This window comes from Streptomyces sp. NPDC058000 (assembly GCF_042886435.1).
Lineage (GTDB): Bacteria > Actinomycetota > Actinomycetes > Streptomycetales > Streptomycetaceae > Streptomyces.
In genome coordinates, this window is the sequence record NZ_JBHVQS010000016.1 from 33,242 (window position 1) to 145,302 (window position 112,061).

Sequence of the window (112,061 nt, forward strand, 5' to 3'; positions counted from 1 at the left end):
ATGGGGGTTTCGGGGGGGGGGGGGGGGGGGGGGTTTGTGGGTGCGCCGCGGTGGCGGCGGGCGCCGCAGGGCGTGCGTCCGGCGAACGGCCGCGACCACGGCAGTGCTGTTGCGCAGTGCCGCCCGGGCCGATGGCCGCGGCCACGGGCCCGGGCGGCACTGATCGGCTGACCGTCAGGGGTACGCCACCACGGTCGACGGGACGGTCGTGCTGCCCGAGGTCGGTGCGCCGGTGTCGTTGATGACGCGTTCGAACTGGCCCTTGCCGCCGAGCGAGACGACCAGCAGGTCGTGGAACTTCACCCCCGGGGCGTTGGGGGCGGCGAAGCCGTGGTGTTGGACGATGCCGGGATCGACGTTGTAGTAGCAGTAACTGCCGAGGCCCCATGCCTCGTGGGTGGTGACCGAGTCGGCGACCTTGTAGGCGGCGTAGCCCTTCACGTCGCCGTCCTGGACGGCGGCCTGGTTGGGGGCGTCGTACGCCTTCTCGTTCTGGAGGAAGACGGTGCGGCCCCGCTGCCCGTACCACTGCACGTCGTACTTGTTGAAGTGCTCCACGAACAGACCGGTGGCCAGCACGTCGTCGCCGTTGACGCGGATGCCGTAGTCGGCGCGGTTGGTCTCCCAGCCGACGCCGTCGCCGTGGTCGGCGCGCCAGACCCAGGTGTGGTCGATGAGGGTGTGCCGGCTGTTGACCACGATGCTGGTGGTGGCCTTGCCGGGGCCGGCGCCGCCGATGCGGAGGAACACGTCCTGGACGGTGATCGGGTTGGCGGAGTGGTCCGCCGAGGCGCCGGCCGGGCCGATTTCGAGGAGGGTGTCGGAGTTGGCCGGTCCGGCGTCGATGAGGAAGCCGGCCAGCCGGATGCCGTCGACGTCGGCGGTCTTCAGGGCGGTGACACCGTTGTCAGGGATCAGTGTGGCGTAGCCGAGGCCCAGTACGACGGTGTTGGCCGCGGTCACCTGGATCGACTGGTCCAGGTGGTAGATGCCGGGGGTGAGCAGCAGGTGGAGTCCCTGGGCGAGGGCCTGGTTGAGGGTGGCCGCGGAGTCCCCGGGCTTGGCGACGTAGAACTGCGACAGGGGCAGTGAGGTGCCGCGCGGGGTGCCGTTGCCCCAGGTGACGCCGCGGGCGTTGGTGCGCAGCTCGGGCAGGAAGACCCGGTAGGCGCCGCCGTCCACGTGGAGGAAGGGCTTTTCGCGGGAGGCGGGGGTGGTGCTCAGCACGGTGTAGGGCGGGTTCGGAAAGGTCTGGGCGGGGGCGCCCTCGACACCCGAGAAGACCATGTTCCACACCCCGTTGGACCAGCTGCCGACCACGCTGTCGCGGGTGTACCACTGCTGTTGGGAGCGCGGTTCCACCGTCCCGTCGATGCGGCTGTCGGCGAGGTAGCCGCCGCTGGCCCAACCGTCGCCGGCGGGCGCCAGGTTGAGGCCGCCGCGGACGTGCATCCGGCGGAACGGGGCGGCCTGGGCGACGGCCCAGCGGTTGGTGCCGCTGACGGGGACGAGGGCGAGGTTCTCGGCGGAGCGCCAGAAGTTCTGGGTGGCGTTGCCGTTGAACCAGCCGGCGTCCACGGTGACGTCGCCGTTGATGGTGGTGTCGTCGGGCGACAGTCCCAGGCCGGCTATGGAGGTGTAGAAACCGAGTTGGGCGTTGAGCCCGTGGTACGTGCCCGGCTTGAACAGCAGGGCGTACCGTCCGCTGTCGAACTGGGCCTTCTCCTGCTTCGCGAACACCTCGTCCAACGTTGCCTGGATGCCGGGGGTGGACGGGTCGAAGACCAGGACGTTGGGGCCCAGGTCGCCGCCGCCGGGCAGGGCGCTCGGCGTCCTGCGTGGTGCGGCGGCGGCCGTCCCGCCGAGGCCGAGCAGGGTGGGGGCCGCGGCGGCAGCGGCGGCGGCTCCGAGGACGGACCGGCGGCGGACGGCGGGCCCTTCGGGGGTGGGGGATTCCTTGGAGGCAGGGGTCATGGGCGACTCTCCTGATTCAGGAAGTGAAGATGTGGGGGGTGGGGAGCGCGCTCCCGCCGTCGCATGCTTCAGCTTCGTGAAAGGTGCGTCAAGAGCCACGACCGGAGTTCCGCGTGGCGGCACCAATGCACCGTCAAGGTACGTGCCTATAAGGGCAGTTGGTGCCGATACGCGGCGCCTGGCTCGATCACCGGCGCACTCCTGTCGTGTTCAAGAAGTGTCCGATGCGTCCGATGCACTCGATGCATCCGATGCCATGGTCACTCCACCGTCTGGTCCCCGTCCGGGAGGTCCTGGACGGTGACCTTGCCGCGCGGCTGGCCGAGCCCGTCGGCCACCACCCGGGCCAGGCCGTCGGGGTCGGGCCGGGAGGGCACCGGGACCTGCGCGCCGTCCGGGTAGCTCTCGATCGCCTTGGTGAAGTAGCTGGGGTGCCAGGCACCGACCGCGCCCCGCACCTCCACGGCGCGTACCGCCCGCGTACCGACCCGCTGCTTGACCGCGGCGAGGATCCGGTCCGACCGGTACTCCCCCGGCACCTGGAACAGGCTGGCGTGCGCGCCGACCAGCCCGCCGTCCGCCAGGCGGACGGTGACCGTCAGACAGCTGGTCACCGCGGGGTAGCTGAGCGTGCCGCCGGGCCCGACCTCGCGGACCTGGCCCTCGGTGATCCTGATCGCGGCGGCCGGGGACGCGGCGGGGGCGCTCGCCGCCGCCGGGCCCGCCTGGGCCAGCACCGCTCCGATCGCCCCTGCCTGAAGGGCCAGCGTTACGGCGAGCGCCGCTATCGCACGGTTCCGTGCACGCGTCATCGTTGCGCCGCCGGTCACTCGAACCGCGACGGGTCACCGGCGCCGCGCCGCACGATCTCGACGTCGCCCCCCGAGAAGTCGATGACCGTGGTGGGCTCGGTGCCGCAGTCGCCGGAGTCGACCACCGCGTCGACCACGTGGTCGAGGCGTTCCTTGATCTCCCAGCCCTGGGTCAGCGGCTCGTCCTCGTCGGGCAGCAGCAGGGTGCTGGAGAGCAGCGGTTCGCCCAGCTCGGCGAGGAGCGCCTGAGTGACGGTGTGGTCCGGGATCCGGACGCCGACGGTCTTCTTCTTCGGGTGGAGCAGCTGGCGCGGGACCTCCTTCGTCGCGGGGAGGATGAAGGTGTAGCGGCCGGGGGTGGCCGCCTTGATCGCGCGGAACACGTCGTTGTCGATCTGCACGAACTGGCCCAGCTGCGCGAAGTTCTGGCACATCAGGGTGAAGTGGTGCCGGTCGTCGAGGTTGCGGATCGACCGGATGCGGTCGATCCCGTCACGGCTGCCCAGCTGGCATCCCAGGGCGAAGCAGGAGTCGGTGGGGTAAGCGATGAGCGCACCGGACCGGACGGCGTCGGCGACCGTGGTGACGGTGCGGCGCTGGGGGTTTTCCGGGTGGACGTCGAAGTACTTGGCCATTTTCGCGAGTCTAGGTGATCGTCGCGCCGGTGGACGTTCCCGGCGCGGGCGGCGCCGACCGGGTTTGCGGGTGCTTCAGCAGGCGCGGCGGACGTAGCCGTGCTCGCCGGGCCGGCCGACGTTGCGGTCGCGCAAGGTGAGGGAGAGCCGGTCGCCCCAGGCATGGCAGGCGATGTCGAAGTCCGAGCGCCGGTACTCGATGTCGAAGACCCGGTCGTCGTAGGTCTCGGCGTAGTCGGAGCACTCCTGGTAGCGGGCGCACTCCTCGGTGACGGCGAAGTCGAAGCCGGTGCGGCGGCGTTCGGGCAGGAGGTCGCTGGTGTTCTTCTGCGCGGCGGCCAGTCCCCGGTCGTGGGCGCGCCGGGTCAGGAGGGCGGCGAAGGCCCGGGCGTCGTCCTTGGTGAGCAGGTCGTGGGAGCGTTCGTAGGAGTCGAGGTTGTCCGGTTCGACGGCGTCGAAGCCGGCCTTCGCGCAGCCGTCGATCCAGGCTCCCACCACGCCCATCACGGCGGTGCGCTTGGCGGACGTGGAGATGTCGAGCAGCGGCTCGTCCCAGTCCTCGTCGATGACCGGCTCGCCGTCCCGGTCGCGCAGGAGGAGAGCGGGGTGGTGCCACTGCCACCACTGCCGGGCGTCGGCGCCGGGCTGTGCCTGGAAGGCGTTGACGTAGCAGACGTTGTAGCGGCCGGGGGCGGGCGGTGCGGTGCGGTCGCGGGAGACCACCGTGACGTTGTCCGCCGGGGGGTACGGGCCGCCGATCTGGTAGTCGAAGACGGCGTTGGCGGCCGGCAGTCGGAGGCCGTGGCGGGTGGTCCCCGTCGCGGTCGGGTGGTCGGGGCCGGGCGCCGGCCCGGCCGTGGAGCAGCCGGCGAGCGGCAGCACGACGAGCGCGAGGGCACCGGCGGCACGGCGGAGCGGCACGGGCATGCGGGACATAGAGGACACAGTAGCCACGGCGCGCCACCCTAACGGCCCGACCGGCCGCCGCCCGCAGAACCCCGGCCAGGCAGGCCAACTCCACACCACCACACCAATATTGACGGTCCATCAGCAACAGTGTGACCGTGACGCACCTCACATAGTCCAAAATGGATGATTGGCCATCCGGCCGGCTCCCCCGGCGGTTAGCTGAGCGCGTCAGTCTTTCGACCACTTGAGCACCACACGGGGAGTGATCGCATGTTCCGCGTTCTGCGCGCGCTCGGCGCCGCCGCCCTCTTGGCGAGCCTGTCCCTCTCCGCGGCCCCGGCCGCGAGCGCGAGCACCGCCACGCGCACGGCCGTCGGCGGGGGCAGCGGCATCATCTTCCGGATGCAGCCGACGCCGGAGGAGCACAAGAGCTACTACGTCTGCACGCTCACCGCGGTCGGGCGCGACCAGGCCGGCAACCTGGTGGGCCTGACCAATGCCCACTGCTTCATCGACGAGCAGGGCAACAAACTGGTGGGCGAGCAGGTCTACCTGGACTCCTCGCCCGTCGGGACGGCTGCCGCGCCCGCCCCGCTGGAGAACAGCACCCCGGACCTCAAGACCGGGTCAATCGGCACGGTGACGTACGTCAGCACGCCCAACAACCTGCTCAGCACCGGGCCCAAGGGCCTGGACTACACGGTGATCCGCCTGGACGAGAGCCGGGTGGCGCCCACCACCACCGTCGGCGGGGTGACCATCACCTCGATCGGGGAGCCGCCGGCCAACGGGACCCGGATGTGCAAGCAGGGCCACCGGACCGGCCTGACCTGCGGCATCAAGCTCGGCACCCACAACATCTGGTTCACCCACCTGATATGGACCAACGGCGGCGACTCCGGCTCGCCGGTCGTCAACGGCCAGACGCTGGTCGGCAACGCCTGGGGCGCCCAGCACAGTTCGCCGATCCTGAGCATCATCGACGAGATGAACGCGCACGGCGGGGTGGGGGCCGGTTTCCACCTGGCGACCTGAGCCGTACCGCGCGTCCGTGTGCCGCCCGGGGCCCGTCCCCGGGCGGCACTTCGCGCAGTGGTCCAGTCCAAAGTGTTGACGTGCCCACGATGAGGGTTCACGCTGTGGGGCGATTGGTCTGGACCACCCCCTTGTCGGCTCGTGGAGGTCAAGTGCCACCTCGTCACGTCAGAACTCTCGCCGCCGCCCTCGCGGCGGCCGCACTCGCGCTCGGCGCCGCCGGCACGGCGCTCGCCACCGGCCACCGCACCGCCCCGCAGCCCCCCGTCGCAGCGACCGCCCCGGCCCCCACCTCCCTGGGCAGCAACTGGTACGCGGCGGCGCCCTACCTCATGCCGCTCGACAACGACCCGCCGGACGCCGGCACGGTGATGGACGCCACCGGCCTCAAGGCGTTCCAACTCGCCTTCATCCTCGCGCCGAACGGCGGCGGCTGCTCGCCGAACTGGGACGGCCTCCACCCGGTGGCCTCGGACACCGCGGTGACCGGGGTGATCTCCGCGATCCGCGCCAAGGGCGGCGACGTCTCCGCGTCCATCGGCGGCTACAACGGCACCAAGCTCGGCCAGGCATGCGGCACGCCCGAGGCGACCGCCGCCGCCTACCAACAAGTCATCGACAAGTACGGCCTCAAGGCACTCGACTTCGACCTGGAGGAGCCGGAGTACGAGAACTCCGCGGCCATCCACAACGAGATCGGCGCCGCCAAGATCCTCCAGCAGAAGAACCCCGGCCTCTACCTCTCCGTCACCACCGCCGGGACCGCCGACGGCACCGGCTGGTTCGGCAAGCAGATGCTGAACGAAGCCAAGTCCCAGTCCTTCGTCCCGGACAACTTCTCCATCATGCCGTTCGACGGCGGCTTCAACGGCGCCGCCGCCCAGACCTCCGCACTGACCAACCTCAACGCCGTACTGCGGTCCACCTTCGGCTGGGACGAGGCCACCGCCTACGCCCACGAGGGCATCTCGCAGATGAACGGGCGCAGCGACACCGGCGAGTTCTTCACCCAGGCGGACTTCCAGACCGTGCTGGACTTCGCCACCTCCCACCACATGGCGCGCTTCACCAACTGGTCCGTGAACCGGGACCGGCAGTGCACCCCGCCGGACAACAACGGCCGGACCTCCGGCACCTGTAGCAGCGTCCCGCAGGGTGCCTGGGACTTCACCAAGTTCTCGGTGAAGTTCGCCGGGGCCACACCGCCCACCACACCCCCGACCACCCCGCCGCCCACCTCGCCCCCGGGCGGCAGCTGCGCCGCCAGCCCCTACAGCGCGGGGACGGTCTACGTGGGCGGCGACACCGTCTCCGCCAACGGCCACACCTGGAAGGCCCGGTGGTGGACCCAGGGCGAGACCCCGTCCACCGGCGGCTCGGGCGTCTGGCAGGACCTGGGCGCCTGCTGACCCCACGCGGGGAGGAGCGGTCCACCGGGCCGCTCCTCCCCTCCGCCCTTCCTGCCGCGACCCCACACGACCGGTGCGCCGAAGATCACACATCCCGGCAGCCGGCCGGGGCAGACTCGGCGGTATGAGCGCCACTCCCCCGGTCCCCCACCCGCCCCGGACCATCGACGAGACCGCCCTGCTGCGCGCCCTGTCGATGGCCGCGGCCGTCGACGCACTCCGCGCCGCACTGCGCGACGGGCCGGACCCCGAAGCCGATCCGCCGCGGACCATCGTGCCCGTCGAGCACGGCCAGCTGCTGCTGATGCCCGCGCACCGCAGCCGGTACGCGGGCGTCAAGGTCGCCACCGTCGCCCCCGACAACCCGGCCGCCGGACTCCCCCGCGTCCAGGGCCAGTACCTGCTCTTCGACGCCCCGACCCTCGCCCCGCTCGCACTGCTCGACGGCATCGCGCTCACCACCGTGCGCACCGCCGCGGTGTCCGCCCTCGCCGCCGACCTGCTCGCCGTTCCCGAGGCCGGCCGCCTGGTGGTGTTCGGCACCGGCCCGCAGGCCCGCGGCCACCTGGACGCGCTGCGCGCGGTGCGTCCGCTCACCCACGTCACCGTGGTGGGACGCACCCCCGCGAACGTCGAGCGGTTCGTCGCGGCGGCCCGCCGGGACACCGGGCTCACCGTGGAGGCCGGCGAGCCGTCCGCCGTCGCCGGCGCCGACCTGGTCGCCTGCTGCACCACCGCCCGTACCCCGCTGTTCGACGGCGCTCTGCTCCCGCCGCACGCCACGGTGACCGCGGTCGGCTCCCACGAGCGCGGCAGCCGCGAGGTGGACGGCACCACCGTCCTGCGCAGCACGGTGGTGGTCGAGTCCCGGTCCGCCGCGGCCCGGGAAGCCGGCGACCTCATCCCGGAGCTGGAGAGCGGCCGGCTCGACCGGGAGGCACTGGTGACCCTCGCCGGCCTGGCCACCGGAGCCGCCACCGTGGACCCGGACCGTCCCCGCCTCTTCAAGAGCGTCGGCATGGCGTGGGAGGACCTCGCGGTCGCGGGCGCCGCGTACGAAGCGACCTGACGGCACACTCCCCGGCCGTTCCGACGGTCCTCGTGCAATGCTGGGGGCGCCCGGCCGAGGGTCGTGACCTCGGTCGATGCCAAAGATGGGGAGCGTACGGCAGCGTGAAGGCAGCAATACGACGGACCGTTACCGGCACCTGGAACCGCTTCGCGGCGTCCGACCCGGGACTGCTCCGGCTGATGGCCGGGCTCCGCACGGTGGGGGCGATCGTGCTGGCCCTCGTCGTCCTGGCCCTGCTCGGCACCGGCGTCACGCTCCTGGTCGCGGGGGCCATGGCCGCGATGGTCGCCACCTTCGCCATCCGGGAGAAAGAGGTGCGCGGCCAGGCCGTCACGCTCGCCCTGGGCCTGCCGGTGGCCCTGGCCGCGGTGGCGCTGGGGGCACTGCTGCACAGCCGGATCATCGCCGGTGACCTGTTCTTCATCGCCCTGATCTTCGGCGCCGCCTACGCCCGCCGGTTCGGCGACCGCGGGACGGCGCTGGGGCTGATCGGCTTTCAGGTCTACTTCGTCTCGCTGTTCGTGCACGCCACCGTGCCGACGCTGCCGGAGCTGTTCCTGACGTTGACCGTCGCGTTCGTGTGCAGCGCGGTGGTCCGGTTCGCGGTCTTCCCGGACAGCCCCGAACGCACCCTGAGCCGACTGCGGGAGGCGTTCCGGGCCCGCCTGGCCCAACTGGTGGCCACCCACCGGGAGCTGGTGGACACCGGGCCCGAGGAGTTGGACAGCGTCCTCGACGACCTGCGGCGGCACACCGCCCGGTTGCACGAGGCGGCGCTGATGATCCAGGGCCGCCTGGAGGAGGGCACCCGCGACTCCGCCACCGCCGCACTGCTCCAGCGCCGGATCGCGGACGCCGAGATCGCCGCCGAACGCCTGGGGATGACGCTGCTCAACGCGCGCAGCGCGGAGCGCACCGACACCCTCACCCTGCACCTGCCGCACGCCCCGGTACCGGCCACCGCGAACCGCATGCAGTCCGAGGGCGACGCCGTGGCCACGCTCCGCCGGGACCTCGACGCGCTGGGCCTGCTGGTGGCCCGCCGGGCGCCCGGGGACCGCGGCACCGCCCTGGCCCACGTACGGAACCGGCTGCTCGGCTACCGCGACGAGGAGGACCTGCCGCGCGGCTCGATGGCCGTCCAGGACGCCTTCCGCGCGCTCGGTGAGGCCGCCCGCGCGGTGCTGGGTCTGCGACTGGCGCTGGACGGGCCGCAGGACGAGTCCGACGACACCTCCGCCACCACCCGCTCGCGGGAGGAGTTCGACGCCGAGGACCTGGCGATAGTCGGTGTGGAGGAGGACGGGGAGGACGAGCGCACCGGCCTCCAGCGGCCCACCACCCGGGCCGCGTTCCAGGTCGCCGCGGGCTCCGCGCTGGCCATCGTCGGCGGGGAGTTCCTGTCCACCCAGCGCTGGTACTGGGCGGTGCTGACCTGCTGGGTGGTGTTCCTCAACACCGCGTCCACGGGCGAGGTCCTGGTCAAGGGCTACCGCCGGCTGTTGGGCACGGTGCTCGGCGTGGTCGCCGGTGTGGGGCTGGCCGGGTTGGTGGGCAACCACACCTGGACCGCGTTCGCCCTGGTGCTGCTCTGCGTCTTCGGGATGTTCTTCACCGCGCCGCTGTCGTACGCGCTGATGTCCTTCTTCGTCACCGCGATGCTCGGCCTGCTCTACACGCTCCTCAACACCTACAGCGTCGCGACGCTGGTGCTGCGCATCGAGGAGACCGCGCTGGGCGCGGCGTGCGGGATCATCGCCGCGGTGCTCGTCCTGCCGGTGCACACCGACCGGCGGACCGACGAGCACCTGGGTGCCGTCCTGGACCGGTTGCGGGAGGCGGTGTCGGCGGCGGTGGCACAGCTCTCCGGCGGGCCGGCGACGGACCTGCTGACCCTGGCGCGCGATCTGGACACCGCGCTGAACGACCTGCGCGGCTCCACCCAGCCGTTGATGCACCCGATCACCCCGCTGCGGGTGCGCCGGCAGACCGCGCGGTATCTGGTGGCGCTCCTGGAGACCTGCGCCTACCACGCCCGGTCGCTGGCGGCGACGGCCGAAGTCCTGCCGTCCAGCCGCTCGGTGGCGGCCGACCCCCGGCTCGAACGCGTCGGCCGGCGCATCGCGCGCAACATCGATCTGATCGCCGCCCGGGTGAAGGAGGAGCCGGCCGACGGCGAGGTGGAGGCGGGCGCCAGCATCGCCTCGCTGCTGGACGCGGACGGCTCCCCGGTGCCGCCGTCGCACACCGTCACCTTCCGTGTGCTGCGGCACCTCCAGCGTCTCGACGAGGGTGTGGTGGGCATCGCCCGTGCCCTGGACGTGCCGGTGACCGGGCGGGCCAAGCGGAAGAGCATCTGACGCGGGCCGCGGGTGCCGGGCGGGCGCGGCCCGGCCGGCCCGCCCCGGTCACCTCCCGGTAAAACCTTTCCCTCGTTCCCGTAGGGCGCCCCGCCCTCCCTCCGTGCCGCCCGATCTGCTCGCCCCTTACGAACCCACAGGTCAGACCCGCTGCACGGGAGATCGTCGGCACCTCCCGCGCGCCGCGGCGCGTCCCTGCGCGCCCCGTCTCCTGTTACGCCCCGGTTGACGCGACGGACTCCCGAGGAACACTCTCGTTACATAGGTGCTCGATACAACTGACTCTGGTGGAGCGGGTCGGGCCACCGATCTTCGGCGTTGCCCGCCCTCCCGGATCCCCGGCCTGCCGCGGCGCCTCCCGCGACCCGCGGCACCGGCGGCCCCAGGGTTCGGAGCAGGAGGACATGGCATGTGTGGCATCACCGGCTGGATTTCCTTCGACCGCGATCTGCGCTCCGAGCAGGAGACCGTGGACGCGATGACCGAGACGATGTCCTGCCGCGGTCCCGATGACCGCGGCACCTGGGTACGGGGGCCCGCCGCACTCGGCCACCGCCGCCTCGCGATCATCGACCTGCCCGGCGGACGGCAGCCGATGACCGCCGAGCGCGCCGACGGCAGCCAGGTCGTCATCGTCTACTCCGGCGAGACCTACAACTTCGGCGAACTGCGCGGCGAACTGGCCGGCAAGGGCCACCGCTTCACCACCGACTCCGACACCGAGGTGGTGCTGCGCGGCTATCTGGAGTGGGGCGAAGCCGTCGCCGAACGCCTCAACGGGATGTTCGCGTTCGCCGTCTGGGACGAGCAGCGCCGACGGCTGGTGATGATCCGCGACCGGATGGGCATCAAGCCGTTCTACTACTACCCCACCGCCGACGGCGTGCTGTTCGGCTCCGAGCCCAAGGCGATCCTCGCCAACCCGCTCGCCGAGCGGCGGGTCGGCCTGGACGGTCTGCGCGAACTGTTCGCCTTCGTCAAGACACCCGGGCACGCCGTATGGGACGGCATGCACGAGGTCGAGCCGGGCACCGTGGTCACCCTCGACGCCGACGGACTGCGCCGGCACGTCTACTGGTCGCTGCGGACCCGGGCGCACCAGGACGACCGCGAGACCTCGATCGGGCACGTCCGGACCCTGCTCGACGACATCGTCCGCCGCCAGCTGGTCTCCGACGTACCGCGCTGCACCCTGCTGTCCGGCGGGCTGGACTCCTCCGCGATGACCGCACTGGCGGCCCGTCAGCTGGCCGACGTGGGCGAGACGGTTCGGAGCTTCGCCGTCGACTTCGTCGGTCAGACCGAGAACTTCATCGCCGACGACCTGCGCGCCACCCCCGACACGCCGTTCGTGCACGACGTGGCCCGGCTCGCCGGCACCGAGCACCAGGACATCGTGCTGGACTCCACCGCCCTGGCCGACCTCGACGTCCGCGCCAAGATGCTGCGGGCCCGCGACCTCCCGATGGGCTTCGGTGACATGGACGCCTCCCTCTACCTGCTGTTCAAGGCCATCCGGGAGCACTCGACGGTGGCGCTGTCAGGCGAGTCGGCCGATGAGGTCTTCGGTGGGTACAAGCAGTTCTTCGACGAGGACGCCCGCACCGCCAACACCTTCCCCTGGCTCGTCCGCTTCACCCAGCACTTCGGCGACGACGGGAACATCCTCACCTCCGACGTCACCGGCGCCCTCGACCTCGGGACCTACATCCAGGACGGCTACGACCGCGCCGTGAAGGACGTCGAACGGCTCGACGGGGAGAGCGACTTCGAGTTCCGGATGCGGAAGATCTGCTACCTGCACCTGACGCGCTTCGTCCGGATCCTCCTGGACCGCAAGGACCGGGCGAGCATGGCCGTCGGACTGGAGGTGCGGGTCCCGTTCTGCGACCACCGCCTCGTCGAGTACGTCTACAACGCCCCGTGGTCCCTGAAGTCCTTCGACGGACGGGAGAAGAGCCTGCTGCGCGAGGCCACCGCCGACGCGCTGCCCCGGTCGGTGTACGACCGGGTGAAGAGTCCGTACCCCTCCACCCAGGACCCGCAGTACGCGGTCGCGCTCCAACAGCACGCCAAGGACCTGCTGGCGCGCCCCTCCCACCAGGTCTTCGACCTCGTCGACCGCGACTGGCTCAAGCGCGCAGCGGACCACGGGACGCCGCAGATCACCCAGGCGTCACGGCGCGGCCTCGAACGGACCCTGGACCTGGCCCTGTGGTTGGAGATGTACTCCCCCGCCATTACGCTCTCCTGATCCACGGCGGGCCCTGAGCAGGGGATCCACCGCGGATCAGGTCCGGCACGGCACGGCAGGCGATGGGTGGGCGATGGCGATCGGTGACGACGCGGCACTCCAGCTGGTGATCTCGCTGCACCGGCTCACCCGGAGCCTGCGCAGATCCGCCACGGCGGGCAGCATCCAGCTGACCCACATCTCCGTACTCGCGCTGCTGACCCAGCGCGGGCCGTCCCGGATCGGGGAGATCGCCCAGTGGGTGCCCTGCTCCCAACCGACCGCCACCGCCGCGGTCCTCGGCCTGGAGTCGGCGGGCCTGGTGCGCCGGGAGGCCGACCCGAAGGACCGGCGTGCCAGCCGGGTCCTGCTCACCGAGCAGGGCACCGCGGCGCTGACGGACGTCGCCCGCGGTGAGGCGCAGGTGCTCGCCCGGCGCCTCACCGCGCTCCGGCCGGACGAGGTCCGCCGGCTGGTCGAGGTGGAACCGCTGCTGCGCCGGCTCGCGGAGGCCGGGGACCGACCGGTCAGCGGGTCCTGAACGACCTGCGGAGCGCGGCCCGGTCCTCCCAGGAGTCGGCCGCCGGCCCCTTGGCCATATCGGCGAAGAAACCGTCGTGGCGGCGGAAGAAATCCGCCCGTTCCTGGTCGGACATTCCGGCGACCTGGCCGAGCCCCTCGAAATAGCCCTCGCGGGCGCCACCGGGGGCGAACAGCATCAGGAATTCGGCCGGTTCACCCGAGATGCTGCAGAGATTGCACTCACCGGTGCAATGTCCGATCGCCGCCCACCGGAGGGGGTCCGGGTCGACCGTCATCGACCGCCCGCCGATCGGGGGATCCGACGGGTCGTCACCGGCCGTCCTGCGCCCGCCCGCTCACCCGTCACGATGACCGTTTTAGCCCAACTGGCCCCCAATGATGAGATGACGGAGCCTCAGATCGGCAATGCTTCCAACTCCTCATGGAGGTCGTCGTGGAGGTGCTCACGTAATGGCTGGAGACCGACAGCAGATCACCGACTCGCTCGCGGGAACCCCGCGGCGGCGCATGCTGGCCGCAGCGGCCCTCGCCCCGCTGCTGGCCGCGGCGCCCACCCCGGCTCGCGCCCGTCCCGCCGCCCTACCGACCGAACCGGTCGCGCCGGCCGCACAGAAGCTGATCAAGCCGGTACACACCACCAGCTCCGACTGGAAGGCCGTGGCCAAAATCCTGGGCGGGCCCGGCGACATGAAGCACAAGGTCATGTACCACACCGGGTTCCCCCGCCGGGACCTCCGGGTGTTCTCCCATCACGTCCACGTCAAACCGTCCCTCGCCCTGGGCTCGCACGTCTCCTTCGTCCGCTACGCCGACCACAGCAACCTGCTGATGGGCGACGTGGTGGTGACCGAACACGAACTACAGGACTTCATCGACATCCTCCAGGAACACCGCATCGGCATTACCGCGCTGCACAAGCACCTGCTGTCGCAGAAGCCCGACATCTGGTGGCTCCACGTGCACGGGCACGGCCACGACCCGGTGGCCCTGGCGCGCGGCATCCACGCCGCGTTCAAGCACACCGGCACCCCGCACCCCAAGAAGTCCGACCAGGCCAAGCCCCACGATCTGGACACCGACGGGATCGACCACGCCATGGGCACCAAGGGTTCCGGCGACGACGGGATCTACAAGTGCATCTTCGTCCGCCGGGAGAAGATCACCGACGGGGATCGGGTGCTGCCCCCCGGCCTGGGATCGACCAGTGCCTTCAACTTCCAGCCGCTGGGCGACGGGCGGGCCGCGCTCAGCGCGGACTGCTGCATGGTCGCCGACGAGGTCCAACACGTTCTGCGGCTGCTCCGGAAGGCCGGCGCCAAGCTCGTCGAACTCCACAACCACGGCCTGCGGGACAGGCCCCGCCTGTTCTTCGTGCACTTCTGGGCGGTCGGCGACGCCGTCCGGCTCGCCCGTGCCCTGCGGCCCGTGGTGGACGCGACCAACATCACCCCGACGGGCTGATCCGGCAGCCCGCCGCCGGCGGGAGGAGGCGGACGTAGGCGGAGGGACGTAGGCAGAGGGTCCCGGGCGGAGGACCACAGGCGGATGCCAGCACGGCACCGGGCCGGCACAGTGGTCCTCCCGTCCAACGAAGGGACCACTCCGGTGACCGTGCTGCTGCTCGACGACGACGATGTCCGCGCCCACCTGGACGCCCCGACGGCGGTCCGGGCCGTGCGTGCGGCGCTGCTGGCCGCGCACCACGGCGACCTGGAGGCGCCGCCCCGGGTCCGGGCCGGGCTCGGGGACGGCGACCTGGTGGTGATCGTCGCCACCGGCAGTGCGACGCCGGTCCTGGACGCCGACTGGTTGGCCCCCGGTACCCACGTCACGACCCTCGGCCCCAAGTCCGCCGCCCGGCACGAGGTGCCCGCCCCGCTGGCCGACCGGGCCCGGACCGTGCTCACCGACTCCCTCTCCCAGTCGGCCGGTTTCCCCGAACCGCCCCTCTTCCCCACCGACCGGCTGGTCTCCCTGGGCGCCGTGCTCGCCGGAGCCGCCCCGGCCCGCACCGGCCCCGACGACCTCACGGTCTTCAGCTCCGTCGGCCTGGCGGGCACCGAGGTCGCGGTCGCCGCGGCGCTGTGCGAGGCCGTGCCGCGCTGAGGCGGTCGCCGCGGCCACCACGGCGCGGCCCAACGCGGTCGTCGCCGGTGTGCTCGATCCCGTCGGGCGGAAAATGGCGGGCGGAGCGGGTGCCGACCGCAGTACGGTCCCGCCATGGACGACGAGGACGGTTACTTCGGGGAGAGCGTCGCGGCGACCTATGACGAGTCGTCGGCGGAGATGTTCGCGGTGGATGTCGTGGATCCGGCCGTCGAGCTCCTGGCCCGGCTCGCCGGCCCCGGGCGGGCCCTGGAACTGGGCATCGGGACCGGGCGGATCGCACTGCCGCTGGCGGGCCGCGGCGTCCCGGTCCACGGCATCGACATGTCGCGGGCGATGGTCGCCCGGATGCGGGCCAGGCCGGGGGGCGACGGCATCGGCGTGACGATCGGCGATTTCGCGACCACGAAGGTGGAGGGGACGTTCTCCGTCGCCTATCTGGTCTTCAACACGATCATGAATCTGACGTCCCAACAGGCACAGGTCGCCTGTTTCCGCAATGTCGCGGCGCATCTGGAACCGGGGGGTTGTTTCGTCATCGAGGTGATGGTCCCCGAGTTGCGGAAGCTCCCGCCGGGGCAGAACGCCGTGCCGTTCCACGTCAGCCCGACGCGGTGGGCGTTCGATGTCTACGACGTCGCCACCCAGGGGATGAGTTCGAACTACGTCAACGTGGTTGACAGGCACGGCACTTACGAATCGATCCCGTTCCGGTACGTCTGGCCGGCGGAACTCGATCTGATGGCGCAGCTCGCCGGGCTGCGGTTGCGGGAGCGGTGGGAGGGGTGGACGGGCGAACCGTTCACGAGCGAGAGCCACCGGCATGTGTCCGTCTGGGAGAAGCCCGCGGGCGACGGCGAGTAAGGGCGGACGAGGAGCGCCGGCCGCCTTCCCGGTCCGCCGGTGAGGCGGCCGGTAATGCGGTGCCGCAGGGAAATCCGCTTGGCCGGTGGGTGCCGTACAGGGAAGAGTGCGGCGGGAGTTCACCGCGCGGAGGCGCCTTTCACCCTTCCGATACAGTGAAAAAGCGGGCTGCGTTCACGCCTGTGGGAATGCCGGTGATCGCGCGGCGTTCGGTGCAATGTTCTCTGTTTTCTCGATTTCTCAGTTTGGGCCGGTTCATGGGGCATGTCGAAGTCGCGCACGTGGAGTACTACCTGCCGGACGGGCGGGTGCTGCTCGACGACACTTCCTTCCGGGTGGGCGAGGGGGCGGTCACCGCCCTCGTAGGGGCGAACGGCGCGGGCAAGACCACGCTGTTGCGGCTGATCTCGGGCGAGTTGAAGCCCCACGGCGGGTCGGTGACGGTCAGCGGGGGTCTGGGGGTGATGCCCCAGTTCGTCGGGTCGGTGCGGGACGAACGGACCGTGCGCGATCTGCTCGTCGCGGTGGCGCCGGAGCGCATCCGGCAGGCGGCACACGCCGTCGACGAGGCCGAGACGGCCATCATGGAGCGGGACGACGAGGCCGCACAGATGCAGTACGCCCAGGCACTGAGCGACTGGGCGGAGGCCCGCGGGTACGAGGCCGAGACGGTCTGGGACATGTGCACGATGTCGGCGTTGGGAATCCCGTACGAGAAGGCGCAGTGGCGGGCGGTGCGGACGCTCTCCGGCGGGGAGCAGAAGCGGTTGGTGCTGGAGGCGTTGCTCCGGGGGCCGGAGGAGGTGCTGCTGCTCGACGAGCCGGACAACTACCTCGATGTGCCCGGGAAGCAGTGGCTTGAGGAGCAGTTGCGGGAGACCCGCAAGACGGTGTTGTTCGTCTCGCACGACCGGGAATTGCTGGTGCGTGCGGCGCAGCGGATCGTGAGCGTGGAGCCCGGGCCGGCGGGCAGCGACGTGTGGGTGCACGGCAGCGGCTTCGCGACGTACCACGAGGCGCGGGCGGAGCGGTTCGAGCGGTTCGAGGAACTGCGGCGGCGGTGGGACGAGAAGCACGCCCAGTTGAAGCGGCTCGTGGTCGACATGCGGCAGTACGCCTCGCGCAGCGATGAGATGGCGTCGCGGTACCACGCGGCGCAGACGCGGTTGCAGAAGTTCGAGGAGATCGGCCCGCCGCCCGAGCCGCCCCGGCCGCAGAAGATCACCATGCGGCTGAAGGGCGGCCGCACCGGCGTCCGGGCGGTGACCTGTCAGCGACTGGAGCTGACCGGACTGATGCAACCCTTCGACCTGGAGATCTTCTACGGGGAGCGGGTCGCCGTCCTGGGCTCCAACGGGTCGGGGAAATCGCACTTCCTGCGGCTGTTGGCGGGCGAGGAGGTCGCGCACACCGGCCAGTGGAAGCTGGGCGCCCGGGTGGTGCCGGGGCACTTCGCGCAGACGCACGCGCGACCGGAGCTGTTGGGGCGCACGCTCGTCGACATCCTCTGGACTGAGCACGCGAAGAGCCGGGGGCCGGCGATGAGCGCACTGCGCCGGTACGAGCTCGACCAGCACGGCGACAAGCCGTTCGAGAAGCTGTCCGGTGGGCAGCAGGCCCGCTTCCAGATCCTGCTGCTGGAGATCGGCGGGGCGACCGCGCTGCTGCTGGACGAGCCGACGGACAACCTGGACCTGGAGTCGGCCGAGGCCCTCCAGAAGGGCCTGGAGGCGTACGAGGGGACGGCGGTGGTGGTCACGCACGACCGCTGGTTCGCCCGGTCGTTCGACCGGTACCTGGTCTTCGGGCAGGACGGGAGGGTCCGGGAGACTTCGGAGCCGGTGTGGGACGAGCGGCGGGTGGCGCGCCGCCGATAGCCAGAGGGGGCAGGGCAGTTGAGGTCCGCCTCATGCGTGGGGCGGACTTCTCGGCCGTGTTCGGGCCGGTTTCCGCTGGGCCGTTCGGGCGGTTGCGGGGCGGAACGCGGCGGGGCCCGACCTCGGCGGGCGTTCTCGTGGAGCGACGGTCGCCGCATGCTCGCGCCACAGGGCAGTACCTACGTCTCACTGTCCTCAGGCGTGCGGGCGATGCGCTGTGCGAGCGCCCTACCGCACGGAATTCGCCCGCGTCAAGGCAGGGCCAACCTCCACCCGGAAGAGTGCCGTTGACCCCTTTCTTGACCCAGTGGTTCACTTCCCGCGTCACCCGCATCACGCCGCGCACCCCGGCAGACATCAGCGCGTCCCCGGAACCGTCGAAGCCGTGGGCACCGCCATGACTCCGGGTGAGCATCGGTCACGGATTTCCTTCACCAGGCTGCCGCCCGTCGAGGAATGAGGCCCACCGGAGCATGAGGATCAGTGTCGTCATCCCCGCCTACTTCGTCCGGGACGCGCTGGAGCTGTGTCTGCTGTCGCTGGCCCGTCAGTCGCTCGACGCGGGGCACTCGGCCGAGGTGATCGTGGTGGACGACGGCTCGACCGACGGCACGGACCGGATGGTCGCCGCACTCCCGGCCGGCCTCGACCTCTGCTACGTGTACGAGCCGCGCTCCCCCGCGTCCGGCCGCGCCCGGGCCCGCAACCTCGGACTGGCGCAGGCGGCCGGCGACCTCGTCGTCCTGCTCGACGCGGATCAGGTGGTGGCGCCGACGTTCCTCGCCGAGCACGCCCGGGCCCATGCCCAGGGCGACGATCTGGTGGTGGTCGGTCGGCGGTTCCAGTTGGGGGACGGGCCGGTCGACCGGGAGCGGCTGCGCTACGAGTTCAGCTTCGAGGCCCTGCCGCCGGTGATACGGGGCGACGAACGCGAGCCGGTGCTGGAGGCGTTCGACTGCGAACTGGCCGGACTGGAGACCGCCTGGCACTACCTGTGGGCGTGCAACGCCTCGGTCCGGCGGAGCCATCTGATGGCCGCCGGCGGCTTCGACGAGGCGTTCGTCGGCTGGGGGCTGGAGGACGCCGAGCTGGGCTTCCGACTCACCCGGCGCGGCCTGCACCTGCGTTACGCCACCGAGCCGGCGGTCTACCAACTGCACCGGGCACCGGCCTCCCCGGCGCGGCACCGCCAATGGCGCCGCAACCTCGCCTACTTCGCCGCCAAACACGACGAGCTGGTGGTCGTCCTCCAGCGGGCGTTCGAGCCGGCCATCGATCCGGCCGGCCCGGGTCAGGGCCGGCACGAGTGCGCACTGCGCTTCGAACTCGCCGCCCGGGCGCTCGCCGGCCGCCACCGGGCCGCTCCGGTGGCCTGAGCCGGTTCCCGTCCTTACGCCTGCTGCGGCTCGGGCTCGGGGAGCGTCTCGCCGGTCTCCAGCAGGGTCTTGAGGCTGGACAGCAGGGCGGGCCAACCGTGCCGGACCATGCCGCGGGCGGTGGAGTCGGGGGCGAAGCCGTCGTGGACGACGGTGAGCTTCACCAGGTCGCCGAGCGGCTCGATCTCGAACGACACCTTCGAGCGCGGCTCGGCCGCGAGCTGGGCCAGCACGTCGTCGGCGACGCCGGCGCTCGCGGCCCACTCGGGGGTGAAGGTGTGCCAGGTGTACGACAGCCGCCGGTGCGGGGTCGACTCCAGGACGACCTGTTCGGGGTGGGCGGTGCTCGCCCCGTGCTCGGTCCAGGTCATGGCCGATCCGGCCTGCCAGTCCGTCGCGAACTCCACTCCCCAGTAGCGGCGGGTGAAGGCGGGGTCGGTGAGGGCCTGCCAGAGCCGTTCCGGTGTGGTCCGGATGTAGGTGGTGTAGACGAACGCGTTGCTGTCCATGGGTGGTGTCTCCAGTGCGTGCTTGAGGTCGGCGAGGGCGCGTGCGCGGCCGCGGTCGTAGTGGCTGATCCAGCGGTCGGCGAGGGCGTTGATCGGCTCGGCGTTGAGGTAGTGCAGCTTCTCCCGCCCGCGGCGGAGCGTGGTGATCAGGTTGGCCGCCTCCAGGACGGCCAGGTGTTTGCTGACCGACTGCCGTGTCATGTCCAGCTCCGCGCACAGCTCCCGCAGGGTCTGTCCGTTGCGGGCGTTGAGGCTGTCCAGCAGCCGGCGGCGCCCCGCATCGGCCAGTGCCTTGAAGACCTCGTCCATGCCCGCTCTCCTGTCCCACCCCTCATATGCAACCAAATGGCTGCGTAAAACAGTAGGCAGCTATGCGGCTGCATGTCAATCGAGCGGGCCCAGGCACCTCAGCCCACTGGCCCGGGCGGTGCACGCGGCCCCGGCCAGCAGGTCGGCGCTCACCGACCCCGCGCCCGGACAGTCGACGGCGCGGAGATCGTCGAACCGTGCGGAGGCGTCAAGTGGCGCCCTTTGAAGGTGAGTTGGGCGGACGGTCTGCCGACTGTCGGCCGTCCACGGCCCGTGTCAGTCCGTGATCTCGATGTGCCGCGGTGTCGCGGCCTCCGCCTTGGGGATGGTCACGGTCAGCACCCCGTCCGTCAGATTCGCCGTGACCTCATCGGACCTGACGTCGACGGGCAGCGCCGCGCGGAACTCGAACTGGCCGGTCCGGCGGGTGGTGCGGCGCAGTACGCCCTCCCGCACGCACTCCCTGTGCTCGCCGCTGATGCGCAGTTCCCGGTTGTCGATCTCGACGTCGATGTCGTCGCGCTGCACGCCGGGCAGTTCCGCCTCGATGACGTAGGCGTTGTCGGTCTCGTGCAGGTCCGCCAGCGGCGCCCAGTGGGTCCGTCCGCCGAGTGCGGACACCCCGCCGGCGGACTCCAGTAGGCGGCCCATCCGCTCGTAGAGATCGTCGAACTCCGAGGCGATCGGCTCGCCCCAGTTCAACGGCGGCAGAACCTGCTCCAGGAGGCTGCCGGGCCGGTGTCGCGCGGGCATGTTCATCGCGGTCACCTCCGCGAAACGACGGTGTTCGGCCCAGGCATGCCGGGGACGCATGCCTGGGATACGTGCCTGGTTCCATGCTGCGCGCCCGGGCCGGGACCGGCGACTCCGGCAGCCGGGCCGCCGGTTCAGCCGAACAGGCCGGGCACCCGGATCGTCCGGACCGGGCGCTTCGGCTTCGGCTCCTGGTGCGGTGGCAGCCGGCCGCCGGGGACCGCGTGGGCCCGCCCGGAGCCGTCGGCCGCGCCTGGTGGCTGCCCGCTGCCACCGGAGATGCCCGTGATGCCTGGTTTCCCGGTGCGGCCCGGTTGTTCGGGCTGTTCCGGCTCGCTGATGCGGCCCGGTTGCCCCGACTCGTCAATGCGACCCGGCTTTCCGGCCCGACCCGGATTTCCGTTGCCGGTGGGCGCCGTCCGGTGCCGGCGGCGGGCCGCCGCTTTGCGTCCCATGGGACTACACCCTGTGCCGGGTCGCGTCGGACCGCGCCGGCCGGCCCTCGGCGGCGCTCTCGGTGACGCAGCCCGGGCCGGGGAAGATCTCCGTCTCGTGGCCGTCCTCGTACCGCACCCGGTACGGGGGTTCACCATTGCGTCCGAGCACCTCGACCACCGTGGCCCGGTGCTCCGGATTGCCCACCGCGCGTCCGGTGAAGCGCAGTACGTCTCCCTTGTGCGCCTGCATCGCCACTCACCCTTCTCTGCACTGCCGTGACTCTGTGCGCACGCCCGGTCGGGAGCGCGCGCCCCGCCTCCTTCCAGTGTGCGTACGCGGCCGCGGACCGCACGAGGAGGGTGGCCGGTCGGCCACCGGCCCCTACGGAGGAACCCCGGCGGCGGCACCGCCCCGCCGCACCCCGGCGGCTCAGCCCTGGATCTCGACGTGGCGCGGTGTGGCGGCCCACGCCTTCGGGACCGTCACCGTGAGAACACCGTCCGAGAGCGAGGCGGTCACCTCGTCCGCCTTGACGTCCACCGGCAGCAGCGCCCGGTACTCGAACTTCCCGGTGGGGCGACCGCGACGGCGCAGCGCACCCTCCCGCTCGGACTCCTTGAGCTCCCCGGAGACGGTCACCTCGTGTTCCCCCACCTCGACGTCGATGTCCTCGCGGGCGATCCCCGGCAGTTCGCACTCGACGACGTAGGCCGCGTCGGTCTCGTGCAGGTCGGCCGGCGGGGCGAAGGCGATCGTCCCGGTCAGGGCCGGGGTGAACGAGGCGGACTCCAGGAAGTGGTTCATCCGGTCGAAGACCTCCCGGAACTCGGCCATCGGCTGGGGCCAGCCCCGCCCGCGCTCCCACGGACTGTCGGACCGGTGGCGGATGGGCAGATCCATCAGGGTCACCTCCCCTACGGGCAGCAGAACGCTTCTGCTCCTTCCATGCTGGGCACCGTCGGCGCGCCGGCGCGACCCGGACGGGCCCCGGGCAGCTGACGGAACGTCAGGGGGAGGTGGTCACTCGCCGTGGTAGAGCCGGTCGGTGCCGATCAGCAGGACCTCGCCCTTGGCCTCCGCGGCCCGCAACTCCGGGCCGAAGCCGACGCCGCTGTAGCAGGCCGGCACGGCCTGGCCGGTGTCCTCGCCGGACGCGGCGAGGAGGGCGAGGATCCGGCGCAGCCGCTCCAGGTGCGGGGCGTCCATGGCCTCGTTCCAACGGGCCAGCCCGACCGACAGCAGCACCCCCGGCCGCCCGTCGGCCGTACCGCGGACCACCACCTCGGCGTCGAGCCGGGTGTTCGCCTCCGGCTCGGGGACGGTGCCGCGGACCGCCGTGCTCACCTCGCCGCCGAAGGTGTCCCAGACCGCGTACCGGGTCGCCCAGTCCCGGCAGAGCTGGGCGAAGTGCGGCGCGGCCACCGTGGTGTCGAAGACCGGACGGATCCGGCGCCAGACGGCGGGCGCCTCCTCCTGTTCCAGTGCGGCGCGGTGTGGCCAGGCGATGGCGTGCTCGAAGGCCAGCAGCGGCTCGGTGATGCGGTAGCGGGTCAGTCCCGGACGGAACGCATCGGGTTCGCCGTGCAGCAGTCCGTGCTTGTGCATCACGGCCAGGACGTGGCTGACGTCGTGCAGCGAGGCGCCGAGGCGGTCGGCGATACCGCCGGGGGTGGAGCGGCCGCCGGCGATGGCGACCAACGCCGAGTGGCACAGGGCGCGGTCGGCGTAGTCACCCTCCTGTTCCAGCAGGTGGCGGGCCTCCCAGAACAGTGGTACCCGGGGGTTGAGGACGGTCCGGCACACCCAGGCGTCGAAGTCGTCCGGGCCGGCGGGCACGTCGTCGCAGACCAGGTCGCCGCGGTAGGCGGGGGTGCCGCCGACGACGGCGTGCACCTGCACCGCGAGCCGGGGCGCCCGGATGCCCCAGAAGCGGGCCGCCTTGCGGAAGCTGAACGGCCGTACCTCCACCTCCAGGGAGGCCACTGCGTGCAGCGAGGACGGGCCGGCGAAGAGCCGGCGGATGACGGCGGGGCTGGCGCCGCTGAGGATCAGGCGGGTGCGGTTGTCCGGGCGCTCCTGGCGCATGCGGAGGTAGGCGCAGTGCAGGACCGAGGGGAGCGCGGGGCTGTGCCCGACGAGTTCGGGGAAGTCGTCGAGGATCACCAGTGCCGGCCGCTCGTCGCCCAGCGCGAACAGCGCGTCGGCCGCTTCGTCCCAGCGGTGCCAGTGCGCCGGCGGCGCCGCGCCGGTGTACTCGGCGAGCCGCTCGGCCAGGCGGCGCAGGGATTCCGCCTCGGCCGCCGCCTGCCCGTCGAAGTAGAAACCGTCGGTGGCCTGGCTCACCGCCTCCAGCAGGAAGGTCTTGCCCTGCCGGCGCTGCCCCGAGACCAGCGCGAGGGTGGCCCCGGGGCTCGGCTCGCAGGCGAAGCCCACGAGGTCCGTCCACTCGTCGGCACGGTCGAACATCCGGTCCGGCCGGGCCGGAAGGGCAGTGGCGTCCGGTGGCGACACGGGCCCGCTCCCCTCGTTCACGGGCCGCCGGCGGCGACCGGCGGCCGACCTCGCTGTCCGTATGGGTGGCTGTGGGTCAAGTACACCTCCGGCCGCCGGTCGCTGCCCGGCCCGGGCGGCCGTCCGGGGCACCGGGCCGGCGGCCGGAGTCAGCCTGGTTCGGCCGCCGGCTGCCCGGACCGGGCGGTGATGCCGTCCGGTACGCCGACGTCCTGGACGGCTTCGTCGTGGGAGGCGTCGTGGGAGGCGTCGTGGGAGATGTCGTGGGAGGCGTCGTCGTGGGTGGCGTCGTCCTGCTCGAAGGTGAGTCGGTCGATCACCTCGATCACTCCGTCCACGCTCTCGCAGAGCCGGACCGCGATCGGGACCAGACTCTTGCGCTCCAGTGCGCCGATGAGCGTCACGGTGCCGTCGGCGACGTCGACGGTGACCGCGGACGGTGCGACGCCGAGCGTGCGGGTCAGGACCTCTTCCAGGATCTCCTCCTGGATCGCCCGGTCGCGCCGCAGGAACAGCTGGACCAGGTCGCTGCGGCTGATCACCCCGATGAGCCGGCCGGTGTCGTCCACCACGGGCAGCCGCTTGACCCTGCGGTGCTCCATCGTCCGGGCCGCCTCGACGACGCTCCACTCCGGCCGCGCCACCACGGCGGGGCTGGTCATGATCGCCCCGGCGGTGGCGGCCCCGGCCTTGGAGAGCTGGCGGCGCAGCAGATCGGCTTCGGACACCACCCCCACCGGCCTCCCGTCGTCGTCGACGACCGGTACGGCGGTGATGTCGTACTCGTCGAGCAGCCGCGCGATCTCCCGGAACAGGGTGCCCCGTTGGACGGTGACGGCGTTGGGGGTCATCAGGTCGGCCACTCTGCGGTGCCTCATGGTGGGCCACTACCTCCGGATGTACGGCAATCTGTCGGCCCCGGGCGGATGCGCCCGGATTCCTGTCTTCATGATCCCGCGTCGCGCGCCCGAACGGCGTACGGGGCCGGTGGAGCAGGACGACGCACCGCCGCGCGGGCCCGTCCAGGGCCTCTCTGACCCCGATCCACCGGACCGGCCCTAGTCGTGCGGAACCACGGCAACGGGGCAGGCCACATGATGGATGGCGGCATGGGCGACGGCGCCGATCCGGGGCGCCGGCAGTCGATGGTGCCGCCGGCGGCCGACGACCAGGAGTCCGGCTCCCGGGGCGGCCTCGACGACGGCCCGGGCCGGGCTGTCCGGCAGCACCGTCCGCTGCACCGGTACGCCCGGGAACCGCGCACGCCACGGGCGGAGGACGTCGTCCAGTTCGCGTTCCGTCGCCGCGGTCAGCTCGCCCGCGGCGTCCGGGTCCACGCCCCACGGGGTGTAGACCTGCACGGGGAACGGGCGGCCGTGCACCACCTGGAGCAGCACCCCGCGGCTGGCCGCCGCGTCGAACGCGAACGCCAGCAGGTGCTCGGCGGGCCCACCGAGGCCGATCCCGGCCACCACCCGCGGTCCGGTGGCCTCCGCGGGGCCGTCCGGCATCTCCTCGGCCGGTGGTCGCGCGCCTTCCTGCGGGCCCGGCCCACCGGCCCGTACCAGGACGACCGGGCCCGCGGCCCGGGCCACCACGCTCAGGCTGACGTCGCCGAGGACGAAGCTCTCCCACGCCGAGAGGGCCCGCGACCCCAGCACCAGGAGCCGGGACTCCGCCGAGGCCCGTAGCAGCGCCGGTTCCGGTTCGTCGCCCACCAGGTCCTCGATGATCCGCAGATGCGGATGGCGGTCCCGGACCGCGTCCGCGGCCTCCTGGACGACCTGGCGGGCGTAGATGTTCTGGTCCCGCTCGGGGGCGGTGTCCGGCGCCTGGGCGGCCAGCAGGATCCAGGCGTGCAGCAGCCGCAGCACGGCTCCCCGCCGGTGTGCCTCGTCGGCGGCCCAGTGTGCCGCTGCCAGGCCCTCCGCCGAGCCGTCGAGCCCGGCGGTGATGATCTCCGGCTCCATGGCTGTCCCTCAACGCGTCCGATGGCGGAGCGTTCGCCCCGCGCTATCGAGCCTGCGCGTTCGCGCGGCGCGGGGCCAGTGGGCCGGAGGGCACCGTGCGGGGGCCGAACGGCCCGGGCCGCCGCGGACGGGCGGCCCGGACCCTCACCGCAGTGGCACCGTGAGCTCGGCGGGGCCGTCCGCCGGCGAGCCGAACGAGACGCTGCTCCCCCGCGGGGTGCTGCCGCCGTACAGCGGGTCCGCGGTGTCCAGGACCAGGGCGAGGCGGTGCCCGGCGGGCAGGTCGTACGCGGTGGGGAAGAGCGTGACGTCGAGCGGGAAGGCGTGCCCTGGCTGTTTGCCGGACCAGCTCTGCGGGGCGTGCGCGATCAGCTTGCCGACGCCCAGGGCGTTCACGTCGTAGAGGTAGGCGAAGGCGGTGCCCTGCGGGGCGGACGCGGTGACGGCGGTGTGCAGCCGCGCGGCGCCGCGGAGGTGCTGGTCGGTCGGGTACGGCGCCGACTGCCAGACCGCTGCGGCGCTCCGGGGCAGGAGGGGGACGACGACGGTGGGCGGCAGGCCGACGACCTGATCGAGCAGCCCGGACAGCTCGGCGATGCCGCCGTCGGCGCCCGAGTCGGTGCCGCCGGACACCCGCCGCCACCAAGGGGCGCCGGCCGCTTCGGTACCGGCCGGTCCGCCGAGCGTCCCGGTGCCGCGGGAATCGGGGCGGCCCAGCCGCAGGTGGTCGGTCCGGGAACTGACGGCCCGCCAGTTCGGGTAGCTCTCTTCCCTGCCGCCCGGCCGGACTTCCAGTTCCACGCCCTCGCGCGGCCCACCGGTGCCGCCGGAGCCCTTGAGGTGGTGGTCGAGCCACAGTCGCGCGCTCGCCCAGGTGGCGTTCGGCAGGCCGAGCAGGCTGGTCATTTCCTGGGTGGCGTGGTCTCCGGGGCGCAGTTCGAGCCGCTTGGGCCCGGTCAGTCGCTGGTAGAAGGAGGTCATCTGGCCGGGGTTGAAGATGCTGTCGCCCCAGGCGTTGGCGAGGAAGACGGCGGTGCCGTGGGCGTTGATGCGGTCCACGTAGGAGGCCGGGGACCGGGTGTGCGCCCACTGGACGACGCGGGGCAGGTCGCGGTCGGCGAAGAGGTCCGCCAGCGTCCGGGCGAACTCGGGGCTGCGGCGGCCGGTCGGTGTCTGGATGGCGGCGAGGAGGCCGGCGGCCTGGAGGTGTCGGGTCTGTCCGCTGTAGAGCGAGTCGGCCAGGTCCGCCCAGCCGCTGAGTGAGGCGACCGCCTTGACCCGCGGGTCGAAGGCGGCGCCCAGCAGGGTGAGGCCGCCGCCCAGGGAGAGCCCCACCATGCCGACGCGGCTCCGGTCGGCCGGGGTGTGGGCGAGCGACCAGTCGATCACCGTGGAGATGTCGGCCACGTCCTTGGGCCCGGCGACGTCGATCTTTCCGCCGGAGCCCCAGAAGCCGCGCACCGTGTACGTCACCGCGATATAGCCGTCGGCGGCCAGTTGTCGACCCTGGGCCACGTACTCCAGGTCGTTCTGGCCCCAGCTGGCCGGCTGGACGACCAGGGGGTAGTGGCCGTTCCGGTCGGCGCCGGGGGTGCCGGGCGCCGGCGTGAAGACATCGGCCTTGAGGACGGTGCCGTCCTTCATCGGGATGTCGGCCAGCCGGAACGCGGGGGCGGCGAACGCGCCGGCTGTGGTGGCCGCGGGCCGGTGCCGGACGGCCGCCGCGGCGGGACCGGCGGGCACGGCCACCGCCAGCGACGCGGCAACTACCGCCGCACACAGGGAGGTTGCCGCCCTTCGTCGTCGGCCGAGGGGGTGGTCTGCGGTACGGCGGGATCGCGCCATCGTTGCTCCAGGGGTCTGACCGCGGCGCCACGGTGTGGCGTCCGTCCGGTGCGGTGATCGGGAGCGTAGGACGGCGCGCCCACCTGGGACGAGATCATGATCAGCCAAATTACTCGCCAGTAACAGGCCGCCCGGGACGACCACTTGGGTGCACCTCGGGGGGCGAAATGCGAGGGATGAGGCAAATGGTTTAGGGTGCCTGGATGATCTTTATCGTTGTGAAGTTTTCGGTGAAGCCCGAACACGTCGAGGAGTGGCCCGAGAAGGTCAGCGCGTTCACCCGCGCCACCCGGGAGGAGCCGGGCAACCTGTGGTTCGAGTGGTCGCGCAGTCTTGCGGACCCGAACACCTACGTCCTGGTTGAGGCGTTCCAGGACGACGCGGGCGAGGCCCACGTGAACTCCGACCACTTCCGCGCCGGCCTGGAGGCGATGCGCCCGCTGCTGCGCCGCACGCCCGACATCGTGAGCACCACGATCAAGGACGCGGACGGCTGGAGCGCGATGGGCGAACTCACCATCGACTGACCCCCGCACGACCCGACGAAGCGGCGGACCGCCCCGGAGCGGCCCGCCGCTTCGTCATGTCCGCGTACGCCACCGGGAACGGAAGCAGGGCCGGGAACGGGGCCGGAAGCAGGAGCGGGCCCGGGGGCGTAGCCTGCCCCCGAGCCCTCGGATGCCACCCCACTGCACACGCCGGCTCACTTGAGGGCGCGGGTCAGTCATCATGTCGTCGTGTTCTGCCTTTGAACTACCGCGCATCGAGCTGCACGGGCCGGACTTGAACCGGCATCCGACGACCAGGGCCCGGCCCGGTCGATCCGGCGATGGGTGGCGAATGCTGAGACTGGAGCGAGAGTCTGAGATTGATCGCGGTCTGCCTCTGCCGAGTTGGGCTACCGCGGCCCGGAAGGCCGCGGGGAGGACTCGAACCTCCACTGGAACCGCGTTGGTCACGACGAACTTCAGTGTCAGCTTGCGCTCCTCGCGCACCCCGGACGCACTGCGGCGCCGGGGAGTTGTAGACGCTACCCGAACAGGTAGCCGAAGACGACCTCGCCCACCCGCTGATCGGTGATCTCGGCGCCGTTCGCCTCCTCGCGGGCGAACTTCACCGCCTGCTGGAGCTTCTCGACCCGGTCCAGCAGTTCGTTCACCCGCTTTGCCGGCAGCGCGCCGGAGAACTTCACGGTCGTCCAGTAACCGACCGGCACGTCCTCGTAGTAGACGTCGACCTGCGCCGGGTGCTTGTCGGTGGCCTCGGCCTTGACGTGGTTGCGGGGCACCTTCTTCGTCCGCACGGTGCGCACCGGCTCGGTCTTCCAGGCATCCGTGGAGGGGTCCTGCACCCACGCCTCGGAGGCGTCCAGCACCGGCAGCCTCCGGACCAAGGTGTTGACGTCGGTGAGCTGCTTCTCCAGGAACAGCAGGTACGACACCGGGACGTCGCGGAGCAGCGTCCGCCCCTCCACGGTCACGTCGGCCCGCGCCGTGCAGTTGGCCCAGTCCTTGGTGGCGGTCACGTCGAACAGCCGGGTCAGCGCCCGGGCCGTGTCCCGTAGTACGTCCTCGGCCTGCACCTGCACCCGAGTCGACTCGGGCGGCAGTTGCTCGCCCTCCTCGTCCTTGGGTTGGTACGTACGGGAGATGCCGGCCAGCAACGCCGGCTTCTGCAGTCCGTGGTGAGCGGATGTCAGGTCCTGATGGGACTTGGACTTGATGCCCTTCTCCACGGCAATGATCTGGTTGAGTTTCGCCACATCGGCAACGTATCAACGATCAGCACGCGGGGCGAAAGGCTTTTCGAGCGGTGGTGCGGGCGCACCGGGCCGCGGTCAGAGCGCGTCCAGGCCGAAGGCATTGGCGAGGGCGTGCGATCCCGCGTCGTCGGGGTGCAGACCGTCCATGAAGACGTAGCCGGGGCGGGGGTGGTCCGGGTGGGCGGGGTCGGCCAGCGCCCGGTCGAGGTCGACGACGGTGTCGAAGGTCCCGCTGGTGCGGATCCAGTGGTTGACCTCGGTGCGCAGGCGCTCGGCGCGGGCGGAGTATCCGGGGTAGCCGCGCAGCGGGATGACGGTGGTGCCCACGACCTTGATGCCGTGCTGATGGGCGGCGCGGACCAAGGACGTGTAGCCATCGGCGATTTGACGGGCCGTCACGGGATGGCGGGTCGGCGGAAGGCAGGGGTTCCGGGACCAGTTGACGCCGATGTCGTTGCCGCCGAGTTCGAGGATGGCCGTCCGTACGTCCGGGCGGTCCAGTACCTCCCGGCGGAAGCGGGTGGTGCCTTTCTCGCCGAAGCAGGGGCTGTCGGTGAGCAGCATGTTGCCGGCGATGCCGCGGTTGACCACGGAGCGGTCGCGGCGGGCGGCGATCAGCCGCTCCGCGAGGTCGTCGAGGTAGCGGTTGTGCGCGTCGGGGGTGGTGCCGACGCCGTCGGTGAGCGAGTCGCCGAAGGCCACCACCGTGGAGCGCGCCGGGCCCGCGGAGTCCAGCACGTCGACCCCGCTGAGGTAGTACGTGGCCCGGGAGGACTGGGTGTAGGCGGTGGCCAGGACGTCGTCGAGGTGGTCGCCGGCGGCCCGGTAGGACGTGGCCAGCCCCACCCGATGGAAGGTGGCGGGGCCGGTGCGGCCGGCGAAGCGCAGGGTGATCACCAGGTCCTCCAGCGGGGACGTGGCGAGGGGCAGCGGATCGCTGGTGGTCTCCTGGCCGGCCGGGATGACCGTCGTGCCGGTGTGGCCGAAGGTCAGCCGGCGGGTGGTGCCGGGCCAGGCCACTCCCCCGCCGGCGGAACGGGCCAGGGCCGCCCCGTCGACCTTCAGGGGTCCGGTGCCGTAGCGGTTGGACAGTCTCAGGCGCACCTGGGAGCCGCTGGCGGTGACCCGGACGACCTGGCGCACGGAGTGGTTGCGGAAGCCGCTCTTCGACCAGTTCGCGGGCTCGTCCTCGTCCCCGTCGACGGGCGGTTGGACGGCGGCGCCCCACGTCTGCGTCCAGTGGGGGCGGGCTGCCGGGGCCGAACCTGGGGGGCCTGCGGGGGTGGTGGGGGCGCTGGGGGCACAGCCTGCCGTGCAGGCCGTCAACGCCAGTGCGGTGACGGTGGCCGCCAGGCAAGTCGTCCACCGGCCCGGGTGGGGGCGGTGGGGAGTGAGCCGGGTCGGGGTCGGGGCGGGGTTCACGGGCCGCTCGCTTTCGGTTCGTCGTCGCCGGTGACCGGGGGTGCACGAGGCAGCGGGCGGGCATGCGTCGCCCGCCCGGGCCGCCTGCCGTGCGTCGCTGATCGCTCGTCAACGGAGTCTCCGCCGGGCCGGGTTGCCTGCGCATCTGCCGTTCGGCAGAGATTGCCCCGGCGGTTCAACGCAGTCCGGGGCGGCCTCGCCCGATCTCAAGCGGTGCCGGAGGAAGGTCATGTCGGCGGGCCGGGCCGTTCCCAACCGTCCAACTTCTGCTGTCGCGCCCTCGGTATGGCGCAAAGCGTGGGGTGCCTGTCGTTGACGCCATCCGGAGCCGGATCGCAGGCTGGAGGGGTGGAGCAACACCGCATTGTCTTTGTGATCTTCGAGGGATTCCAGCCCCTCGACCTCTTCGGTCCGTACGAGGTGTTTCAGCATGGCCATCAACTCACCGGCAGATATTCCTGCCAGGTCACGGCACCGTGTCCGGGGCCGGTACGGTCCGGCAGTGGCCTTCCGGTACACGTTCCCTACGGTGTGGCCGATGTGGACCCTGCGGGGATCGACACGCTGGTGGTGGCCGGCGGCGGCGGAGTCGACCAGGCCCGTCACGATCGGGCGCTGACCGGGTGGATCGCCGAGGCGGGGGCCGGCGCCCGACGCGTTGCCTCGGTGTGCAGCGGAGTGTTCCTGCTGGCCGCCGCCGGACTGCTCCGGGGGCAGCGGGTGACCACCCACTGGGCGCGTGAGCAGCAACTCATACGGGAGCATCCCGAACTGGTCGTCGACTGCGATCCGATCTTCCTCAGGGACGAGCGGGTCTGGACATCGGCCGGGGTGACGGCGGGGATGGACCTCGCACTGGCCCTGGTGGAGGACGACGTGGGCCGGGAGGTCGCCCACGCCATCGCGCAGGAGATGGTGCTGTTCCTGCGCCGCCCCGGCAACCAGTCGCAGTTCAGCGTGCCGTTGTGGTCGGGGCAGCCGTCCACCGACCCCGTCCGCGCGGCGGTCTCCGCGATCCACGCCGATCCCGGTGCCCGGCACGGCATCACCGACCTCGCCTCACACGCCGGGCTGAGCCCCCGCCACCTCCAGCGCAGGTTCACCGCCGAACTCGGCATCCCACCCGCAACGTATGTCGAGGGCGTACGCATCGAGGCGGCGAAACGGGCCCTCGCCGAGACCGGCCACCCCGTCGAGACCCTCGCACGACGGTACGGCTTCGGCACCGCGGAGACGCTGCGCCGCGCGTTCCACCGACACCTGGGCATCGCACCGTCCGACTACCGCGACCGATTCCGTTCCACCAGGGAGCACATATGACCACCTACGGCCTGCTGACCTTCGACGGCGCGGAGGAGCTGGACTTCATCGGGCCGTGGGAGGTGTTCACCGCCTCCTCCATGCTGCGCGACCACGCCGACACCGCGCTGCTCATCGCCGAACGCCCCGGCGCCGTCCGCTGCAACAAGGGCATGCGCGTCCTACCGGACCACACCCTCGACGACCACCCTGCGCTGGACGTCCTCCTGGTCCCCGGCGGCAACGGCACCCGCCGCGAAGTGTCCAACCCCGTGCTCATCGACTGGATCCGTAAGACCGCCGCCGGCACTGCCTGGACCGCCGGCGTGTGCACCGGAGCCCTGCTGCTGCACGAGGCAGGACCGGCCCGCGGCCGCCGGGTCGCAACCCACTACCTCTTCGAGGACACCCTGCAAGCCAGGGGCGACATCACCGTGGTCCGCGACGCCCGCTACGTCGTCGACGGGAACCTGATCACCAGCCAGGGCGTCTCAGCCGGAATCGACATGGCCCTGTGGCTCATCGGCCACCTCCACGGCCGCGACCATGCCCGCGTCGTCCGCCGCTACATCCAGTACGAGCCGGCCCCGCCCTACCTCGCCGACGAGCCGACCGCCAGCTGACACCCCCAACCAATCCGCCCTGACCGCTGGTTCGACGGTGAAGTCAGCCCGAGGCCATGAGGGAATGGAACCGCTCCCCGCTCGGGCATGACTGCCTGCCCACGTCGAGCAGCCTGCGGGTACGGGCAGTACGGCAGGGATCGGCAGGCTCGGCAAGGCTCGTGCACGTCGTGGAAGACGAGGCCGAGCGTGTGCCGTCGACCGACCGCATCGAACGGTGCCCACACCGTGCCGCATCGAGCTGCATCGAGCCGCATCGAGCCGCATCGAGCCGCTCAACCAACCCCGTGTGGTCGGGACAGGCCACGTTCAAAACCACCACTTCCGATACACGCCCTGATTCCGATGTCCACCGCCACCCCGAGAATCCCAACACCTTCATGCCTTCCGGCGCTGAACTCCGCGAGCTCGTCGGCTTGCCAGACCGACCGGTCGACGACCTGGTGACGCAGCAGCAAGCGGCAGAACGCCGGCCAGTGGCGCAGCACGGCCCGACCGATCACCGGATACTCGACGAAGGCGGTGTACCACTGCCGCCACAGGTTCGGCAGGATGGCTCGCTGCCGAGCCCACGGATGCGCCACGTTGAGCGCCAGGTAACCGCTGAACCGCTCCGGTGCCCGCAGGCACAGCCGGAAGCCCACATGGGCGCCCCAGTCGTGCCCGACCAGACCCACGCGATCGAGCCCGAGTGCATCCAGCAGCGCGAGCATGTCGTCGGACAAGGCGTCGATGTCGTGGCCGCGCCTGGTCTGCTCCGACCAACCGAAGCCCCGCAGATCCGGGCAGATCAGCCGTCGTCCGGCGGCCGACAGGACCGCGACCCGGTGCCAGGCGAACCAGTGCTGCGGGAAGCCGTGCAGCAGCAGGACCGGTGCCCCGGTCCCGTACTCGGCGACATGCAACCGGATGCCGCGCACCTCCAGCCAACTGCGCTTTGCCCCTTCGGCGTTCGGGAGCGGTCTGCCGACGGCGGCCGTGACCGAGGTTGTGCTCGATGTCATGGGAAACACCTCTCGCCTTGGCGGGTCTCCTGAGGGCCCGCTTCGGCATGCCAGGAGGCAATACCGGGCCAAAACGTTCCCCGCTCCTCCCATACAGGCGCGATCCCGATGGCGGGCCGAACGGGAGCCGACCGCTACGGAGCCTTCAACTCGTCGTCGATGCAGGCCAGCAGGCATGGAGGTCCGTCGCAATTGAGGATCTGCACGCCACACCGCTCCAGCACACGCGCCGGCCGCGTGGTGTATGGCCCCCGGGTGCCGTCGACGGCTGTGGCCAGGAGCGTGTCTCAACAACCGTCCACCAGTGCGCCTTTGGGCCTGAATCTCGTGGGATGGGTGGAGCGCCGGAGGGTCCGGTGCTCCACCCATTCCCCTTCCTCGGGCGTGCCTGTTAGCCTCTTCCATACCAAACCTTTTGGTATGGAAGAGAGGTCAAGGTGAGTACGGAGAGGTCGGCGTGGCTGGACCAGGGCCTGACGCTGCTGGCGGAGCAGGGCGCCCCCGCGGTCACGCTGGATCGACTGTGTGAGCGCATGAGCATGTCGAAGGGTGCCTTCTATCACCACTTCGGATCGATGCCGAAGTATCGGACCCGATTGCTCAGCCACTTCGAGGCCGAGTGCACCACGGCGATCATCAATGGAGTTGAAGCGTCCGACACGCTTCCGGCCCGGGAGCGGCTGGCGAGGCTCCTGGCTGAAGTGACCAAAGACGCCGGTCCGCCGCTGGAGATCGCAATGCGGGCCTGGGCGAAACAGGATCCCGAAGCGGCGCGGGTGCAGGAACGTGTCGACGCAACCCGCATCGGATATCTGCGGGATCTGTGCGAACAGGCCGGCCATGGCAGACCGGATCAAGTGGCCAAGATGCTCTATCTGATGTTGGTCGGGGCGGAGCACCTCACGCCCCCGCTCCCGAAGCCAGAGCTGCGCGGCATGTACGAGCTGCTGATGCCGCTCTTGGACCGGTCGGCCTGCTGACTTCGTCGGCGATCGAGATGGATCCCTCACCCGGCGCTCCCGGAAGGAACACAGCGTCATGAATGCCTCCACACGCCCGGAATCCCGTACGTCCAACGCCAGAGCTCTCCGCCTCTGGGTTCCCCGCCTGATGCTCGCTGCCGCCGCGGTGCACATGATGGTGGGCGTCATCGCCTCGTACTCGTACTGGAGCGGCATCGTCTCCGACGGACTGTGGAATACCGTCCGTAACGACAACTACACCCGCATGATGGCCCTTTGGTTCATGATCAGCGGAGTTGCCCTCTTCGGCCTTGGGCTCCTTTCCAGGAGGGTCGTGATCGCCGTAGGCGCGATGCCTGTGGAGACCGGATGGATCCTGCTGGCAGTCGGAATCCCGGTGGCCGTGCTGGAACCGGTCTCGGGCGGCTGGTCACTGATCGCCATCGGTGTGCTGGCGGTGGTGGCGTCGCGGCGCGACAGTGGCGTGACGGACTTCGAACGATCGGACGGTCGACGCGCGGGAGGGACGGTCGCTCCAGGCGCGGCGCCACTGAATACCGCGCCCTCCGAATAGGCGCTCTGCACCGGTATGCGCTTCGTGATCATTCATGCGGGTGATCACGGTGTGAGTGGTGGCGATGAGCTGTTCGAGGTCGAACCGGTCGAGAAGCAGCCCCACCCCTGACCTCGCCCGGAGCAGGTGGCGCCGCGGTCCGTACGCGCTGCGCCGAAGCCGGCGTCGGCGACCGTGCGGGCCGGCAACCCCAGCCGTCGGCGCCGGCTCCACTCCACCCGTCAGATCGCGCGACACGGAGCCGAATTCGCTGCCCGCCGACGGCCTGTGGTCCCCGGTCAGCCGGCAACCGTCGCCCGGAAGAGCACTCCTGATCCGCGGACCTCCACCTCCGCGCCCACATGCCCACCGCCCTCGTTCGCCGGGATGAAGGCCGACTCCCCCGGCTTCAGAGGGAGTTGGGCACCCGTCGACAGGGCCTCCAGTACGACCCGGCCTTCAGTGCACAACAGAATCTGCGGTGCGGCGCCGCCGGCGATCTGTGCCTGGCCGGCGACGACGTAGCGCGACAGCCGGAACTCGTCGACCGGTGTCCTGTATACCGACTCCCTATCAGTCTGCTCCGGACGCAGCACCTCCGGCGTATGCGTCTCGAAGCGGACGACGCGCAGCAGTTCCGGCACATCGACATGCTTGGAGGTCAGTCCGCAGCGCAGCACATTGTCGGAATTCGCCATGATCTCGACGCCCAGGCCGGCGAGATGGGCATGCGGTACGCCGGCGCCCAGGTATGACTCTTGGCACGGGAGACCAGTGGACTGTTATCGTTAACGTAACACCCGCAAGACACCCCTTGGAGCCGATGTGACCCGTTCCTACGAACGAAACCCCCGATACGCCGCCGTCGGCGGGACCGTCGCCCGCGGCTGGCACGCCGCCGCGGAGACCCTCCCTACGGGGCCCGCCATCCTCGCCCTCGACGGGCCGGCAGCCCTGGACTGGGCCGACGCCGCCGCTTCCCTCCTCACCGCCCTCGCCGACCGCGGCATACCGGCCCAACTGCTGGATCTGCGCACGTACGAGGCCGGCTGGGGAACAGTCCTCGACCGCACCGGCGACAGCGCGGACCGCGATGCCGACCCGCACTACCTGCGGCTCGCACAGAACCCCCTCACCGACCTCTACCGTGGGCTTCCGCAGGTCGAGAGGCCCACGGAGGGCCTGCTCATCACCTACGGCCCCGGTGCAGCACTCGTCGAGCACGACGTGCTGTGGTACGCCGATCTGCCGAAGCGGCTCGCCGAGTCCGCCGTCGCCGCAGGGGAACTGCCGCTCGGGGTGAATCTGGGCCGCCACCACGAGGCCGGCGACCTTCGCCGCCTCTTCTACGCGGACTGGCCGATGCTCGACGCGCACCGCGACGCCATCGCCCGCCGCATCGACCGCTGGCTCGACCTGCAGCGCCCCATGGCCCCCGCGTCCATAGACGGTCAGACGATGCGTGCCACGCTCGCGGCGCTCGCCAAGACCCCGGTGCGCTCCCGCCCGTATTTCAACTCCACGCCTTGGGGTGGCCAGTGGGCCGTGCGCGAGCTGGGCTTCGACCCCCAGAAGGGCAATACCGCGCTCGGCTACGAGCTGATCGCGCCCGAAGCGGGCGTCCTGGTGGGCGACGGCCCGGAAGCGGAGGTCGAGCTGCCGTTCCAGCTGCTGTGCGTGCTGCATCCGGTGGAGTTCCTGGGTACAGCCGTGCACGAGGAGTACGGCACGTCCTTCCCGATCCGCTACGACTACCTCGACACGGTTGAGGGCGGCAGCCTCTCACTGCACCTCCACCCCCGCGCGGAGTACATGCGGAACCACTTCGGCTGGCAGTACACCCAACACGAGACGTACTACGTCACCGCCAACTCCGGTGACGACCCCCGCGTCTACCTCGGTCTGCAGCAGGACGCCGACGTTGACCTGATGCACAAGCAGGTCGTGGCGGCCATCGAAAGCGGCGTGGAAATGGACGTCGAGCGCTTCGTGCAGAGCCACCCTTCGGAGGAGGGGCGGCTCTACATGATTCCAGCAGGCACCCCGCACGCCTCCGGAGCGGGCAACCTCGTCCTGGAGATCAGCGCCACCCCGTATCTGTACTCGCTGCGCTTCTACGACTGGCTGCGCAAGGATGCGCGGGGCAACTCCCGTCCACTGCCGTACGACCACGGCTTCGCCAATCTCGACACCCGCCGCCAGGGCGAGGAGGTGGCCCGTGACCTGATCCAGGACCCGCGAACGCTGCGCGAGGGCCCGGGCTGGCGCGAGGAGGTCATCGGCACGCTGCCGGAGATGTTCTACGAAGTGCGGCGCTACGTCATCGACCCGGAGGCCGGCGGCGCACAGCCCGCCGAGGACGACACCGAGGGCACCTTTCACCTCCTCAACGTCTCCGCCGGTGACGGCGTGGTGATCGAGACCGCCGACGGCCGGACCCATGAGCTGGTATTCGGCGAGACGTTGACCGTGCCTGCCGCGGTCGGCGCCTACCGGCTCCGACCGCTGGGCGAGCAGACGGTACACGTGGTCAAGTCCCTGGTCAGCTGAGACCGGCGGCGACCGGCCCGGCCTCCGGCGGAAAGGAGTCCCCCGTCACCTCATGTTATCGATAACTCACTCATCCGTTCCTCGCGGCGCCCCGCCGTAGCGGGGCAGAGAAAGAGAAGAGACAGCCTTCCATGAGCCGCATACCTGCCACTTCCGTATCACCGTCCCTCACCGGGAGCGGCCACAGCCGCGGCCGCTCCCTCGCCACCATCGCCGCCGTCAGCGCCATCGGGGGCCTGCTCTTCGGCTACGACACCGGCATCATCTCCGGCGCTCTGCCCACCATCGCCGACGACTTCAGGCTCACCGACGCCGGTCAGGAACTCGTCACCGGCGCCATCCTCATCGGTGCCATCCTCGGTGCCTGCCTCTCGGGCCGCATCGCCGAGCGCCTCGGCCGGCGCCAGGCCGTCATCTGGGCCGCCACGGTCTTCTCGGCGGGTGCCGTGTTCGCAGCCCTCGCCCCCGGGGCTTGGACGCTCGGCATCGCTCGACTGGTACTGGGGCTTGCGGTCGGTCTCGCCTCACAGGCCGTGCCGCTGTACGTGGCCGAGCTCGCCCCGCCCGCCCGGCGCGGCGGTCTTGTGGTGGCCTTCCAGCTCGCCGTCACCTGCGGCATTCTCGCCGCGTATCTCTCCGGCTATCTCCTGGACGAGAGCTGGCGCTGGATGTTCGGTCTGGGCCTGCTGCCCGCCGTTGTCCTGCTGATCGGCATGTGCGCCCTGCCGGAGAGCCCGCGCTGGCTCTTCACGCACCGCGGTCCGGAGGCCGCCCGCGCGGTCCTCGCCCGCGTGCGCCCCAACAGCGCCGCCGTGGAAACGGAACTGAACCAGCTCGCCGAGACCGCGTCCGCGACGGGGGAACGGGGCCTGCGTGCCCTGCGCGCCCGCTGGCTGCGCCCGGCCCTGATCGCGGGTATCGGCCTCGCCGTCGCCTCCCAGATCACCGGCATCAACGCGATCATCTACTACGCCCCGACGATCCTCGGCGACGCCGGCTTCGGGCGCTCGGCCGCGATGCTCACGACCGTCGGCGTCGGCGTCGTCAACTTCCTCATGGTCGCCCTCGGCATGTGGCTCGTGGACCGGATCGGCCGGCGCCGGCTGCTGCTGGTGTTGCTTCCCGGCGCCGTGGTCTGCCTCGCCGCCCTGGCCGCCGTCTTCACTCATGGCCAGGCCCCGCAGGGCGGTGCCCGCTGGATCGTGGTCCTCGGCATCCTCGGCTACATCGCCTTCAACGGCGGCAGCCTCTCGGTCGTGGTGTGGCTGGCAGGACCGGAGATGTTCCCGTTGAAAGTCCGGGCGGTCGCCGTGGCGGTGTCCACCTTCGCCGTGTGGTTCGCCGACCTCATCGTCAGTCTCACCACCCTCTCCCTCACCAGCACCCTTGGTGTCTCCGGCACCTTCTGGCTGTACGCCGCGCTCAACGCGCTCGCCGTCCTCTTCGTGTTCCGCTGCGTACCCGAAACCCGCGGACGCAGCCTGGAGGACATCGAGGGCGCCCTGCGCACCGGCACGTTCCGCGCGATGCGCTGAGCGGCACGGCCACAGACCCTGTCCATACGAGGAAATGCCACTATGAACCGCACTCTCCAGTTCACGGGGCCCGCCTGGAGCGGCTCGCCCCGCAACCACCGCCGGCCGGCCGCCGAGACCGAGCGGCTACTCGCCGCCTTCGAGGCCGGCACGGCCAAGAAGGCCGTCGACGAGACTGAAGTCGTACCGGACCACGGCATCGATCATCCGCACAACCCTTTTCGCCCGTACGGCTCGTTGGTGGGACCCTGGCGGGAGTGGGCAAGACTGCTGCGTTCGCCGCGGGCGCAGGCCGGCGAGCGAGCTGCCTGGGCAGTGGCGACGGCCGTGCTGTTCGGACGCGCCCCGCAGCACCTCGGCCTTGCCCGGGCCGCGCATCAGGGGCTGAGCACATGCTGAGCGCACCCGTTCCCGTGCTGGAGATCGGCGGCACCCACGTGACCTCGGCGCTTGTGGACCTGACCGCCAGGGAGCTGATGGGCGAGGCGGTGCGCGAACCGCTGCCCGCGCAGGGCACGGCCGAGGAGATCCTCGACGCCATCACCGCGACCGCCACGCGGCTCGATCCCCCGCCGCGGGCGCTCTGGGGCGTGGCGGTGCCGGGCCCGTTCGACTATGAAGCGGGGGTCGGGCTCTTTCACGAGGTCGGCAAGTTCGAGGCGCTGTACGGCGTGGACGTGGGCACCGAGCTGAAGCGGCGACTGCGGCCGGCGCCCTGCGCGCTGCGGTTCCTCAACGACGCGGACGCCTTCGGCATCGGTGAGTCCGTCGCCGGGGCAGCCATCGGCCATGCCCGTGCCGTCTGCATCACTCTCGGCAGTGGTGTCGGCTCCGCTTTCCTCGACCGGGGGCAACCCGTCAACGACGGCCCGCTGGTGCCGCCGCACGGCAGCGTGCATCTACTGTCCTACGGTGGGCGACCGTTGGAGGAGACCGTGTCGCGACGCGGTATCCGTGCCGCCTACGCCCGCGCGGCGCTGGACGACCCGGACGTCGTCCCCGATGTACGGACCATCGCCGAGCTGGCCCGCGGCGGTGACCGGCATGCGTGGGCCGTACTGGACCAGGCTTTCCGGGCGCTGGGGACGGCCCTGGCTCCGTGGCTGGCGCGGTTCGAGGCCACAGCGTTGGTCGTCGGCGGCTCGATCGCGGCGTCCTGGGATCTGATCGAGGGTCCGCTGAGGGCCGGACTGGACGCCGGCCCGAACGGCGTACTCAGCACCAGGATGGTGTTCCGTACTGCTGAGCACCCTCATGACGCACCACTGCTCGGTGCCGCGTGGTGGGCTGTGCGGCCACAGCCCGCAGCAGCCGGAGGCCGCTGACGGCCGCCTAGAATGAAGGCCGCGGGCGCAGTGCCAAAGCGCCCGCGGCCGTCGGCTTCGAAGAGAGAGCGAGCGCAGTGTCCCCATCCGGCAGTCCCGGATCGTCCGGACCCGCCTCCCCCACGATGCGGGATGTCGCCGCTCGTGCAGGTGTCAGTGCCATGACCGTGTCGCGGGTCTTGAAGGACGAGCGTGTGGGTCCCGCGACCCGGGATCGGGTGCTGGCCGCCGTACGAGAGCTGGGGTACCGCCGCAACGAGGTGGCCCGCAATCTGCGCCTCGGCCGTCCCAGCGGCATGATCGGCCTGGTCGTCACCAATCTCGCCAACCCCTTCTACTCGCGGCTCGCGCTCGGCGCCGAGCAGGTGGTCGAGAAGCACGGGCTCCGGTTGGTGCTGGGCAATACGGCGGAACAGGTCCAGCGCGAACGCGAATTGGTGGAGGACCTGGTCTCCCGCCGGGTGGACGGCATGATCGTCATTCCGGCCGGTGCCACCCACCGTCATCTCAGCCCCGCCTCGCTCGGCGGAACCCCGGTGGTCCTCGCTTCCCGGCCGCCCTCTGGTATCGAGGCCGACACAGTCCTCGTGGACGACTTCGGCGGTGCCCGCGCGGCAACCGAACAACTGCTGGCCGAAGGACACCGGAGCGTGGGCTTCTTGGGCAATCCGCCCACCCTCTTCACCGGTGCTGAGCGCTTCCGTGGCTACTGGGCCGCGCACGAGGAGGCCGGGATCGCACCGCGCGACGAGTTGGTGCGCCGCGGCCCACACGACATCCCCACCGCCGAGGCAGCGGCCCTGGAACTCCTCGACCGCGAGGACCCGCCGACGGCACTGTTCTGCACCAACAACCGCATCACACTGGGCGCTTACCGCGCGGTGCGGCGCCTTGGCACCGGTACAACGCTCGCGGGCTTCGACGACTTCGAGATGGCGGACATGCTGGACGTACCGGTCACCGTCGTCTCGTACGACGCGGACGAGGTCGGGCGCCGGGCGGCCCAACTGCTGTTGGACCGGCTCGGGGAGGGGCCGGACACCCCGGCAGGCCCAGCGCGCCGAACGGTGGTGCCGACATCGGTGGTCCGCTACGGCGTGCGCGAGAGCGTCGGAGAGGACCGGGGCGTTCACGGTCGGGATTGAGGCGTGCGGAACGTCGTCCGAAGGGGGTCGGCGAGCCTCGTGCCGGCGCGCAGCGGCCGCGCGTACGGCGCCCTGACGTGCGCCCGGGACTCGGCGACTGCGAATCGGACCTCATACCCGGCGCATATCCACCCATCGGGTGATGCCACCAGAGTCAGCGATCACGCCACGCCGGTCCGACAGAGCGCCGACGATGCGCAGCCCGCGGCCGTGCTCTTCAGTCAGGCCGTCCGTCGATGACCGGGAGTGGCTGTGCAACACCGGCCCCCGTCCGTGACCTCAATACGCAGACCACGCTGCCGGTCCGCGGACGACAACCTGAGCACGGCCGGCGGCAGGGCGTGGGTGACCGCGTTGGTGACCAGTTCGGAAATCACCAGCAGGGCGTCGTCAGCTGCGTCCGACGGCAGATCCCAGTTCCCGAGGACGTTGCGTGCCCTCGATCGCACGCTGCCGACGTGCTGAGCGGCGTGCGGCAGCGGAAGGACGAATTCCGCGCTACCGCACGGGGGAGCCTGGGCGTCGCCTGACGTGTTCGCCTCCATCGCACTCACCTTTCCTGCGGGACAGGCACTCCGAGCGTTATCGTTAACAGTACAGCACCTTACCCTCGACCGGCCAGCCTTGACTGCCTAGTCAGCAAAAACCCCACAACAAAGGGGTGATACGAGGAACATCGAAGGAAATTCGTAACGGGTGGTTGCAGGCACACTTCGGTAGCGTTAACGTTCTCGCCATCCCAAGCCGCATCCGCAAAGGCCGGGCCCCTGTCACACATGGCGGCGCCGCGTTGCCTCCCGACTTCACCGCGCTGACCGGCATCTCGGCACCCTCCTGTGTCGAGTGAGATGTGCACGACAGCTTCCCCTTCCGCCATCAGCCTGCTCCGGGCTCGACCTGCCGGGTTCGACCTGGACGCACTGATCGCCGACGTCTTCGGTCTCGACAACTTCGACAACGCCGTGGCGGCCTTCCGAGCCGGCATCGGCCGCAAGATCCAGCTCGCGTCGCCGGCGCCGAGCTGAGAGGACGGCAGACACATGAGCACACGCACGAAGAACGCGCTGATCTGGCTCTTCGGTGCCCTCGGCGGCATCCTGTGGGGCTACGACACCGGGGTCATCTCCGGCGCCATGCTCTTCATCAAGAAGGACCTCGTCCTCACCCCGCTCCTGGAGGGCATGGTCGTCAGCGGCCTGCTGGTGGGCGCCATGCTCGGCGCGGGCGTCTCCGGCAGACTGTCGGACTCCTGGGGGCGGCGCCGGCTCATCCTCGCCGCGTCCGGCGTCTTCATCCTCGGTACGCTCGGCGCCTCCGCCGCCATCGGCCCGTGGACGCTGATCGCCTTCCGCTTCGTCCTGGGCATCGGCGTCGGCATCGCCTCCGTCGTCGTCCCCCTCTACCTGACCGAGCTGGCACCCAAACACATCCGCGGCGGGCTCGCCTCACTGATGCAACTGCTGGTCACGGTCGGCATCTTCCTCGCCTACGTCGTCGACTACCTGCTGCACGACACTGGTGCCTGGCGCTGGATGATCGGACTCGGCATCGTGCCGGCCGCCGTCCTCGCGCTCGGCATCCTCCTCCAGCCCGAAAGTCCGCGCTGGCTGGTCGGCAAGGGGCGCGGGGACGAGGCACGCAGGGTGCTGGACCAACTGCGCGGCGACACCACTGCCGCGGACGCCGAGCTGGCCGAGATCGAGGAGACGGTACGGGCCGAGAAGGCCGACACCGAGCTGCTCACGCCCTTCCACCTGCTGTCTCCGAGGCTACGGCGAGTCTTCCTCGTCGGGATGCTGCTGGTGTTCTTCCAGAACGTCGTGGGCATCAACGCGATCATCTACTACGCGCCCACCCTGCTGACCGACATCGGTTTCGGCGACACCGGCGCGATCATCGCCACCATGGGGGTAGGCGCGCTGAACATGCTGATGACGCTGCCCGCGATGAAGCTCATCGACCGCCGCGGCCGCAAACCCCTGCTGCTGTGGGGCGCGCTGGGCATGTGCGCGGCCATGGTGCTGCTCGCGCTCACCAACCTCGCCGGCCTCGGCTACGGAGCCCTGCTCTCCACCCTCACCCTGCTCGGCATCGCCCTCTTCATCGCCTCATTCGCGATCTCCTGGGGCCCGGTGCAATGGGTGATGCTCCCCGAGCTGTTCCCGCTGCGGATCAGGGCCGCCGCCGTCAGCCTGTGTGTCCTCTTCAACTGGCTGTTCAACATGCTGGTCTCGCTCCTCTTCCCCACCCTTCTGAAGGCCCTCGGCGCCGGCGTCAACTTCCTCTTCTTCGCCGTGACGACGTTCCTCGCCTTCCTCTTCGTAGGCACGACCCTGCCCGAGACCAAGGGCCGCAGCCTTGAGGAGATCGAGCAGGACCTGCTGCACGGAATGCACGCCGACGCCGAACACGGTGACGGCAGGACGGGAGAAGGCGGAGAAAGCGAGAACCTGTCACCCGCCGTGTGATGCCAGGCGCCGGTCGCAGAAATCGCCGAGTGAATCCCCATCGCAACCTTCCACGCGATCAACCGACCCGTCCTGGAGGCCGCGACGGCGGTCGGGTTCTGCCAGACGGAACCGGTGTCGGGTCTCACGATCGGCGCAGTCAAAAGCTGAACCGCAACAACGAAAGGCACACGATGAGAGGCATCTTCCTGCCCGGAGGCCGCCGGGTCGAAATCCGCGACAGGCACGTTGGTGAACCGGGATACGGAGAGGTCCGGCTCTCGATGCGGGCTGCCGGACTGTGCGGAAGCGATCTGCACATGCACTACCGGCCCGCGCCGGAGTTGCGTCACGGCCCTGTGTTCGGCCTCCGTACCGACCCCGACATCGTCCCCGGACACGAGCCCGCAGGAGTAGTCGAATCGGTCGGCACCGGAGTGGACCACCTGCGTGTCGGAGACCGGGTTGCCGTCCACCACATGGCCGGATGCGGCCACTGTGTCTGGTGCCGACGCGGATGGGACATCAACTGCCGCCAGAAATGGGGAACATACGGTCTCGACCGACCGGGTGCCATGCAGGACGCGATGATCGTTCGTGCCCGCGACTGTGTCCGCGTCCCCGACAACGTCACCATGGCCGAGGCGTCCTACTACACCTGCGGAGCAGGCACCGGCTACCTTGCACTCACCCGCGCCGGCTTCGCCCCACAAGATGTGGTCACCGTCGTCGGCCTAGGACCTGTCGGCCTAGCTGCGGCCTACTTCGCCGCCCTCTCGGGTGCGCTGGTCATCGGGTTCGACCCGATCGCGCAACGACGAAAGTTCGCCGCAGATCTCGGCATTCAGTACACCTTCGATCCCGCCGGACTCGATGCCGCTGCCGCGGTGGCCGATCTGACCGCCGGCGCGGGCGCCAGTATCGTCATCGAGTCCTCGGGAGCTTCGGCCGGCCGGCTGGCAGGACTGGAAGCCGCGGGCATCGGAGCCCGCATGGTGCTCGTCGGTTTCGCTGACCCGGAAACGACCATCGACGTGCAACAGCTGATCATCCAGAAGCAGATGGACGTCCGGGGCGCATGGATGTTCCCGATCACCCAACTGCAAGACATGCTCGACGACGTCAGCAGGCGCAACATCAGCATCGAGTCTCTGATCACCGGCAGGTACTCGCTCGACGACGCCGCCGATGCCTGGCGCGTCTTCGACCGAGGGGCACTGGGCAAAACCCTCATCACCTGGGTGAATTAGGGCTTGTCTGATGGGTCGGTGACGCGCTGGTTGACGGATCGTTCACGGACATGTGGGGCGGGGTGGCCTGAGCGATGCAGAGTGGTCTCGGCTGGAGCCACCTTTGCCAAGGAACGTTGGCCGAGGCGGCCGTTGGAAGTGCCACCGGACGGTGATCGATGGGATTCTCTTCCGGCTGCGGACCGGCATCCCGTGGCGCGATCTACCCTCACGGTTCGGGAAGTGGCAGACCGTGTTCGATCGCCACCGCCGATGGTCGGCAAATGGCACGTGGGAGCAGATCCTGCGCGCGGTCCAGGCGGACGCCGATGCGGAGGGGCGTATCGACTGGTCGTTGGTGAGCGTGGACTCCACCGTGTGTCGCGCTGGCCAGCACGCTGCCGGAGCCCACAGACACCCGCCCCGTGTATCGGGCAAGCGGACTCGTCCCGCTCAGCACCGGGCGGATGGTGCCAGGGCCTACATCGTGACGCTGGCGGCACGGCCGTCGTCGGTCGCCGCGACCCAGGTCCCAGCCGGTCCGCCAGTCCGGGGGCCGGGGGGAACAGCGGGCGGCGGGTGGGGCCGCCCGCTCGGTGGCGGGCTACTGCCCGGGCGGCGTACGGGTCACCGTGCGGCCCGCGGCGGTGGTCGCACGGGCGAAGTGGGTGGCGTCGAGGACGGCGGCCCCGCCCAGGTCGTTGTTGAAGTACGCGTAGACGTCGGCCCGGTCGGGCCAGGCGTCGGCGATCCGCCGTACCCAGGCATCCAGTGCCTGCCGTCCGTAGCGCGGCCAGGGTGCGGCGGCGCCTCCGTGGAAGCGCAGGTAGCCCCAGTCGGCGGTCCGCCACAGGGGCGTCACGGGCCGGGATCCGCGGTCCGCCCAGCACAGTGCGGCACCGTGGCGCTCCAGTACGGTGCGGATCGTGTCGGTCCACCACGAGTCGTGGCGGGGTTCGACGGCCACCCGGGTCCCGGCGGGGAAGCAGCCCAGGCAGGTGTCCAGGAGGGGGGCGTCCGCGGGCAGGGTGGGCGGTAGCTGGAGCAGGACGGGGCCGAGCCGGGGGCGCAGGTGCGCGGCGCGGGACATCAGCCGCCGGACCGGTTCCTGCGGGTCGTGGAGCCGTTTGATGTGGGTGAGGTAGCGGCTGGCCTTGACGGCCATGACGAAGTCGGCCGGCGTCCGGTCCCGCCAGTCGGCGAAGGTCCCGGCCTCGGGCAACCGGTAGAAGGCGGCGTTGCTCTCGACGGTGGCGAAGTGCCGGGCGTACTCCTCCAGCCAGCGCCGTTGCGGCACGTCGGGTGGATAGAGGACGTCGCGCCAGTCGCGGTACTGCCAGCCGGAGGTTCCCAGGTGGAGGGTCATGCGGGATGCGTCCCCGGTCCGGTGCGCCACGTACCAGCGGCCGGGCGGGGGCGGGCCGAGGCCCCGGGGCCGGGCCGCCGCCGCCCCCGGGGCCGGTGGGATCAGAAGCGCACCGAGGCGTCCCGGGTCACCGTGGGGACGGCGAGGACGGCGTCGAACGCCGTGGGAACGGAGGTGGGGAGGGTGGCGCTCTGCGACCGGATGCCGTTGGGCAGCGGCGTCCCGTCGGCGTCGCGCGGCGGCCGGCGGAGGTCGGTGAGGGTGATCCGGTCCCCGAGTCCGGCGTCGATGAGGGCGGCCTCGACGCTGCCGGGCTCCGGGGCCGCGAGCGGGGTGTCCGCGACCGTGAAGCCGACGCTGCTCCGCGCGTCCAGCACCATCTCGGGGACGTGGTCCGTGGTGTGGGTGACGGCCACCGCGCGGTAGTCCGTGCCGAGTGTCCTGGCCAGGTGGTAGCCCATGGGGAGTGCGGTGAGCGGTCCGCCGAACTCGATGGGCGTCTTCTGGATGTGGTTGTTGTGCGCGGCGAGCACGATGCGGGTGCCCGGGGCGCTTCGCTCCAGGTGCCAGCGCACCGACTCGGCCAGGTAGATCTCGCGGATCGCGAGATCGGCGCTGCTGCCCTGCCCGGTCTGGAGGGCGTGCATCGCCCGGAACATGGCGTCGGTGTGGCAGGCGCCCTCCACTGCGCGTACGGCGATGTCGTAGCGCTCCTGGCCGCCGCGGGCCGCGTACCGCACTTCCTCGGCGCGCAGGCGGAGCAGGAGCCGGGCGAGGGTGGCGGTCAGTGCGTCCTGCGCGGCCGGTTCGAGGCGGGCCCAGGCGGGTGCGGCCGCGGCGCCGGAGCCGACGCCTGCGAGGAACCGGTCACTGATCTCCAGTGCCGTGTCGAGCAGCGGCAGCGCGTCGGGGCCGACCTCGTGCAGGTAGTCGCGCACCGGGTCCAGGGCGGGCCGCAGCGCCCCGCCGGCTTCGGGGACGTCGAGGCCGGCGAAGCGCACCGGGTGGCGGCTGGTGCGGTTGTGGTGGCGCAGCCAGCGCATGAAGTCCGCGGCGCCCCACTCGGCTGCGGCCCGGCTCGCCTCCGCCAGGCCGTCGTCGGCGCCCTCGCCGCGCAGCCACCGGTCGAGGGCGAAGCCTTCGCTGAAGCCGAATTCGAAGGCGAGGACGGTGAATCCGCAGCGCTCGGCGAGGAAGCGCAGGACGCGTTGGCGGGCGAGTGAGAACTCGGTGACGAAGTGGGCACCCTCGCCGATGGCGACGACCCGGGCGTCGCCCGCGATCTCCCGCAGCGGCTCCAACTCGTCGAGGTCCCCGTGCGGGTCGAGGGTGGTCAGTTCGGCGGCGTGCGTGCGGAACCAGTCGGCGAGCGGGTGGTGGGAGGAGGTCCGGTCAGGCATGGATCGCAGTCTCTTCTCTGACGAAGGTCCGGAACGGTTGAGCGTCCGCGGGCCGGCTCGGCGCGGGGACGCGTACGCGTAGGCGCGACCGGCACCGGGCCGCTGGGCCGCCGGTGCACCGCGCCTGTGGGAGGACGTCGTCAGAGGAAGTTGCTGTGCACTGCCATGCGGCGGACCGTAACACCGGCCGCCGCGGCCGCGCAGCGGATTTTCGCGGGCCCGACCGCAGCCCCACCCACCACGGGGAATATTCGCAATAAAAGGTGCATCTTGACAGGCGTCGGGGCACGTTCTATGCAGATGATGTAGCCGGCTTGGTCGCCGTATCAGCAGGTGAGAGGCGTTGCGAGGGCTGCGGTCGGGCGTTGCCCCGACCCGCACCGGCCCTCGACCACGTCGTCGCCCCGGATCGGGCCGCAAGACGAGGAGAAGACCATGGCACGAGCAGTCGGTATCGACCTCGGGACGACGAATTCGGTGGTCAGCGTGCTGGAGGGCGGTGAGCCGACGGTCATCGCCAATGCCGAGGGCGCCCGGACCACTCCCTCGGTGGTCGCCTTCGGCAAGGGCGGGGACGTCCTGGTCGGCGAGATCGCCAAGCGCCAGGCCGTGACCAACATCGAGCGCACGTGTCGCTCGGTCAAGCGCCACATGGGGGACGCGCAGTGGCGCTTCCCGGAGAGCGGTGACATCGACGGCAAGCGCTACACCGCGCAGGAGATCTCCGCGCGGGTGCTGCAAAAGCTCAAACGGGACACCGAGAACTACCTGGGCGAGGAGGTCACCGACGCGGTCGTCACCGTCCCGGCGTACTTCAACGACGCACAGCGCACCGCGACCAAGGAGGCCGGGGAGATCGCCGGGCTGAAGGTCCTGCGGATCGTCAACGAGCCGACCGCCGCCGCCCTGGCCTACGGCCTGGACAAGGAGAACGACCAGACCATCCTGGTCTTCGACCTCGGCGGCGGCACCTTCGACGTGTCGCTGCTGGAGATCGGCGACGGCGTCGTCGAGGTGAAGGCCACCAACGGCGATACGCACCTGGGCGGCGACGACTGGGACCAGCGGATCGTCGACCACCTGACCAAGCAGTTCAAGAACGCGTACGGGATCGACCTGTCGCAGGACAAGATGGCCACCCAGCGGCTGCGCGAAGCCGCGGAGAAGGCCAAGATCGAACTGTCGGCGGCCACCGAGACCACGATCAACCTGCCGTACCTGAGCGCCTCGCCCGAGGGGCCACTGCACCTGGACGAGAAGCTCAACCGCGCCCAGTTCGAGCAGCTGACCGCGGACCTGCTGGAGCGCTGCAAGGCACCGTTCCACAACGCGATCAACGACGCGGGGATCAAGGTCGCCGACATCGACCATGTGATCCTGGTCGGCGGCTCGACCCGGATGCCCGCCGTGACCGAACTGGTAAAGGAGCTGACCGGCAAGGACCCGCACAAGGGCGTCAACCCGGACGAGGTCGTCGCCATCGGGGCCAGCCTCCAGGCCGGTGTCCTCAAGGGCGAGGTCAAGGACGTCCTCCTGCTGGACGTCACCCCGCTGTCCCTCGGCATCGAGACCAAGGGCGGCATCATGACCAAGCTGATCGAGCGCAACACCACCATCCCGACCAAGCGCTCGGAGATCTTCACCACGGCCGAGGACAACCAGCCGTCCGTGCAGATCCAGGTCTTCCAAGGCGAACGGGAGATCGCGGCCTACAACAAGAAGCTCGGGATGTTCCAACTGACCGGTCTGCCGCCGGCCCCGCGCGGCGTCCCGCAGATCGAGGTCTCCTTCGACATCGACGCCAACGGCATCATGCACGTCACCGCCAAGGACCTGGGCACGGGCAAGGAACAGAAGATGACCGTCACCGGCGGCTCCTCGCTGCCGAAGGACGACATCGACCAGATGGTCCGCGACGCCGAACAGTACGCCGAGGACGACCGCCGCAAGCGGGAGGCCGCCGAGACCCGCAACCAGGGCGAACAGCTGGTCTACCAGACCGAGAAGTTCCTCAAGGACAACGAGGACAAGGTGCCCGCGGACGTCAGGACCGAAGTCGAGTCCGCCGTCGGTGAGCTGAAGGAAAAGCTCAAGGGCGAGTCCGCCGGGGGCGACAACACAGCCGAGATCCGGACCGCCATGGAACGCGCCGCGGCCGTCTCCCAGAAGCTGGGCCAGGCCATGTACGCCGACGCCCAGGCCGCCCAGTCCGCGGCCGGTCAGGACGGCGCCGGTGCACACGGGCGGCAGGCTCCGGCCGAGGACGACGTGGTCGACGCGGAGATCGTGGACGACGACAAGCGGGAAGGAGGCGGACGATGAACCGTCCCACCGACGTCGGTCGCCTCCCCCGCCCGCCGCTCGCACTCGTCGGGCGCACCGGGCCGGAGCGGGGCCCGGCCCCGCCGCCCCGGGCGGAGCCCGACCCGGTGCGGCCGGACCGCCACGCCACCCGTACGGCGACGCACCCCGCCCGGCGCGGCACCGCACCACCCGGCTCCGCCCAGCGGGGCACCGGGGCGCCCGACAGCGAACGGCTGGCGGCCGTGCTGCGGGAGCGCACGGCCGATCTGCAACGGCTCAAGGCCGAGTTCGACAACTACCGGCGCCGGGTGCACCGCGACCGGCTGGCGGTCGGTCAGATCGCCGTGGCCAACGTGCTGGCACGGCTGCTGCCGGTGCTCGACGCGATCGCCGAGGCCGCCGGGCAGGGCGAGGTGACCGACGGCTTCCGGCGCGTCGCCGACCTCCTGGAGACGGAGTTGGCGTCCCTGGGCCTGACGTCCTTCGGCACGGCGGGCGAGCCGTTCGACCCGACCGTCCACGAGGCGGTGGCCTACACCCCGACCGGGCCGACCGGGCCGACCGCCCGGAGCGCACCGGGCGAATGCGCGGTCTGCACCGAGGTCGTCCGCCAGGGCTTCCGGGTGGGCGACCGGCTGCTGCGCCCCGCCCAGGTGGCCGTGGCCGGTGCTCCACCGGACCCGCACAACATCCAACTCCCTTAGTAGTATGGCCAGTTGTCACGGCTCGATCGGCGCGGCGGGCGGTCGGCGCCCGGCTGCCGCGCCGGCCACGAGCAGCGCCCCGACGGTCGCCAGGCACAGCCAGGCGAAGGTGTCGCCGATCCGGTCGTAGACCGTGGTGGTGCCGCGCACCGGCACGTACGCGACGGTGGCCTGCCGGTCGGTGGTGAAGTAGTCCGTGGTGGCCAGGACGTGCCCCTGGTTGTCGAAGGCGGCCGTGACGCCCTCGCCGTCCGGGCGGACCAGCGCGTAGCCGGCCTCGATGGCCCGGAGGGCGGCCTTGCGGGTGTGCGTGCGCCCGTACTCCCGCCAGTCGTGGGAGGGGACCAGCATGATGTCGGCCGGGACCCGCATCATGCCGGGGAAGTCGGCGTCGTAGCAGATGACGTTGGCCAGCCGGCCGTACGGGGTGGCGGCGACCGGGACCCGGCCGTCGCCGGGGGTGAAGGTCTCCGAGCCGGGGATGGGGTGGGCCTTCTGGTAGGTCCAGTGCACGGTGCCGCGGGGGTCGATGAGCAGCGCCTCGTTGCGGCCGTAGGCCGGTGCGTCGGCGGTGTGGACGCCGATTCCGATCTCCAGGTAGATCCGGGAGCGGCGGGCCTCCTGCTGGGCCGCCGCGAGGGTCGCGGGCTCGTCGGCGGCCAGCACCCGCACCCCCTGCTCGGGCCAGACCACGATCTTCGCACCGGCCGCGGCCTCCCGCCGGGTGGCGGCCAACAGGCTGTCCCGGACGGCGCGCTGGGCCGTCCGGAGGCCCGGAGGAGGGTGGGCGACGAGGTCCGCGCGTCCGCCGGTGGCCCGGGCGTACGTCGCCTTCTGGGCGCGGATCAGGGCCGCGTCCGCGGTGACCGCGGCCACCCGCACCGTCGGCCCGTCCGGCGGGAAGAAGGCGAGCCGCGCCCCGCCGGCGAGGACGACGGCCAACAGCACCGCCGCGCAGGTGGCCACGGCGCGCCGGGCCGCGCGCCACGAGGCGGTCTCCCAGAGGAGGTTGACGACCGTGGCGCACCAGGCGAGGAGGAAGCCGATCCCGTAGGAGCCGGTGACCGAGACGAGTTGCAGCAGCGGCAGGGCGCCGAACTGGGTGGTCGCCTGCGAGCCGTAGGCGGTGCCGAACGGGGAGAGCAGGGTGATCAGGAACTCCGCCCCGGCCACCGCCGCAGGGAACACGAGCAGCGCCGCCCAGGGGCGCAGCCGGCCGACGAGCAGCCGGTCCAGGAGGTACGGCAGGGTCAGCAGGGCGGCGAGCGCGGCCGCCCCCGCCAGGGTGACCGGGGTGAAGCCGAGCGCCGACTCGGCGAGCCAGAAGGCCGCCGCCGCGAGGTTGGCCGCCCACAGCCACAGGGCGCCGGACCACGCCCGGCCGGTGCGGGCGAAGCGCAGCAGGAGGACGGGGAAGATCCAGGCCGCGGCGGCGATGTCCCAGCGGCCGCCGTCGGCGAGGAGGTGGGCCGCGGTGCCCAGTGCCAGCAGTGCCCAGCGGGCGCGGGCCGCCGGTGGGCGGGGGCCGGTGCGGTCCGTCCGCCCGGCGGTACTCGTCGTGTTCACGTGGTTCGTCGGTCCCTTCGAGGTGGCGCGAGTGGTGCGCTCCGGTCAGGTCTCGACGCTAGAAAGGCGGGGGCGGCCGCGGCATCGTCCTGGGTGCCGATCCACGGCGGCCCCGCGCAACCGTGGTTGCGTCGGCGGCGGGCCCGTTCCCTCCTTGGGCACGATCGCCGCGGCCGGTGCGGCTGGTTAGCCTTGCGGTCAGTTATGGACACACATCCCACGGCCGCCCTGTGCGGGGCCCGGCGCCGGCTCGTCGACCGGCGGCCCTGGCTGACCGATCTCGCGCTCGGCGGCGGCCTGACCGCGTTCGACGTGCTGACGCTGCTGTCGCGGGAGCCGGCGCCGGGACCGGTCGGCGTGCTGCTGTGGGGGCTCCAGACGGTGCCGCTGGTCTGGCGCCGCCGCTGGCCGCGGGCCGTACTGTGCGCGATGACCGCGGCGTTCGTCGCCTTCGAGGTGGTCGATCCGGTGCCGGGCAAGATCCCGGGACCGTATCTGCTGGTCTTCGCGGTGTACGCGGTGGCCCGGCACACGCCGGTGCGGGCCGGTCTGCCCTGGACGGTGCTGTCGCTGCTCACGGCGGTGACGACGGATCTGCTCACCGGACGGACCGGGCCGCCGCAGCCCGGTTCGGTGGAGCCGACCACCGCCACCACCTTCGTCGTCTTCTACGGCGCCGCCTGGCTCGTGGGGTACGGGCGGCGACGGATCGTGCGCCAGGCGGACCGGCTCCGCGACCTCAATCTCCGGCTCGCGGACGCCAACGGGCAGTTGCAGGACGCCAATGCCCGGCTGCGGGACGCCAACGAACGGCTGCGCGCCGAGCAGGAGATCAACGCCCGCCAGGCGGTCGTCGCCGAACGGGCCCGGATCGCCCGCGACCTCCACGACGTGGTCGCCCACCACGTGAGCGCGATCGCCGTCCAGGCGCGCGCCACCGAGGAGGTGCTCCCGGACGCCCCGCCGGACGGGCGGCGGGGCGTGGTGCGGATCGCGGAGACCGCCGACACCGCACTCATCGAGATGCGTCGCATCCTCGGCCTGCTGGCGGCCGGTGCGGAACGGGACGGCGGCAGCGGCCTGCCGCCGGAGCCGTCCCTCCGCCACCTCGACCGGCTCTTCGCGGCAGCCGGGGCGGCCGGCTGCCGGATCACCGCGGCGCTCGACGAGACCCTCGGCGACCTGCCGCCCGCGCACCAGGTCTCGGCCTACCGCATCGTCCAGGAAGCGCTCACCAACGTCCTCAAGCACGCCGGCCCCACGGACGTTCGGGTCGCGCTGCGCCTCGACGGGCCGACGCTGACCGTCGCCGTCGAGAACGGGCCGCCCAGCGCCGGACACCGCCCGCCGCCCGGATCCGGTCGGGGGCTGCTCGGGGTCCGCGAACGCGTCGCCGCGTTCGGCGGCGCGGTACGCACCGGGCCGCACCCGCACGGCGGCTGGCACCTGTCCGCCACCCTTCCCCTGGAGGCCCCGGTATGACGATCCGGGTGCTGCTCGCCGACGATCAGGAGATGGTCCGGGACGCGCTGTGCGCGGTGATCGGCCGCCGCCCGGACTTCGAGGTCGTCGGTACCGCCGCCGACGGCGCGGAGGCGGTCGCGCTCGCCGCCGAACTGCGCCCGGACGTGGTGGTGATGGACGTCCGGATGCCCGGCACGAACGGCGTCGAGGCCACCCGCCGACTGCACGCCGACTGGCCGCACCCCGGCCCGCCGCCCCGCGTCCTGGTCCTGACCACCTTCGACCTGGACGAGTACGTCCACGCGGCGCTGCGCGCCGGGGCCGGCGGGTTCCTGCTCAAGAACAGCCCGCCGGACCAACTCGCCCACGCCATCCGGGCGGTGGCCGAAGGGGAGGCGATGCTCGCCCCGAGCGTCACCCACCGGCTGATCAACGCCTTCACGACGTTGCCCGCCGGGCTGCTGCCGGGCGCACCGCCAGCGCGCGACGGCGCCGACCGGCTCGTCGACACCCTCACCGCCCGGGAACTGGAGGTGCTCGTCCTGGTCGCCCGGGGCCGGTCCAACCTCCAGATCGGCGAGGACCTGGGGCTGTCCCAGGCCACCGTGAAGAGTCGGCTCAACCGCATCCTGACCCGGCTCGGCCTCGACAACCGCGTGCAGGCCGCACTCCTGGCCCATGAGGCGGGCCTCCTCCGGTCCGGCCCGGACGCGCCCCGCGATGCCGGCGGGGACGGCCGTCCGTGACCGCCGCCGGCGAGCGCCAGGCCCCCCGGGCGCACCCACCGCTCACTCCCCCGGCCCGGCGCCGCCGTCCGGCCGGGCTGCCGACACCTCACACTCGATGCGCCGCAGCGCATCCTGGGCGTTCGCCAGCAGCGTGTCGTCTTCACCGTGCGCGCCACCGTCGCCGTCCGCCGTGGCCCGTTCGGCATCCGGGGCGGGGGCCGGGGCCGCGTAGTGCCGGAGTACGGGCAGCGCGCCGGCCGCGTCCCCGGTGATCCGCCACAGCGCGTACGCGGCGGCCACCCGCAGTGCGCCCGGCTCCGTCCGGTCGTCGCGCATCCCGCGCAGCGCGGGCGCCGCGGCCCCGGCCCGCGGGCCCAACTCGCCGAGCCACCCACAGGCGTTGTCGTCGAACCGCCAGCCGCGCCGGCCGGCGACGCGGCCGGGCCGGTGCCGGCGGGCCAACACGTTCAGCAGCAACGGGACGACTTCGGACACCATGTCGGGCGCCGTCCCGTCCGTCGAGGTGTCCCGTCCCATCAGGGCGCGGATGGCGGCGAGTCCGGTCTCCAGGTCGGCGCCCACGGCCACCCGCCGCAGCGCCGCCAGCGCCCGTGCGTCACCCAGCCCCCACCGGCGCAGGAACCCGCAGGCCGCCGCCGCTGCCTCCAGTTCGACGAACCCGGGCCGCCCCTCGTCCACGGGGCCTGGGTCGGACCCACCGGAGACCATGGCGTCGAGGCGACGGCTCAGCCGCTCCAGTACGGCCACGACCTCCGGCACCGCCGGGCCGCCCGCGCGCCACTGCTCCGTCCCGGTCAGCAGCGCGCAGACCTCCGCGGCCGGTCGGTCCTGCCCCAACCGGTCCCGGACCGCCGGCCACAGCTCCCCCGCCAACTCCCCTGCCGTACGCAGCAGTTCGGCCCGTACGGTGCCCGCCGCCACCCGCTCCCGGATCCCCGGCACACCCCTGGGGTCGCCGCGCCGGGCGAGCCGGGCCAGCGCCGCCTCGGCCACCGCGGGGTCCCGCCCGGCCGCGGGACCGCTCGCGGCCACCGCCAGCGCGTCCAGGTAACCGCCGCACGCGGCCAGGTAATTGGTCGCCACCGCAGCCCGCCGTACCGTCGGGTCGGGGTGGTCCAGCAGCGCGCCGACGGCCGCCGCGTGGCACGCGTACCGCTCGGGGTCCGCGGCGCACAGCCGGTCCGCGGCCGCGACCAGGACGCGCGCCGCGGTGGCGTCCAGCCGGCCGTCCCGCAGGGCCGCCAGCATCAGGGTCAGCCAACGCGAGCGCACCGCGGGCGCCGGGACGAGCCAGGAGTCGACGGTGTCCACCGGGCCGTACGGCACCGAGCCGGCCCACTCCGGATCGCACCAGGCCAACTCCCCCAGCACCGCCCCGGCTTCGCCACCGCTGAGTGCCAGCGCCTCGACGACCTCGTCCCCGACGGCCCCACCCCCGTCCCCTGCGGACGCTGCGCCGGCCCCGGCGCCCGCCGTCCCGCCCCCGGCTCGCGTCACCGGGCGCAGCAGCAGGCCGAGCGCGGCGCCCAGCGCATCGGCCGGTTCGCCCCGCAGGCACCGGTGCAGATGCGCGCGCACGGCGGGCTGATCCGCGTACCGGGCGAGCACCACCAGCAGCCCGAGCCGGACCGCGGGATCGGGGGCGTGCCTGCTGTGCTCGCGGATCCCGGGGACGATCTCGTCGGTGGGAACGTCCGCGTAGGCGAGCACCACCGGCACCATCCGTCGCACCGCGGCGTCCGGGTGGGACAGCCTCCGGAGCAGCGCCGGCACCCCGGCCGCCAGCGCCCGGGACAGCCGCTCCGCCCACTCGCCGACGAACGCCCAGCCCTCGCCCTCGGGCACCCCCAGGTCGTCCAGCAGGGCGTCGAGAGCCGCACCGCTCCGGCTGCCCGGCTCGTCCAGATCGACGTCGAAGTCCCGCTGCACCACGGTCTGCCAGTCGAACGCGGCGCGCCCCTCACCTGCACGTTCCATGGGCGCACAGCCTAATCGCCGCCCCGGACCACCACGATCGGGTTTCGCCCCGGCGCGGTCCGGGTGACGGCGCATCAGGCCGGCCGCACCCGGGCGACGTCGGGCGCGGCACCCTTGCGGGGCGGTGTGGTGGCGGCCAGGGTGGTCGGAGTCGTCCGTCCGCAGGCCGGCGGTGTCCGGCCCGGAACACAGGTGGAGAGCGCGTGGCTTCCTTCATCCTCCCGCACACCCTGCACGGTGGGGGTCCGCACAAGGTCATCGCGGTGCACGGGTGGTTCGCCGATCGTTCGGCCTTCGACCCGGTCGTGCCGGACCTCGACCGGGAGACGTTCCAGTACGCCCTGGTCGACCTCCGCGGCTACGGCGCGGCGAAGGACGAGCCGGGGGCGTACACCACGGCCGAAGGGGCGGCCGACGTGCTGGCGCTGGCCGACCGGCTGGGCTGGGAGCAGTTCTCGATGATCGGTCATTCGATGGGCGGGAGCGTCGCCCAGCGGGTGCTCGCCGCCGCGCCGCACCGGCTCCGCAGGCTGGTCGGAATCTCCCCGGTCCCCGCCTCCGGGCTGCCGTTGCCGCCGCCGCAGTGGGAGCTGTTCTCCGCCGCGGCGCACATCCCGGGGAACCGGCGGGCCATCATCGACCTCACCTCCGGTGGGCGGCGCCCCGCCGCGTGGCTGGACCGGATGGTCGCGCGGTCGCTGGCGTGCAGCGATGCCACGGCGTTCCGGGCCTGGTTGGACTCCTGGGCCGGGGAGGGGTTCGCCGAGGAGGTCGAGGGGTCGGCGGTGCCGGCGCTGGCGGTGACCGGGGCGCTGGATCCCGCACTCTCCGCCGAACTGGCCCGGCAGACCTGGCTGCGCTGGTACGCCACGAGCGAGCTGGTGGAGCTGGCGTCGGCCGGGCACTACGCCATGGACGAGACGCCGCTGGAGCTGATCCGGGCGGTGGAGGACTTCCTGCGCGCGGACACGGACGGTGCGGCGACCGGTGATTCCCCGCACGGCGGGACGGCCGCCGGCGGTGCCGACTCCGCCGGCGACGGATCGGCGGCCGGGTGACCGGCAGCACCGACCGCAGGGGCAGCGCCGGCAGCGCCGACCGTACCGCCGGGACCGCGGAGCTGCGGCGCGGTCCGGAGGCGGTCCGCGCGCCGGACGTCCCCGACGTCCCCGACGTCCCCGACGTCTTCGACCCGCGCCGCTACGCCGAGGGACTGCCGCACGACGCCTACCGGCTGCTGCGCGACCACCATCCGGTGGCCTGGCAGGACGAGCCCGAGGTGCTCGGGTGGCCGGCCGGCCCCGGCTTCTGGGCGGTGACCCGGCACCGGGACGTCCTACGGGTGTTGAAGGACGCGCGGACCTTCTCCTCCCACCTGGGCGCCACCCAGATCCGCGACCCCGACCCCGCCGACCTGCCGTTCATCCGCCGGATGATGCTCAATCAGGACCCCCCGGACCACGGCCGGCTGCGGCGCCTGGTCAGCCGGGCCTTCACCCCGCGCCGGGTGGACCGCTTCGAGACCGCCGTCCGGGACCGGGCACGCGCCCTGCTGGCCGCGGCGGTGGGCGCCGCGCGGACCGCCGACGGGGTGTGTGACCTCGTCGGCGCCGTCACCGACGACTACGCGCTGCTCAACCTCGCCGACCTGCTGGGCGTGCCGCCCGGCGAACGCGGCCTGATGCTCGACTGGACCCGGCGGGTCATCGGCTACCAGGACCCGGACGAAGCCGGCCCGGCGGTGACCGGGGCGGACGGCCGGCCCGCCGACCCCCGTTCCCCGGCGATGCTCCAGGACATGTTCGCGTTCGCCCGCGAGCTGGCCGCGCACAAGCGGCGGCACCCGGGCGACGACGTGCTGACGGTGCTCGCCGCGGACCACGAACTGACCGTGCCCGAGCTGGAGATGTTCTTCTTCCTGCTGACCATCGCGGGCAACGACACCGTGCGCAGCGCAGCGCCCGGCGGACTGCTGGCGCTCGCCCGGCACCCGGACGCCTACGCCGCGCTGCGCACCGGCGCGGTGCCGGCAGGCACGGCCGTGGAGGAACTGCTGCGTTGGCATCCGCCGGTGCTCAGCTTCCGCCGGACCGCGGCGGCGGACACGGAGCTGGCCGGCCGCCGGATCCGCGCCGGTGACAAGGTCGTGGTCTTCCACGGCTCGGCCAACCACGACGAGCGGGTCTTCACCGAGCCCGGCCGGCTGGACCTCGCCCGCACCCCGAATCCGCACGTCTCCTTCGGGGACGGTCCGCACGTCTGCCTGGGTGCGCACCTGGCGCGGTTGCAACTGCGGGTGCTCTACGAGGAGACCTGCGCGGTGCTCCCCGCTGTGGCGGTCGCCGGACCGCCACAGCGGCTGGTGTCGAACTTCATCAACGGACTGAAGTCGCTGCCCTTGCGGGTGGCGACGTGAGACGGGCGGTCAGCGCGGGGCCGGGGTGACGTGCCGGCCGGGGCTGTGTGCCGTCGTCCAGTCCACGATCTGTACGGCCGCCCCGGCTGCCTCCTGGCCGCGGCAGCGGGCGTGGTGGCGACGGGCGATGGCGTCCAGGTCGAGGTGACGGCCGAAGGCCGGCAGGGCGGCCAGTCGGCGGGCGTAGGACCACAGGCCACGGTGGCCGGCGATGCGCTGCACGGCCGCGGCGTCGAGGTGCCAGCGGTGAACGGTGTCGAGTTGGACCAGCGTCACCCACAACTGCACGTCGGCGGCGGTGAGTTCGGCACCCAGCAGGTAGGGGCGGTCGGCCAGTCGCCGCTCCAGTGAGGCGAGCGTGCCGAGCAGGGTGCCCAGGGCGGTCTCGTAGTCGGGGTGGTCGCTGCCGAGGCTGCCGGCGTGCTGGGCGGCCTGGTTGATGTCCTGCTCGCAGCGGTGCGCGAGCGCGTCGATGGCGTCCCGGGTGGGGGCCGGGTACAGGGCGGGACCGCCGGTACCGAACCGCTCGGCCAGGTCGCGGAGGATGTCGGGGGCGTGGGTGCTGACGATCCGTCCGGTCCAGTCGTCGCTGAGCACCGGGACCGTGGCCGGCCCGCGGTACTGGTGCGCGCTGGCCTCGTACAGCGGGCGCAGCGCGGCGTAACCGCAGTCCGGGGTGTCGGGGACGGCGGGGAGCAGTGTCACCGGAAGGGTGTCGCCGAGGTCGAGCAGACTGTGGGTGATGGCGATGCCCAGACAGTGCGGACACGACGGGGAGAGGTAGAGGCGGTAGCGGTGCGGAACGGGGTAGTGACCGCTGCGGACGTCGGAGCCGATGCGGCCCCGGAAGGCCGGCGCGGCGGAGGTGGTGGTCATACGAGTCCCTGGGTGCGAGGTCCGGTGCGTGGACGTACGGGCGGGCACCTGGCGGCGTTCGCGGGCGGGCGTCCGCACGCTGGCGCCGGGCAGGGGCCGGGGCCCGGGAGGGTGGCGCGGCGTCAGGGGAACCGGCCCGCCGGCGCCTCGTGGGGGACTACGCCGAGCTGCAGACGCGCAGCAGATCGATGTGACGGCGGGAGGTGAGGAGGGGAAGCGGCCGGTCCGCGCGTCCCGCGCGGTCGCCGTCCCGCTCTGTGCGCCCCATGGTTTCCCACCTGTTCACTAGGGTTCCCGCCCTTGAGTGTCGAGGCGGCACCGGGCTGCGTCAAGGGTGGTGCGCCGGTGTGATTCCGGTGGTGCGGCGCTCGGCGCGTGCCCCGTACGGTCACCCCGACCCACTCGGGGATAATGCCGGCATGCGGATTTCAGCCAGAGCGGACTACGCGGTGCGCGCCGCACTGCAACTCGCGCACGCCCGGGACGGGGGCCCGCTCAAGGCGGAGGCCATCGCCGACGCCCAGGACATCCCGCACAAGTTCCTCGAAGGCATCCTGAACGACATGCGGCGCGGCGGTCTGGTCCTCAGCCAGCGCGGCGGCAACGGCGGTTACCGCCTCGCCAAGGCCCCGAAGGACATCAGCATCGCCGATGTGATCCGCGTCGTGGACGGGCCGCTGGTGTCCGTACGGGGCGTGCGGCCGCCGGAGTTGTCGTACACCGGTCCCGCCGAGTCGCTGCTCCCGCTGTGGGTCGCACTGCGGGCCAACGTCCGCCAGATCCTCGACGGCGTCTCGCTGGCCGATGTGGCGTCGGCCGACCTCCCCAGCCGCGTGTCGGCGCTGACCCGCGACCCGGCTTCCTGGACGAACCCGTAACACACCCGGGGCGCGACCACAAGTGCGGCTTTCTTTCGGAAGGGACCCTGCGACGACTGCCGGGACGCCATACTGACGGAGCGATCGGCGCATTCTCTTCGCGCACCCAACTCCCTTGCGTCTAGGGCGAGTTGGGCGCGCGATGCAGGTCCGGCGAGCATCGGCGGCAGGCGGCCGGTCGCACCGACCCGTCCTCGACTGAAGGGGGATTGAGAGATGGGGAAGCCGAAGAGGATCGTCAGCCGCGCCGCGGCCGTCTGCGCGTCGGCGGCGGCCATGGCACTCGGCACCGTCATGGCGCCCGCCGCGCACGCGGCCGCTCCGGAGCACTACTACATCGAGATCGGCGGTACCGGTAACGCGCTGCCCGCGGAACAGGGCTGCACCAAGGACTACCAGGCCGCGAACAACGCACAGCTCGACGGCGTGCCGGTGCCGGTGTGCTATCCGGCCACCGCGGGCCCGTTCATCGGCGGCCTCACGGCACCGAACTACGACGCCAGCGTCAACGAGGGCTACCAGCGGGCGATGGACAAGGTGAACGAGGTCCACCACGACCACCCGGACGCCCGCCTGACCATCACCGGCTACTCGCAGGGCGCCCAGATCGCCGACCAGGTGCTCCAGACGCTCGTGAACCGCCCCGACATCCCCAACTCGCAGGTGAACGGCATGCTCTACGCCGACCCGATGCAGCCGGGCACGGGATTCGCCGCCCGGATCCCCAAGGGCCTGGGCGCACTGGGGTTCACCTCCCCCGGCGCCGGGCCCGACAACTTCGGCGGCATCCCGGTCCGGCGCTTCTGCATCCACACCGACGGCGTATGCGACGCGACGTCACTGGAGTCGATCGGCGGCTACTTCACCCTGCACCCGACCTACCCGGCGAACTACATCCCGCAGACCCTCAAGGACAACGGACGCAACGGCATCCAGTGGCTGCCGTGAGCCGCTCGCACCCGGCGGCGCACCCCGGCGCCGGCTGAACTCCTGGACGCCTGGACGCCCGGACGGCCCACAGCGGACCGTCCGGGCGTCTGGGCGTCCGCGCGTCCGAAATACGACCCCGATCCGTCCACCCCTTGAACACCCCTTGCCCGGAGCGAAAGTTCGACAGCATCATACTGTATTCCCTACCAATCCAGTGGGAAAACTAGGAAAGTGAAGCCCGGGTAAGCCCGGCCGGGGGCGGTCACCGCCACCCGGTTCCAGCCGACGAGGACGGTGAACGGCGTCATGCCGAAGAGGTCCGCAACACACCCCGCCGCCCCGCAGGCCATCCCCCCGGCGGAGGAAGAGATCTGGCCGCGCGTCACCCGGGAACTCGCCGACGACCTCGCCGTCGACGCGCTGATCCGCGACCGGGCCGGGAAGCCGCCCTTCGACGAGCTGTCACGGCTGCGCGAGGCCGGCCTGACGGCCCTGCTCACCCCACCCGGCCCGCTCCGCGGCGGCAGCGACTGGCGCACCGCCTGTGCGGTCATCCGCGAGATCGCCGCCGCCGACAGCTCCATCGGCGAACTCCTCGCCCGCCACTACGCCCTCACCTGGAGCGCCCGGTTCTTCGGCACCTCACACCAGGCCGACGCGCTCGAAGGCCGGGTGACGGACGAGCAGTGGCTGCTGGCCGGCGACGCCGGCAACCCGGCGGCCGAAGCCGATCCGCCCACCCAGGACACCACCCCCGACCTCATCCTCACCCCGCACGGGTCCGGCTACCTCCTGCACGGCCGCCGGTCGTTCGCCGCCGGCGTCACCGTGGCCGACCGCCTGGTCCTCAGCGCCGCCTGTGCCGAGACCGGCGACTGGCTGCTCGTGCTGGTCGACCCGGCCCACCCCGGCATCACCACCGACCCGGCCCACGACCGCCTGGGCCAGCGCCTCACCGACGCCGGCAGCATCACCTTCGACGCCGTGCCGGTGCCGGCCGAGCAGATCCTCGGCACCACCTCCCACGACGAGCAACACATCACCCCGTACGCCACCCTGGCGCCGCTGGCCCTGCGGCTGGCTCTCGTCCACGTCGCGCTGGGCATCGCCGAAGGGGCGCTCGCCGAGGCCCGCGACCTCAGCCGCGCCGCCCCGCGCACCTGGCAGGCCGCGGACGCCCTCCCGGCCCCGTACGCGGAGCAGCCGGGCGGCGACCCCTACCTGCTGCTGGCCTACGGCGAACTGGTCGCCGCCGCGCACACCGCCGCCGCCGTCGTGGAGCCGGCCACCGAGGCGTTGGCCAGGGGCCTGTTGATGGGTCAGGATCTGGGCGTCAACGAGCGCGCCGACATCGCGGTGCTGGTCGCCGCGGCCGAGGCGGTCACCGGCCAGTCCGCCCTACAGATCACCACCCGCATCCTGGAGCTGACGGCCACCGCGGACGCCACCGCCGGCGATCCGGGGTTCGACCGGTTCTGGCGGAACGCCCGCGTCCTGACCGCCCAGCGCTCGCCCGCGCACAGCCTCCGGGCCATCGGCGACCACTACCTCAACGGCACGCATCCGCCGCTGACCCTGCGGATCTGAGGGTCGGCGGCGGATGTCGGGCGGTGGGGTTCTCAGACGGCGGCCAGCATGCTCCGGCCGAGCCAGTCCGAGGCGTCCCGCACGCCCGGCAGTGCGAAGAAGTAGCCGCCGCCGGTCGGCGAGATGTAGTCCACCAGCGGCTCGTCGATCAGCCGCTCCTGGGTGGCCTCGAACTGGCGGCGGACGTCCTGCTGGTAGCAGCAGAAGGCCAGTCCCATGTCCAGGTTGCCGACGTTGTCGATGCCCCGGTCGTAGTTGTAGCCGCGGCGCAGGATGCGGGAGTCGTCGGTCTTCGCGGTCCGCGGGTTGGCGAGCCGGATGTGCGAGTCGAGCGGGATCGCGGTGCCGTGCGGGTCCTTGTGGTACGCGGGCACGTCGAACTCGCCGGCGCCGTCCAGCGGGGCACCGGTGTCCTTGCGGCGGCCGAACATCTTCTCCTGCTCGGCCAGCGAGACCCGGTCCCAGAACTCCACCAGCATCCGGATGATCCGGATGACCTGGTAGCTGCCGTCGGTGGTCCAGGCAGGCTCGCCGTGGCCGTCACCGACCCACACCAGGCGCTCCATCTCGCGCCCGGACTTCACGTCGGGGTTGGCTATCCCGTCCTTGAAGCCGAGCAGGTTGCGCTGGGTGCCGCTGGGCCGCGGCGCGTTCTGGAAACCGTCGATGCGCCACTTGATCTGCATCCCGCCGCGGGTGTGCCGGGCGATGTCGCGCAGCGCGTGCAGCACGGTGTCCTGGCGCTCCGCGCAGATCTGCAACGAGAGGTCGCCGTGGCACTCGGCGGCCTGGAGGTTGTCGTTGGGGAAGGTCCGCATCGGGACGAGCTTGCGCGGCTTGGCCTTGGCCAGGCCGTACCGGTCGTCGAAGAGCGAGGCGCCCACGCCGACCGTGACGGTCAGCGCGTCGGCCGGGACCATCGGCCCGAGGATCCCGTTGTCGGACGGCGGGGCCCCGACGCCGAGGTCCTGCGGGGCGCCGCCGGCGGTCAGGAAGCGGGCGCGTTCGGTGATCGTCCGCAGCAGGTCGGTGAGTTCCTTGCGGTTGTCCGCGATGACGTTGAGCGAGACGAACGCGGCGGCGGCCGGCTGCGGGGTGAGGATGCCCGCCTGATGGGTGCCGTGGAACGACACCTTCCCGGCGTCGGCGGTGTCGGCGGCCTGCGCCGTACCGGCGTTGCTCTGGCTCAGCGCGAAGCCGCCGCCGGCCAGCACCGCACCGGCCGCGCCGGCGCCCAGCGCGGTCTTCACGAACGAGCGCCGGTCGGCGGGACAGCGACCCTGGGGGCCGGGCGTTTCGGCGGACATCTCGTGGTTCCCTTCGGAGCGTGCATGGGGTGGTGCGGTGTGTCTGTGGGTGGGGCGGATGGTGCGGGGGCCATCGGGCGGGGCGCCCGGTGTGTCCGGCGGTGTGCGCGGACGTCCGGGCGTCCCGGTCCTCGGGCGGGTCAGGCGGACTTCCGGATCTCCAGGAGGTCCGGTACCGGCGCCAGGTGCTCCAGCAGCTGCCCGGTGATCCCGTTCAGCCGCTGCCGGGCGGTGGCGTCGAGCTTCTCGACCGGCGTCCACGTTCCGTCGTGGTGCGCGTCGTCGAGGAGCTTCTGCATCCGGGCGATGTCGCTCTCGATGGACGCCAGCAGCTGCGGCTCGCGCTTGGCGATCAGCGGGCGCAGCACGTTGAGGAGTTCCTGGGTGCCGGCGAGGTTGGCGTCGGCGGTGGCGAGGTTGGTGCCGCTGCCCTGGTCGGTGTCGCCGGTCAGCTCGAACTGGAGGGTGTTCTCCAGGATCTCGTGGGTCCGCAGCGGCAGGTCACCGGGGTCGAAGTCCTGGGTGGGGAACGCCTTCCGCAGTCCCATCACGTCGCCGTGCAGCTGTTGCGCCGGGCCGGTCAGCTCCTCCGCGGACGCGCCGTGCCAGAGCCCGTACTCGATCCGGTGGAAGCCGCTGAAGTCCTTGTCGTGCACACCGCCCGGGAGTCCGTCGGCCCGCCCGTTGATCTTCTTGTCGAAGTCCTGGAACGTGCCGTAGGCGGCGCCGAGCGAGGAGTACGTGCGGTGCGCGGTGAGCCAGTCCGTCCGCGCGCCGTCCAGGTCGCCGCCGGCGAGGTCGTCGCTGAGTTTCTGGGTCTGGTCGGTCAGCGTGGCCAGGCCCTGGTCGACGTACTGCTGATAGGCGCGCAGCGGCCCGGCGAGGTCCTCCTCCGCGACCGGCACGACGGCCTTGGCGCCGCCTCCACCGCTGACCCGCACGGCGGCCGAGGTGACCGCCTTGCCGCCGGTGGGCACACAGCGCCAGGCGTACGAACCGCCGGCGATGGTGGCGACCAGGTCGCGGGTGGTGCCGGGGGCCAGGCCCTCGATCTCGCCGTAGACCGCGTTGGTCGAGGGGTCGACGAGGTAGACCTCGGAGGTCCTGTCGCCGGTGTTCTGCATCTGGAAGGTCTGCCGCCCCGGCTTGGGCGCGGTGAAGCCCTTGCCGCACTCCTTCTCGGACACCGCAATGGTCGGTGCCCCGGCCGGCTTGGACTTGCCGAAGGCGACGATCCCGCCCGCGACGACGGCGGGCACGGCCACCACGGCGACCGGCAGCAGCCAGGCGGGCCGCTTCCGCCCCGCACCGGCCGGCGCCTCCGCCGGCTCCGGCTGGGCCGCCGGCTCCGCCTCGGACTCCGACTCGGGGGCGCCGTCGCCCGCCGAACCGACCTTCTCCGAACCGACCTCCGCGGTACCGCCCTGCTCGGCGACGGCCTTCTCGTCGACCGGCTTGTCCGCCGGCTTCTCCTCGACGGGCTTCTCCTCCGCCGTCGGCTTCTCCGCGGCCGGCCGCGGCGCCGGGGCCGGCTTCGCGGCGGACCGCACCCCGCGGACGAACAGCGTCATCACGATGGCGAGGTACGCCACGTACGCGACGATCTGCAGCCATGTCATGGCCGGCATCAGGTTGAAGACGCCCTGCACCAGGGTGGTGTACCAGGCGCTCGGGTCGATGCTCTGGCTGAGGTCGAACGCGAACGCGGCCTTGCCGGGCAGGACCCCGCCCTCCTGGAGGTCCCGCAGGCCGTACCCCAGGACGCCGGCGGCGATGACGATGAGCACGGCGCCGGTCGCGGTGAAGAACTTGGTGAGGTTGATCTTGAGCACCCGGCGGTACAGGCCCCAACAGAGCCCCGCCGCGATGACCAGGCCGATCCCGGCGCCGATCATCGGCCCGGCGGATTCGCCCGCCGCCCGCGCCGTGGTCCACAGGAACAGCGCGGTCTCCAACCCCTCGCGGCCCACGGCCAGGAAGGAGGTGACGATCAGCATGCCCGCACCCATCGCGAGCGCCCCGGTGACCTTCTCCTTGATCTCACCGGAGAGGTTGCGCGCGGAACGGCGCATCCAGAACACCATCGCGGTGACGAACGCGACCGCGATGACGCTCAGGGTCCCGCCGAAAGCTTCCTGCGCGGTGGCCGAGAGCGAAGCGGCGGTGAACGTGAGCACCGCGCCGAAGCTCAAGGAGAGCGCGATCGCGGCCAGTACACCGGTCCACACCTGCGGGAGACGGGACTTGGCCCCGGCCCGGACGAGTGTGGCCACGAGGATCGAAACGATGAGTCCGGCTTCTAGACCTTCCCTCAATCCGATCAAGAAGCTCGGAAACGCGTCGTCCCACATAGTTGTCCTCTCCGGCCCGCACAACCGCACCGGTATGCCTTACCTCAGTTAGCGAAGGCATACCTTAGTCAGACGGTCTGAAGATGTCTACATCGCTGTAGTCACATAGTCACGGACGGGTAACGACCCTAGCTCAGGCCCCACCCGGCCCCACCGACACCCCCCGCCTCACCCCGCCCGGCCACCTGACGATCCGTCGTGACCGCCGCCCTCGCCGCGCGTTCTCCAGACATGAACAACACGCACATCACGAACACAGCGCGCATCACAGATAGAGGGGATATTGCGATCCCAGCGGACATCACAGACATGGTTCGCAGCACGAACACAACGGGCGATACGCGCGATGCGCACAGACGAGCCGGCGCCGCTCGACACCCCGGCCCCCCTCTCCGTGGGCCCCTGGCATCCGTCACACCCTTCGTCGCCGCAGCCGTCACCCTGACCGCCCTCGCCGTGGCCGGTCCGGCACGCGCCGACGGCGGCACCATGCCCGACGTCAGCGGCAAGGGACTCGTCGCCGCCTACCAGGCCCTCAACTACGACAACACCGTCCACCTCAAGGACGGTCGGGGCGCCGGCCGCCACGTCCTGTGGCCCGGCAGTTGGAAGGTCTGCAACCAGTACCCCAAGGCCGGCACCCCGTTCTCGCACCGGCCGATCACCCTCACCGTGGTCAAGGCCCGCGAGTCCTGCGACGCCGGACGGTAACCCGACGCGGCGGCGCCGGACACCCCGACCAAGACGCATCACCCGCGCACCGCACGGGCGTTGGGACTCCGCCGGGCCGCCGGGCACCCGATGAAGCCGTACGCCCTGGAGGCCCCGGGGCGTACGGCCCGCGAGCGGGACGCGGACGCGGCGCTGCGGATCACCGGCGGCCACCTGGAGCTCGACCGGGGCCGCGGGTGACTTGGCCAACGACCTGACGGTGTCGTGGAGTTCGGCCTCACGGGGGGGCACGGGGTCAGTGGGCACCGCGTGCAGCCTGGGAGTGGTGCGTCGACCGGTGCACCCCGGAGGCCGACTCCCGGAGCGGGTGATCCGCGGCGGGTCGCGTATCCGTGGACCGGATCCCCGCAGACGAGCCGGAACCCCGCGGGGCGCCCAGGTGCGTAGGCGCGCAGGTGCGCAGGTACGGAGGTGCCCAGGTGCGCACGGTCAGGCCCGATGCCAGCAGGCGGCGGTCCGGTTCAGTGGCGGGGACGGCGCGCCGCGCGACCCCCGGGTCAACGGCGGGCGAGGTACCGAGGTCGCGGATCAGGGCGGCCCTCAGGGCAGTGATCAATTCGGCGATCAGTACGTCACGGGCGGCGAAGTAGCCGCGCACCCCCTGCACCACCCCGGACAACACAGTCCCCGGGAGTCCGCATCGCCACCATCTACCTCAGTCGTCGCTGAGGCTCCGGTTCGCGGGGCTTCCGGGGGCCTGACCAGAGCCACGTCAAGGGTCTCCTGTCAACAAACGTCTTTGTCAACGGTGCGGCTCTCCGGTTGTCTGGATAAACACCAGTTTCCTCCCGTTTTGTCCAGAGTCAAGAGGTACGCCGGGAGCGGGCGGAAAAACCCGTCGGGGCCGCTCGCTCTCGCTCGGCGCGTAGTGCTGCACATCAAGAGCGCGTAAAGATTGCCGGGATACGGCAATGTGCGAAGCCCTCACCGCGTGTGACGATCATCCCCGTTCGAGCGGAATGAGTGAGTGCGGGAGGGCTGCGCATGGCCTGGTTTCTTGGTCTCGGCATCGGTGGGATCGTCGTGCTCGCACTGTCGCTGATCTTCGACGGGGTGCTGGAAGGACTGTTCGGCGTCGTGCTGGACGGGCTCGACGGGCTGCTGTCCCTGCCGGTCATCGCCGGCTTCCTGTCGATGTTCGGGTTCGCCGGCGCGATCGTGTGGGGCAGCACCGGGCTCGGCGCCTGGCCGGCCATCGGCGTCGGGCTGGCGGCGGGGGCCGCGGCCGGGGGCGCCACCTGGAAGTTCAGCCAGGCACTGATGCGCGACCGGACCGGCTCCGCACCACGCCGGGAAGACCTGGTGGGTACCGCCGGGTCGGTGGTGACCGCGATCCCCGCCGACGGCTACGGCGAGGTGCTGCTGCGCCTCGCCGGGCATCCCGTGAAGCTGGCGGCCCGGAGTGCCGCTCCAGTGGCCCGCGGCGCCGAGATCTGGGTCGAGGCATCCCTCTCGTCCACCTCGGTGGCGGTCCGTCCCGTCGAACGCTGAGTGGGGCGGGGCCCGACCCGACCGCCGATGCGGGCCCGGCCCCGCCCCCACTCCCCCGGACCGGCGCATCCGCCGCCGGACCGGGAACGCAAACCATCACCTTGATCTGCCTACCCCCAGGAAGGCAGGGGGGATTTGTTATGAGTTCAGTCATCGTCGCCGTCATGGGCGCCGTCGTCCTCGTTGTGTTGCTCGCCCTGGTGGTGATCACGCGCTACAAGGTCGCCGGACCGAATGAAGCGTTCATCATCACCGGCCGACGCGGCAAGAAGTCCACCGACCCGGAGACCGGCCGGATCAGTGTCGACAACAGCGGCCAGAAGGTCGTCGTCGGAGGCGGCGTCTTCGTCGTCCCGTTCGTCCAGCAACGCTTCTTGCTGGACCTCTCCAGCCGGCATCTGCCGGTGGCCGTGCGCGGCGCGGTCACGCTGCGCGGGGTGAAGGCCAACCTCGACGGCGTCGCGATCGTCAAGGTCGGCGGCGGCGAGGACGCCATCCGGGCCGCGGCGCAGCGCTTCCTCCAGCAGCAGGACGGCATCGTCGGGTTCACCCAGGAGGTGCTGTCGGGTGCGCTGCGGGCGATCGTCGGCCGGATGTCGGTCGAGGACATCATCCGCGACCGGGCCGCGTTCGCCGGACAGGTCGCCGAGGAGGCGGAGGCCAGCCTGTCCGGGCAGGGCCTGATCCTCGACGCGTTCCAGATCCAGGACATCACCACCGAGGGCTCCTACTTGGAGGACCTGGGCCGTCCGGAGGCCGCCCGGGCCCGTCAGGAGGCGGACATCGCCGAGGCGAACGCCCAGCGGGTGTCGGAACAGGCTCGCCTGAAGGCCGCCGAGGAGATCGCGGTCGCGGAGCGGACGCTCTACCTCAGGCAGGCCGAGATCCGGGTCGAGACCGAGGCGGCGGCCGCCAAGGCGAACGCGGCCGGCCCGCTGGCCGAGGCCGCGCGCCAGCAGGAAGTGCTGTCCGAGCAGGAGAAGGTCGCCGAACGGCAGGCGGCGCTCACCGACCGGGAACTGGACACCAAGGTCCGCAAGCCCGCCGACGCCGCCCGCTACCAGGCCGAGCAAGAGGCCGAGGCCCGCCGGATCGCGCAGGTCAAGGAGGCCGAGGCGGCCGCGGAACGGGCCCGGCTGACGGGTGAGGGCGAGAAGCTGCGCCGCGCCGCGCTCGCCGAAGCGGTGCGGCTGGAGGGCGAGTCGGAGGCGGCGGCGCTCGCCTCGAAGGGAACCGCGGAGGCCGACGCGATGCACAAGAAGGCCGACGCCTTCGCCCGCTACGGCGACGCGGCCGTCCTCCAGATGCTGGTCGAGGTCCTCCCGCAGGTCGTCGCCAAGGCATCCGAACCCCTGGGCGCCGTGGACAAGTTGACCGTGATCTCCACGGACGGCGCCGGCCAGCTCTCCCGGACGGTCGCGAACAACGTGGCCCAGGGGATGGAACTCCTCGGCTCGGTGTCGGGGGTCGACCTGGCGAGCATGCTGAAGCGCGTAGCCGGAGGAACCGGCGGCCACGCCCCTTCCGACACCCCCGTCGGCGCGAGCCCCACCTCCGCAGCAGCCTCCCCCAACGGCAAGATCGAAGTCACCGACTGACGCCACTGCACGGGCAGTTGCCACTCTTCTGACACTCTTCGCCAGAGAGGCGCGGCACAACTGTCGAGCGAACCCACACCCCCTCGCAAGGGCTGCCGGACCGGAACCATTCCCCGTCCGGCAGCCCCTTCGCACGATGCGAACGCCTCCCCGGCGAACCACCACGCCACCCAGACCACTTGGGCCGGCGTGCGCAATTCATCCGGAATCTCTTCAGCGAGGGCGGCGGAGTGGCCGCCCGGTCCTGGTCGAGGATCACGAGAACTCGCCGCACCGCCAGGCTCCCGATCAGCAAGTCGTTGTGCGATTTCGCCCCACCAGCCCACCGCCACCCGATCGTCCCTGGCGGTGAGCGAGGGACGCGGTGGCGGGGCCGCCGGGTCTCGTCTGGATTGCTTCCTTGTTCGGGCTTTGCGTGGAGATTTCGAAAAGATCACTGATACTTTTGTATAAGTGGTGAAGACTGCGGCGTAGCTGGGGGCGGGGGGACGGCAGTTGCGTCTGCGACGGCTGTGACGCCCCGCGCGGGTCACCCGCGTAGCGCGGAGGGAAGACGGAGTGACAGCGACTGGGCGGAGGCCGGGCGATCCGGATGAGACCCACGGACCGTCGGGCCGCCGACGGGGCACGCCCCGGGAGCCTCTCCCCAGTGAAGGGGACGGCGTCCGGACAACTACGTCCGCCGACCCCGAGCGCACGTTACGGATGAGAGTTCCACCGCCCGCATCGACCGACGAGACCGCGCTGGCGCAGCGGCCGGAACGGTCCGGTGGGCGGGCCGCCCGGCGTAGGGACGCGCCGTCGCTTTCCGCCCGAATACGCATCGGTGCGCTGCTGGGTGCCCTCGTCGCGCGACTGGCGCCGTACGCCCGCCGGGTCAGGCCGCGTTATCCGCGCCCGGGCCGCACCGGTTGGCGCCGCTGGGTGCCTTCCGGTCGGCAGTGGCTGGGCATCGCATCGACGACCGTCGGCCTGACCGGCCTCTTCCTGGCCATCGCCTACGCCGCCACCGACATACCCAAGGACCTCAACGCGTACGCCACCCAGCAGGACAACGTGTACTTCTGGTCCGACGGCACACCCATGGCCCGCACCGGATGGGTCCAGCGGCAGGCGATGCCGCTGAAGGAGATACCCGAGGACGTCCGTTGGGCCGTGCTGGCGGCCGAGAACGAGAGCTTCTACGACGACCCCGGCGTCTCGTTCAAGGGCCTCACCCGCGCCCTGTGGCGCACGGTCGGTCAAGGCGAAACCCAGGGCGGCTCGACCATCACCCAGCAGTACGTCAAGAACGTCTATCTGAACCAAGACCAGACCCTCAGCCGCAAGTTCACCGAGGCGATGATCGCTCTCAAGCTGGACAACCGGATGAGCAAGGACGCGATCCTGGAGGGATACCTCAACACCAGTTGGTTCGGCCGCGGCACCTACGGTATCCAGCGCGCCGCGCAAGCCTATTACGGCAAGGACGTCAGCCAACTCAACGCGAGCCAGGCGGCCTTCCTGGCCTCGCTGCTCAAGGGCGCCGGCCTGTACGACCCCACACTGAGCGCCGCCAACCACAAGCGGGCGGTGGAACGTTGGAAGTGGACCCTGGACCGGATGGTGCGGATCGGCAAGCTGTCGCCGTCCGAGCGGGCCGGGTACCGGGCCTTCCCCGAGCCGCTCAGGCAGAACCCGCTGTACGACACCGGCCAGCAGAGCGACTACCTCGTCGAACTCGCCTCCCAGTACGCCCAGAAGGCCGGGCACATCCCGGCCAGGGAGTTCGACCTGGGCGGCTATCAGATCTACACCACCTTCGACCGCAAACGGGAGGCGGCGCTCGACGGCGTGGTGGCCGGGGCGCGCAAGAAGGCCCGGCAAACCCACCCGGACGCGGCGACCGCCGCCCACTACGGCATCGCGTCGGTGGCCACCGACGGCCGCGTCCTCGCCGTCTACGGTGGCCCGGACCACCGGAAGCAGGGCTACAACGAGTCCAACGCCGGGACGGTACCGGCCGGTTCGGCCTTCCTGCCGTTCGTGTACGCGGCCGCTCTCGAACACGGCGTGGTCAAGCAACGGGACGCGCCCCGGGAGAAGGTCACCCCGCAGTCCCTCTACGACGGCGACGACGGCGTGCCCATCAGCACACCGGAGGGCCCTTACTGGAACCGCAGCGGCAAGAAGGTCGCCGCCCACAATGACGGCCGGAAGTCGTGGGGCCGGCTGACGCTGCGCGAGGCGCTCGCCAAGTCGGTGAACACCCCCTTCATGCAACTGGGTATGGACACGGGCCTGGACAAGGTCAGGCAGACGGCCCAGGCGGCCGGGCTGCTGCCCTCCACCATGGGGCCCCAGGTCCCCGCCCTGTCCCTGGGCAGTTCCACGCCGAGCGCGATCCGAATGGCCAGCGGCTACGCGACCTTCGCCGCCGCGGGGCAGCACGTCGAGCCGTACTCCGTGCACCACATCACCCGCAACGGTGCGACCGTGCGCCTGGACTCCCCCGAGGCCCGCCGCGCGGTCACCGCCGAGGTGGCCGCGGAGGTGACGCGGGCACTCACGGACTCGTTCCGCTCCGCCCACCCGGGCGCCGCTCCCGCTACGGCCGCGGTGTCCGGCAAGGCCGGCACCACCACCGGCGCCATCGGCACCACCGCCGCGGACGACGACACCGCCGACGACACCGCCGCCTGGTACGTCGGCACGGCCCGTGCCGTCTCGACGGCCGTGGTCGTCTACCGCATGGACCTGGCCAAGAGCCTCGAACCCTTGCCGCTGAAGGGGCTCGCGGGAACCCCCACCGACAGCGTTCCGTACGACATCTGGGCGGGCGTCATGAGCCCACTGCGCTGACCGACTGACCGGCGGACCGCCTGAACCCGCACTCGCACCCGCACCGCATCCGCACCGGAACCTCCCTTCGCAGATTTGAGCCCCGTATGAAGTCGACTCCAGGTCGCCGCCGCAAGGCCCGCGCACCCCGCCGCACCGTCCGTACCCGCGCCGCAGTCCTCGCGTCGGCCGTCCTCGTCGTGTGCTCGGCCGCCGCGGGGTACCTGGTGTTGAGCCAGACCGACGGCGATGCCCTGGCGTCCTCCGGCGACAAGGGCGGGTCGGTCGACCAGAGTCCCACGCAGCCCCGCAAGGAGCCGGCGTGGGACGGCAAACCCAAGGTCCTCGGGGACGGATCGACCTCCTACACCGGCCCGCAGAAGGGCCAGTTAGCGGTGAAGCCGCTCAAACCAGGTGAGCGGCCACCGCAGTTCGTCGTCTTCTCCTGGGACGGCGCACTGGAGGGCGACGAGCGGCTCTTCTCCCACTACCGCGAGTTGGCCAAGAACTACGACGCCCACATGACCTTCTTCCTCACCGGCATCTACCTGCTGCCCAAGAGCAAGAAGGACCTCTACCACCCGCCCCAGCACCCGGTGGGCTCCGCCGCGATCAGCTACCCCACCGACGAGCACATCCGCACCACCCTGACCCAACTCGCCGCGGCCTACCAGGACGGCAACGAGATCGGCACCCACTTCAACGGCCACTTCTGTGGCGCCAAAGGCGGCGGCGACTGGAGCGTGGAAGAGTGGAAGAGCGAGATCGACCAGTTCTACGACTTCGTGGAGAAGTGGCGGACCAACACCGGCTATCGGGACGTTACCGCCCTGCCTTTCGACTTCCGCAAGGAGGTGGCCGGTGGGCGCGCCCCCTGCCTGGAGGGGCAGCCGAACCTGCTCAAGGCCATGAAGAGCTACGGCTGGCGCTACGACGCGAGTTCCCCGGGCGACTTCCAGATATGGCCGACCAAGAAGGACGGCGTCTGGGATTTTCCGCTACAGATGCTGCCGTACCCCGGCGGCGACTACCAGGGCCTGTCGATGGACTTCAACTTCCTCTACAACCAGTCCCACGGCGAGGTCAAGGGCGATCCGGCCAAGTACGCCACCTGGGAGCAGCAGACCGTCGACTCCTACATGGCGGGCTTCAATCGCGTCTACTACGGCAGCCGGGCACCGCTGTTCGTCGGCAACCACTTCGAGGATTGGAACGGCGGCATCTACATGAAGGCCATCGACCAGGTGGTCAAGAACACCTGCACCAAGAAGGGCGTCAAGTGCGTGTCCTTCAAGGAACTCGCTGACTGGCTGGACGTGCAGCGGCCCGAAACGCTACAGCGGCTGCGCGGGCTGGATCCGGCACAGTCGCCGGAGTGGTCCACGGTCGTCAAGTGACCCCGAAACCAACCTGGTTCCCAGTGTGCACACCTCTTCACACCACGTGCACATCTCGTGCAAAAATATGGCCGTCCGGCCCATATACCGACACAGAGGGGAATATCGTTGAAATCGATAAGAATAGGCCGCGGGCGGAATCGCGCCACCGTGATCGCGGTGGCGGCAGCCTCAGTGGCCATAGGAGTCGTGCTACCCAACGGCAGCGCGGGCGCGGCGGTCGCTGACGACCTGCCCCTGGACTCGGCCACCAAGGCCACGTTTCAGCGGCTGGCCGACGCGGTCTTCGCCGATCGCACACAGTCCCTGGTGGACGGCGCCCGGAGCGGGCATCAGGAGTCACACCCGCAGCGGACGTCCGGCTTCACCGGAAAGGTACGACTGTCCGCGCCCCAGGCCCGCGAAGAGGGATCGACCCTCGACGCACTGCGCGCCCGCAAATCCCGCCTGGCCCAGCTCGGCGAGAAGTACAGCGGAGCCAGCACCGAAGTCACCCTCGACAGCACCAGGATGACGGGGCGACGGGCCACGGTCGACGTCACCGAGACCACGACCCTGGCCTACGAGAAGGCCGAGGGCACCGGTCCCAGGACCACCGGATTCCAGGCCCACCACCAACTGGCCTTCCAGGCAGACCACAAGGGTGACTGGCAACTGACTGGTGTCCGCGACACCGACGACGGCTACCTCGCGGTGAACCAGGTGGCCAAGCCCCTCGGCGTCGCGCCGGCCACCACCGACGCCCCGCCCTCAGCGACCCGCTCGGCCACCACGCGGCCCGCGCCGGCCAACCCGAAGAACTTCACGGCCACCGGGTACGACTACAACGCCATGGCGGCCTACGCGACGAAGTACTGGAGCAGATACAACCCGGACTACCCCGACTTCAATGGCGCCAGCGACGGCGGGGACTGCACCAACTTCGTCAGCCAGGCACTGAAGGCGGGTGGTTGGCAGCACGTGCCCGGCTACACGACGGACTTCCACAAGTGGTTCGGCAACTCCGAGATCCAGTCGGACTCCTTCGTCGGCGTCAACGAGTTCTCCTGGTTCGCCCTGTCCTCCAAGCGGGCCAGCAGCCTCGCCAACGTCTACCAAATGGACATCGGTGACGTGCTGCAGCTGGATTTCGACAGGGACGGTTCCAAGGACCATTCCATGATCGTCACCAACCGCAGCCGACAGGGCATGCCGTACGTCACGTACCACTCCACCAACACCTACAACAGGTCGGTGGCCAGCATCGTCGCGTCGTACCCCGACGCCGCGTACTACGCCTACCGCACCTGAACCGCGCCCACCCCGAGCGGCCTGCGCAGAGGCCCACGGCCACCGCACGATCCTCACTGTCCGCACCGTCCCGATGATCCGCGGTGGCCGTACGCGTTCCCAACCGACCCCACCACGAGGTCGCCCGCCCGGAAAGCGCCAACACCACCGTTGGGCCCGCCTGCCGCCGCAGGCGGGTTCAACGACGTGGGTGGGGGCGGCCGCGGTCGCGTCGTCCCGGCCGGTGAGGCGACGGGTGAACCCGTGGCGGTGGCGCCATAGCGAAACGCCCGCTTTCAGGAATCGCGCTGAAGCTGGAAGTCCAGCCATGCAGCGATGTCTGTGATGACCGCCGCGTCGACGTGCTGGGGTGCCATGTAGCCGGCGGGCGTTGACGGTCCTGCCCCTGGGAAGAAGAGGTGGTCGTCGGCTTCGTAGACCTTGACGGTGACGTCCGGACGCCCGGTCAACCCCTCTCGCCAGAGGGACAAGTCGTGCTCGACGGTGACCTGGTAGTCACGACCGCCCTGGAGGATCAGCAGCGGCTTGTCCAGGGCGGCGGCGGTGCCGACCGGGTCATAGGAGCACAGGTCCAGCCAGTACGAGGCAGGAAGACCGAAGGGGAGGTCCCCTCGGGGCGTTCGGGGCGACAAAGCGGTCTCGACGGTCTCGGCCTGACGGGTGATCTCGGCGAGGGCCGCCTCGGAGTGAGGGCCGGGGTCGAGGGCGGCGAGGTGGCCTACGACCCGGACGGCCGCCCGGTGCATGGGCTCGGCGTCACCCGCCAGGATCACGACGCCCGCGACGGAGGGCTCGGTCTCGGCGACCCGTGGCGCGACCTTGCCCCCCATGCTGTGACCGGCGACGAACACCCGGCTGGAATCAACGCACGGCTCCTCCTGGAGCAGACGCACGGCGGCGATGGCGTAGGGGGCGTACTCGCGTGTCATCGTGAAGTCGTCCGCGGCAGCCACCTCCGCCGCGTGCGTGAAGGTCACCTTGTCGTGGCGCAACACGGCCACGCCTCGGCTGGCCAGACCCCAGGCGAGATCCTTGAGGGGCTTGTTGGGTCCGCTGGTCGCGTCCCGGTCGAAGGGACCTCCACCGCTCAGGAGCACGACCCCGGGCCACGGGCCGTCGCCACGCGGAACGGTAACGGTGCCCGCCACGGCGAGAGCACCTGCTCCGAGGGTGACCTCGTGCTCCTCGAAGGCGTCCGGATCCGCGTAGGAGGGCGCCGCCCATGGTTCGCAGGCAGGGGGCGCGAGGCGTATCCCGTTCAGCAGGCTGGCGGAGTCGAGCGACATGACGGCGGTGAGCTGGCCTCGTTCGCAGACCACGGGAACGCTGACACGGATCAGGTCCTCCCGCAGGCGCTCGCTCGACGGTTCGCCGTGGTCTGTGACCGGACCGGTTCCCGCGGTCCCGGCGAGCCAGGCCGCCTGGAGGGCCTCGGCGGTCAGCGCAGCACGCAACGGCGGGGCGAACAGTGCAGCGATCTCCCTGAAACGGCCATCGCGCGCCAACTCGACCACCGACACGGCGGTCTCCTCCGCAGTCTGCATCCCTTTCACCTTTCTTAGTTTTTGGAAAGGTAGCATGTGTGAGAAAGTTGGGCCATGGACACCTTGGAACTCCTGGCGCATCCCGTCCGCCTCCGCGTGGTCCACGCACTGCGCGGCGGGCGGATCTTGACCACCGGGCAGCTGTGCGCCCTGATCCCGGACGTGTCCAAGGCGACCGTCTACCGGCACGTCGACCTTCTCGCCGCAGGCGGCATCATCGACGTAGCCGACGAACGGCGGGTGCGGGGCGCCGTCGAACGCCGCTACCGGCTACGGCAGGAACGCGCGGGCATCGACACGGAAACCGCACGTTCGCTCACCCCGCAGCACCACGAGCGGGCATTCGCTGCCGCCATGGCCGCCCTGGTCGCGGAGTTCGGCGCTTACCTGGAGCGCGAGGGCAGCGATCCCGTGGACGACCTCGTCGGCTATCGGCAGCACGCGATCTGGCTCAGCAGGGACGAACTCGTAGCACTCATCAGCGCGATGCAAGCCGCCATCGTGCCCCTCCTCGCCAACGAACCCACGCAGGAGCGCACCCGCTACCTGCTCAGCCCCATCCTCTTCCCCGCCGAACAGCAGGACCCGCTGTAGCCGACACCACCACCCAGCGGCTCCCCTATCGCCCACTGGGGAGGGACACCACCGCTCGCGATGAAACCGGACCGTCTGCGACGACAAGCGGACCAAAGCAGACCACTTGAGACAGGGACCAGACCAACAGACAGAGGACAGCCCAGCCACGGCTCCCCAGAGCGACAACCAACGTCGGTTGCAAACCAATTTGGGCACACGCAAACCCCACTGGGTATATCTCGCGTTGAGGGAAGATCACGGTTCAGGCATGGCGACGCCGTACCGCAGCGATCAAGAACCGTCATGGCCTGGCGGATTCCACGAGTTCCACCTGAGTGGTCACATCGGTCTGGTGCCCGGGCTCATGGGTGTGTGCGAAGGACGCACTCGATGAGGAGGACATGATGCAGTTTGTGTTGGTGATCCACCAGGGCACGTATCCGTTGCCGGGCACTCCGCAGGCGGAGTTGGTGTCGGAGGAGGACAGGAAGGCAGCCTACGCCGACTGGGCGGCAATCGGCACGATGGAGAACGTGACCGGTGCACCGCCGATGGGTCTGCCCAAGGACGCGACGACCGTCCGCGTGGAAGACGGTTCGGCCGTCACCACCGAGGGTCCGTTCGACAACACCTCGGTGGGCGGATTTCTGGTGGTCGAGGCCGAGGATCTGGATGCCGCGATCGCGATCGCGTCCCGCGTACCGCAGGCGCGACTGGGTGGCGCGGTCGAAGTACGACCGTCCGCCAGGTACTGGTGAGTTCCTGGCCCGGTGCGCGCGGCGCACCGGGCCAGGCCGCTCACTCGGCCTGGCCGAGGACGCTGGACGCGAGGCTGCGGACGCGGTCGGCGTTGCGGATGACGTCGATCCTGACGATCTTGTCGTCGGTGACGGTGAAGGCCATGACGGAGTACGGCTGTCCGTTCCGGGTGACCAGCGCGCCGACCGTGCCGTTGACCAGGACGGGGCGCAGTTCGCCACCGCGGGGCGCACGGGCCTGCTTGGCCACCGCCGCTGCACCGCGGACGACGCTTGGCGGTCGGGTGGCACCGAACTCGGTGCGCTGCACGACATCGGGGTCCAGGACCTGGACGAGGGCGTCGAGATCGGCGGTCCGCGCCGCTGCGTAGAAGGCGTCGACCACCTTCCGCTGGCGTGCGAGATCCCGATCGGGCCGGGGGATCTCCGCGCCGTTGACCCGGCGCCGCGCTCGGCTGGCGAGTTTCCGTGCGGCCGTGGGGGTTCGGTCGACGAGGTGGGCGATCTCGTCGAAGGGCAGGTCGAACATGTCGTGCAGCACGAACGCCAACCGCTCGGCCGGGGTGAGCCGTTCGAGTACGACAAGCAGCGCCAGGCCCACCGCGTCGGCCAGCAGCGCCTCCTGCTCGGGGTCGGGGTCTCCAGCCCGGACGACCGGGTCGGGCAGGTACTCGACCAGCGGGTCTTCCCGGCGGCGCCGCCGGGACCGTAGTTGGTGCAAGCACTCCCGCGCGACAACGGTGGTCAGCCACCCGCTGAGGTTGGCAATGTGTTCCTCGTCGGACCGGCTCAGCCGAAGCCAGGCGTCCTGCACCGCGTCGTCGGCCTCCGCCACCGAACCCAACATCCGATATGCCACCGCACGCAGCCGCGGGCGTTCCCGCTCGAAGTGCTCGGCCAGCCACTCGCTCTTGTTCACCAGTCACACCATCCCATCGTCAAGACTTACCCGGATGAGCCTCCAGAGGCCGCCGATGTGACGGCAGTGACGGAGAACTCTTCACCACAGGGTCAGGAAACGAGTCGGGGGTGGCTCTCCGGCGTGCTGAGCTGCCAGTTCGCCGATCGGGGGTGTCGTTGGATGGCCGCCCTCTCACCGCGACGGTGGAGGAGGCGGTGTCGATGGTGTCGTTGATCGTCGAGGAGCTGGAGGCCGCGGCTCGGATCGACCCCCGGTGCGGGAAGGTACCGGGCAAACGGCAGGTCGAACAGCTGCATCGTGATGCGGCCCGAGGCTCTGCGGCCCGCACCCTCGCGCACCAGACCTCCCGGCGGGCGATGGGACGGCTCGCCGGCCAGTGCGACGGGTGCCGTGGGCTGTGCGACCTGGTCAACGAAGCCCATCCCATCAGCTTCCCCACCAAGGAGCTTCCGGGCTTCCCGCCTGCTGTGTGCCGGACCGGCTCAAGCACCCTGCTCAGGTTGGCCGTTCGCTATGACTGGTGTCGGTAGGTGTCTGTACGGGGAGGAGGTGCGGGCGTTTGGCGGTGTGACCGTCGCCGGCGGATCGGCCGCGCAGACGTCTGCCCAGCCAGGGACCGAGGAAGGCGGCGGCCCAGCTCAGTTCATGCGCGGCCGCGCGCCATCCGACGGGAGAGGCCGTCTTCGGAGGCGGCAGGGGGTGGGTCCAGGTGTCGTCGCTGTCGGGCAGGGCGAGGGCATGGGCGACGGCGGCGGCGATCCGCTGGTGGCCGAGCGGACTGGCGTGGAGCCGGTCCGGGCTCCACAGGCGGGGGTCGGTGACCACGGGGTGGTGGCTGGTCTCGGCGACGGTGACCCCGTGGCGACGAGCCGCCTGGCGGATCCGGTCGTTGAGGGCGGTGACACGGGAGCCGAGGGGCCGGGCGAGGGGGGTGATGCGTGCGATGTCGGGGAAGGTGAGGGTGGCGACGCGGGCGCCCTGGGCGGTGAGCGCGGCGAACATCGCCTCCAGGTGCCCGGCGACTTCGTCGGCGTCGAACCGTGGCCGCAGCAGGTCGTTGACCCCGGCGACCACGGTGGCCAGGTCGGGGCGCAGGGCGAGGGCCGGGCTGAGCTGTTCGGTACGTACCTCCCCGGCGAGCCGGCCGCGTACGGCCAGATTGGCGTACTCCAGAGCGGAGTTGTGCTGTGCGAGCTGTTCGGCGAGCCGGTCGGCCCAGCCACGCAGGCCCACCGTGTCGTCGCCGTCGCCGAGGCCCTCGGTCTGGCTGTCGCCCAAGGCTACGTAGCGCGCGTACCGCGGGTCAGTGCCTGGCATGGGCCACCTGCCTGTCCCGCAGGATCTCGATGGTGCGTTCGCACCAGTCGTGGTTGCCCTGCTCGAAAGCCAGGCCGCGCAGACACGTCAGGTAAGGGCCGATGCGCTTGCTGTGGCGTAGGAACTCCTCTTCGGTGCGCTCGCCACGCATGGTGTGCAGCAGCCGGCCGAACAGGTCGGTCTTGGCCCGGGCGAAGGCTGCACGCTCGGCCAGTTGCGCAATCAGCGCCTCGGTGTCGACGTGGTCGGCTGCCTGTACCTTGACCGCCAGGTCGTCGCGGATGAAGGAGGGTTTGGTGGCGGTGGCCGTGAAGCGCTCCAGTTCCGCCAGGCCGGCGTCGGTCACCCGGAACAGTCGTTTGTTGGGCCGCGTGTCCTGGACCACCTCGCGGCCCGCGATCAGCCCGCCTTCTTCCAGTCTGGTCAACTCGGTGTACAGCTGCTGCGGTTGGGCGTACCAGAAGTTCGCCACGCCCAAGTCGAAGGACTTGGCCAGCTGATACCCACTCAGCTCCCCATCGAGCAACGCCGCCAGGACGGCATGGCGCAAGGCCATTGCATCGCCTCCCTCTTGGTGCCCCTGTTTCCGAACTTTTCACAGGGGACGCCGCTCATCGTACTCAAGAAAATGATTACTCACATCCATGACTATGGAGAGGAAGGAGGCATGGCCACAGCAACCTGTTTCCGCGCTGCCGTCGACAACCGCATCCCCGCAGCCCTTGACGACCTGCTGACCCACATCAACTAGCGTGCAGCAACCCACACTTGCCCCGTGACTCACGGCGTAGGTTCCACTGGTTGGACCGTACTTCTCGCGATGCGAGCTGCTCGTTACGATCCTGGCGAGTCCGTTTCCGGGAAGGGAGGCAGTGACGATGGTTGAGGCTGTGGCGCTTCCGACGCCGTGGCAGGTCAAGTTCCGGGCCGGTGACAACGAGGGCCGCGCGGACACGCTCAAAGAGGGCATGGGTGGTTCGGCGGGCATGCGGCCACACGAACTACTGGAGGCGTCGCTGGCCACGTGCATGACCATCTCCGCGCGGATGGCACTGGCCGACCTCGGCGTCACCGAGGGCGACGTCAGTGTGAGGGTGCACCTGGAGCGTGGGGAGTCAGCAACGCGGTTCCGATACGAGCTCGCCCTCGACCCCGCGCTTGAGGTTCACCGCCCCGCGATCGCGGAGCGCCTCGCGTGCTCGCCGGTGCGCTCCACACTGAGCAAACCGCTGGTCTTCGAACCTGTTCCAATGGGCGCATGAGACACAAGCATGTCTTTGGGGCCCTTGGAGAGGGTTAACGGCCGCTGGTCCGCGGGCGATCGCACGAAGCCGGGTGGCACATGGCTGGAGTTCAGCGCGGACGGGCTGCTCCAGCACGTATCGGACTCCGAAGAGCAGTTGATTCCCTGGGGCAGGATCATGTTGGCCGGCTTCACGTTCGGTGCCAAGCACCCGCCGAGGGGCAGCCACGGAGTCAGGACGCTCTTCGGCGGCGGTCGCGGCTATGTGCACATGACGCTGCGCCATCCCTATGAGGACTGGGTAGTCTCCTTCGACTGCCACAGACGACGGTATCGCGCCACGGAACTCGTCTGGTGGGAAACGCTGTTCAGCCAGACCGTTGCCGCGGGCGAGGCACACCGGTTTGGCGACGCGGACTGGCTGAGTCGCGCGATCGAGGAGCTGGTACGGCAGCGGCCACGGACAGCCCGCAAGATACGCCAGGCAGTGACCCAGGCCCGTAGTGCCTGATCCGCAGCGCGATGATCGTCCTGCGAATGGATCCGGTCAGGCCGCCCATTCAGCGGAGGGGATGGAGGCGTGTGCGCCGTCGGCGATGGGCCGAGGGGATCGACGGCGATGAAGGCCGTAAGCACGAGGTAGATCAGGGTCAGGGCTACCGCTTGGTCTCGCCTCGACGGCGATGGGTGATCATCCCGCCGACCCTCAGCACGATCCAGCAATGGTCGGCCGGCGGCGGGAATCCGACAGCCTGTCTGCTCAACGAGATCTACGAGAACAAAGCGATCAACGCGATCATCCAGTTGATCATCAATCGGGACCCGATCGCCATCGGCTCCGGCATCCCGCTCTTCGACGGGTCCTACGCACCGACCGGCCGCTCCCCGATTTCGACTGGGAGCTCCGCCGGCGGCCCGTCCGTCGCCACCCGCACCCGGCAATTTCCGTCCCGCCCTTCCTTTGTGTCCTGTCCGTCCCGTCCGGCGGAGTCGCCTCGACGCCAGGGGCGTGAGATGGCGGGCCGCGGCGTGAACGGATCCGTCTTCGGTACGGCTCACGTCGCATGGTCACCGTGCCGTCCGGATCCCCCCCCCGCGGGCCCGGGGACAACCGATGAGGCCCAATGACATGGGCATTGCCTAGGGTGCGTCCGGCTGGGGCAAGTTCACGATGCCACCTCATCGATGGGAGATTGGTCAATGACGTTCACTTTTGGTCGAGGCGGAGCGCGAGCGGCTGCGCTTGCGTTTCTGCTCATAGCGGCACTGTTAGTCGGCGCCAAGGCGACCACCCCTGCGGCGGCGGTGTCTGCCAAGAAGGGTCCAACCTCGGTGGCCTATGTCGAGGTGAACCGCAACAGCATGCTCAATGTCGGCAAGTACACCCTGGCCGAGGGCGGCGCCAACGTGTTCGACGTCGCGGTCATCTTCGCCGCCAACATCAACTACGACGCCACCAAGAAGTCGGCGTACCTGTACTTCAATGAGAACGTGCAACGCGTCCTCGACAACGCGGCGACCCAGATCCGACCGCTCCAGGCCAAGGGCATCAAGGTCATGCTGTCGGTGCTCGGCAACCACGAAGGTGCCGGCTTCGCCAACTTCCCGTCCAAGGAGGCAGCCTCGGCGTTCGCCAAGCAGTTGTCCGATGCCGTCAGCAAGTACGGTCTGGATGGCATCGACTTCGACGACGAGTACGTCGAGTACGGGAAGAACGGCACGGGGCAACCCAACGACAGCTCTTTCGTCTACCTGGTCTCCGCATTGCGTGACTACATGCCCAACAAGCTCATCTCTCTGTACAGCATCGGCCCGTCGGCGGAGAGGCTGTCCTACGGTGGCGTGGACATCTCGTCGAAGTTCAACTACGCCTGGAACCCCTGGTACGGGCAGTGGCAGGTACCGCGCATCTCGTTGCCCAAGTCGAGCCTGTCACCGGCAGCTGTCCAGATCGGAGCTACGCCTCCGAGCACCGCAGCCGACCTCGCCCGGCAAACCGTGGGTGAAGGCTATGGCGTGTACCTGACTTACGACCTGGACGGTTCCGACCAGCACGACTACATCTCCGGCTTCACCAGGGAGCTGTACGGCAGTGACGCCGTCTACACCCCTTGACCACAATCCGGCCGGTCATGGACGGAGCCGGAGCCGGAGCCAGAGCTGGATCGGGACAAGGTGATGGCGCCGTGGGAGGCGTAGGCATGTAGGCATGTAGGCCCTCCTGTCGTGTCTGGGAGGGCCAGTGGGCGGCAGGCGCCGTCGCTCACCAGGTGAATCTTGGTGGTGGGCCCGCCGCGCGAGCTTGCCCACGGGCGCTGCCTGGCCACGCGATCCGTCGGGCATGCCTGGGGCTTGTCCGACGGATCGGACAGGCCCTAGCTTCCGAGGAAGCGGAGCACCGCCAAGACCCGGCGGTTCGTGCCGCTGTCCCGTGGCAGCCGCAGCTTGTCGAATACCGCATTGGTGTACTTCTCCACCGCGCTCTTGGACACGAACAGTTGTTGTGCGATGCCGGTGTTGGTGTGTCCTTGGGCCATGAGGGCCAGGACGGCCCGTTCACGATCGGTCAGCAGGCCGAGCTCGTCGGCGTGGCGTGAGCGGGTCAGCAGACGGCGCACCACCTCCGGGTCGAACACCGTCTCCCCCTCGTTCACCCGCTCCAGTGCGGACAGGAACTCCTCCACCCTCGCGACTCTGTCCTTCAGCAGGTATCCCACGCCCCGGGTGTCCGCTGCCAGCAACTCCGCGGCGTATCTGTGCTCGACGTACTGCGACAGCACCAGCACCCCCACCCGGGGGTGTTCGGCCCGCAGCCGCAGTGCGGCCCGCAAGCCCTCGTCGGTGTGACTGGGGGGCATGCGTACGTCCATGACGGCGACGTCCGGCGGCCAGGCGGCGACCGCGGCCAGTAGCGCGTCCCCATCGCCGACCGCGGCGGACACCTCGTGTCCTTCATCGGCCAACATATGCACCAGGCCCTCGCGCAGCAGCGCCGAGTCTTCCGCAATCATCACTCGCACGGCAGCTCCGCAACCACTCGGGTGGGACCGCCCGGCGGGCTGTCCACGCTCAGGTGTCCGTCCAGGGCACGGATCCGGCGTGCCAGCCCGGCCAGCCCCGGGCCGCCGGGGTCGGCTCCGCCGCATCCGTCGTCGCGTACCGCTACGCGGACCAGGCGGGCCTCCTGGCCGATCTCCACATCGATCCGAAGGGCACCGGCGTGCTTGGCGGCGTTGGTGAGCGCCTCGCGTACCGCGAAATAGGCGGCCGTCTCCACGGCCGGGGTAGGACGCCGCGCCAGGTCGCCGGTGATGTGGACGGGGACGGGTGACCGTTCGGCGTCTTGGGCCAGGGCCTCGCGCAGTCCCAACTCGTCCAGCGTGGAGGGATACACCCGCCATGCCACCTGGCGCAGCTCCTCCACCGCCTGCTCGGCTTCGGCCTGTGCCTGTCGGTACAGTTCCGCGCTGTCCTTGCGACGCGCTCGTCCGAGCAGCATCGCCACCACGACCAGGCGCTGTTGCAGGCCGTCGTGCAAGTCACGCTCGATGCGGCGTCGTTCGGCGTCCACGGCTTCCACGATCCCTGACCGTGTGGCGGTCAGTTCGTCGAGCCGACGGCGCATCCGGGCCAGTTCGTCGGGGCCGAGGAAGCGGCGCACCAACCGTCGCTCCAGCTCGACGACGGCGGCCAGTCCGGCCAGGTCGAGGAAGAGCAAGAGCAGGCCGACGGTCAGGAGGTATCCGACGATCGGCCAGGTGGGGCTCATACCGTCGACGTCCTGGCCGGTCAGCCAGCGCGAAAGCCCGGTGACGACCGTCCAGCCACCCGTGGCCAACAACAACAGTGCCCCGCCGCCGAGTAGCCCGACAGGGATGCGGCACCACAGATACGCCGCGGCCCGCCGCGGCTCGATGCCCTCCGGACACACGGGCTCCCCGCCGAGCAGGACGGCCACTCGCCGCTGCTCCCATGCGGCCACACCGACCACCGGACCGCTCCGCCGCGCCACGCCCCAGGCAGCCAGGACAGCGAGGGCGGCGCACACCGAGACGGTGCCGAGCACGAGACCGGCGACCGTGCGCACGGGCCTCATGCGCGGTGCCGGGCGCTCGGACGACGACGCAGCCGCACCAGGAACCAACGGGCAACGGCCAGGAGGGCCAGCACCACCAGCGCCTTGGACACCATTCCCCCGTACTCCTCCACCAGCCGCCAGTTGTCGCCCAGCCAGTATCCCAACAGTACGAACGCGGTGTTCCACACCAGGCTGCCGGCGGCGGTCAGCGCGGTGAAGGCCGGCAGCGGCATGCGTTGGATCCCGGCCGGAATGGAGATCAGGCTGCGCACCACCGGCACCATGCGTGCCAGCAACACCGCGGCGCGACCTCGCCGTTCGAACCACGCCTCGGCCCGGTCGATCTCGTGCGGGCGGACGAGGGGGATGCGGGCGGCGAGCGCGCGGGTGCGGTCGCGCCCCAGGAGGGCACCCACCCCATACACGATCCATGAGCCGACGATGGAGCCAACGGTGGTCCAGACGATGACGGCCACCAGGCTCAACCGGCCCTGCCCGGCCGCGAATCCGGCGACGGGGAGGACGATCTCACTGGGAACGAACGGCAGAACGGTGTCAACGAGGTTGGTCACCCCCGCGCCGGCAGCACCGAGGACGCCCATGATGTCGACGGCCCACCCGGCGATACCACCGGCGGGTTCGGCAGAGGATGCGAGAAACGGCGCGGAAGCCGACATTGCGATCATGCCGCTCACGCTAGGCAGCACGCCGGCGCCAGACCATGCGGTTGACCGCCCGGCCGCACTGCGGTTTTCCGCAATTGCCTGCCGCCGGCGATGGGGACCGCTGCGCGTCGATACACCCAGAACCCGCCGGCCAAGCCAGAGGCGCGAGGTGATGCCTTACGCCACCCTCTGCACTTGAGCCGGCCGCGGGTGTTCTCAGGTACTGGCGGGGTGCCAGGGGGCGTCGGCCCGGGTGGGGCGTGCCTGGGCCGAGAGTCGCAGTGCGTGGACCGACCTGGCGCCGTCGGGAACCGGGCCGAGGTAGTGGTGGCCGGTCATATGGCACCAGGCGGGCAAGTCGAGCGGTGCGGCGGGGTCGGTGGCGATGACGTGGACGACGGTGCCCGGCTCCGCGCCGTCGATCTCCTTGCGGAGGCGGAACAGGAGGGTGGCACAGAGCAGGCCGGTGCCGTCGACGGTGATATCCGGCGCGGGGGTCTGTGGGTTCCTGGGGCTCATCGGCGGTATGCGGTGGCGGCGATGACGGGCAGAAGGGCGAGGGAGAGTGCGCCGCCGGTGAGGGCGAGGAGGGGGTAGCTGGTGGCGGCGACCATGATGCCGGAGGCCATGCCGCCGGTGGCGCCGGCGATGGCGATGGAGACGTCGACCAGGCCCTGGGTCTTGGCGCGAGTGGCCAGTGGTACGGCGTCGGTGATGATCGCGGTGCCCGAGACAAGGCCGAAGTTCCAGCCCAGCCCGAGCAGTGCGAGGGCGAGGGCTAGGAGGGCGACGGAGTCGCCGGGTGCTGCGGCGGCGAGGATGCCGGCGGCCAGGAGGGTGATGCCGGAGGCGGCGGCGACCTTCATGCGGCCGTAGCGGTCGACGAGCCAGCCGGTCAGTGGGGAGGGCAGGTACATGGCGCCGATGTGGATCCCGATGACGAGGCCGGAGGCGGCGGTGCCGTGGCCGTGGTCGTGCATGTGGACCGGCGTCATCGTCATGATCGCGGCCATGACGAGCTGGGTGAGGACCATGACCAGCGCGCCGAGGACGACGCCTCCGCGGCCGTCGCTCGTGTCGGCGACGTCGCCGGCGGCCGGGTGTGTGCTGGTGTCGGCGTCCTTGGCCTCGGCAATGGTGCGGGCCAGGAGCAGCGGGTCGGGTCGCAGCCAGAGGGCGAGGACGAGCGCGGCGAGGGCATAGGCGGCGCCGGAGAGGATGAAGGGTCCGGCGAGGTTCGGTATGCCGAGGGATTCGGTGAACGAGCCGGTGGGGGCGGCGAGGTTGGGGCCGGCGACGCCGCCGAGGGTGGTGGCGACCAGGACGGTGGAGACGGCCCGGCCCCGGTGGCCGGGTGCGGCAAGGTCGGCTCCGGCGTAGCGGGCCTGGAGGTTGGTGGCGGTGCCCGCGCCGTACACGAACAGGGCGATGAACAGCAGGACCGGATTGTCCAGGACCGCGGCGATGATGACGCCGGCCGATCCGATGGCGCCGGTGAGGTAGCCGGCGGCGAGACCGGGACGGCGGCCTCGGGCCTGGGAGATGCGGCCGACGGCGACGGCGGCGAGCGCGGATCCGGCGGTGAACAGGGCGCTGGGCAGCCCGGCGAGACTGGTGGAGCCGAGCATGTCCTGGGCGAGGAGGGCGCCGACGGTGACGCCTGCTGCGAGGCCCGCGCCGCTGAGGACCTGGGAGGCGACCAGGACGCGCAGGATGCGGCGCTGTGCCTGGTCGGGATCGGATATGTGGGCCGTCGTGCCGGCGGATGCGGTGCTGGTCATGGCCTCTTCCGGAAGCAGGGGTGCAGGCGTGGCGCACCGGCTCGGGCCTGGTTCGGGCCTGGTTCGGGAGGCTGCGGGCCGGTGCGCGCGGGATGGTTCGTCAGCTGGCGTCGAGGGCTTGGGTGAGGTCGTCGATGAGGTGGTCGGCGGCTTCGAGGCCGACGGACAGGCAGATCATGTCCGCCTCGGAGCCGCCGGCGGTGAACACGGTCTCGCTGGACCCGGCGCCGATCGGGTTGGCGGCTTCGACGCGGGCCTCGGCCAGCGCCCGGCGGGGAACGTCGGCGTAGGAGTGGCTGCTGGAGGGGTTGCCGCAGAAGCCGGCCAGGTACGGGGCCATCGCTTGCGCGACTCTCGGGCCGACCGCGGCGGTGGTGCTGTAGTCCAGACAGACCGGCCCGTCAGCCGGTCCCGGAGGCGGCGCAAGGTAGCCGCCCGGGCCGGTCACATCAGGTCCGAGGCGTCGACGGGCAGCTCCGACAGGCGCCACTCCAGCATGCCGTCGTTGAGGCGGATCGCCCGGCGCCCCAGGTCGGTCAGCAACCGCACGGCGTCGTGGGCCAGGACGCAGTACTCGCCGCGGCAGTAGACGACGATCTCGGTGTCCTCGGGCAGCTCGTTGATCCGCTCGGCGAGCTCCTCGACCGGGATGGAGATCGCGCCGGGAATGTGTCCGGCCTGGTACTCCTCGACCGGCCGTACGTCGAGCACGACGACGTCCCCGGCGGCGGTCCGGACCCGCAGTTCCTCACGGCTGAGCTCGACCGCGGTGTCCTCGCCGAGGTAGGCGTCGCGGGCTGCGGGCACGGCGGCCTGGTGGGCCTCGGCGACCTTGCGCAGGAGAGCGAACAGTTGGGCAACGTCTTCGCCGGCGAGGCGGTAGTGGATGCGCACGCCCTCGCGGCGGGTGGCGACGAAGCCGGCCTGCTTGAGGGTCTGCAGGTGCGCGGACGCGGTGGTCAGGTTCAGCCCGGCCGCCTTCGCCAGTGCGTCGACGGTGCGCTCGCCCTGGGCCAGCAGATCCAGCAGCTCCAAACGCTTTCCGCTGGCCAGTGCCTTGCCACTGGCCGCGAACGCGTCGTACAGACGCGTCTTCGTCCCGGTCCTTGCGTTCTCCGACACGACATCCTCCATAAATCCATGGATTATCGTAGATGAGTCTGAGGGATGTGACCACACGCGCCCGTCCTCCGAGATCTCGGAGGCCGCCGCGGGCCGCGGGGACGATCACCTCGTCCCGCTCGCCGACGAAGGGCTCGGGAACAGCGCCCACCTGCTCCACCTGGGCGACGGACGCGCCCTAACCATGCACGCCAGCCGCGACCCGCCCACCCTGCACGCAGCCGCCAAGCAGCACGCTCCGCACATCCCGTTCGCCGCGCATACGCATCTACACACCCGAGCCATATCAGCGAAGTGGACTGGCCTCGGCGGGACTGACCGCGCTTGCGGCGGGAGCATCCTGGCCTGTCGCGGCACACCCTCGGGGGCCACTTTCGCAGTGAGCGCGGTTTCCGGGCGACCGTCGGAACCGGAGTGCCGGGAGGCTATGAGCGGCAAGGTGTGTGCCCGCGTCCCCCAGGGCCAACTACTGGACTCGTTCCTGAATCCGACTGTCGCAGCCGGCGACCCGGCCAGGCGATGGCCGGGTGAACACCGAGGTGAGCGGGGTCGACTGAGTCCGCATACAGCGAAGGCCCGGTAGATACCGGGCCTTCACCTCTGAGTAGCGGGGACAGGATTTGAACCTGCGACCTCTGGGTTATGAGCCCAGCGAGCTACCGAGCTGCTCCACCCCGCGACGGCACGGTGAACTCTACGGCACTTCCTCGGTTCAACCGAATCGACGTCGGACCAGCGTGACCAGCAGGGATCAGCCTGACGCGGTGGCCACCATGGATCCGTTCCCGGTCCGATGACTCTGCCGCACCGCCAGCGCTGGCGCACGGGTCTCAAGTCCCGTTGACATTGGCAGGTTTGGAGTCTCCAAGCCCGGTCAGCGCCTGTGGCGGACCCGGTTGAACGCCGTCCGTGCGGCTCCGCCTGACTCGCCGGGGCGGCCTTCGACACCTGCTACGTGATCAACCACAACGCCACCGCCAAGTCGTACAGGCGGACCTACGACGGCACCCCGCTCAAGGTCGTCTGATGCCGGCCTGCGCAGGGAGATTGTGGGGCGGCACCGGTAGACCCTTTACTGCTTCGGAGTTGGCTACCAGGGCTGGGCAGGACCACCTCGCCGAATTGGACCTGCGTGTCCATCCGCCGAGCGTCGAAACCGCACCGGCTATGCGCCGTCACACACGGCATTCGAGTACCGGCTCGGTCTCCAGGAACGGACGGGGGCCGGGGCATCGTCCTGCCCCGGCCCCCCACAACCGCGAGTTCTCATGGGCTCCGCAGGAGGTCGGCCACACGGTGGAGGGCCGTCTTGAAGGCGGCGTACTCCCGCTTGCCCAGTGCCTTCGCGTGGCGTTCCTCGATCGTGCGCATGATGGCGGCGGCGGCCTCCATCTGGAGCAGGCCGCGTTCGGTGGGGTGGATCAGTTTGGCGCGGCGGTCCGTGGGGTCGGGTTTGCGTTCGACGTAGCCCAGGCGTTCGAGGTCGTCGATGAGGGAGCCGATGACTTGCTTGTGCTGTCCGGAGGCGCGGGCGAGTTCGCTGGCGCGGATGCCGTCGGTACGCAGGTAGGCGAGGACGGCGCCGGCGCGGGGCTGGATGTCGTCGAAGCCCTGCTCGGCGAGCGCGGTGAACAGCTCTCGCTGGACGGAGAAGAGGATCCGCGCGGCGAGCACGCCGAGGTCCGGTTCCGCTGCCTGGTGCCCGGTCAACGCCTCTCCTGTCTCGCCGCCCCTCGGCCACTGTGCTGTCTGACCAGCGATTTCAGTCAACGGTTCTTGCACTGCGGAGGGTCGAGGTATAGCGTCAAAAATAGTCATCAATGTTGACTATCAACATTAGTGACCAATCAGGCTGTGGCTCAACCCTCAAAGGAGCGGAAGATGAGCGAGCGCAGCAAGTTCCTGGAGTCGATCACCCGAGAGAACGCCGCCGTGGTGCTGGTCGACCACCAGGTGGGCCTTCTGTCCGGCGTCCGGGACATCCCCGTCGGAGAGCTGAAGCACAACGTGGTGGCGCTGGCGCGGGCAGCGACCGTGCTGCGCATCCCCCTGGTCGTCACCACCACCGCGGCCGACAGCATGTGGGGGCCGACCGCCCCCGAGCTGGTTCAGGCACTGCCGGCCGGCCAGAAGATCATCGACCGCAGCACGGTCAACGCCTGGCACGACGACCGGGTCCAGGAAGCCATCAAGGCCACCGGACGGCAGAAGCTGATCTTCGCCGGGGTGTCACTTGAGGTATGCGCGGCACTGCCCGCGATCTCCGCAACGGCCGCCGGGTTCGCCGCGTACGTCGCCGTGGACGCCTCCGGCACCTTCAGCCGGACCAAACGGGAGGCCGGACTGCTACGCATGCAGCAGGCGGGCGTCATCGTCAGCGACTACGCCACCCTCATGGTCGAAGCCCTGGCCGACAACGCCTCCCCCGAGGCCGGCGCCGTCTACGCCGCCCTCGACATGCCGTTCGCCGTCCTGGTCGGCCAGATCTCCGCCGCTTACCAGGCATAGCGGGTCCGACCGCCATGCCCCGGCGCCCTCCCGCATCCGTAAGCGCGGTGGCTGCGTTGCCTAACCCAGACGGTCGGCCCAGTCCTCCGGGACTCGTCCCGCGGGGCCGGGGGTGGGTTGATCGGCCGGGTGGCTCTCGGGGGGAGCCAGGTGCGGGCCCGAGGCGTACATCTCCGAGGTCTCGTAGTTCCAGAACCAGGTTTCGCCCGGTTCGAAGCTGCGGATCACCGGGTGATCGGTGGCCCGCGCGTGGGCCGTCGCATGCTTGGCGGGCGAGTCGTCGCAACAGCCGATGTGGCCGCACTGTGCGCAACGTCGCAGGTGGAACCACCAGCCGCCGCCGGCGTCGCACTCGGCGCAGCCGGTTCCGCTGGGTGGGACCGAGGGGTCGATTCCGTTCGGGGAACTCATGACGGCTCCTGTGGGGCACGGGGGTCGGCGGAGGCCAGCGGGAGGCGTACCTGGAAGCGGGTGTCGCCGGGGACGGAATGGAACCGCAGGTCCCCTCTGTGCGTGTTGACGACGATGCGCCATGAGATGTCCAAGCCGAGACCTGTCCCCTCACCCACCGGTTTGGTGGTGAAGAACGGGTCGAAGACGCGGTCGCGGATCTCCGCGGGGACTCCGGGACCGGTGTCGCGGAACTCGACGAGGAGATGGTCTCCCTCGCGTGCGGTGCGTACCGTCAACGTGCCGTCGGCGCCCGTACTGTTCATCGCCGAGACGGCGTTGTCGATCAGATTCGTCCATACCTGGTTGAGCTCGCCGGGGTAGGCCGGGATCTTCGGCAGGCTGCGGTCGTAGTCCTTGACGACGGTGATGTGGGGGCCGATCTTCGCGGAGACCATCAGCAGGGTGCTGTCCAGCAGTTCATGCACGTCCGCGACCTGGTAGGGCGCCCGATCGAGTTGCGAGTACTGCTTGGCCGCGGTGACGAGGGCCGAGATGCGGGTGGTCGACTCCTCGATCTCGTTCATCAACAGTTCGGTTTCCACGGTGTAGTTGAGCCACCGCACGGCGCCTTCGAGGGTGTCACTGTCCACGGCTGCGGCGATCTGGTCCAGCCAGTCGGTGTCGAGGCCGGCCTGTGCGAAGGTGGGTGCGAGCTGCCACCCGTCCCCGATGCCGTGGTCCTCCAGCCAGTCGGAGACGATGTCCTCCCGGTCCGAGGCTTCCAGCGCGCTCAGGGTGGTGGCCTTGGCGACGCGCTCGGCCGTGCGTTCCTGGACGTCGACGAGTGTCTCCAGGCTGTCGCGCCGGTACGGGCCTGCCGCGATGACGCCGAGCTTGTGGCGCATTCCGGCCACCCGCTCGCGAAGCGCGGACGTGGCCCGCACGGCCGCGGCGGCGGGGTTGTTCAGCTCATGGGTCAGCCCTGCGGACAGCGACCCGAGAGCCAGCAGCCGCTCTCGCTGGCCGACGGCCTCCTGGGCGCTCTTGGTGCCGAAGAAGAGGCCCTCCAGCAGGTGTACGGCCATGGGAAACCACTCGCGCATGATCGCGGCGAAGGTCTCCGCGGGCAGCACGAAGAAGCGTGAGGGCTCGATGACACGCAGGGAGCTGTTGTACACCTGCCGCAGGCGGTCACCCAGGTAGGACTGGAAGGCTCCCGCGTACACCCCGCGGCTGGAGCTCCGGTTGACCTCCACGTCGTAGTCCCCGATCCGGCGCGAGAGAACGAGGGTCCCTTCGAGCAGCACGTAGAAGCACGTGGCGGCGTCGCCCTCCCCGTACACGGGCCCGGGTTCGAACTCCTCCACGCGGCCTTCGCGGCAGAGCCGGGCGATCTGGTCGGGGGCCAGCTTCTCGAACAGGAACAGCGAGCCGAGTTCCTCCTGACTGCACGGCATCGACCGGCCGTTCATGACTGCTCCAGATATCGGTGCACGAGCATGACCGCCATGGCTCCCTCTCCGACTGCGGAGGCGACCCGCTTGGCGGACTCGGCGCGGGCGTCTCCGGCCACGAACACGCCGGGGACGTTCGTTTCCAAGTGGTAGGGCGGCCGGTCCAACTCCCAGTCGGCCGGCGGGCGCCCGTCCGCGGTCAGATCGGGGCCGGTCAGGATGAACCCGCGGGAGTCCCGGAGCACCGAGCCCGCCAGCCAGTCGGTCAGCGGGGCCGCGCCGATGAAGACGAACATCCACTGGGCGTCGACGAGTTCGGTGTGGCCGGTCGTCGTGTCGCGCAGGGTGATCTGTTCCAGTTGACGCGAGCCGTGGGCGGCCTCGACGACCGTGTTGGTGCGCACGGAGATCGTGGGCGTCTCCTCGACCTGCTGGACGAGGTAGTGCGACATCGAAGTGGACAAGGACGGCTTACGCACCAGCAGGGTGACCGACTTGGCGCTCCGGGCCAGGTATATCGCGGCCTGGCCGGCGGAGTTCGCGCCGCCGACGACGTACACGTCATGCCCTTGGCACGCGGCCGCTTCGGTCAGGGCCGAGCCGTAGAACACTCCGCAGCCGGTCAGCTCGGTCACGTGGGGCGCATCCAGTTGCCGGTACGACACGCCGGTCGCGAGAATCACGGAGTGTGCGGCGACGGCGGAGCCGTCCGAGAACCGCACGACGCGCGACGCGCCATTGATCTCCAGCCCGGTGACCTCGCGTGCGGTCAGTATCTCGGCACCGAACTTCGCCGCCTGACGCCGGGCCCGGTCGGTGAGCTGCGCCCCGGACACCCCGTCCGGAAAGCCGAGATAGTTCTCGATGCGCGAGCTCTGACCCGCCTGGCCTCCGGTCGCGGAGCGTTCCACGAGGACGGTCCGCAGGCCCTCGGAGGCCCCGTACACCGCCGCTCCCAGACCGGCCGGTCCGCCGCCGATGATGACGAGGTCGTAGAAGTCGGTTGCCGGGGTCGTCGCGAGGCCGACCCGGGCGGCGAGCTCCCGGTCCTCGGGCTCGATAAGGGCCGTGCCGTCCGGAGTGATCACAAGCGGGAGCCGCAGGCCGTCCTGGCCCGCGGCGCAGAGCAGCCGCCGGCCTTCCGGATCGTCGGACGAGTACCAGCGGTACGGCACCTGGTTACGGGCCAGGAACTCCCGTACGGCCGACGAACGCGCCGACCAGCGGTGTCCGACGACCTTGGTGATGGCGACCGGCCGGTAGTCGGTGGCCCGCCATGCCTGAAGGAGATCGTCGAGGACGGGGTACAGCTTCTCCTCGGGCGGCTCCCAGGGCTTGAGGAGGTAGTGGTCGAGGTCGACGACGTTGATCGCGTCGATGGCCGCGTTGGTGTCCGCGTACGCGGTCAGCAGCACCCGCCGGGCACCGGGGTAGATGTCCAGAGCCTGTTCGAGGAACTCGATGCCGTTCATCTTCGGCATCCGGTAGTCGGCCACGATCACCGCGACGGGGCCGCCGCGCAGCTTCAGTTCGCGCAGGGCGGCAAGGGCGGACTCGCCGGACTCCGCGCGTACGACGCGATACGACGCGCCGTAGCGTCGCCGCAGGTCACGGGCGACGGCACGCGACACGCCCGGGTCGTCGTCCACGGTCAGGATGACGGTCCGCGCCGAGCCGGCGGCCTGATCCATAGGCATCCCGTCCCCGGGTCGATCGCCCTTCCGCACCGACTTCACGTGCCTGACCGGCACGCCAGTGCGCCAGCAACGTCCATTTTATGGGCGATCATCACAGTTTGCTACGCAAGATCGGAAGCGCTGCTCTCGGCCGGGAGACGGCGAGCGGACCAGCCCTGCGCCGCGTACGCCCCGGCGTTGCGATACGAGGGCGCGGAGATCTTGTCGTCGCTGCGGGAAGTGGCTGCCTGGGCGATGATTTGAGCGGTGAGCTGTTGGGCTGCTGGGCGGCCGACAGTACTTCGCCGGGCCACGGAAACGACGTTCAGGCGGGTCGGGAACGGCAGGAGTTGATGATCATGGCTGAGCAGGCGGACATCGGCGTGACCGGGCTCGCGGTGATGGGCCGCAACCTGGCCCGTAATTTCGCACGCCACGGGCACACCGTCGCGCTCCACAACCGCACCGAGTCCCGCACTCAGGCGCTGATGGACGAATTCGGCGACGAGGGGCACTTCGTGCCCACCGAGTCGGCGGAGCAGTTCGTCGCCTCTCTGGCACGGCCGCGACGGCTGATGGTGATGGTCAAGGCGGGGGCGCCCACGGACGCGGTCATCGACGGGTTCGCGCCGCTGCTCGAACCGGGCGACATGATCGTGGACGGGGGTAACGCACACTTCGCCGACACCCGACGGCGTGAGGCCGCGCTGCGGGACCGGGGGCTGCACTTCGTCGGGACCGGCGTGTCCGGCGGCGAAGAGGGCGCGCTCCACGGCCCGAGCATCATGCCCGGTGGCTCGGCCGAGGCGTACGCATCGCTCGGCCCCCTGCTGGAGGACATCTCCGCCAAGGTCGACGCCGAGCCGTGCTGCACGCACATCGGGCCCGACGGTGCCGGCCACTTCGTGAAGATGGTGCACAACGGCATCGAGTACGCCGACATGCAGCTCATCGCCGAGGCGTACGACCTGCTGCGCCGGGCGCTGGGGATGGATCCGGCCCGCATCGCCGAGGTCTTCCGGACCTGGAACCAGGGCCGACTGGAGTCGTACCTCATCGAGATCACCGCCGAGGTCCTGGGGCACACCGACGCCGCCACCGGCAAGCCGCTCGTCGACGTGGTGCTCGACCAGGCAGAGCAGAAGGGGACGGGCCGCTGGACCGTGCAGACGGCACTGGACCTGGGCGTCCCGGTGAGCGGAATCGCCGAGGCCGTCTTCGCCCGGTCGCTGTCCGGCCACGCCGACCTCCGCGACGCCGCGCAGGGGCTGCCGGGCCCGGCCGGCCGGAGCCTCGGCGGGTCGGCGGCCGAGTCCTTCACCGACGACGTGGAGCAGGCCCTGTACGCGTCGAAGATCGTCGCGTACGCACAGGGCGTGCACCAGATCCAGGCCGGCAGCCAGGAGTACGGGTGGGGCATCGACCCGGGAGCCGTGGCGAAGATCTGGCGCGGCGGCTGCATCATCCGGGCCCGCTTCCTGAACCGGATCACCGAGACCTACAGCGGCACGGACCAGCCCGTGACGCTGCTGACCGCGCCCTACTTCCGGGCGGCGTTGGAGGCGGCGCAGGACGCATGGCGGCGGGTGGTGTCCTCGGCGGCCGAACTGGGCCTTCCCGCCCCCGGATTCTCGGCGGCGCTGGCCTACTACGACGCCCTGCGTTCACCGCGGTTGCCGGCGGCGCTCATCCAGGGCCAACGGGACTTCTTCGGCGCACACACCTACCGACGCACCGACCGTGAAGGGGCCTTCCACACCCTCTGGGGCGGTGACCGCACCGAGCAATCCGCCTGACCGGCTCCGATCGGCCGCCCGAGCCGTCAGCCGGCGTCCTGAAGCAGGAAGTGCCGTGCGCTGAGCGGACCGTCGAGCTGCATCAGCCGACCGCCCTCTCGCAGACCACCGAGGTCCAGCGCGGCGAACCCGAACTCGTCCAGCAAACCGGCCACGGCCGCCTTCGCGCCGGCGTCGTCGCCCGCGTAGAAGACGACCTGACGGCCTTCCTCGTGCTGGGGGTCGGCGGCGATGAACGCGGCGAACAGGGTGTTGAACGCCTTCACGATCCGCGCGCCGGGAAGGCGCTCGGCGACCCACTCGCTGCCCGTGAGGTCACCGACGTCGTACCGGCCCCGCCAGGGGTTGGCCGCGGCGAACTGATTCGTCGTGTCGACGACGATCTTGCCGGACCAGTCGGTAAGGCCGGTCAGGTCCGGTACGGCGAAGAACGGCACCGCGAGGACGACGAGATCCGGCTGCGCCGCCTCCTCGGCCGTCACCGCACGGGCCTTCGGCCCCAGCTGCGCCACGACCGCCTTGAGCGTCTGCGGGCCGCGGCGGTTGCCGATGAGTACCTCATGTCCGTGACGGACGGCCTTGTCGGCGACCGCCCGGCCGATCTCCCCCGCGCCGAGAATCCCGATGGGGCTGTGCGTGGTCATACTGCTCATCCTCGATCGTGTGTCAGGGCCGTTCAGGCCGTCCGCCACCAGCTGCGAGATCGACTCCAGCCGCTTCTTTCCGGAGGTGCTCCCGGCCTCGGAGGCAGGTGCAGCGGCGGCTACGCGCGTTTCGGGTTGAAGTCCAGCAACAGCGCCTGCCCGGCGGAGGGAGCCGGGGGCTCGGGCACGTCCACGACCTCCAGGCTCTTCTCCGGCTCCCCGAACCGGGTGAGGTGAATTGCGAGCATGGAACACGACTTCCTGTTAAGAGACATCGAGTACGGATGAAGAACTTGCCCGGCAACTCACACTCATCGCAGCATGGATATTCCGTCTCAGCGACTCAAAGCCATCGCTGTAGAGGGACCCTGCCATTCGCGTTCCGGCAGTTGTGGTGACTGAATATGGGGCACGGTGTCATCTCGGCACATGTATTCCACGGCCGTATCTGTTCACGACTCATTTTTCGGGCCTCCTGCCGAAAGTCACCCGATCTCCCGAAGTGCTCCCACAAAGACCTGCGTCACTTCGTCGGCATGGGAGAGCGCGATGGTGTGGGAGCCGCCGCTGATCTCGGTGACCCTCGCCCCGATCCGCTTGACTGCGGCGCGCTCAGGGTCGGGGTCGATGGCGTTGTCGGCACCGGCGCCGGCGACGACGAACCAGCTCGGGAGCTTCTTTCCAGCCCGGCTCGTTGGCTAGTCCGCGAGGAAGGCGAGGAGCGCCAGGCGTACCTGTCGGTGACGATCGCCGACTTGATGTCCTCGAATACCTGGCCGTCCACGCCCTCGGGGTTGTCCTCGGTTCTGAGGAGGAAGGGAGGAATCGCACCGAGCAGCGCCGCTCTGCGGATCCCGTGGGAACCGTACCGGGCCAGGTAGCGGACGACCTCGCCGGTCCCCATCGAGAATCCGACCAGCGCCACAGCCGTCAATCGCAGGTGATCGAGGAGGGCTTTGAGGTCGGCGGTGAACGTGTCGTAGTCGTAGCCGGTGACCGGCTGGCTGGAACGGCCGAAGCCCCGGCGGTCGTAGCTGAGCAGAGATCTGCCACAACCCGCTCCACTGCGACCGGGACCGGGACCGGCTTATTGCCCGGAATGCGGAAGCCTCCAGCTCAACAGGCTCAGCTCCTGCTCCCAACCGGGAGGTCCGGCCGGTCGATTCGGCCGGTGATTCGGCGGCCAACCAGGCGCGGTCCGCGGTGTTAACCGGGCCCGGGGACGCTCCGCGCGGCGGGTGGGCGCCGGATCGGGCGTTCTGGCAGCGGTGGCCGACCCCGTCGCAGGGGCGCGGCGGCACGGACCCACGGACCCACAAGTTCAAGGCCAAATGGTCATTCCATGTAGCATCTGCCAGCTCATCCTGTGTGATTCGCCTGTAGCTGCGGTTTCTGGCGGACTGTTACTGTCCGCGACTGCGAGCCGCGTTGAGTGCCGGCTCGTACGGGTTCCGTCTCCTGCCGTCGAAGGCTTCCCTGCCGCCTCGGACCCGTGGCGGCCGCTCCCCCCGAAGCGGTCGGTTCTTCTCGTGCATGGCTTTTCTCCGCGCTGCCCTCCCCCCGTGCGCAGCGCTGCAATCAGAGAGGGAGAGTCCGATGAAGACCACATTCCTGCCGCGCCTGGTGGCCGGCAAAGCGCTGGTGATTGGCGCTCTGCTGGCACTGGCGGCGCCCGGGGTCGCGTACGCCAACACCGTGAGCGTGACCGTGCAGACGCCCGGCGCGACCGCCGGGCCCACCACCACTTTCTCTGAGATCTCGACCCACGCGGACTGCGGCAGCGGTCTCGTCTCCGGCGGCGGTCTTGAGCAGGCCATCGGTACCGGTACGTCGTCCAACGGCAACCATGTGATGGGCACCGAGCCCAGTTCGGACGGCTCCACCGAGTACACGGCACCACCGGTGTCGTCGGCACCGACAACACGCACTGGCTCGGCATCGGCGGCAGCGGCGGCGCGGTGAACAGCTCGTTCTCCACGACCCCGTACGCGGTGTGCTTCACCAGCAACCTGATCAACCACACCCAGATCGTCATGAACAAGGCCGCCGGGCCGACCGCCTCGGCGACACCGGTCGCGGTCACGGCGACCTGTCCGGCCAACACCGTGCTGCTCGGTGGCGGCGCCCGGACCACCCCGGCCAGCGTCGGCAGCCTCAAGCCGATCTCCAGCTTCCCCACGTTCGACAACTCCGGGCACGACTACGGCCTGAAGGCCGCGGCCGACGGGGAGACCAACCCCGACTCCTGGACGGCGGTCGGGTGGAACGGCGGCGGTGGCGGCACCACGAACGAAACCTACGCGTACGCGATTTGCAGCGGCAGTGGCATCAACGTCAGCGGTGTGACGGTGAAGGTCCACTACACCGAGGGGAGCACTTCGTCGTCGGCGGGTGCCAACACCGTCGTGACGGCAGGCTGCGGCGCCGACGGCAACCTGGTCGGCGGCGGCGCAGGCGCCAGCGGCGGCAACGTGACGACCACCGACTACACCGGCCCCGGCTCGGGCGGTGACCACCTCAACGGCAGCTTCCCCAGCGACTCCAGTGGCAACCCGGTCGGCGACGGCACCACCACCGCCTCGTACTGGTCCGTGGACGCCCACGCGGGCGGTGCCGGCTCCACCAACACCTACGCGGACGTCTGGGCGCTCTGCGCCAACGACGGCGTCTGACCGTCCGGATTCTGATCGTTTGTCAGATGGTGGTCCGCAGGCAGGCCCTGCCCGCCTGCGGACCGCCCCTTTCCTCACCTTGGCTGCCCACAGGGCCGGAGAAACAGTGTCAACACCCATGAGCGACAGCAGCCCGACCTCCCGTCGGACCATCTTCAGATCCAAGATGATGTCGGTGGCCGGCGCCACCGGCCTCGTCGCCACCGCGATCGTGCCCGTCGCCGCGGCCGCGGGCACGGCGAGTGCGGCCGGGCCCTGCGGCACCGGCGGCGTCTTCACCACGGCTCCACAGCCCACGTGCACCTACAACTCCGTGGGCACGGACACCTTCACCGTCCCGGACGGCGTGACCGCGGTCGGCATCGACCTGTACGGCGGCGAGGGCGGCAGCGCCGCCGGCTACATCGTCCCCCACCCGGCGATACCCGGCGCGCCCGGCGGACTGGGCGGCGAGAGCCGCGCGACCCTGCCTGTGACCTCCGGCCAGACCCTCCAACTCACCGTGGGCGCGGCCGGCATCCCCGGCTCGTCCCGGCACGGTGAGTTCGCCCGGCCCGGCGGCACCGGCCACGGGGCCGGCGGCGGTGGCGCGCACGGCGGCGGCGGTTCTGGCGGCGGCGGTTCGGACGTCCGGGCCGGCGCGTTCGGCGGCGCCGACCGCGTCCTGGTGGCCGGCGGCGGCGGTGGCGCCGGCAACGGCGGGCCCGAGCTGCCGGGCGGCGCCGGCGGTGGCCTGGTAGGCCAAGACGGCGGCCAGAGCAACGGCCCGCTGGGCTCGGGGCTCGCGGGCGGCGGCGGCAGCCAGACCGCGGCCGGCCACGGCAACCCCAACACCCTGAACGGAGGCCCCGGCACCCCCGGAATCGACCTCGACCCCATCACCAGCCAGCCCAATCCCGGCAGCGGCGGAACCGGCGGCAACGGCGGTGCGGGCGGCCCCGGCGGCGGCGGTGGCGGTGGCGGCTGGCACGGCGGTGGCGGCGGTTCCGGCGGCGGCAACCCGGGCTACTTCCCGGGCGCGGGCGGTGGCGGCGGCAGCAGCTACGCGGATCCGTCGGCGACCAATCTCGCGCTTCTCCAGGGCGCCAACCACGGCAACGGCAAGGCCATCATCACGTTCCGGTACGGGACTTCGGTCACGCTCAACGCGGACACGGCGTCCCCGCTGTTCGGTCACGCCGTCAACGTCACCGCCACCGTGGCCTCGGCCAACCCGGGCGCGGGCGACCCGACCGGGTCGGTCACCTTCTCGGACGGGACGACCACGCTGGCGACCGTGCCGCTCAACGGCGCCAAGGCCACATTCACCACCAGCAAGTTTCAGCCGGGTGACCACCCCATCACCGCCACCTACAGCGGCGACCCCACCTTCACGGCCGGCACCACGGCCGCGCCCACCGACATCACCGTCGGCTTCAGCCAGCCGTGCATCACGGACCACGACGGCCCGCTGACCGTGGCCGCAGACCAGTCGCTGTGCATCGCCCCTGGCAGTACGCAGAACGGCCCGGTGGAGGTGCGGCCCGGTGGGGCGCTGGCAGTGTCGGGTGCGGAGGTCAACGGCCCGGTGGTCTCGGACGGCGCCCTCGCCGTCACCATCTGCCACTCGGCCCTCGACGCGCAGGTAACCCTCACGGACACCAGCGGCTTCGTGCTGCTGGGTGAGGGTGAGGGTGAGCGGATGAACTGCGCAGGCAACGCCTTCAAGGCCCCGCTGACCCTGGACGCCAACACCGGCGGTCTGGAGGTTTCGTCCAACACGATGTCGGCGCCAGTGAGGATCGACGACAACAGTGGCAGCGGCCTGCTGTCCGAGGACCTCGTCCCGGAGTTCGAGGGCAACCAGGTCGGGGCGCCGCTGCGCTGCGCGGGCAACTCACCCGCTCTCCAGCAGTCGGGCAACACCGTGAACGGGCCGCGGACCGGTCAGTGCAAGTGAGCTGAGCCCAGGGCCCTGTCCGGCCGACCTCGCCGGACAGGGCCTCGCGCTGGATTCCACGGACGACGTGCACATATCGGCGCCGTAGACCTTGAGTGGCCGTTGTCGTACCGATCTCGGAGTGGCGCGTCGACCGGGAGCCTCGATCGGTTGAACGCCGATGACCGCAGGCATGAGTTCGGGGCCCGGTGGTGGTCCGATGGTGTCACCCAACTCGTTCAGCTCTCGGGGTTCAGAGGCAGTCGGGTCGGGTTCCGGTCAGCCTGGTCGGTGGTGGAGCAGGGTGGCCCGCAGCTCGTTCTCGGTGAGCTGCTCGGCGGAGCGGTGGAGCGTCCAGCGGTGGGCCTCACCGTCCATGGACCGCACCTCGACGACGGTCTCCAGCGGTGGGCAGCCGACTTCACCACAGATGAGTTGGCGGATTATGACGGCGGTGTCGTCGTCCAGGCCGAGCAGGGCGCGTACGGCGCCCTTCAGTTCGCGGAGGTGCGGGCTCGGCCAGGCGATTCCCGGGCGCGGTTCCTGGTACATGGGGGCACTCCTTGGTTCCGGAATGGGGGGGCGTGCTGCGCAGAGGGCGCTGGTGTGTGGGTTTGCCGGTCGCGCCGCACCCCGAGCCAGGACGCAGGCATCCCGGGCGGCTTCGTGGTGGTGGTTCAGTCGGGTGGTGTGCGGGTGGTGACCCGGTCGGGTGCCCTGGCGGGCGGTCGGGCAGCGCGGGGTTGCCTGGTCACGGTCATCTGCCAGATGGCGAGGAGCAGCAGCGTGCCGGTTTCGGCGAGGAGGCTGAGGACGGCTTGCGGCTCCGGCTGCAGACCGTGCTCGGTGAATCCGAACACTCCCACGGTGCGCGAAGCGGCGAAGCCGCCGAGAGCGCCGAGAGCGGCGCCTGCCGCGGCGGTCCTCAGCAGCAGGGGCGGTACCCCGATCAGCAGCAGGACGGCGAGGGCGAAGGAAGCGCTGGCCTGGAGCAGGAACAGGGGACCGATGATGTGGATGAAGCGGTACCCGTCGAGGTAGAGCTGGGCGTGAATGTATCCGCTGGCGGCGAGCGTCGCGGCGGTCATCGACCGCAGGGCGGGGGCGAGGAACCTGTGGGTGTTCATGCCAGCCTCTGTTCCTTGATGGCCAGTTCGCGGTCGCCTTGGCGGTAGCCGACGCTGCGGATGCCGAGTGCCTCTCTGAGCTGCCGGGCGGGGACGACCTGCGGAGTGGGGGCGGGGCCGCGGCCCGGTTTGGGCAGGGGGTAGGCGGTGGTGGTGGCGGAGTGGAAGGTGATGTTGCCATCTGTCTTGGTGAACAACTGGTGGACGTGCCCGTTGAGACAGGTGACGGAGGAGAAGCGGCGCAGCAGGGCGATGACCTTGAGGGCGTCGTCGGTGCTCCAGCCCCACTTCGGGTACATGGCGAACAGCGGGATGTGGCTGAAGACCACGATGGGGGTGTCCGACGACAGTCCGGCGATGTCCTTGCGAACGAAGTCGATCTGGGCGGTGCCGAGGTGGCCGAGCTTCTCCAGGCTCAGGGTGTTGACCAGGGCGATGAAGTGCACGCCGTGGGTGTCGAAGCTGTACCAGCCGTCGCCGAGCGTGCCCATGCCGAAGGTCCGCCGGTAGGCGCGGCCTGCATCGCCGATGGAATCGTGCTCGCCCGGCACGGTGAAGACGCGGTCTGTCTTCATTCCGGTCATCATCTGCTTGACCTGGTCGAACTGCCCGGCCGTGGACAGGTGGGTCAGATCGCCGCTGTGCATGACGAAGTCAGGTCTGAATCCGAGCGAGTTGACCTGCTTGATCGCTTCGGTGAAGGAGCCGACCACGTCCGTGTTGGCCGGGCCATGGAACCCGATATGGCTGTCGGAGACCTGCACGAACCGCAGCGCGCCGCTTCCCGCTTCGGCGGCCCCGGCGTTGGTGTCCAGGGAGCCGGCGATGTGGCTTATCACCTCTCCACTGGCCACGGTCAGCACCACAGCGCCGCCGAACCACCCTGCGTGCCGAAGGAGTTGACGTCGCGTCATACCGTGTTCGGTATCGGGCCGACCGGCGTCGTCGGCCAGCGCTCCGTCGTGACTGTCGTAGTTGCCGGTCATCGGGACACCTCCACGGTGGCGGTCATGAACGGATGGATGGTGCAGAGGTAGGCATACGTGCCGGGCTTGGTGAACGTGTAGCTGTAGGTGGCATGGGTGGCCAGGGCGGCCGACTGCAACGGGCCGCCCGATCCGGTACTGGTGACGGTGTGGGCGTCGGTGTCCTGATTGGTCCACGTCACCCTCGTGCCCACTTTGACCTTCAGCGCGGCCGGGGAGAAGGCGAAGTTGTTGATCGCCACCGCGCTCCCGGTCACCGGCGCGGCCGGCGCGCCCGGGCCCGTCGAGGGACCCATGGGCATGCTCATACCGGGCATCGGCGAGGCGCCGGGAGCGGAGCCCTTCCCCGACCCCGTGGCGCCGGGCATCCCTGCCGTCCGGTGCTGCCCCGGACCGGGTGTGATGGCGCCGGCTCCGCTGGCCGAGGGATGCGACGACTGGCCGCATGAGCTGAGGAGCCCCACCGCGCCGGCAGTGGCGATGACGGCGCCGGCCAGTCCGGCCGCAGCGCGTGATCGCCGGCCTGGTGTGTGAAAGTTCGGGTGCATGGTGTCCGTTCCTTACTGATCAGGTGGAGACGGGGACTGCGCCGGCTCGGCGCACGTAACCGCGGGAATATGGGGTGGATGCCGGGTTCATGAGGGCGTGCCCCTCCCGGACCCGGCGAACGAGCATGGGCGCCACCCCGGGCCGGCGTCTCGCCTCGACGTGCCCCGCGCCACACATCCGCCGTTGCGCGCCGCGAAGGTGCGGGCGGTAGGCGGCAGTTCCGCCTGGGTGAGCTTGGCCGGCGCCAGGAGCGCGTCCGTCGCGTGGTGTATCGCGGTCATCTCCGATCCGTCCTTTGCCGTATGGGGAATCGATGGGGATTGCGCGTGAGTCGGCTCTTGTCCGGCTCCACGGACGGCAGGAGTCCCACGGTTCGACCGATATGCACTTTTTCTGAGACCTCTTGGCATCGCCGCAGATCAGTCGCCCCCCCGGGCGCCGCACACGCTCGACCCCCTTGGCGCCACAAGGCTCGGCGGGGACATATCACCCGCAATGCACACAGAGCGTTACCGGCACCGCTCTGTGCGTTACGGGACAAAGCAGTACATATGCGCGATGATCAGCCCATGCCCTGGAGTTCCCGAAAACGTGGTGGTTCAAGGACCGATCCAAATCGCTCCGCGCACCGTGTCTCTGGTAAAGGGGCACTTTCGACCGCAGATGAGGAACTGCTGCGCACTCTGTACGCGGAGCACGCAGGAGCCCTTTTCCACTACGTACTGCGTCTGACCTCAGGAGATTGGCAATGGGCAGAGGATGTGGTGCAGGAGACGCTGCTGCGAGCGTGGCAGCATCCCGCCGCGTTCGATCCCGCACGCGGCCCGGCCCGGGCATGGCTGTGCACGGTCGCCCGGCACCTGGTCATCGATGCCCACCGGGCCCGGCAAGCCAGACCGGCCGAGGTCGGCGGCGAGGCCCTTCAGAAGGCCGCCGAGCAGACGTCGGGCGAGGACCAGATCGAGCAGGCGCTACAGAGCTGGGCGGTTGCCGACGCCGTCCGGTCGCTGTCCCCGGACCACCGCGCCGTCCTGCTGGAGACCTACTACCGGGGCCGGACCATGGTGGAGGCCGCACAGGTGCTGGGCATCCCGCTGGGCACCGTGAAGTCGCGGACGCACTACGCCCTGCACGCCCTGCGGCTTGCGCTACAGGAACGGGGCATCGAGCCATGACCGTGACGGGCAGGAGGTGGCGACCATGAGCGCGGACCACGACGCCCTCCGGCTGGCGCTGGGGGGATACGTCCTGGGCACGCTGCCCTCGGCGGAAATGGAACGGGTACGCAGCCACCTCGCGGAATGCGCCGAGTGCCGGGCCGAACACACCCGGCTGGCGGGATTGCCTGCGCTGCTGGCGACGGTGACCGAAGCCGAAGCCTCAGGCCAGACAGTGCCGACGGCCGACGGGGACCTGGTCGACCGGCTGGTGGCACGGGCCGCCGAAAGCGCGCAGGGCACCCAGCCCGAACGACCCGCCGCGCCCGCGGTATCGAAGGCGCCGGCAGGGGGCGTGCTGGAGAGGCTCCTCCAGCAAGCCGCGAACCGGCGCCGCAGGACCTGGCGTCTGCAACTGGCCGGCGCGGCCGCCTCACTGACGCTCATCGCGGCAACGGCCGGCGGCACCTGGCTGGCGGCCATCGGATCCGTGAGCAGCCAGGCGACGCCGCCCGGGCCGACCGCACCGGCTACCTGGCGCACCTTCTCGGGAAGCGATCGCACCACCGGAGTCTCCGCCTCGGTGAAGGTCTCACCCTCTGCCTGGGGCAGCGTCCTCCAGGTCTCCGCCAAGGGGGCACCCGCCGGAATCACCTGCCGGCTACAGGCGGTCGGACCCGGCGGAGCCAGGACGGACGGCGCTACCTGGCGGGCCGGCCAGTACCCTCCCGGCACCACGATCCCAGGGGCGGTTGCCATGTCCCCGGGAGCCATCGACCATTTCGAGATCCTCGCGGGCAACGGTCAGAAGATGGTCACGATCCAGGCGTGAGGCGAGGCCAGGGTCGTCATGTCACTCTGCGGCCTGACCGCTCGGTGACATGACGACAGCTGTCCGGTGTGAGCGCACGGCGGCACAAAAGGCCAAGAAGACGTCGCACCGAAGGGCCGTGCCGTCAGCGGCGAGAGAGCCAGGCAGTCGACGAGAAGCGAGCCGCATCAAGACCGGTGAGCCAGGGTGCTTCTCACGGCGCGCCGACGGTTTTCCGGTGGGCCGATGACCCGCACCCCGGCTCCGGCGACCCGGCTACGTCCTCAGCCGACTTGATGCGTGAGTGCGCCGGCCGACTTGATGCGTGAGTGCGCCGCCGGGGCGTGCACTCCCCCTCCCGGTGGCCGGTGGCGCCGCCCTGGGCCTCAGCAAGGGCCCGGCCGAAGTGATCCCCGTCCCGCGCGCAAGCAGAGATACGCGGTTCACCAAACGGCCGGCGACCTCAACTCACCTCTTCCTCCGGGGTCCGTGCAGCCCGGTCGCCTTTTCCTCCGAGGTCCGTGCAGCCCGGAGAAGACCGTCCAGGATGTCCGCGCGCCGAGGGCCGCGACCGAGTCGAGACGCGGGCAGGGACGCTCGTCCGGTCCTGCGGCGCGACGTTCCCACAGGGCCGTCCGGAAGACCACGGGCGAGGGAACGAGCTGCCGGTGCCCGGGCCGGCCGAGTACGGCATCGAGCCCTGGCAGAGGCGAGTGAGCCCGGCCAGGCCAAGCCAGGCCGCCGACATTGACGTACCCCGCAAGAAGTCGAGCAAAAGGGGCGAACCGCTCGAACCGCCCGGCATGCGTCGCCCGTGGAACTGAATGAGCGCGCCCTTCAGGATCCGGCCGACCGACAGCCCCCGAAGCCGTTGGGGGTCTCCCCCGTTCCGCTCTCCGCACCTCCACAGAAGAGCCAGAAGACCATGTTTGTGACCGATTCCCCCAGCCCGAGTTCACTGCTCGGCCAGCCCTGCCGCCACGAGGCGCTGCTCACCCTGCCCGCGCAGGAGGCGCACGTCTCCGCCGCTCGTCACTTCGCGGCCGATCTGCTGGAGACCTGGAGCGTGCCCGCAGGTGAGCGGGACTCCGCCGTTCTCATCGTCGACGAACTCGCCGCCAACGCCGCCCAGTACGGCCGCGAGCGCATGACCCTGCTGCTCGTCCTCGACGACGGCACTCTGCACATCGTGGTCACTGACTCCGGCATGGCAGTGGAGCGGCATCGCCCCGACATCGCCCCCGACGAACACGGCCGCGGCACCGGCATCGTCCAGCACCTCGCCCAGTCGACCGAGGTCCACCAGACACGCAGCGGCCGCGAAGTCCGCGCCTGCCTCAGGTGCTCGCCATGACCGGGCCGGTCGTTCCGCACGAACTGCGGCCCCTTGCCAAGGCCGGCCCCTGCATATCGACGGAGGTGTGAGCATGTACGTCACCCCGAACAGCGGTGAGGCAACCGGCGCCCCGCCCCCGCACGAGGCGTACGCGAATGCGCCGGACCTGCGCCGCGAGATACACCAAGTGCTCGCTCTCGGAGCCGAACGCGACGGCCGCCAGGCCAGGCCCGTCACCCGCCCCCTGGTCGATGCGACGGCCGCCGAACGCGCCTGGCTGCTACGACGGGCGGCCCTCATGGACCGGATGGCCCTCGACGACCCCGGCCCCGGCCCGGTCGCAGCCGCCGCAGAAACCGCCGAGCAACTCGTCCTGCACGACCGTCGCCATCCCGACCTGGTGGCCGGCCCGCACCACCCCGACGCGATCACGCTCGCCCCCGGCCACCGCCTCTACGTCCGTCAGGAGTACGCCGCCTGGATGACTGCCGGGCGCCCCGGAATCTGAATCGACCCCGATCCGACAAGGAGAAGGACTCATGACCCGCAAGGACATCGACACCCGGCACGCCCCCGCGGCAACCGGCCCACTCCACCCGCCTCACCTCATATGCCCGACAGTCATGCGTGAACACCACGCCGATCGGCGACAGGAACGGTCACGCCAGGGAAAGCCGATGAACGACGCACCGTGGCCGAACGCGGCACGCATCGCCCAGGCAGGCATGACGGCCGACGCGTTCGAAGGGGTGGTGTGACGATGTTCCGCAATGCGCTGGAACCCTGGCATCTGCTGATCCTGGTCGCGGTGGTGGTTTTGATCTTCGGCTCGAAGAAACTACCCGACATGGCCCGGGCGTTGGGCAAGTCCATGCGGATCCTCAAGAGCGAGACCAAGGCCCTGAAGGACGACGGCGTCTCTAACGAGCCACGCCCCGAGCCGGAGCCCGCACCGGGACCGGGACCGCGGACGATCTCGGATGCTCCAGGAGACACCTCCACCGCCCGCACCGCGCCCACGGACAGCACGACCGGCCACTGAGTCCGAGCCCGGTCCTGCGCGCCCCTGGCTCCTTTCCCCCATGGGACGCAGCCCGAAGCCTTCCCGGCCGGCAACCGGCGCCGTGGCGAGTTCGCGCCCCACCGGTTGACGGAGGCGATCAAGTACCAACGCAGAGCCGGTAGTTTCCGGCCTGCCGCACGAGATGAGGACGTGGCGTGCCCCAGTCAGCCCGCAACAAGGAGAAGGATCCCAAGGGGCGGATGCCGCTCGCGGAGCACCTTCGTGAGCTCCGCAACCGGCTCGCCAAGGCCGTCCTTGCCATCCTCGTCGTCACGATCGCCGCAGCCTTCTACTACAAGGGCATCGTCAACTTCTTCACCAGGCCGGTGCTGGACTCGGTCGGCTGCCCGACGTCCTTCGCCGATCTGGCCAAACAGACCGCGAACACCACCTGCGCGCGGATCACGATCAACGGCCTGCTCGCGCCCTTCACCCTGGCACTGAAGGTGTCCCTGATGGCTGGCGTCGTGCTGGCCTCGCCGGTATGGCTGTACCAGCTGTGGGCGTTCGTTGCCCCCGGCCTGCACAAGCGCGAGCGGAAATACGCCTACGCGTTCGTCGGCGCGGGCGTCCCGCTGTTCTTCGGCGGCGCCTTCTTCGCCTACCGGGTGCTGCCCACGACCTCGAAGGTGTTGATCGACTTCACCCCGCACGGGGTGGACAACCTGCTGCCGCTGGACGATCTGCTCGACCTCGTCACCCGCATGGTGGTCGTCTTTGGTCTCTCCTTCGAGATGCCGCTGCTGCTGGTGATGCTGAACCTCACCGGAGTGCTGTCCGGCCGGCGGATGCTCGGCCGGTGGCGCGGCACGATCATGGGGATCACGATCTTTTCGGCTGTGGCGACGCCGAGCACGGACCCGCTGACCATGTTGGCGCTGGCCACGCCGATCTGGGCGCTCTACTTCTCCGCCGTTGTCTTTTCGCTTCTCAATGACCGGCGCAGGGCCCGAAGAGAGGCAGCGGGACCCGGCGACGACGAGGCTTCCGACCTCGACCTCACGCCGCAGGGCATCGGCGAAGTGGAACCGGTGTCCGCCAGCCAGGCACTGCCCGGGCAGCCGGACGCTGGCGACGACCGCGCCGACGGGTGAGACGACGTGACCTGAGGGGGCCTTCAGTTGGTGTCGCACTCTCTGAAGCAGCTCGGGCGGGAGTAACACGCCGGAGAGCAACGCGGCAAGCATCCGGTCGAGGACGCCCGTCGTGGAAATCATGTCGCCCTCGCCGTTCCGTGACGTGGGTGCGTGACGTGGGTGCGTGCTTTTCATCCTTGGGCGGTGGGCCGGACGACGAGTTCGTTGACGTCCACGTCGGCGGGCTGGGTGAGGGCGTAGTGGACTGCTTCGCCGATCGCGGCGGCGGG

105 protein-coding genes, 2 tRNA genes and 3 pseudogenes are annotated in these 112,061 nt (G+C 70.8%); 59 read left to right on the forward strand and 51 right to left on the reverse strand.

From position 1 onward, the window contains the following. Positions 1-174 precede the first annotated feature (174 nt). From ACFVT2_RS18070 to ACFVT2_RS18085, 4 genes are all read right to left on the reverse strand, one after another. Complete coding sequence (locus ACFVT2_RS18070) at positions 175-1,974, reverse strand: coagulation factor 5/8 type domain-containing protein (RefSeq protein WP_390018606.1); 1,800 nt, start codon at positions 1,972-1,974, stop codon at positions 175-177. A gap of 260 nt (positions 1,975-2,234) precedes the next feature. After that, positions 2,235-2,786: a hypothetical protein gene (locus ACFVT2_RS18075; RefSeq protein ID WP_390018609.1), complete on the reverse strand. Its 552-nt coding sequence runs from the start codon at positions 2,784-2,786 to the stop codon at positions 2,235-2,237. Between the two features lie 14 nt (positions 2,787-2,800). Further along, positions 2,801-3,421, reverse strand: a complete 621-nt coding sequence (locus ACFVT2_RS18080) for an L-threonylcarbamoyladenylate synthase (protein WP_390018612.1) — start codon at positions 3,419-3,421, stop codon at positions 2,801-2,803. 75 nt (positions 3,422-3,496) lie between these two features. After that, entirely contained in the window at positions 3,497-4,348 is an 852-nt protein-coding gene (locus tag ACFVT2_RS18085; RefSeq protein WP_390018839.1) for an endo alpha-1,4 polygalactosaminidase, read from the reverse strand. A gap of 252 nt (positions 4,349-4,600) precedes the next feature. Here ACFVT2_RS18085 and ACFVT2_RS18090 point away from each other — a divergent pair, with 252 nt between their 5' ends. The 6 genes from ACFVT2_RS18090 to ACFVT2_RS18115 all read left to right on the forward strand — a co-directional run bounded on the left by ACFVT2_RS18090 (position 4,601) and on the right by ACFVT2_RS18115 (position 12,980). Beyond that, positions 4,601-5,365 carry a trypsin-like peptidase domain-containing protein gene (locus ACFVT2_RS18090; protein WP_390018615.1) on the forward strand — a complete coding sequence of 255 codons (765 nt, stop codon included), beginning with the start codon at positions 4,601-4,603 and terminating at the stop codon, positions 5,363-5,365. Positions 5,366-5,517: 152 nt separating this feature from the next. Next, positions 5,518-6,774: a chitinase gene (locus ACFVT2_RS18095; RefSeq protein ID WP_390018617.1), complete on the forward strand. Its 1,257-nt coding sequence runs from the start codon at positions 5,518-5,520 to the stop codon at positions 6,772-6,774. Between the two features lie 124 nt (positions 6,775-6,898). Then, complete coding sequence (locus ACFVT2_RS18100) at positions 6,899-7,843, forward strand: ornithine cyclodeaminase family protein (RefSeq protein ID WP_390018619.1); 945 nt, start codon at positions 6,899-6,901, stop codon at positions 7,841-7,843. Between the two features lie 182 nt (positions 7,844-8,025). After that, the gene (locus ACFVT2_RS18105; protein ID WP_390018841.1) at positions 8,026-10,206 is read left to right on the forward strand and encodes an FUSC family protein; all 2,181 of its coding nucleotides are present in this window, start codon (positions 8,026-8,028) and stop codon (positions 10,204-10,206) included. 409 nt (positions 10,207-10,615) lie between these two features. Beyond that, the gene (asnB, locus tag ACFVT2_RS18110; RefSeq protein ID WP_390018621.1) at positions 10,616-12,460 is read left to right on the forward strand and encodes an asparagine synthase (glutamine-hydrolyzing); all 1,845 of its coding nucleotides are present in this window, start codon (positions 10,616-10,618) and stop codon (positions 12,458-12,460) included. Positions 12,461-12,533: 73 nt separating this feature from the next. Next, the gene (locus tag ACFVT2_RS18115; protein WP_390018623.1) at positions 12,534-12,980 is read left to right on the forward strand and encodes a MarR family winged helix-turn-helix transcriptional regulator; all 447 of its coding nucleotides are present in this window, start codon (positions 12,534-12,536) and stop codon (positions 12,978-12,980) included. Here the strand turns inward: ACFVT2_RS18115 and ACFVT2_RS18120 are convergent. Next, entirely contained in the window at positions 12,967-13,257 is a 291-nt protein-coding gene (locus ACFVT2_RS18120; protein WP_390018625.1) for a hypothetical protein, read from the reverse strand. The two genes, ACFVT2_RS18115 and ACFVT2_RS18120, sit on opposite strands and share 14 nt — an antisense overlap. Before the next feature lie 175 nt (positions 13,258-13,432). Here ACFVT2_RS18120 and ACFVT2_RS18125 point away from each other — a divergent pair, with 175 nt between their 5' ends. From ACFVT2_RS18125 to ACFVT2_RS18145, 5 genes are all read left to right on the forward strand, one after another. Continuing rightward, positions 13,433-14,443: a DUF1259 domain-containing protein gene (locus ACFVT2_RS18125; protein ID WP_390018627.1), complete on the forward strand. Its 1,011-nt coding sequence runs from the start codon at positions 13,433-13,435 to the stop codon at positions 14,441-14,443. Positions 14,444-14,527: 84 nt separating this feature from the next. Next, complete coding sequence (locus ACFVT2_RS18130; protein WP_390018630.1) at positions 14,528-15,088, forward strand: hypothetical protein; 561 nt, start codon at positions 14,528-14,530, stop codon at positions 15,086-15,088. A 114-nt stretch (positions 15,089-15,202) separates the two neighbouring features. Next, a complete protein-coding gene (locus ACFVT2_RS18135) occupies positions 15,203-15,952 on the forward strand; it encodes a class I SAM-dependent DNA methyltransferase (RefSeq protein WP_390018632.1) in 750 nt (249 codons plus the stop codon). Positions 15,953-16,209: 257 nt separating this feature from the next. After that, the gene (locus tag ACFVT2_RS18140; RefSeq protein WP_390018634.1) at positions 16,210-17,829 is read left to right on the forward strand and encodes an ABC-F family ATP-binding cassette domain-containing protein; all 1,620 of its coding nucleotides are present in this window, start codon (positions 16,210-16,212) and stop codon (positions 17,827-17,829) included. A 473-nt stretch (positions 17,830-18,302) separates the two neighbouring features. Next, positions 18,303-19,205 (forward strand): glycosyltransferase family 2 protein, encoded by a 903-nt coding sequence (locus tag ACFVT2_RS18145; protein WP_390018637.1) that lies wholly within the window; start codon positions 18,303-18,305, stop codon positions 19,203-19,205. 14 nt (positions 19,206-19,219) lie between these two features. Here ACFVT2_RS18145 and ACFVT2_RS18150 read toward each other — a convergent pair whose 3' ends face one another. The 9 genes from ACFVT2_RS18150 to ACFVT2_RS18190 form a co-directional block, all read right to left on the reverse strand. Continuing rightward, entirely contained in the window at positions 19,220-20,023 is an 804-nt protein-coding gene (locus tag ACFVT2_RS18150; protein WP_390018639.1) for an ArsR/SmtB family transcription factor, read from the reverse strand. 276 nt (positions 20,024-20,299) lie between these two features. Beyond that, the gene (locus ACFVT2_RS18155; protein ID WP_390018642.1) at positions 20,300-20,782 is read right to left on the reverse strand and encodes an Hsp20/alpha crystallin family protein; all 483 of its coding nucleotides are present in this window, start codon (positions 20,780-20,782) and stop codon (positions 20,300-20,302) included. A 128-nt stretch (positions 20,783-20,910) separates the two neighbouring features. Next, positions 20,911-21,231: a hypothetical protein gene (locus tag ACFVT2_RS18160; RefSeq protein WP_390018645.1), complete on the reverse strand. Its 321-nt coding sequence runs from the start codon at positions 21,229-21,231 to the stop codon at positions 20,911-20,913. 4 nt (positions 21,232-21,235) lie between these two features. Continuing rightward, positions 21,236-21,463: a DUF1918 domain-containing protein gene (locus tag ACFVT2_RS18165; protein ID WP_390018647.1), complete on the reverse strand. Its 228-nt coding sequence runs from the start codon at positions 21,461-21,463 to the stop codon at positions 21,236-21,238. A 180-nt stretch (positions 21,464-21,643) separates the two neighbouring features. Next, positions 21,644-22,114, reverse strand: a complete 471-nt coding sequence (locus ACFVT2_RS18170; RefSeq protein WP_390018649.1) for an Hsp20/alpha crystallin family protein — start codon at positions 22,112-22,114, stop codon at positions 21,644-21,646. Between the two features lie 120 nt (positions 22,115-22,234). Beyond that, positions 22,235-23,725, reverse strand: a complete 1,491-nt coding sequence (locus ACFVT2_RS18175) for an ATP-binding protein (RefSeq protein WP_390018652.1) — start codon at positions 23,723-23,725, stop codon at positions 22,235-22,237. Positions 23,726-23,874: 149 nt separating this feature from the next. After that, on the reverse strand, positions 23,875-24,603 hold the full coding sequence (locus ACFVT2_RS18180) for a CBS domain-containing protein (protein WP_390018655.1): 729 nt from the start codon (positions 24,601-24,603) through the stop codon (positions 23,875-23,877). A gap of 180 nt (positions 24,604-24,783) precedes the next feature. Next, positions 24,784-25,695, reverse strand: coding sequence for a universal stress protein (locus ACFVT2_RS18185; RefSeq protein WP_390018657.1), 912 nt, complete (start codon positions 25,693-25,695; stop codon positions 24,784-24,786). Between the two features lie 144 nt (positions 25,696-25,839). Then, positions 25,840-27,540 (reverse strand): CocE/NonD family hydrolase, encoded by a 1,701-nt coding sequence (locus ACFVT2_RS18190; RefSeq protein ID WP_390018660.1) that lies wholly within the window; start codon positions 27,538-27,540, stop codon positions 25,840-25,842. A 203-nt stretch (positions 27,541-27,743) separates the two neighbouring features. Between ACFVT2_RS18190 and ACFVT2_RS18195 the strand changes: the two genes are divergently transcribed. Then, positions 27,744-28,067: a putative quinol monooxygenase gene (locus tag ACFVT2_RS18195; protein WP_390018662.1), complete on the forward strand. Its 324-nt coding sequence runs from the start codon at positions 27,744-27,746 to the stop codon at positions 28,065-28,067. Positions 28,068-28,454: 387 nt separating this feature from the next. On the opposite strand, the gene ACFVT2_RS18200 is transcribed toward ACFVT2_RS18195, so the two are convergent. From ACFVT2_RS18200 to ACFVT2_RS18210, 3 genes are all read right to left on the reverse strand, one after another. Then, positions 28,455-28,552: transfer RNA gene (locus ACFVT2_RS18200), tRNA-OTHER, on the reverse strand. 18 nt (positions 28,553-28,570) lie between these two features. Continuing rightward, on the reverse strand, positions 28,571-29,302 hold the full coding sequence (locus tag ACFVT2_RS18205; RefSeq protein ID WP_390018664.1) for a hypothetical protein: 732 nt from the start codon (positions 29,300-29,302) through the stop codon (positions 28,571-28,573). Between the two features lie 75 nt (positions 29,303-29,377). Continuing rightward, a complete protein-coding gene (locus ACFVT2_RS18210) occupies positions 29,378-30,724 on the reverse strand; it encodes an SGNH/GDSL hydrolase family protein (RefSeq protein ID WP_390018667.1) in 1,347 nt (448 codons plus the stop codon). 348 nt (positions 30,725-31,072) lie between these two features. On the opposite strand from ACFVT2_RS18210, the gene ACFVT2_RS18215 reads away from it, so the two are divergent. Together ACFVT2_RS18215 and ACFVT2_RS18220 are read left to right on the forward strand one after the other, a co-directional pair. Further along, the gene (locus ACFVT2_RS18215) at positions 31,073-32,044 is read left to right on the forward strand and encodes a GlxA family transcriptional regulator (RefSeq protein WP_390018669.1); all 972 of its coding nucleotides are present in this window, start codon (positions 31,073-31,075) and stop codon (positions 32,042-32,044) included. Continuing rightward, a complete protein-coding gene (locus tag ACFVT2_RS18220; protein WP_390018672.1) occupies positions 32,041-32,646 on the forward strand; it encodes a DJ-1/PfpI family protein in 606 nt (201 codons plus the stop codon). The genes ACFVT2_RS18215 and ACFVT2_RS18220 overlap by 4 nt, the downstream gene beginning before the upstream one ends. Positions 32,647-32,921: 275 nt before the next feature. Here the strand turns inward: ACFVT2_RS18220 and ACFVT2_RS18225 are convergent, their stop codons facing one another. Beyond that, positions 32,922-33,650, reverse strand: coding sequence for an alpha/beta fold hydrolase (locus ACFVT2_RS18225; protein ID WP_390018843.1), 729 nt, complete (start codon positions 33,648-33,650; stop codon positions 32,922-32,924). A 437-nt stretch (positions 33,651-34,087) separates the two neighbouring features. Here ACFVT2_RS18225 and ACFVT2_RS18230 point away from each other — a divergent pair, with 437 nt between their 5' ends. Beyond that, positions 34,088-34,630 carry a TetR/AcrR family transcriptional regulator gene (locus ACFVT2_RS18230; RefSeq protein WP_390018674.1) on the forward strand — a complete coding sequence of 181 codons (543 nt, stop codon included), beginning with the start codon at positions 34,088-34,090 and terminating at the stop codon, positions 34,628-34,630. A 58-nt stretch (positions 34,631-34,688) separates the two neighbouring features. After that, the gene (locus tag ACFVT2_RS18235) at positions 34,689-35,186 is read left to right on the forward strand and encodes a DUF6463 family protein (RefSeq protein WP_390018676.1); all 498 of its coding nucleotides are present in this window, start codon (positions 34,689-34,691) and stop codon (positions 35,184-35,186) included. Positions 35,187-35,464: 278 nt separating this feature from the next. Here ACFVT2_RS18235 and ACFVT2_RS18240 read toward each other — a convergent pair. Next, positions 35,465-35,932: pseudogene (locus ACFVT2_RS18240) on the reverse strand (mannose-6-phosphate isomerase, class I); the annotation flags it as partial. A gap of 58 nt (positions 35,933-35,990) precedes the next feature. Between ACFVT2_RS18240 and ACFVT2_RS18245 the strand changes: the two are divergent. The 5 genes from ACFVT2_RS18245 to ACFVT2_RS18265 all read left to right on the forward strand — a co-directional run bounded on the left by ACFVT2_RS18245 (position 35,991) and on the right by ACFVT2_RS18265 (position 41,720). Continuing rightward, the gene (locus tag ACFVT2_RS18245) at positions 35,991-37,715 is read left to right on the forward strand and encodes a class I mannose-6-phosphate isomerase (RefSeq protein WP_390018678.1); all 1,725 of its coding nucleotides are present in this window, start codon (positions 35,991-35,993) and stop codon (positions 37,713-37,715) included. Between the two features lie 131 nt (positions 37,716-37,846). Further along, positions 37,847-39,250, forward strand: coding sequence for a sugar porter family MFS transporter (locus ACFVT2_RS18250; protein ID WP_390018681.1), 1,404 nt, complete (start codon positions 37,847-37,849; stop codon positions 39,248-39,250). Positions 39,251-39,292: 42 nt separating this feature from the next. Next, on the forward strand, positions 39,293-39,649 hold the full coding sequence (locus ACFVT2_RS18255) for a hypothetical protein (RefSeq protein ID WP_390018683.1): 357 nt from the start codon (positions 39,293-39,295) through the stop codon (positions 39,647-39,649). Next, positions 39,643-40,575: an ROK family protein gene (locus tag ACFVT2_RS18260; protein ID WP_390018686.1), complete on the forward strand. Its 933-nt coding sequence runs from the start codon at positions 39,643-39,645 to the stop codon at positions 40,573-40,575. The genes ACFVT2_RS18255 and ACFVT2_RS18260 overlap by 7 nt, the downstream gene beginning before the upstream one ends. 125 nt (positions 40,576-40,700) lie before the next feature. Then, positions 40,701-41,720 (forward strand): LacI family DNA-binding transcriptional regulator, encoded by a 1,020-nt coding sequence (locus tag ACFVT2_RS18265; protein ID WP_390018688.1) that lies wholly within the window; start codon positions 40,701-40,703, stop codon positions 41,718-41,720. 221 nt (positions 41,721-41,941) lie between these two features. Here the strand turns inward: ACFVT2_RS18265 and ACFVT2_RS18270 are convergent, their stop codons facing one another. Beyond that, complete coding sequence (locus ACFVT2_RS18270) at positions 41,942-42,265, reverse strand: ATP-binding protein (protein ID WP_390018690.1); 324 nt, start codon at positions 42,263-42,265, stop codon at positions 41,942-41,944. Positions 42,266-42,568: 303 nt separating this feature from the next. Here ACFVT2_RS18270 and ACFVT2_RS18275 point away from each other — a divergent pair, with 303 nt between their 5' ends. From ACFVT2_RS18275 to ACFVT2_RS18290, 4 genes and pseudogenes are all read left to right on the forward strand, one after another. Further along, entirely contained in the window at positions 42,569-42,745 is a 177-nt protein-coding gene (locus tag ACFVT2_RS18275; RefSeq protein WP_390018693.1) for a hypothetical protein, read from the forward strand. 15 nt (positions 42,746-42,760) lie between these two features. Beyond that, positions 42,761-44,188, forward strand: a complete 1,428-nt coding sequence (locus ACFVT2_RS18280) for a sugar porter family MFS transporter (RefSeq protein WP_390018695.1) — start codon at positions 42,761-42,763, stop codon at positions 44,186-44,188. Positions 44,189-44,361: 173 nt separating this feature from the next. Next, a complete protein-coding gene (locus tag ACFVT2_RS18285) occupies positions 44,362-45,417 on the forward strand; it encodes an alcohol dehydrogenase catalytic domain-containing protein (RefSeq protein WP_390018697.1) in 1,056 nt (351 codons plus the stop codon). 52 nt (positions 45,418-45,469) lie between these two features. After that, positions 45,470-45,871: pseudogene (locus ACFVT2_RS18290) on the forward strand (IS5 family transposase); the annotation flags it as partial. A 129-nt stretch (positions 45,872-46,000) separates the two neighbouring features. On the opposite strand, the gene ACFVT2_RS18295 reads toward ACFVT2_RS18290, so the two are convergent. Beyond that, on the reverse strand, positions 46,001-46,762 hold the full coding sequence (locus tag ACFVT2_RS18295; RefSeq protein WP_390018699.1) for a DUF72 domain-containing protein: 762 nt from the start codon (positions 46,760-46,762) through the stop codon (positions 46,001-46,003). A 101-nt stretch (positions 46,763-46,863) separates the two neighbouring features. Further along, complete coding sequence (locus ACFVT2_RS18300; RefSeq protein WP_390018702.1) at positions 46,864-48,162, reverse strand: erythromycin esterase family protein; 1,299 nt, start codon at positions 48,160-48,162, stop codon at positions 46,864-46,866. A 435-nt stretch (positions 48,163-48,597) separates the two neighbouring features. Here ACFVT2_RS18300 and dnaK point away from each other — a divergent pair, with 435 nt between their 5' ends. After that, positions 48,598-50,484, forward strand: a complete 1,887-nt coding sequence (gene dnaK, locus ACFVT2_RS18305) for a molecular chaperone DnaK (protein WP_390018705.1) — start codon at positions 48,598-48,600, stop codon at positions 50,482-50,484. Beyond that, positions 50,481-51,170, forward strand: a complete 690-nt coding sequence (gene grpE, locus ACFVT2_RS18310) for a nucleotide exchange factor GrpE (RefSeq protein WP_390018707.1) — start codon at positions 50,481-50,483, stop codon at positions 51,168-51,170. Before dnaK ends, grpE begins: the two co-directional genes overlap by 4 nt. A 15-nt stretch (positions 51,171-51,185) precedes the next feature. Here the strand turns inward: grpE and ACFVT2_RS18315 are convergent, their stop codons facing one another. Continuing rightward, on the reverse strand, positions 51,186-52,736 hold the full coding sequence (locus ACFVT2_RS18315) for a nitrilase-related carbon-nitrogen hydrolase (RefSeq protein ID WP_390018709.1): 1,551 nt from the start codon (positions 52,734-52,736) through the stop codon (positions 51,186-51,188). A 204-nt stretch (positions 52,737-52,940) separates the two neighbouring features. Here ACFVT2_RS18315 and ACFVT2_RS18320 point away from each other — a divergent pair, with 204 nt between their 5' ends. Both ACFVT2_RS18320 and ACFVT2_RS18325 read left to right on the forward strand, forming a co-directional pair. After that, positions 52,941-54,218, forward strand: a complete 1,278-nt coding sequence (locus ACFVT2_RS18320; RefSeq protein ID WP_390018711.1) for a histidine kinase — start codon at positions 52,941-52,943, stop codon at positions 54,216-54,218. Next, positions 54,215-54,946 (forward strand): response regulator, encoded by a 732-nt coding sequence (locus tag ACFVT2_RS18325; protein ID WP_390018713.1) that lies wholly within the window; start codon positions 54,215-54,217, stop codon positions 54,944-54,946. Before ACFVT2_RS18320 ends, ACFVT2_RS18325 begins: the two co-directional genes overlap by 4 nt. Before the next feature lie 42 nt (positions 54,947-54,988). On the opposite strand, the gene ACFVT2_RS18330 is transcribed toward ACFVT2_RS18325, so the two are convergent. Next, entirely contained in the window at positions 54,989-56,926 is a 1,938-nt protein-coding gene (locus ACFVT2_RS18330) for a hypothetical protein (RefSeq protein ID WP_390018715.1), read from the reverse strand. Positions 56,927-57,129: 203 nt separating this feature from the next. Here ACFVT2_RS18330 and ACFVT2_RS18335 point away from each other — a divergent pair, with 203 nt between their 5' ends. Both ACFVT2_RS18335 and ACFVT2_RS18340 read left to right on the forward strand, forming a co-directional pair. Next, a complete protein-coding gene (locus ACFVT2_RS18335; RefSeq protein WP_390018718.1) occupies positions 57,130-57,984 on the forward strand; it encodes an alpha/beta fold hydrolase in 855 nt (284 codons plus the stop codon). A gap of 62 nt (positions 57,985-58,046) precedes the next feature. After that, entirely contained in the window at positions 58,047-59,342 is a 1,296-nt protein-coding gene (locus tag ACFVT2_RS18340; protein WP_390018845.1) for a cytochrome P450, read from the forward strand. A gap of 9 nt (positions 59,343-59,351) precedes the next feature. Here the strand turns inward: ACFVT2_RS18340 and ACFVT2_RS18345 are convergent, their stop codons facing one another. Both ACFVT2_RS18345 and ACFVT2_RS18350 read right to left on the reverse strand, forming a co-directional pair. Continuing rightward, positions 59,352-60,218, reverse strand: coding sequence for a glutathione S-transferase C-terminal domain-containing protein (locus ACFVT2_RS18345; RefSeq protein ID WP_390018720.1), 867 nt, complete (start codon positions 60,216-60,218; stop codon positions 59,352-59,354). 157 nt (positions 60,219-60,375) lie between these two features. Further along, positions 60,376-60,486 (reverse strand): putative leader peptide, encoded by a 111-nt coding sequence (locus ACFVT2_RS18350; RefSeq protein ID WP_390018722.1) that lies wholly within the window; start codon positions 60,484-60,486, stop codon positions 60,376-60,378. Between the two features lie 151 nt (positions 60,487-60,637). Between ACFVT2_RS18350 and ACFVT2_RS18355 the strand changes: the two genes are divergently transcribed. The 3 genes from ACFVT2_RS18355 (at position 60,638) to ACFVT2_RS18365 (ending at position 63,613) form a co-directional block, all read left to right on the forward strand. Continuing rightward, positions 60,638-61,096 (forward strand): RrF2 family transcriptional regulator, encoded by a 459-nt coding sequence (locus tag ACFVT2_RS18355; protein WP_390018724.1) that lies wholly within the window; start codon positions 60,638-60,640, stop codon positions 61,094-61,096. Between the two features lie 216 nt (positions 61,097-61,312). Next, positions 61,313-62,044 (forward strand): PE-PPE domain-containing protein, encoded by a 732-nt coding sequence (locus tag ACFVT2_RS18360; protein WP_390018726.1) that lies wholly within the window; start codon positions 61,313-61,315, stop codon positions 62,042-62,044. Between the two features lie 288 nt (positions 62,045-62,332). Beyond that, positions 62,333-63,613 (forward strand): acyl-CoA dehydrogenase, encoded by a 1,281-nt coding sequence (locus tag ACFVT2_RS18365; RefSeq protein ID WP_390018728.1) that lies wholly within the window; start codon positions 62,333-62,335, stop codon positions 63,611-63,613. A 32-nt stretch (positions 63,614-63,645) separates the two neighbouring features. Here ACFVT2_RS18365 and efeB read toward each other — a convergent pair whose 3' ends face one another. Next, positions 63,646-64,920, reverse strand: a complete 1,275-nt coding sequence (gene efeB, locus ACFVT2_RS18370) for an iron uptake transporter deferrochelatase/peroxidase subunit (RefSeq protein WP_390018730.1) — start codon at positions 64,918-64,920, stop codon at positions 63,646-63,648. 140 nt (positions 64,921-65,060) lie between these two features. After that, positions 65,061-67,271: an iron uptake transporter permease EfeU gene (efeU, locus tag ACFVT2_RS18375; protein WP_390018733.1), complete on the reverse strand. Its 2,211-nt coding sequence runs from the start codon at positions 67,269-67,271 to the stop codon at positions 65,061-65,063. A gap of 456 nt (positions 67,272-67,727) precedes the next feature. On the opposite strand from efeU, the gene ACFVT2_RS18380 reads away from it, so the two are divergent. From ACFVT2_RS18380 to ACFVT2_RS18410, 7 genes are all read left to right on the forward strand, one after another. After that, positions 67,728-67,982 carry a PASTA domain-containing protein gene (locus ACFVT2_RS18380; protein ID WP_390018736.1) on the forward strand — a complete coding sequence of 85 codons (255 nt, stop codon included), beginning with the start codon at positions 67,728-67,730 and terminating at the stop codon, positions 67,980-67,982. 60 nt (positions 67,983-68,042) lie between these two features. Then, positions 68,043-68,183, forward strand: coding sequence for a hypothetical protein (locus ACFVT2_RS18385; RefSeq protein ID WP_390018739.1), 141 nt, complete (start codon positions 68,043-68,045; stop codon positions 68,181-68,183). An 804-nt stretch (positions 68,184-68,987) separates the two neighbouring features. Beyond that, on the forward strand, positions 68,988-69,494 hold the full coding sequence (locus ACFVT2_RS18390) for a hypothetical protein (RefSeq protein WP_390018741.1): 507 nt from the start codon (positions 68,988-68,990) through the stop codon (positions 69,492-69,494). Between the two features lie 140 nt (positions 69,495-69,634). Next, on the forward strand, positions 69,635-71,092 hold the full coding sequence (locus ACFVT2_RS18395; RefSeq protein ID WP_390018743.1) for an SPFH domain-containing protein: 1,458 nt from the start codon (positions 69,635-69,637) through the stop codon (positions 71,090-71,092). 705 nt (positions 71,093-71,797) lie between these two features. Then, a complete protein-coding gene (locus tag ACFVT2_RS18400) occupies positions 71,798-73,933 on the forward strand; it encodes a transglycosylase domain-containing protein (protein WP_390018745.1) in 2,136 nt (711 codons plus the stop codon). 86 nt (positions 73,934-74,019) lie between these two features. After that, a complete protein-coding gene (locus tag ACFVT2_RS18405) occupies positions 74,020-75,309 on the forward strand; it encodes a hypothetical protein (protein WP_390018747.1) in 1,290 nt (429 codons plus the stop codon). Positions 75,310-75,468: 159 nt separating this feature from the next. Beyond that, positions 75,469-76,599, forward strand: coding sequence for an amidase domain-containing protein (locus tag ACFVT2_RS18410; RefSeq protein ID WP_390018748.1), 1,131 nt, complete (start codon positions 75,469-75,471; stop codon positions 76,597-76,599). A 275-nt stretch (positions 76,600-76,874) separates the two neighbouring features. Here the strand turns inward: ACFVT2_RS18410 and ACFVT2_RS18415 are convergent, their stop codons facing one another. After that, complete coding sequence (locus ACFVT2_RS18415; RefSeq protein ID WP_390018750.1) at positions 76,875-78,143, reverse strand: hypothetical protein; 1,269 nt, start codon at positions 78,141-78,143, stop codon at positions 76,875-76,877. Positions 78,144-78,197: 54 nt separating this feature from the next. Between ACFVT2_RS18415 and ACFVT2_RS18420 the strand changes: the two genes are divergently transcribed. Together ACFVT2_RS18420 and ACFVT2_RS18425 are read left to right on the forward strand one after the other, a co-directional pair. After that, positions 78,198-78,737, forward strand: a complete 540-nt coding sequence (locus ACFVT2_RS18420) for a helix-turn-helix domain-containing protein (protein ID WP_390018752.1) — start codon at positions 78,198-78,200, stop codon at positions 78,735-78,737. 350 nt (positions 78,738-79,087) lie between these two features. Then, complete coding sequence (locus tag ACFVT2_RS18425; protein WP_390018755.1) at positions 79,088-79,477, forward strand: YciI family protein; 390 nt, start codon at positions 79,088-79,090, stop codon at positions 79,475-79,477. A 40-nt stretch (positions 79,478-79,517) separates the two neighbouring features. Here ACFVT2_RS18425 and ACFVT2_RS18430 read toward each other — a convergent pair whose 3' ends face one another. Next, positions 79,518-80,396, reverse strand: coding sequence for a sigma-70 family RNA polymerase sigma factor (locus ACFVT2_RS18430; protein ID WP_390018758.1), 879 nt, complete (start codon positions 80,394-80,396; stop codon positions 79,518-79,520). 158 nt (positions 80,397-80,554) lie between these two features. Here ACFVT2_RS18430 and ACFVT2_RS18435 point away from each other — a divergent pair, with 158 nt between their 5' ends. Further along, positions 80,555-80,929: a hypothetical protein gene (locus tag ACFVT2_RS18435; protein ID WP_390018760.1), complete on the forward strand. Its 375-nt coding sequence runs from the start codon at positions 80,555-80,557 to the stop codon at positions 80,927-80,929. Here the strand turns inward: ACFVT2_RS18435 and ACFVT2_RS18440 are convergent. Both ACFVT2_RS18440 and ACFVT2_RS18445 read right to left on the reverse strand, forming a co-directional pair. Continuing rightward, positions 80,895-81,716: an SGNH/GDSL hydrolase family protein gene (locus ACFVT2_RS18440; protein WP_390018763.1), complete on the reverse strand. Its 822-nt coding sequence runs from the start codon at positions 81,714-81,716 to the stop codon at positions 80,895-80,897. The two genes, ACFVT2_RS18435 and ACFVT2_RS18440, sit on opposite strands and share 35 nt — an antisense overlap. Continuing rightward, positions 81,703-82,272, reverse strand: a complete 570-nt coding sequence (locus tag ACFVT2_RS18445; RefSeq protein ID WP_390018765.1) for a PadR family transcriptional regulator — start codon at positions 82,270-82,272, stop codon at positions 81,703-81,705. Before ACFVT2_RS18445 ends, ACFVT2_RS18440 begins: the two co-directional genes overlap by 14 nt. Before the next feature lie 322 nt (positions 82,273-82,594). On the opposite strand from ACFVT2_RS18445, the gene ACFVT2_RS18450 reads away from it, so the two are divergent. The 3 genes from ACFVT2_RS18450 to ACFVT2_RS18460 all read left to right on the forward strand — a co-directional run bounded on the left by ACFVT2_RS18450 (position 82,595) and on the right by ACFVT2_RS18460 (position 85,074). Then, positions 82,595-82,978: an OsmC family protein gene (locus ACFVT2_RS18450; protein ID WP_390018767.1), complete on the forward strand. Its 384-nt coding sequence runs from the start codon at positions 82,595-82,597 to the stop codon at positions 82,976-82,978. A 9-nt stretch (positions 82,979-82,987) separates the two neighbouring features. Then, on the forward strand, positions 82,988-83,470 hold the full coding sequence (locus tag ACFVT2_RS18455; protein WP_390018770.1) for a hypothetical protein: 483 nt from the start codon (positions 82,988-82,990) through the stop codon (positions 83,468-83,470). 689 nt (positions 83,471-84,159) lie between these two features. Continuing rightward, positions 84,160-85,074: an endo-beta-N-acetylglucosaminidase H gene (locus tag ACFVT2_RS18460; protein WP_390018772.1), complete on the forward strand. Its 915-nt coding sequence runs from the start codon at positions 84,160-84,162 to the stop codon at positions 85,072-85,074. 260 nt (positions 85,075-85,334) lie between these two features. On the opposite strand, the gene ACFVT2_RS18465 is transcribed toward ACFVT2_RS18460, so the two are convergent. From ACFVT2_RS18465 to ACFVT2_RS18505, 9 genes are all read right to left on the reverse strand, one after another. Then, positions 85,335-85,970 carry a response regulator gene (locus ACFVT2_RS18465; RefSeq protein WP_390018774.1) on the reverse strand — a complete coding sequence of 212 codons (636 nt, stop codon included), beginning with the start codon at positions 85,968-85,970 and terminating at the stop codon, positions 85,335-85,337. Next, entirely contained in the window at positions 85,970-87,055 is a 1,086-nt protein-coding gene (locus ACFVT2_RS18470; protein ID WP_390018776.1) for a sensor histidine kinase, read from the reverse strand. The genes ACFVT2_RS18465 and ACFVT2_RS18470 overlap by 1 nt, the downstream gene beginning before the upstream one ends. Further along, a complete protein-coding gene (locus tag ACFVT2_RS18475) occupies positions 87,052-87,723 on the reverse strand; it encodes a DedA family protein (protein ID WP_390018779.1) in 672 nt (223 codons plus the stop codon). The genes ACFVT2_RS18470 and ACFVT2_RS18475 overlap by 4 nt, the downstream gene beginning before the upstream one ends. A gap of 195 nt (positions 87,724-87,918) precedes the next feature. Then, complete coding sequence (locus tag ACFVT2_RS18480; RefSeq protein WP_390018782.1) at positions 87,919-88,221, reverse strand: sulfurtransferase TusA family protein; 303 nt, start codon at positions 88,219-88,221, stop codon at positions 87,919-87,921. After that, positions 88,218-89,483: an MFS transporter gene (locus ACFVT2_RS18485; protein ID WP_390018784.1), complete on the reverse strand. Its 1,266-nt coding sequence runs from the start codon at positions 89,481-89,483 to the stop codon at positions 88,218-88,220. The genes ACFVT2_RS18480 and ACFVT2_RS18485 overlap by 4 nt, the downstream gene beginning before the upstream one ends. Positions 89,484-89,583: 100 nt before the next feature. Continuing rightward, on the reverse strand, positions 89,584-89,973 hold the full coding sequence (locus ACFVT2_RS18490) for an aminotransferase class V-fold PLP-dependent enzyme (RefSeq protein WP_390018785.1): 390 nt from the start codon (positions 89,971-89,973) through the stop codon (positions 89,584-89,586). Then, entirely contained in the window at positions 89,928-90,605 is a 678-nt protein-coding gene (locus ACFVT2_RS18495; RefSeq protein WP_390018787.1) for an ArsR/SmtB family transcription factor, read from the reverse strand. The genes ACFVT2_RS18490 and ACFVT2_RS18495 overlap by 46 nt, the downstream gene beginning before the upstream one ends. Before the next feature lie 605 nt (positions 90,606-91,210). Further along, positions 91,211-91,284: transfer RNA gene (locus ACFVT2_RS18500), tRNA-Met, on the reverse strand. Positions 91,285-91,871: 587 nt separating this feature from the next. Further along, positions 91,872-92,315, reverse strand: coding sequence for a MarR family winged helix-turn-helix transcriptional regulator (locus ACFVT2_RS18505; protein ID WP_390018790.1), 444 nt, complete (start codon positions 92,313-92,315; stop codon positions 91,872-91,874). Positions 92,316-92,486: 171 nt separating this feature from the next. Between ACFVT2_RS18505 and ACFVT2_RS18510 the strand changes: the two genes are divergently transcribed. Next, on the forward strand, positions 92,487-93,113 hold the full coding sequence (locus ACFVT2_RS18510) for an isochorismatase family protein (protein ID WP_390018793.1): 627 nt from the start codon (positions 92,487-92,489) through the stop codon (positions 93,111-93,113). Positions 93,114-93,173: 60 nt separating this feature from the next. Here the strand turns inward: ACFVT2_RS18510 and ACFVT2_RS18515 are convergent, their stop codons facing one another. Genes ACFVT2_RS18515 through ACFVT2_RS18525 form a run of 3 tightly spaced genes read right to left on the reverse strand, consistent with a single transcriptional unit; the run spans position 93,174 to position 96,651 of the window. Beyond that, positions 93,174-93,524 carry a UBP-type zinc finger domain-containing protein gene (locus ACFVT2_RS18515; protein WP_390018795.1) on the reverse strand — a complete coding sequence of 117 codons (351 nt, stop codon included), beginning with the start codon at positions 93,522-93,524 and terminating at the stop codon, positions 93,174-93,176. Beyond that, complete coding sequence (locus tag ACFVT2_RS18520; protein ID WP_390018797.1) at positions 93,521-94,978, reverse strand: ATP-binding protein; 1,458 nt, start codon at positions 94,976-94,978, stop codon at positions 93,521-93,523. Before ACFVT2_RS18520 ends, ACFVT2_RS18515 begins: the two co-directional genes overlap by 4 nt. Continuing rightward, positions 94,975-96,651, reverse strand: a complete 1,677-nt coding sequence (locus ACFVT2_RS18525) for an FAD-dependent oxidoreductase (RefSeq protein ID WP_390018848.1) — start codon at positions 96,649-96,651, stop codon at positions 94,975-94,977. Before ACFVT2_RS18525 ends, ACFVT2_RS18520 begins: the two co-directional genes overlap by 4 nt. A gap of 344 nt (positions 96,652-96,995) precedes the next feature. On the opposite strand from ACFVT2_RS18525, the gene gndA reads away from it, so the two are divergent. Next, positions 96,996-98,432, forward strand: coding sequence for an NADP-dependent phosphogluconate dehydrogenase (gndA, locus tag ACFVT2_RS18530; RefSeq protein ID WP_390018800.1), 1,437 nt, complete (start codon positions 96,996-96,998; stop codon positions 98,430-98,432). 26 nt (positions 98,433-98,458) lie between these two features. Here the strand turns inward: gndA and ACFVT2_RS18535 are convergent, their stop codons facing one another. The 3 genes and pseudogenes from ACFVT2_RS18535 to ACFVT2_RS18545 all read right to left on the reverse strand — a co-directional run. After that, the gene (locus ACFVT2_RS18535; RefSeq protein WP_390018802.1) at positions 98,459-99,124 is read right to left on the reverse strand and encodes an NADPH-dependent F420 reductase; all 666 of its coding nucleotides are present in this window, start codon (positions 99,122-99,124) and stop codon (positions 98,459-98,461) included. A 71-nt stretch (positions 99,125-99,195) separates the two neighbouring features. Continuing rightward, positions 99,196-99,324: a hypothetical protein gene (locus ACFVT2_RS18540; RefSeq protein WP_390018804.1), complete on the reverse strand. Its 129-nt coding sequence runs from the start codon at positions 99,322-99,324 to the stop codon at positions 99,196-99,198. Between the two features lie 275 nt (positions 99,325-99,599). Beyond that, positions 99,600-100,121, reverse strand: a pseudogene (locus tag ACFVT2_RS18545) (alpha/beta fold hydrolase); the annotation flags it as partial. A 551-nt stretch (positions 100,122-100,672) separates the two neighbouring features. On the opposite strand from ACFVT2_RS18545, the gene ACFVT2_RS18550 reads away from it, so the two are divergent. The 3 genes from ACFVT2_RS18550 (at position 100,673) to ACFVT2_RS18560 (ending at position 103,687) form a co-directional block, all read left to right on the forward strand. After that, entirely contained in the window at positions 100,673-101,038 is a 366-nt protein-coding gene (locus tag ACFVT2_RS18550) for a hypothetical protein (RefSeq protein ID WP_390018807.1), read from the forward strand. After that, complete coding sequence (locus ACFVT2_RS18555; protein ID WP_390018809.1) at positions 101,035-101,748, forward strand: hypothetical protein; 714 nt, start codon at positions 101,035-101,037, stop codon at positions 101,746-101,748. The genes ACFVT2_RS18550 and ACFVT2_RS18555 overlap by 4 nt, the downstream gene beginning before the upstream one ends. A gap of 118 nt (positions 101,749-101,866) precedes the next feature. Next, positions 101,867-103,687 (forward strand): Ig-like domain-containing protein, encoded by a 1,821-nt coding sequence (locus ACFVT2_RS18560; RefSeq protein WP_390018811.1) that lies wholly within the window; start codon positions 101,867-101,869, stop codon positions 103,685-103,687. Between the two features lie 258 nt (positions 103,688-103,945). On the opposite strand, the gene ACFVT2_RS18565 is transcribed toward ACFVT2_RS18560, so the two are convergent. The 4 genes from ACFVT2_RS18565 to ACFVT2_RS18580 form a co-directional block, all read right to left on the reverse strand. After that, positions 103,946-104,218, reverse strand: a complete 273-nt coding sequence (locus ACFVT2_RS18565) for a hypothetical protein (protein ID WP_390018814.1) — start codon at positions 104,216-104,218, stop codon at positions 103,946-103,948. Between the two features lie 125 nt (positions 104,219-104,343). Beyond that, complete coding sequence (locus tag ACFVT2_RS18570) at positions 104,344-104,793, reverse strand: hypothetical protein (protein ID WP_390018816.1); 450 nt, start codon at positions 104,791-104,793, stop codon at positions 104,344-104,346. Next, positions 104,790-105,779 (reverse strand): metallophosphoesterase family protein, encoded by a 990-nt coding sequence (locus ACFVT2_RS18575; RefSeq protein WP_390018819.1) that lies wholly within the window; start codon positions 105,777-105,779, stop codon positions 104,790-104,792. Before ACFVT2_RS18575 ends, ACFVT2_RS18570 begins: the two co-directional genes overlap by 4 nt. Then, positions 105,776-106,075 carry a plastocyanin/azurin family copper-binding protein gene (locus ACFVT2_RS18580; protein WP_390018821.1) on the reverse strand — a complete coding sequence of 100 codons (300 nt, stop codon included), beginning with the start codon at positions 106,073-106,075 and terminating at the stop codon, positions 105,776-105,778. Before ACFVT2_RS18580 ends, ACFVT2_RS18575 begins: the two co-directional genes overlap by 4 nt. Before the next feature lie 822 nt (positions 106,076-106,897). On the opposite strand from ACFVT2_RS18580, the gene ACFVT2_RS18585 reads away from it, so the two are divergent. The 7 genes from ACFVT2_RS18585 to tatC all read left to right on the forward strand — a co-directional run bounded on the left by ACFVT2_RS18585 (position 106,898) and on the right by tatC (position 111,789). Continuing rightward, the gene (locus tag ACFVT2_RS18585) at positions 106,898-107,503 is read left to right on the forward strand and encodes a sigma-70 family RNA polymerase sigma factor (protein ID WP_390018851.1); all 606 of its coding nucleotides are present in this window, start codon (positions 106,898-106,900) and stop codon (positions 107,501-107,503) included. A gap of 25 nt (positions 107,504-107,528) precedes the next feature. After that, positions 107,529-108,317: a zf-HC2 domain-containing protein gene (locus ACFVT2_RS18590; RefSeq protein WP_390018824.1), complete on the forward strand. Its 789-nt coding sequence runs from the start codon at positions 107,529-107,531 to the stop codon at positions 108,315-108,317. A gap of 904 nt (positions 108,318-109,221) precedes the next feature. Beyond that, complete coding sequence (locus tag ACFVT2_RS18595) at positions 109,222-109,650, forward strand: ATP-binding protein (protein ID WP_390018826.1); 429 nt, start codon at positions 109,222-109,224, stop codon at positions 109,648-109,650. A gap of 73 nt (positions 109,651-109,723) precedes the next feature. After that, the gene (locus tag ACFVT2_RS18600; RefSeq protein ID WP_390018829.1) at positions 109,724-110,140 is read left to right on the forward strand and encodes a hypothetical protein; all 417 of its coding nucleotides are present in this window, start codon (positions 109,724-109,726) and stop codon (positions 110,138-110,140) included. 31 nt (positions 110,141-110,171) lie between these two features. Beyond that, positions 110,172-110,390, forward strand: a complete 219-nt coding sequence (locus ACFVT2_RS18605) for a hypothetical protein (RefSeq protein ID WP_390018831.1) — start codon at positions 110,172-110,174, stop codon at positions 110,388-110,390. A gap of 2 nt (positions 110,391-110,392) precedes the next feature. Beyond that, positions 110,393-110,674 carry a Sec-independent protein translocase subunit TatA gene (gene tatA, locus ACFVT2_RS18610; RefSeq protein WP_390018834.1) on the forward strand — a complete coding sequence of 94 codons (282 nt, stop codon included), beginning with the start codon at positions 110,393-110,395 and terminating at the stop codon, positions 110,672-110,674. Positions 110,675-110,850: 176 nt separating this feature from the next. Then, entirely contained in the window at positions 110,851-111,789 is a 939-nt protein-coding gene (tatC, locus tag ACFVT2_RS18615; protein WP_390018836.1) for a twin-arginine translocase subunit TatC, read from the forward strand. The last annotated feature ends 272 nt before the right edge of the window (positions 111,790-112,061 follow it).

Bases quoted from the DNA above. Each gene is read 5' to 3' on its own strand.
- ACFVT2_RS18070 (WP_390018606.1), bottom strand. From the start codon at position 1,974: ATGACCCCTGCCTCCAAGGAATCCCCCACCCCCGAAGGGCCCGCCGTC.
- ACFVT2_RS18075 (WP_390018609.1), bottom strand. From the start codon at position 2,786: ATGACGCGTGCACGGAACCGTGCGATAGCGGCGCTCGCCGTAACGCTG.
- ACFVT2_RS18080 (WP_390018612.1), bottom strand. From the start codon at position 3,421: ATGGCCAAGTACTTCGACGTCCACCCGGAAAACCCCCAGCGCCGCACC.
- ACFVT2_RS18085 (WP_390018839.1), bottom strand. From the start codon at position 4,348: ATGCCCGTGCCGCTCCGCCGTGCCGCCGGTGCCCTCGCGCTCGTCGTG.
- ACFVT2_RS18090 (WP_390018615.1), top strand. From the start codon at position 4,601: ATGTTCCGCGTTCTGCGCGCGCTCGGCGCCGCCGCCCTCTTGGCGAGC.
- ACFVT2_RS18100 (WP_390018619.1), top strand. From the start codon at position 6,899: ATGAGCGCCACTCCCCCGGTCCCCCACCCGCCCCGGACCATCGACGAG.
- ACFVT2_RS18105 (WP_390018841.1), top strand. From the start codon at position 8,026: ATGGCCGGGCTCCGCACGGTGGGGGCGATCGTGCTGGCCCTCGTCGTC.
- asnB (WP_390018621.1), top strand. From the start codon at position 10,616: ATGTGTGGCATCACCGGCTGGATTTCCTTCGACCGCGATCTGCGCTCC.
- ACFVT2_RS18115 (WP_390018623.1), top strand. From the start codon at position 12,534: ATGGCGATCGGTGACGACGCGGCACTCCAGCTGGTGATCTCGCTGCAC.
- ACFVT2_RS18120 (WP_390018625.1), bottom strand. From the start codon at position 13,257: ATGACGGTCGACCCGGACCCCCTCCGGTGGGCGGCGATCGGACATTGC.
- ACFVT2_RS18125 (WP_390018627.1), top strand. From the start codon at position 13,433: ATGGCTGGAGACCGACAGCAGATCACCGACTCGCTCGCGGGAACCCCG.
- ACFVT2_RS18130 (WP_390018630.1), top strand. From the start codon at position 14,528: ATGCCAGCACGGCACCGGGCCGGCACAGTGGTCCTCCCGTCCAACGAA.
- ACFVT2_RS18135 (WP_390018632.1), top strand. From the start codon at position 15,203: ATGGACGACGAGGACGGTTACTTCGGGGAGAGCGTCGCGGCGACCTAT.
- ACFVT2_RS18140 (WP_390018634.1), top strand. From the start codon at position 16,210: ATGGGGCATGTCGAAGTCGCGCACGTGGAGTACTACCTGCCGGACGGG.
- ACFVT2_RS18145 (WP_390018637.1), top strand. From the start codon at position 18,303: ATGAGGATCAGTGTCGTCATCCCCGCCTACTTCGTCCGGGACGCGCTG.
- ACFVT2_RS18150 (WP_390018639.1), bottom strand. From the start codon at position 20,023: ATGGACGAGGTCTTCAAGGCACTGGCCGATGCGGGGCGCCGCCGGCTG.
- ACFVT2_RS18155 (WP_390018642.1), bottom strand. From the start codon at position 20,782: ATGAACATGCCCGCGCGACACCGGCCCGGCAGCCTCCTGGAGCAGGTT.
- ACFVT2_RS18160 (WP_390018645.1), bottom strand. From the start codon at position 21,231: ATGGGACGCAAAGCGGCGGCCCGCCGCCGGCACCGGACGGCGCCCACC.
- ACFVT2_RS18165 (WP_390018647.1), bottom strand. From the start codon at position 21,463: ATGCAGGCGCACAAGGGAGACGTACTGCGCTTCACCGGACGCGCGGTG.
- ACFVT2_RS18170 (WP_390018649.1), bottom strand. From the start codon at position 22,114: ATGGATCTGCCCATCCGCCACCGGTCCGACAGTCCGTGGGAGCGCGGG.
- ACFVT2_RS18180 (WP_390018655.1), bottom strand. From the start codon at position 24,603: ATGAGGCACCGCAGAGTGGCCGACCTGATGACCCCCAACGCCGTCACC.
- ACFVT2_RS18185 (WP_390018657.1), bottom strand. From the start codon at position 25,695: ATGGAGCCGGAGATCATCACCGCCGGGCTCGACGGCTCGGCGGAGGGC.
- ACFVT2_RS18190 (WP_390018660.1), bottom strand. From the start codon at position 27,540: ATGGCGCGATCCCGCCGTACCGCAGACCACCCCCTCGGCCGACGACGA.
- ACFVT2_RS18195 (WP_390018662.1), top strand. From the start codon at position 27,744: ATGATCTTTATCGTTGTGAAGTTTTCGGTGAAGCCCGAACACGTCGAG.
- ACFVT2_RS18220 (WP_390018672.1), top strand. From the start codon at position 32,041: ATGACCACCTACGGCCTGCTGACCTTCGACGGCGCGGAGGAGCTGGAC.
- ACFVT2_RS18225 (WP_390018843.1), bottom strand. From the start codon at position 33,650: ATGACATCGAGCACAACCTCGGTCACGGCCGCCGTCGGCAGACCGCTC.
- ACFVT2_RS18235 (WP_390018676.1), top strand. From the start codon at position 34,689: ATGAATGCCTCCACACGCCCGGAATCCCGTACGTCCAACGCCAGAGCT.
- ACFVT2_RS18250 (WP_390018681.1), top strand. From the start codon at position 37,847: ATGAGCCGCATACCTGCCACTTCCGTATCACCGTCCCTCACCGGGAGC.
- ACFVT2_RS18255 (WP_390018683.1), top strand. From the start codon at position 39,293: ATGAACCGCACTCTCCAGTTCACGGGGCCCGCCTGGAGCGGCTCGCCC.
- ACFVT2_RS18260 (WP_390018686.1), top strand. From the start codon at position 39,643: ATGCTGAGCGCACCCGTTCCCGTGCTGGAGATCGGCGGCACCCACGTG.
- ACFVT2_RS18265 (WP_390018688.1), top strand. From the start codon at position 40,701: ATGCGGGATGTCGCCGCTCGTGCAGGTGTCAGTGCCATGACCGTGTCG.
- ACFVT2_RS18270 (WP_390018690.1), bottom strand. From the start codon at position 42,265: ATGGAGGCGAACACGTCAGGCGACGCCCAGGCTCCCCCGTGCGGTAGC.
- ACFVT2_RS18275 (WP_390018693.1), top strand. From the start codon at position 42,569: ATGTGCACGACAGCTTCCCCTTCCGCCATCAGCCTGCTCCGGGCTCGA.
- ACFVT2_RS18280 (WP_390018695.1), top strand. From the start codon at position 42,761: ATGAGCACACGCACGAAGAACGCGCTGATCTGGCTCTTCGGTGCCCTC.
- ACFVT2_RS18285 (WP_390018697.1), top strand. From the start codon at position 44,362: ATGAGAGGCATCTTCCTGCCCGGAGGCCGCCGGGTCGAAATCCGCGAC.
- ACFVT2_RS18295 (WP_390018699.1), bottom strand. From the start codon at position 46,762: ATGACCCTCCACCTGGGAACCTCCGGCTGGCAGTACCGCGACTGGCGC.
- ACFVT2_RS18300 (WP_390018702.1), bottom strand. From the start codon at position 48,162: ATGCCTGACCGGACCTCCTCCCACCACCCGCTCGCCGACTGGTTCCGC.
- dnaK (WP_390018705.1), top strand. From the start codon at position 48,598: ATGGCACGAGCAGTCGGTATCGACCTCGGGACGACGAATTCGGTGGTC.
- grpE (WP_390018707.1), top strand. From the start codon at position 50,481: ATGAACCGTCCCACCGACGTCGGTCGCCTCCCCCGCCCGCCGCTCGCA.
- ACFVT2_RS18320 (WP_390018711.1), top strand. From the start codon at position 52,941: ATGGACACACATCCCACGGCCGCCCTGTGCGGGGCCCGGCGCCGGCTC.
- ACFVT2_RS18325 (WP_390018713.1), top strand. From the start codon at position 54,215: ATGACGATCCGGGTGCTGCTCGCCGACGATCAGGAGATGGTCCGGGAC.
- ACFVT2_RS18330 (WP_390018715.1), bottom strand. From the start codon at position 56,926: ATGGAACGTGCAGGTGAGGGGCGCGCCGCGTTCGACTGGCAGACCGTG.
- ACFVT2_RS18345 (WP_390018720.1), bottom strand. From the start codon at position 60,218: ATGACCACCACCTCCGCCGCGCCGGCCTTCCGGGGCCGCATCGGCTCC.
- ACFVT2_RS18350 (WP_390018722.1), bottom strand. From the start codon at position 60,486: ATGGGGCGCACAGAGCGGGACGGCGACCGCGCGGGACGCGCGGACCGG.
- ACFVT2_RS18355 (WP_390018724.1), top strand. From the start codon at position 60,638: ATGCGGATTTCAGCCAGAGCGGACTACGCGGTGCGCGCCGCACTGCAA.
- ACFVT2_RS18360 (WP_390018726.1), top strand. From the start codon at position 61,313: ATGGGGAAGCCGAAGAGGATCGTCAGCCGCGCCGCGGCCGTCTGCGCG.
- ACFVT2_RS18365 (WP_390018728.1), top strand. From the start codon at position 62,333: ATGCCGAAGAGGTCCGCAACACACCCCGCCGCCCCGCAGGCCATCCCC.
- efeB (WP_390018730.1), bottom strand. From the start codon at position 64,920: ATGTCCGCCGAAACGCCCGGCCCCCAGGGTCGCTGTCCCGCCGACCGG.
- efeU (WP_390018733.1), bottom strand. From the start codon at position 67,271: ATGTGGGACGACGCGTTTCCGAGCTTCTTGATCGGATTGAGGGAAGGT.
- ACFVT2_RS18390 (WP_390018741.1), top strand. From the start codon at position 68,988: ATGGCCTGGTTTCTTGGTCTCGGCATCGGTGGGATCGTCGTGCTCGCA.
- ACFVT2_RS18395 (WP_390018743.1), top strand. From the start codon at position 69,635: ATGAGTTCAGTCATCGTCGCCGTCATGGGCGCCGTCGTCCTCGTTGTG.
- ACFVT2_RS18400 (WP_390018745.1), top strand. From the start codon at position 71,798: ATGAGAGTTCCACCGCCCGCATCGACCGACGAGACCGCGCTGGCGCAG.
- ACFVT2_RS18405 (WP_390018747.1), top strand. From the start codon at position 74,020: ATGAAGTCGACTCCAGGTCGCCGCCGCAAGGCCCGCGCACCCCGCCGC.
- ACFVT2_RS18415 (WP_390018750.1), bottom strand. From the start codon at position 78,143: ATGCAGACTGCGGAGGAGACCGCCGTGTCGGTGGTCGAGTTGGCGCGC.
- ACFVT2_RS18420 (WP_390018752.1), top strand. From the start codon at position 78,198: ATGGACACCTTGGAACTCCTGGCGCATCCCGTCCGCCTCCGCGTGGTC.
- ACFVT2_RS18440 (WP_390018763.1), bottom strand. From the start codon at position 81,716: ATGCCAGGCACTGACCCGCGGTACGCGCGCTACGTAGCCTTGGGCGAC.
- ACFVT2_RS18445 (WP_390018765.1), bottom strand. From the start codon at position 82,272: ATGGCCTTGCGCCATGCCGTCCTGGCGGCGTTGCTCGATGGGGAGCTG.
- ACFVT2_RS18450 (WP_390018767.1), top strand. From the start codon at position 82,595: ATGGTTGAGGCTGTGGCGCTTCCGACGCCGTGGCAGGTCAAGTTCCGG.
- ACFVT2_RS18455 (WP_390018770.1), top strand. From the start codon at position 82,988: ATGTCTTTGGGGCCCTTGGAGAGGGTTAACGGCCGCTGGTCCGCGGGC.
- ACFVT2_RS18460 (WP_390018772.1), top strand. From the start codon at position 84,160: ATGACGTTCACTTTTGGTCGAGGCGGAGCGCGAGCGGCTGCGCTTGCG.
- ACFVT2_RS18465 (WP_390018774.1), bottom strand. From the start codon at position 85,970: ATGATTGCGGAAGACTCGGCGCTGCTGCGCGAGGGCCTGGTGCATATG.
- ACFVT2_RS18470 (WP_390018776.1), bottom strand. From the start codon at position 87,055: ATGAGGCCCGTGCGCACGGTCGCCGGTCTCGTGCTCGGCACCGTCTCG.
- ACFVT2_RS18475 (WP_390018779.1), bottom strand. From the start codon at position 87,723: ATGATCGCAATGTCGGCTTCCGCGCCGTTTCTCGCATCCTCTGCCGAA.
- ACFVT2_RS18480 (WP_390018782.1), bottom strand. From the start codon at position 88,221: ATGAGCCCCAGGAACCCACAGACCCCCGCGCCGGATATCACCGTCGAC.
- ACFVT2_RS18485 (WP_390018784.1), bottom strand. From the start codon at position 89,483: ATGACCAGCACCGCATCCGCCGGCACGACGGCCCACATATCCGATCCC.
- ACFVT2_RS18510 (WP_390018793.1), top strand. From the start codon at position 92,487: ATGAGCGAGCGCAGCAAGTTCCTGGAGTCGATCACCCGAGAGAACGCC.
- ACFVT2_RS18515 (WP_390018795.1), bottom strand. From the start codon at position 93,524: ATGAGTTCCCCGAACGGAATCGACCCCTCGGTCCCACCCAGCGGAACC.
- ACFVT2_RS18520 (WP_390018797.1), bottom strand. From the start codon at position 94,978: ATGAACGGCCGGTCGATGCCGTGCAGTCAGGAGGAACTCGGCTCGCTG.
- ACFVT2_RS18525 (WP_390018848.1), bottom strand. From the start codon at position 96,651: ATGGATCAGGCCGCCGGCTCGGCGCGGACCGTCATCCTGACCGTGGAC.
- gndA (WP_390018800.1), top strand. From the start codon at position 96,996: ATGGCTGAGCAGGCGGACATCGGCGTGACCGGGCTCGCGGTGATGGGC.
- ACFVT2_RS18540 (WP_390018804.1), bottom strand. From the start codon at position 99,324: ATGCTCGCAATTCACCTCACCCGGTTCGGGGAGCCGGAGAAGAGCCTG.
- ACFVT2_RS18550 (WP_390018807.1), top strand. From the start codon at position 100,673: ATGAAGACCACATTCCTGCCGCGCCTGGTGGCCGGCAAAGCGCTGGTG.
- ACFVT2_RS18560 (WP_390018811.1), top strand. From the start codon at position 101,867: ATGAGCGACAGCAGCCCGACCTCCCGTCGGACCATCTTCAGATCCAAG.
- ACFVT2_RS18565 (WP_390018814.1), bottom strand. From the start codon at position 104,218: ATGTACCAGGAACCGCGCCCGGGAATCGCCTGGCCGAGCCCGCACCTC.
- ACFVT2_RS18570 (WP_390018816.1), bottom strand. From the start codon at position 104,793: ATGAACACCCACAGGTTCCTCGCCCCCGCCCTGCGGTCGATGACCGCC.
- ACFVT2_RS18575 (WP_390018819.1), bottom strand. From the start codon at position 105,779: ATGACCGGCAACTACGACAGTCACGACGGAGCGCTGGCCGACGACGCC.
- ACFVT2_RS18580 (WP_390018821.1), bottom strand. From the start codon at position 106,075: ATGGGTCCCTCGACGGGCCCGGGCGCGCCGGCCGCGCCGGTGACCGGG.
- ACFVT2_RS18585 (WP_390018851.1), top strand. From the start codon at position 106,898: ATGCCCTGGAGTTCCCGAAAACGTGGTGGTTCAAGGACCGATCCAAAT.
- ACFVT2_RS18590 (WP_390018824.1), top strand. From the start codon at position 107,529: ATGAGCGCGGACCACGACGCCCTCCGGCTGGCGCTGGGGGGATACGTC.
- ACFVT2_RS18595 (WP_390018826.1), top strand. From the start codon at position 109,222: ATGTTTGTGACCGATTCCCCCAGCCCGAGTTCACTGCTCGGCCAGCCC.
- ACFVT2_RS18600 (WP_390018829.1), top strand. From the start codon at position 109,724: ATGTACGTCACCCCGAACAGCGGTGAGGCAACCGGCGCCCCGCCCCCG.
- ACFVT2_RS18605 (WP_390018831.1), top strand. From the start codon at position 110,172: ATGACCCGCAAGGACATCGACACCCGGCACGCCCCCGCGGCAACCGGC.
- tatA (WP_390018834.1), top strand. From the start codon at position 110,393: ATGTTCCGCAATGCGCTGGAACCCTGGCATCTGCTGATCCTGGTCGCG.